The organism is Candidatus Steffania adelgidicola (assembly GCF_020541225.1).
GTDB classification, from domain to species: Bacteria; Pseudomonadota; Gammaproteobacteria; order Enterobacterales; family Enterobacteriaceae; genus Steffania; species Steffania adelgidicola.
The window spans coordinates 634,383-749,725 of the sequence record NZ_CP045889.1 but is presented as its reverse complement, the minus strand read 5'-3'; the positions used below and the strand labels follow the sequence as shown (position 1 = coordinate 749,725).

The following is a 115,343-nucleotide window of genomic DNA, read 5'->3' as shown; positions in this document are numbered from 1 at the left end:
TATGAGTTTATCTCTCATCTATAGGTGACCGGGGTATGTTGGTTTATATATAACACTAGTAAATTCTCCACACGATTTTCAATAGGAAATCTACCATACTTTTTTTCTAAAGCTATAAAAGCATCGTTTGTAAACAATGAGGGATATGCTTGAAGGTTAGATTTAATGGCAGGATTCGTTATTATCTGTTTTAGTAAAAGCATCTTCATGCTATTCTATTTATAATTATATCCAATTATATTATTTCTATATTTCACCTAAATCATCAAAACCAATTAGTATCCACTAATAAATAGTGAATACTATCTAGTAAAGTTCTTCACCAGAACATTACTCTTACTAGTATCACTCTGTTACTTCTTTTTTAGGTGACTCGGCTAGCCGTTGGGGGTCATGTCTAGAGATTTATGCTCAAATACTGTCAATCAGTCTTAGAAATCTTTAGAATCTGGATCAATATGTTTTTTATACTTAGATATAGATTTAGAACACGATGTCACTACTACAAATATTACATTATCCCGACGAGCGGCTACGTAAAGTCGCCAAGCCTGTTGCCGCAGTCAATAATACCATCCGTCGCATCGTTGATGATATGTTTGACACCATGTATTCCGAAGAGGCTATTGGTCTTGCTGCCACTCAGGTTGATATTCACTTGCAAATCATTGTGATTGATCTCTCTGAGAATCGTACACAACATTTAGTCTTAATTAATCCCGAACTGATAGAAAAAAGCGGTGAGATTGGTATTGAGGAAGGTTGCTTATCAATTCCTAATCAGCGCTCCTTCATTCTAAGAGCAGGAAAAGTAAAAGTAAGGGCACTAGAGTGTGCCGGTAACAGTTTTGATCTAGAGGCAGACGATCTTCTGGCGATATGTGTGCAGCACGAGATGGATCATCTAATGGGTAAACTGTTTGTCGATTACCTTTCGCCATTAAAACATCAACGGATCCGTCAAAAAATGAAAAAATTAGCACGTATGAGAGTGCGACTAGAAAAGTAACCAACACCTTAAAATAGGAAGGATCGTGTCAGACTCTTTACGTATTATCTTTGCAGGTACGTCGGATTTCAGCGCATGCCATTTGTCTGCATTAATCAATACTCAACATCAGGTAATCGGTATTTTGACCCAGCCAGATCGACCTTCTGGTCGCGGTAAGAAAGTGACTGCCAGTCCAGTGAAGAAGTTAGCAGAACGGCATCAATTGCCAGTATTTCAGCCTTCTACACTAAGAAAACCCGAAGGGACACTGTTCCAAGTTACTCTGCAGGCGGATCTTATGGTAGTAGTTGCGTATGGTCTGATTTTACCCCAAGAAATATTGGATTTACCGCGTTTGGGTTGTATTAACGTGCATGGATCATTATTGCCACGCTGGCGTGGAGCGGCACCGATTCAGCGAGCATTATGGGCCGGAGATGACCGAACGGGCGTAACGATTATTCAGATGGATGCAGGCCTCGATACTGGTGCAATGTTACACAAGGTAGTCTGCAATATTCAATCTAACGACACGAGCGTTGCACTGTATAACAGATTGGCAAAAATTGGCTCAGACGCTTTATTGATCACTCTGGAAAAACTCGCTTCCGGAAGCGTTAAGGCGGAACTACAAGATAATACATGCTCTACTTATGCGAACAAACTGAGCAAGGAAGAAGCAAGAATCGATTGGCGTTTACCGGCTATACAGCTTGAACGTTGCATTCGCGCCTTTAATCCCTGGCCTATTAGCTATTTTCCAAAGGCGGGGCAATCGATTAAAGTTTGGGCTGCCTCTGTTGAAGAGGAACAGAGGACTTCGTTCCCCCCTGGTACAATCTTGTCTGTAAAGAAAGATGGGATTCAGGTTGCTACTGGAGAGGGGGTACTGACGTTAACTCGACTACAACCGGCGGGTAAAAAAACGATGTCAGTCGAAGATTGTCTTCATGCACGTCGCACATGGTTTACGCCCGGCCAACTCTTAGATTAATTATTAACATATTTTAAAGGACTTATGTTGAGAGCATTTTTGCAACACCATCTAATCTTAAAATAGATCCATCACATAGCACAGAATCATTTTCTATTATCAATAAATCTAAATCACGATTCTATCGTAGTGCGTTGAGTGTTCATGATGCTTTTTTCAGCTAAAAAAGACGTTTTTATTTTAAAAAGTCCTTTTTTAACGGTTGCTTGCACTTAAGTGTTTTGCTCTGTAAAACTTTTATAAAATATAAAACTATCACTAATAGTACATAAAATCTTTGGTTTTTTATAATAAGGTTTTGTGTTTATATCGAAACTCAACTGAATCGAATGATTGATGTAATGAATATACGCCACAGTCAGCGGTTTAATTACTCTGAATTAAAATAATAAAATGTACATTTTTAGCATAAACCTGTATAAGTTTAGAGGTATTTCTATTCTTTTTACTAAAAGAATATTTCTATATACCTAACGCCTATGCAGGTAACAGACGAGGTCTGCTATGAGCGAAAAGTTACAAAAAGTCCTCGCCCGCACCGGACAAGGTTCTCGCCGAGAAATCGAATCTTTTATTAAACAGGGGCGTGTTAGCGTAAATGGTGAACTTTCTTCTTTAGGGAGTCGTGTAGAAGTCACGCACACTACTAAAATCCGTGTTGATGGCCATATAATTACTATCAAACCGATTCAAAACGAATCGTGTCGCATGCTGCTCTATTATAAACGGGAAGGTGAACTCTGCTCCTATCGAGATCCCAAGCGGCGACCAACAGTTTTTGAAGGCCTTCCGAATCTGAATAATTCCAGATGGGTTGCCGTAGGGCGATTAGACATCAATACTTCGGGGTTATTATTATTTACTACTGATGGGGAACTGGCTAACCGATTAATGCACCCAAGCTTTGCAATTCAACGGGAATATGCCGTTCGTATTTTCGGAGTAGTAAACGAAAACAAACAGCGTCAGTTGACATTTGGTATGAAGCTAACAGACAGGCTGGCAGCCTTTCAAGATTTTAAATTTCAGGGAGGAGAAGGCTTAAACCAATGGTACACTGTCACATTAAAAGAAGGGCGAAATCGTCAAGTGAGACGATTGTGCGAGGCTGTTGGAGTACAGGTTAGTCGACTCATCCGGGTTCGCTATGGCGGAGTTTCCTTACCCAAAGGGCTACCACGCGGCGCCTGGATTGAATTATCACCAGAACAGATCAATAATCTGCGAGAAAAAGTACATCTACCGCTTCAATCGGTAACTAGAGTACTACGAAAGCGCCATCGCTTGAAGACTACGAAAATCCGCCGTGCCATTAAACGTATCCATCAAAAGTCATGATGGCGATAGCTTGGCTAGAGCAAAACACACAATGTGTTATATAGGTTAATGTTGTTAAGCCATATATTCTGTAATAGAGATACCCCCCTTAGCTTTTTTAAAAGAGTGTTTTATGATAAATGTTTATATCCAGGAGTGCCTCGTTTTATTTAAGTATTCCATAGCACGTCTATACTCTTTATTTTTAAATGTAAGATACGGCTAGAGCATTTTTATAATTAAATTTTGCATATAATCTGAAAGTTTATACTATCTACTGTAGTAGGATATTCGCCTTATCTTAAAATACAGCTCATCAATTTTCTTAGAATTATCTATTAGATACCATATATAGATTAGGAGTAAAAGCTTGTCGTTTCCATAACGAGCCTTTGGGTTATATTTTTATAGATATACGTACCATTAAATATGGTAAATTAGTTAATTTTAATTGCACTCTTAAAATATTCATAGAGATACCTCTCTAATGGGAGGTATCTGTTTTACTTGTACCTTACACCCCCACTGATTTAAGATTTTCAGTTATGTATACATTTAGTTTAGTAACTCATTAAGATCACATTATTTAAATAAACTCAAGTGATGATATATAGCTACTATCTTCATCCAACGCTCTAGAATTGAGGCGAAAGATTGCCTCACCATTACATCTGAAGAATTTTAAAACATACCTTCCTATTAGGATATGGAAAACGAGCGATTTTATCCACTATCTTGTAAAATATAAAAAAATATTTTTAATATTTTAGTTCGTCACTGTGTTGTATGCTAGGGATAATATCCACTACACTACTAATAGTGAATTTTGATTCATGGATATATTTCATGTATCATATAGACATGCGAAATTGCAAGAGCATTTATCATGACACTTGGTATGACTCTCTCTGCATCAGCCAAACAATCTCGGGTTACGCATCCAGTTCCTGTGGATATCGTACTGATTGGCGGCGGAATAATGAGCGCTACGCTAGGCACTTATCTACAAGCACTTGAACCGAGTTGGACGGTTTATATGTACGAACGCCTGGCAAAACCGGCGGAAGAAAGTTCTAACGCTTGGAACAATGCTGGCACTGGTCATGCCGCATTTTGTGAGCTGAACTATACCACTATGACTGAAACAGGCGTAGTAGATATTTCTAAAGCAGTAGCAGTGAATGAATCTTTTGAAATCTCGCGCCAGTTCTGGGCTTATTTAGTTAAACAAGAGGTTCTCATAAGACCGAAAACCTTTATTAATAATGTGCCCCATATGAGCTTTGTATGGGGAGAGGATAATATCAATTATCTACGTCATCGCTTCAATGCGCTGCAAAAAAGCACCTTATTTCGCGGTATGACTTACTCCGAAGATCCCCAGCAGATTCGAGAATGGGCACCACTTATTATTGATGGACGAGATACTGTCCAAAACATAGCTGCCACCCGCATGGAAATGGGTACTGACGTTAATTTTGGTGAAGTAACGCAACAGCTTCTAAAAGCACTGCAAAAACACTCTCGGTTTCATTTGCATTTACAGCATGATGTGGTTGATATTAAAAGAAATGACGATCTTACTTGGAGCGTACGGGTTGTTGACAACAGCAATGGGTGCCGGCAGTCCACAGTGCGTGCTCATTATGTTTTTATTGGCGCAGGCGGTTTATCGTTAAGGCTTCTGCAAAAATCCGGCATCCCTGAGGGACATGGATATGCAGGCTTCCCGGTAGGGGGGAAATTTCTAGTAGCGAAAAACCCCGAGATAGTTAGGAACCATTACGCTAAAGTATATGGTAAATCAGCGGTTAATACGCCGCCTATGTCAGTTCCACATATTGATACTCGTATTCTTAATGGTCAACAGATACTGTTATTTGGCCCTTTCGCAACTTTTAGTAGTAAATTTCTTAAACAAAGCTCATATCTAGATCTGTTTCATTCGCTTACACTAAAAAATTTACTACCCATACTGAGAGTTGGGCTTGATAACTTAATGCTAATCCGATATCTTATCAGCCAACTTAAGATGTCGAATGAAGATCACCTGAATAGCCTGCGTGAATATTATCCTCAGGCTAACGTGACTGATTGGTCGCTGATCGAGGCTGGCCAGCGTGTACAGGTAATAAAAAAAGATGATAGAAAAGGTGGAATTTTACAGTTCGGCACCGAAGTGGTCAGTGCAGCTGATGGTTCGCTGTCAGCATTGCTTGGCGCATCGCCGGGTGCATCCACTGCGGCTTCTATCATGCTAGAGATTCTGGCATCCATGTTTAAAAAACATTTAGAAACTACTACTTGGCAGTATACACTGAAAAAGATGGTACCCTCCTACGGCCAGAAAATCAACGGAAACCTCGCCCTGACTAATGAGATCCGCCAATATGTCGCAGAGATATTGGAATTGAATTTTATTGAAGCCAAGGCAACGCCTATCAAAGCCATCAAAAAGATAGTGGAAGAAAAAAGTGCTATACGCTGATGAATGACATGCTGTGGTATGGCTATCTCAGCCAAGTCGAAACTGTATTCGAGCTCGAGTTTTTCCTGTTTTCATCGAAGATTGTCTCTATATAAAGCGATTTCATTTGAATCATATTATTAATCTGAAAAGAGAGTATTCCGGTACGATTGATGTGTATGTTTCTGTATCGCGGCAGATATAAAGGACGGCCCCGCTCTGTATTAGTAAATAGAACCTTCTTGCAGGCGGGGATTATTTCTAGTAATACTAACCGAGAAAAGGTCCTTTATGTCTAACATATTAGGACGCCTAATAGCCATAGGGATTTCATTTTAGCGATCTGAATAAAACAAATTATTCTATAAGATTTAAAATCGGTGATTTGATAATGAGCGATCGGTAGATGGTCTACAATCAATATGTAATGCAAAAAATCTATCATTTTTATAATGGGTATTGAAAGATGTTTATATATGATATAAACATTTACTTCTTGGTCTATTGGATGCTATTTACATGAAGTTTCTGGTTAGTCAAGAGCTATAGAAATTACCAATAACACTATTTAAATTAACATGATATCTATTTGTTTCTTAGTCCTCAACTAAGATAAAAGACTCCTATACTGATGAAATCAATGGTTCTAAAGAGTTGGAAAATATTCTCTTCATTCTAAGTATAAGACTATTGTTTGTTGCTTTAGAATAGATAAGGACTGTATTGGCAGTCTCATTATTAATCGAGCGTTGTGGTACAACCTCTCAAAATAAACAAGAATAGTATTCTATGGACATTTAGATTTGTTGATTAGATATAGAGACTGAGCTAAAAATTTAGAATTTAATCCAGATCCTAGATTACTTATAAATATCATTAGATAATTTTTTAATAGCATGCTATATGATTAATGTGTATCTTTGATTCAGTAGCAAAACAAAGAAGATCGATATAACTTGAATGTGCTTACTCACATTCAAATATCTTATTTTTAATAACTATCTTCGTTCATAACCAGAAACAATGTGAGATAAGGGCCTTGGATAATATATGACTATCTGCCATTTTTTCGTAAATCTTAATTGTGACTTCATTTTATCCTACTAATAGTTCTAAACATTCAGGATATAATTGATAGATTGAATCCATGTATAGCAGATATGCCTAAAAAGTACCTTTCTACTCTTATAAAAGAGTATAAGAGTACACTATGCCTGTATTTTTCCTCTATAAGTAGGTGTTACTTCAAAGAAGTATTGAGTAGTAAAATGCCATTGCATAAGAAATAATATTACCTTCCAGGATGTGACATTTAGCCCTTGACAAGGAATCCATTTATGGCACGTATTATAGTTGTTACTTCAGGTAAAGGGGGTGTTGGCAAGACCACATCAAGTGCGGCTATTGCGACTGGTTTAGCCCGAAAAGGAAAGAAAACCGTAGTGATCGATTTTGATATCGGGCTGCGCAATCTTGATTTGATCATGGGTTGCGAACGCAGAGTGGTCTATGACTTCGTCAATGTCATCCAGGGCGATGCGACGTTACATCAGGCGCTCATTAAAGATAAACGGACCGCAAATCTTTATATTCTTCCTGCGTCTCAAACAAGAGATAAAGATGCTCTAACTCGCGAAGGCGTAGAAAGAGTATTGAATGATTTAAGTACAATGGCATTTGATTTTATCGTTTGCGATTCACCAGCGGGTATTGAAACAGGTGCCTTGCTGGCGCTGTATTTTGCCGATGAAGCCATCATTGCGACAAACCCAGAAGTCTCATCTGTGCGTGACTCTGATCGTATTCTTGGTATCCTATCATCTAAATCGCGCCGTGCTGAGAATGGGCTAGAGTCAATAAAAGAGCACCTACTGCTAACGCGTTACAACCCAGGTAGTGTCAATCGTGGGGACATGTTGAGTATGAAAGATGTAATTGAGATTCTAAGGATTCCTTTGCTAGGTTTAATCCCAGAAGATCAATCGGTATTAAGGGCTTCTAACCAAGGTGAGCCGGTAATTCTTGATGAGGAGTCTGATGCTGGCCAGGCTTATTCTGACATGGTAGAGCGCCTGTTAGGAGATGAACGTCCCTTCCGATTTATTGAAGAAGAGAAGAAGGGCTTCCTGAAACGTCTGTTTAGGGGATAAACTATGGCATTACTTGACTTCTCTCTCCCCTGTAAAAAAACAACAGCCAATATAGCCAAAGAACGACTACAGATTATTGTAGCTGAACGACGCAGAGGTTATAAAGAACCGCATTATCTGCCACAACTAAAACGCGACCTACTCGCGGTCATCAGTAAATATGTGCAAATCGATCCTGCAATGCTCTCCCTGCAATTAGAGAAAAAAGATGGGGATATCTCTATCCTGGAATTAAATGTAACACTTCCAGAAATGGAAGAGAGTAAAAAATAAACGAGCGAATTTAATAAATGATTGCATGATCACTAGTGTAAAATCACTGTATTACGCCCCCACTCTTTATCAATCTTTTATAGATTATGATAAAACTGCATCTCTTATACTAGAAGTCCTATATCTAGATAGATGCAATCTCAAGCATTTCACTAAAAAGGCATTTTGCAGAAATTTTCTGCACGTCGCTTAAATCATTTGACAAAAACCATGAATTATGAATGCAGTTTGCGGTTTTACTTGGTATATTTATAAGATCCTATCTATTGATAGGTAGAAAACTAAGTGCTATATCACTATTTCTTTGTCTTTGCTGTTTTCATTTCGCCAAAATTGTCTATTGGTCACCTGAAAAATAGCGAGTACGACTTTATAGGGATAGAATCGATTAGAAAAAATTCACGACAAAGATTCCTTTTTAACAAAAGGCATCTTCATTGATCTTTAATACGACTTATTTCAGATCTAAACTAAATCTGGATCTTGTTATTTATAGAATCATATGGTTAATTAATGCGAAGTATGCGCATAACTATTACATTAATGTTGAGAGAATACTGTTTGATAATGTCAAAATATAACATGGAAACAATTAACTTATTATCAAGTGATGGAAAGATCGATAGCCCATTGCATTTATACTGCTGTGTAATCTGGTCGAAAGAAGATGGATATATTTAATAAGCGGGTGGCTGTGGGTTTTAATGTTTCTGAGCTGGGTATGAGAGAGCATGTGTTCCTGTCTATTTTTAAAATTTCAATCCGATTTAAAATAAGTAAACAAGACATCTATCTATATTCACAATCTGATATTGAATTAAGATTCAATAGCTTAGAGATATATAAAAATCAATTCTCGCTAACTGTTTTACACTAATATTCATAGCACTGTATCCTCACTTCTTTCATGTTTTTGAATCCAGAACATATAGAGATAACATGAATATACTGAGCTAATCTGTGTTATAAAGTTAGAAACGATGATAAATCCTTTAATTGGATGGTATCCATATATTAATTATTGTTAATAATAATTAATTTGAATGATTCGTAGGTTAGATAGTGTGATCAAAATCAAGTGATTTAGCTGTAAATACACTTATTATTCACTAGATAATAAAACGTCTTACTGCTGTGTCAGGAAAGCGCAATATGTTTTTAAATTTGACTGGCTTAATTATAATCTAGTGTCAATTCTGAATTCATTTATCAAAAAGCTTATGTTTCTTCTTAAAATAAAGTGTATATAAATAAAGCATGCATTACCAGAATACTGTATAAAAATATGGCTTCATTACTTGAGAAGTAAATGAATATAATAAAGCGATTTTATTATACATTAATCTATATAGATTTAGATCTAGTGCTAGAGTAAAGAAAAAGTACACTTCTTTATTGACAAGGAAGAATAGGTATATTTTCTTCAGAGTAGGACAATTAGTCATGCCGTATCTAAAATATAGTTAAAATACCGATGAATTAGACTATCAGTGTAACCCATAATATAACATAGGGCGCACATTATATACAGAAGGTTTTGAATTTATCAAGTTTCTCTAAATCAAAAAAAGTTATTAAGGTTATTTAAAATAAACCGCCGACTAACTCTTTTAAAGCGTCTGTGATAAACTAGCAAGCATCAGGATTAATCAATATGACTAGGTTTACAATATGCGTAAGTAGTTTCTTAAACTTAATTGAAGCCAGGAAAAAATATTAGATATGAAATCGTATTTCAAATTGTTAGGCTAGAGTTTCAAGGCAAAATTCTGATAGCACTAATTACTTCTGGTAATTGGAAATTCTAGTGTTCTCAGATGCCTACATTGGATAGTGATTTTTAAATTTAATGTATTGATACGATCCTAGAACACAGATAATACAGGATATAGTCTATTCAATATATTTAGAGTCTTCCGGAGCGGTGGCGATAAGTATTTCATAACTCTTGTTTTGATTGTCTTCTAAAATATCAGCTAAAATTTCACAAGGATCGGAACCCTTGATTTTATCCTCTATAATATTCTCCAGCACCTAAAAGCCCATTCTAAATAGCATCGACTTTTCTCTATCGTGGATAAAAATGTTTTCAACAAATCCGTCGTTATCTGAATCTCAAATCTGAGATGCAACTCGATAAATTTAGTATCTGTAAGGAAATAAGGTAAAAATCCATTATAAGTTTCTAGATGCATCAATGAAAATAACCTGGACTATAGAGTTCATTCAAGTCCTTAACAGGAGTTGTCGCATAGAACGAGTAATTCTATCTTTCTGATTCATACTATATTTGTAATAAACAGGGTTTAAGAAGAAGCAATTGATATTTATCAAGAAGTAGCTCGTCAGTGAGCTGAGTGTTATATGTGTTTTGAACGAATAGTTCATCAAAATCACAAACAGAATAGTATTGATAATACGGGATCGATTTCTTGTCGTTTATAAACGAGGTTTTAGCCTATGCATAAAACTCAATTGTTGCTATAAAAAGACTTTTTTCTATTCAAAACAATATCTTGATGATCTTATATGCGTTTTGAATCTAAGAGCATCTCAACTGAATTTCGGAATTTACGTAAAATAGAGCAGAAAACAGTAAGTTTTCAGTATAAAATATTCAAAATACATTACAGCTGTTTATATTCTTCTAGTGATATATTCAGAACTGTTGAGCATACCATCAACTCTAAGAGAGAATAAGTATAAAAGTCTTGAAAATCATTATTAATATTTCATTAAAGTATAAACAGTTAGAATCTATCTAGATATGATACCTTCTGCAATCAGGCATTGACCTTATCATTATTAAGAATTAACAGGTTATTATTGTCTATGAAAATAAAAAGAGAGAAATATTAATGAATTTAAAAACCACTATCTTACTTTTGACGTGTGATAATGAAGCATAAGGAAAAATAAACCTAGAGGGTGGAAATTTTCGGTAACGGCACCAGAAGGGATTCAATTGATTATGCTTGAACCTTAAGAGGTAGACTTGCTTGTTGAATTCAATTTTTATGGATAAAAATCCTTCCTAAAAACAAAAGAAATATTTGCATTGATGACTGATAACACCTTTAATCCTCTAATTTTTCCTCTTGAGGGCACCTGTCTTATCGAGGCGTCGGCAGGGACAGGGAAAACCTATACCTTAGTAATGCTTTATTTGCGTCTGCTACTCGGGCTTGGCGGTGAGATTCAATATCGGAGCCCCTTGACCATAGAAGAAATACTTGTAGTGACTTTTACTGACGCAGCTACCAAGGAGCTTCGTAGCCGTATTTACGAAACAATTCACCATATAAGGCTGGCTTGTTTGCGTGGAAAACGTGAGCATCCGCTGTTGATGCAATGCAGGGATTTGCAAATGGCCGCCCTGCATCTTTTAGATGCGGAACGACGGATGGATGGGGCATCAATTTATACTATTCATGGTTTTTGCCAACGCATGTTAAATCATAATGCTATTGAATCTGGAATAATATTGCAGCAAACGCTTTTACCGAATGAAGCTTACTTACGTAAGCAGGTGAGTGCTGATTTCTGGCGCCGTCACTGTAATCCGTTGCCGCTAGACGTTGCACGTATGGTACAGGAGTATTGGGAGGGACCCGAGCATCTATTGTTGGAACTGCTGCCTTATCTACAGGGTGATATCCCGATAATTCGCAATCCACCGGATATAAATGAGTCTATCTTGGCGTGTCATGCACGTATTATTACTAAAATTGAAGACTTCAAGCGGCAATGGCGTTCTGCGGCAGGAATGCTTAGTGAAATACTCGGTAACCATACACTCAAGCGACGAATCTATAGTAAAAAAAATCTTTCAAGCTGGTTTGCAACTATTAACTCCTGGACAGAGAAACCGACTATTAACTATCAGATACCAGATGAACTTGAGCGCTTTAAAATCTCGGTGCTGGCAGATAAAATAACTGCTGGTGTACCACCTCGACATGACCTATTCATGTCAGTAGAAGCCTTATATCAGCAGAAGTGTTCACTGCGCTCACTGATTTTTATGAAGGCACTGATACATATACGTCAGGCACTAGTGAAGGAAAAACAAAATCGGGGGGAGCTTGGGTTTGATGATTTGCTGAGGTGTTTAGATAGTACTCTAAGAAGCACTGGTGGTGAGGCACTGGCTAAGTTGTTACGTGTGCGCTATCCAATGGTTATGATTGATGAGTTTCAGGATACTGACCCGCAGCAGTATCGTATCTTTCACCAGATTTACGGTGACCAACCTAAGTGTGGGCTTTTGCTGATAGGCGACCCAAAACAAGCCATTTACGCCTTTCGTGGCGCGGATATTTTTACTTATATCCGCGCCCGTAAGGAAGTCAATGCTTGCTATACCCTGACAACTAATTGGCGTTCTTCACCGGGGATGATTAATGCGGTAAATCAATTATTTAAAAACTCAACGATGCCGTTTATTTTCAGGGACATCCCTTTTCTGCCAGCAACGGCTGCCTTGGAACACACAAACCTACAACTGATACTGTGGAGAAAACCGCAGTCTGCGTTACATATCTGGGTACAACCTGGCCTCGGCGTCAGTCTAAGAGAATATCAACAATACATGGCTCGCCAGTGTGCTATGACGATTCGAGACTGGCTGAATGCTGCCCATGAAGGCGAAGCGTGGCTGGAAGGACTCCGGTATTGTCAGATGCTACGGGCATCGGATATTACAGTACTAGTACGAAACCGGGATGAAGCCACACTAATCCGTTTGGCATTGGCAGAGTTGATGATTCCAACGGTATATCTCTCTAACTGGAATAGTGTCTTCGAGATGCCAGAGGCGCATGAACTTCACTGGATCTTGCAAGCAGTATTGATGCCGGAAAAAGACAGCGGGTTGCGTAGTGCATTGGCTACCCGATTATTGAACGTGGATTCTGCTGCTATCTATGCGCTAAATAACGATGAACAACGATGGGAAGAGCGGGTACAAGAGTTCTCAAGCTATCGACATTACTGGCAAGAAAATGGTGTAGGATCGATGCTGCGGCAGATGATGATAGACTATAGTATTCCAGAGAACTTGTTAGCAAGCCAGAATGGTGAACACCAGCTAACTAATTTCCTCCATCTGAAAGAACTACTACAGGAAGCTTCAACGCAGTTTGAGACACAACATGCGCTACTCCGATGGTTTGAAAATCAGCTGGCAGACCCCAATCAAGAAGAAGAGAGCCAGAAATTACGTCTAGAAAGCATTTATGATTTAGTGAATATTATCACCCTACATAAATCGAAAGGGCAAGAGTTCCCAGTAGTGTTTTTCCCATTCGCAGCCGATTTCCGCGTGCAAAAGCAGGCGTTTTTTCACGATCGCGAGACTTATACAGCCTGCCTGGATCTCGGTGCGTCACAAGAGAGTGTTCAGCTAGCAGAGGAGGAGCGGTTAGCAGAAGATATACGCTTGCTATATGTAGCGCTAACGCGTTCTATCTATCACTGTAGTTTTGGTATTGCTTCTCTATATCGAAACAACCGTAAAAAAAATGGTGCCAGTGATCTCCATTTGAGCGCAGTTGGCTACCTGATTCAGCATGGAAAGGCCGGCGATGCTGATTACTTGCGAGAATGCCTAGTGACATTATTAGCTAGAGCTAACGGTGATATTACCCTAAACGAGACAGGTCCTAGGCCGCTACTGAAGCCATTTCTTCCTTTAGCTTCTAAAAGGATCCCATTGAATGCACGTAAGTGGCCTATTTTCCAGAATGTCCCATGGCGGGTAACAAGTTATTCGGGTTTGCAGAACAATAAAAATTCGCTACTGCTGGACTGCTCTGCGTTGTTGGAGATGAAAAGTCCTTGGCAAGGTAACCCGAAAGAAGAAATTGTAGAGTTAACGCCCCATACGTTTCCACGTGGCCCCGCTGCAGGGATATTTTTACATAGCCTGTTTGCAACTCTAGATTTTACTCAACCGATAAACTTATCGTGGTTAGGTGAACAACTGGCAAAACATGGTATTGACGACATTTGGTTAGTGATGATAACGCAGTGGATAGAAAACATCATTACGAGTCCGCTGGACGGCGGCTTCCTTACTCTTGCGGACATCTCTCGAAATTCTCGACATGCTGAACTTCAGTTTTACCTGCCTATTAGTGTCTCGCTGGAAGCTCGCGATCTGGACTTACTCTGCAAGAAGTATGATCCACTTTCCCGCCTCTGTCCGCCACTAGAGTTCTCGAGAGTCAAGGGGATGTTGAAAGGATTTATTGATCTTGTTTTTCGTTGGCAAGGTCGTTATTATCTTCTGGATTATAAATCAAACTGGCTAGGAAAGGAGAGCGCAGACTATACTAAGTCAGCGATGGATCGGGCAATTATCGCCAACTGCTATATGCTACAGTATCAGATTTATGCACTAGCAGTGCATAGATTTTTACGTCATCGCCTGGTGGATTATAATTACCAACGTGATTTTGGTGGGGTATATTACCTATTTCTACGCGGTATCAATCTTACTCAGCCTGGAAAAGGTGTTTTTTACTGTTGTCCAGATACGGAATTTATAGAGAAATTTGACACTTTACTCAGCGGTAAACACAGCCGCTGATAGTGGAAAACTGATATCAGAAAGCTGATAGCAGAGGAGAAAATGGTAGAGATGCAAAACATTCTCGCTGAGGCACAACGGTTACATCTTTGTCGTCCGCTGGACATCCAGTTTGCATGTATGATAGCAACTGCTAATCAACCTGCGTTAATGCTCGCGAGCGCCTCGTTAAGCACCGATGTCGGTACTGGTCATGTTTGCTTGCCGCTAACACTATTAAAGCCAAAGCGGATTTTTAATGGTCGCTTACCTTTGTTAGCACATCAGGCTTGGATGATGGCGGGGAGTCTCTCAATTCATGAATGGCAGCAACAGTTAATGGCCTCGACTGCGGTTAGTGATGGTTCTCGCCCGACACCATTGGTACTGGATAACCAGCGCCTTTACTTACAGCGAATGTGGCGGTATGAATGCGAGGTGGCAAAGTTCTTCAATCGGCCGGCAATAGTTGGGGGGGATGAAGAGAAAATCGCTGCTGTATTGACGCATTATTTTCCTCCCGTTAGTGCTAAAATCGACTGGCAAAAACTAGCCGCGGGCGTTGCAATAACACGCCGGGTATCACTAATATCGGGTGGACCAGGAACAGGTAAAACTTTTACAGTAACTAAATTACTGGCAGTTTTTCTTCAGTTAAGTAACGGCAGTCGTCCTCGGATAATCATGGCAGCACCTACCGGAAAAGCGGCGGCACGCCTACATGAAACCATAGGATTAGGGTTGCAACGTCTTGGATTACATAAAAACCTGCAGAAGCAGTTACCCAAGGAAGCAATAACACTGCACCGTTTACTCGGGGGTTTGCCAAATAGCCAGAAGATGCATTATCATCGCGGCAATACACTAAATGTGGATATTCTGATTATTGATGAAGCATCAATGATCAGTTTATCGATGATGGCCAATTTGATTGCCGCATTACCATTGCAAGCACGAGTTATCTTCTTAGGAGATCGTTGTCAGTTGTCATCGGTGGAGGCGGGATCAGTATTTGGAGATATCTGCCAGTTAGCGGAGATCGGTTACATCCCTGTACGCTGTGCAGAACTAGCTAGGCTGACAGGTTTTACTATACCGGCGTCAAACAGAGTCTCCAGCAGGGAACATAGCATCGCCGATAGTCTATGTTTGCTCCGTAAAAACTATCGTTTTAATGACGGATCTGGTATTGGTCGGTTAGCTCATGCGATTAATACTGGTGATGCTAATGGTGTTTTGGTTCAGCTACATACCGGCACAGAAGTAGATGTTAGATATATTCCACTATATAAAACAATAGCATATCAATGTATGCTAAATGAGTGTATTGAAGGCTATCGTGAATACTTACAGCGAGTTAAGAACTCTGACAATCCTGCTGAAATTTTAAACTTTTTTAATCGATTCAGAGTATTATGCGCATTACGAGAGGGGGAGTTTGGGGTTGTTGGTCTCAATGACTGCATTTCATTAGCCTTACAACGTGCTGGATTGCTGACCCTAGACAGATTGGGATGCGCCTATACTGGCCGACCGGTGATGATTATACGTAATGCGCCATCGATAGGCTTGTACAACGGCGATATTGGAATCCTGCTTTGCGATGATAACCGGATTCTGCGAGGGTATTTTACCCTGCCTAATGGTGATATTAGGATAGTGCCAGTAAATCGTCTACCAGAACATGAAACAGCATTTGCTATGACTGTGCATAAGTCCCAAGGGTCTGAATTTCAGCATACGGTACTGGTATTGCCTAATCAGACAGTGCCCGTATTGACTCGAGAATTACTATATACTGCGGTGACGCGTGCGCGTACTCGCTTATCCCTGTACGCAACTGATGAAGTATTGCAGTATGCGATTATAAGCAAAACTAATCGACGAAGCGGCCTTATAGAGCGCCTAACGTCCCGTTAGGCTATATCATCAACAACATATTAATTCACAACCCCTATCAAACAAAGTTGAATCCTATTCATGCCGCTTAAACATTTTATAACTAGAAGTTAGTTATTAGGTTTTTTAGTAGTCATGATTAGTACGAAGAGAATTTTTTGAGCATCTACATCGCATGTAGATACATTATAATGTTTTCCTATATAGTTTCTGATTTTATAAAAAACAGTTTCAAGAATTAACTAATTGATATAGATAAGAATAATAATGTTTTATTGTTATATCTAACAAGCACATTATCATTAAGAGTAGATGTTGGGCGAAGTATCACATATCATATACATGATAATTGTTATTGCTCTTAAAGATTCAAAATGGGTTTTTAAATAACAGATATTAGAGTTTTCTATGAGATTTTCTTAGACTCTGCTAGTTATATGGTTAGTTAATAAGATACTCATCGGATAAATGAAGAGAATTTGGATTCTTTTTATTTACATTAAACACCGGGTAGATTAAGGATCTATGCACGTCCATGCAATTAAATATGAATTATTTACCCTGATGAAGAAACCTTACTCAAAATACCTCTAAAGTTATGCGCGTCATGGTATTGCTTTAACGAAAGGTAGTATTAAGTAAAATGAATCCCTTATGCTAAAGCGAAAGGTTGTTAACCTGAGGGAGGTTAATTTGATTCCGGATGTATCAACAGCTTTATCCTGGATAGAAGCCAATTCTCAATCACTGACAGGGATTCGCCGAGGTGTAGAGCGTGAAGCGCTTCGCATCAATGAAAACGGTAGCCTAGCGAAAACCCTTCATCCCGAATCACTTGGTTCTGCGCTGACTCATCAGTGGATCACTACTGATTTTGCCGAAGCTCAACTAGAGCTTATTACACCAGTTGATGACGATATTGCGCATATGCTGGAGCTGTTACGAGATATCCATCGTTACGTATTGCGGAATTTAGGGGATGAACGCCTACAACCGATGAGCATGCCATATTTCATTGACGACGCTCAGCCTATTAAAGTAGCTCAATATGGTATTTCTAATTTAGGACGTATGAAAACCCTATACCGAAAAGGATTGAAAAATCGCTATAGCGGATTAATGCAACTAATAGCAGGAGTGCACTATAATTTTTCTTTACCTTTAGCATTTTGGCAAGCTTACGTCGGTATCACAGATGAGGTGAGTGGTAAAGAAGAAATTTCCGCCGGTTATCTGAGGCTTATTCGCAATTATTATAGATTCGGTTGGATCATTCCTTATCTATTTGGGGCCTCGCCCGGAATCTGTCCATCTTTCCTAAAAGCTCGTACTACTGCATTACCATTTAAAAAAGCACCATCTGGATTAGTGTACTTACCTTATGCCACTTCATTACGGTTGAGTGAGTTAGGATATACGAATCAGTCTCAAAGGCAATTGGGCCTTACCTTTAATCATTTAGAGGAATATGTTTTCAATCTGAAAAAAGCGATTAAAATGCCATGCGCTGATTATCAGCGTATAGGACTAAAACAGAACGGTCGTTATCTTCAGATGAATACTAACGTGCTACAAATTGAAAATGAACTCTATACTCCAATACGTCCAAAGCGGGTACTGCATCTCGACGAATCTCCATCTGACGCGTTAATGCGAGGAGGGATTGAATACGTGGAAGTGCGCTCTTTGGATATAAATCCATTTTCTCCGGTGGGGATTGACGAAGAACAAGCTCGATTTCTGGATCTTTTCCTGATTTGGTGTGTGCTAGCTGAAGCACCTGAGATGAACGCGAAAGAGTTGCACTTTACCCGTATTAATTGGAATCGGGTCATTCTAGAAGGACGTAAACCTGGTTTAATGTTAGGTGTTAACTTAGGCAGTAAGGAGGAGCTATTAAGCACTCTCGGAAAATCACTGTTTAAAGATCTTCGGCATTTAGGTGTAATCCTCGATAGAAACAATACCAATACACACTATCAGGAAGTTTGCGATAAATTAGTCTCAGGCTTTGATGAGCCAGAACATACACTTTCTGCTCGTTTTCTAGATCAGTTAATAGAGCACGGTATTTCTGGGATAGGGATAATCTTGGCTAATAATTATCGCCAGATGTTGCGAGATGAGCCGCTCCAGGTGTTAAGCGATTCTCGGCTTGAAGATGAGCGTATCCAATCTTGGAAACGACAGAGTATTCTAGAAGCAGAAGATCAGATGAGTTTCGATGAGTTTTTAGAAACCCAGAACAGGCGATAAAGCATCATAATAAGCAAAATATATTAAAATCGTAAATAGTTAGATTCTCATCAGAAATCATGTCAATGATTTCTGATGTTGACACAGATATTTCACGAGAAATAGTAAATAGTCATTGACCCGCTAGGTCTATTCTAGTTCAGTCACGTTAGTGACTCTAAAAAAAATATCAACCGATGATACATTGGTAGATATTGCGTTTAAAAATATAAACGAGAGTTTGCTTTATGCGGAATACCAGGTAATTTTAGCCTGTTTTTCACAGCAATCTTTCAGGCAATTAATTTAAAAAGTGTGTGATAACGGCTTCTTCTATATAGAAAAAATACTTCTTAAGTATTGATTACCTCTAGTTATTAAAGAAACAACATCATATATGCAAGTAAAGAAAGCAAGAGCTGTTCATCTCAGCATAACTGTCACTAAACACGCATCACTGATGCTCTATGGTTTAATCTTTACTTGAAACAAACGACCGAAATTAGCTGTAGTGGCAGCAGCTAGCTGTGGGAGTGGAACACCTTTTAGTACCGCTATAAATTCTGCTACATCACGTACATAAGCTGGCTGATTTTCTTTGCCGCGATAAGGTACTGGGGTTAAATAAGGAGCATCGGTCTCCACTAAAATCCGATCCAGAGGAACATAGCGTACTACTGCTCGCAGTACATCTGTATTGGGGAAGGTGACAATACCCGAAAATGAGATGTAAAACCCAATATCCAGCAGTATTTTGGCGGTTAAGAGGTCCTCGGTAAAACAGTGCAGTACGCCACTGCCGTCTTTGCCATGTTCCCCCTCCCGCAGAATAGCCAGCGTATCCTCACAGGCGCTTCGGGTATGCACGATCACCGGTTTCTTTAGTTCTCGTCCGAGCCGAATATGTTCTCGGAATACCGCCTTTTGCAAGACTTTATTATTTTCCTGATAGTAGTAATCAAGACCGGTCTCCCCGAGTGCTACTACATCCTCACTCGAGGCTAGTTGGTGCAATTCAGAAAACTCAAAAGGTTCTTCAAGATTTAGAGGATGGATTCCACAGGAAAACAACACATTCTCACGACGTCCTATCATTGAGGTCATAGCATGAAAACCGGGTAAAGTAGTAGATACTGCTAACATTAGTTTTACGCTACGCGCACTCGCTTTATCTATCATATCCGTTATATCGTGGTGCAATGTTTTGTAATTTAGGGCATCAAGATGGCAATGGGAATCGACTAAAAACATAGTTTACTCTTATTATATCTCATAGAGAAATACGAACATCTTTAACTGCTTGCTCCCAATTAAGCAAGTACTTAGTGAGTAATAACTCACGATTAATACCGCTGATCTCCTGGCACTGATATATATAATATAACCACTGCTGCCACTGTACATGAAGGATGCTAGTTGCCCAGCGTGCTGCTATCAAGGCTACTAGCTGAGATCTATCAGCATTCAGTAGGAATTCTTTTGCCCCATGCTGGTATTTCAGCGCATCACTTATCAGACTGAGCATCCAATGCAACGGCCCGTTATCCTGCTCTCGGTTTAATATTGGCAAAAGTTCTAAAAAATTACCGGTTTCGTGCGCTTCTTGCAAACGCCTACAAAATGTTAGGCGATCCTGCCAACGTACTGGTTTCAGCAAGGCTTCTGCTGCTAGTGGGGCGCCCCCACAGAGGCGAAGTGCAGTGCGAGTCGATAGTGGTGGATGTTGGTAACCCGCTTTCCGCAACCAGCGGAAACTAAGTTCTTCCTCAGGCGCTGGCAGCGGCCAATAAAGACATCTACTTCTCAGGGTTGGCAACAGGGAAGCGGGTGTTTGGCAGATTAGTATAAAATAGGTGTTGTCCGGCGGCTCCTCTAAAGTTTTCAAGAGCGCATTAGCCGCTTGCTCTGTGAGCAGCTCAGACTGGGACAGATGTATTACTTTTGCCCCGCCCTGACTCGCCCGAGCATATAAACTGTCAATTATGCTACGGACACTATCTATGCCCAGACTTTTTCGCCCTTGTTCTGGCTGTAGTTGATACACATCAGGATGATTATTAATCTTCATCAGTTGACAACTGTGGCAATTTCCACAGCTTTTTATACCGTCTGGTTGTCGACAGATTAGCCATCGGCTAAGAGCATAGCATAAAGACGCTTCACCATTACCAGACTGGCTGTGCAGTAATAGAGCATGATGTCCACGTTTCTGCTGATAGCTAGTTAGGATTTGTCGATAAGGAGAATTAAGCCATGGATACCATTTCACCATGTTGAGTCCTGTAAGGACAGCCATTTCCTTAACCGGTGACGAATAGTTGCATTCACTATTGCTAATGGCTGGCTAGCATCAATCGTCATGATACGGTCGTCTTCCGCTGCTAATTCCTGATAACGCGTACGGGTTCGATTGAAAAATGTTAAAGACTCCCGCTCGATACGATCCAGTTCTCCTTTTGTGCGAATACGAGCTAGACCGAGTAAAGGTGGAACATCCAGGTATAATGTTAAGTCGGGATGCAGTTCCCCTAACACGGCATCCCGAAGAGTTTGTAAGAAGCGCATATCTATTCCACGCCCACCCCCCTGATACGCTTGAGAGGAAAGATCGTGGCGATCGCCTATCACCCACGCGCCACGAAGTAACGATGGTTTGATCACCGTTTCGACCAACTGTACTCGCGCGGCGTAGAGCATCAATAATTCGGCGAGGTCTGTAATAGGTTCTTCGCCTCGCTTATCCTGAATTAGAGTGCGTAACACCTCCGCCATCGGTGTACCTCCTGGCTCTCGTGTAAAAACCATATCTCGAATACCCTGCTGATGAAGAACATCTGCTACCTGCTCGATCGAACTGGTTTTTCCGGCGCCTTCCAGACCTTCAATAACTATAAATTTACTATTCATTATTTCCCCTTATATCGTGGCCTTGTCGATATTTCCGTACTGCCTGGTTATGACTCGCCAAGTTAGTGCTAAACACGTGCCCACCTCGCCCATCGGCGACAAAATAAAGATACTCGCTCTCTTCTGGATGCGCGGCGGCTTTAAGGGAAGCCTGGCCAGGCATAGCGATCGGTGTAGGAGGCAACCCGTTAATAATATAAGTATTATACGGTGTCGGAGTCATTAAATCCCGCCTTGTGATACTGTTATGATAATCTTCGCTTATACCATAGATAACTGTGGGGTCAGTCTGTAGTTTCATCCCAGCACGCAGGCGATTTATAAATACCGAGGCTACCCTTGCCCTCTCTTCTTTTATTGCTGTTTCTTTCTCAACAATTGAAGCCATAATTAACAGTTCTTGAGGTGTCTCATAGGGTAGCCCTTCGGCTCGTCCCTCCCAGATTTTCAGTAGCATGAGTTTCATACGCTGACGTGCACGTTTAAGAATCGCACTGTCGGAAGTAGTTGCAGTATAAAGATAAGTGTCAGGATAAAATTCCCCTTCCAAGATACTATCAGCCGGATCCCCTAGTTTCACACCTAGTGTTTGCGGTGTAACGTCGTGCAAATCATGTTTCATATATGGTGCTCGAGAAAGAACAGTCAACCATTCTTTAAGCCTTTCTCCTTCGATAAATTGGATGGAAAACTGCGCTTCTTTACCACTAACCAGCAGATTTAATAGGTCTCTGACCGTCATGCCTGGCTGTAGGCGATACGTACCAGCCTTAACTTCTGCCAGTTTTGGTTCTAATTTGATAAGCCACGGCAGCCAGCATGTTTTCTTTGCTAAATGCTGTCGACGAAGTAGTTTTTCTAAACCCGCGTAATTCGTTCCAGACGGAAGAGTAAAAATCTCATCCTTCTTGAGAATTAATGGCTCGGGGGCAAAGTGTTTAATCTGAATCAAGCACCCTATCGCTAGCGTAAATGGCAGCATTAAAAGAATGATCAGAGGCCATTTTATATTTATCGATACATTCATATTTTCTTCTAATCTGGCAGATTAATCAGATATCGGCTAAAAAACATAACAAATTTTCATCGCAACCTTCTACAATTACGCATAAATATTTTCGATATAGCTAAGCAACTAAATTATAATCAAGACTCATGTGTATTGATAAAATACAACCTCTAGTGTTACGATGAATTATAGAAACAATTGCTTTATCTACTTCGTAATAGTGACGTTGAGGAAGTTAGATATAATGAACATATAATATTAAGGGGTTATGCTTATTTCATCCATCAGAAATCTTTATTCTAAAAAAATCCGGTTTTGTTTTCCTATTTACACCCTCTCCAGGAGAGGAGATAAGATTATTATCAATATAGTTTAGATATTAACTTGAATACAATTTCGATTTTTCAGACAAGGGAGAAAAAATGTTGTTTAATAAACAAGCTATTGATACTAGCTAAAGTTTAGTATATATTATCAATATATATCATCTTATGTTTGTCAAAAGACAAACTACATTATCTATTTCATAGATATGATTATATATGTCATGGAGTCTTGTATTTAAATCGTTGATTTAAATTTAGTAGATTACTACAGTAATTACTAAAAGAATAAGGGCGATAAAAGATGATTTTCTATACGAGTAATTTACGGTATTTATTTTTAATAGCTTGTTGAGTTTCGACAATTGCATCGCCTAATCATAATTATTCCTAGCAGATATCACAATATCACTAAATTTACGATATCTATTTTAATATTCTCTGTCCACAATTATTTAATCCAGATTAGGAATCTTAATTAAATAATTTAATATCATATTACTGTATTCTATTTTAGAAAAAACAAACTAAAATCAAGATAATATTTTTGTTACTCAATCTGGATTAACAATAAAATATTGCGTATTATAATAAATATGTTTTCCAATTTGTTATTTCGTCTGTCTTAATAGAATTAAAATTCCGACTTTAGAAAATATAAAAAATAAGTAACTTTAAAACACAGAGGGGTGGACGATTTTTCAACATGACACTTCTTTAACCTGAAACAGTTTTTAGATAATGGTTTTTTACATTTATATCCGTCAAAACCTTTTGGAGTGGATAAGAAAAGCCAAGTCTAATTACTAGAAACGTAGTAATTTGATATTAATCATAAGTGCTCTGTTGGCACAAAAAAACCATTCTAGATTAGAAACAAGGATAGTATCTAACATATTGAAAATATAGGCAATCAACGTCTACGAAAAAAATCACTTTTCAACCTCAGTTAATACGAAAGAGATGGATAGGGTTATTAACCTGATTGTTTTAATATTGGTGTGCTAGATATTCAATGGAATGCTTGATTCTGTATTTTTTTAGATCTGAAGCACAGAAAAGGCTATCAGAACCAGATAAAAGATATGTATTGCGATACATATCTTTTTATTTTAGGTTAAAACATATCCTTACAATGAAGTTAATTAGATCTCTCTTTTTGTTAACGTAATCGTCTAGATTTTGAGAAGATATGAAAATATTACTAGCTGTTTCTCATTTATCCCCCTAGTAAGAAAATAACATCTAGTTTGTTTGTTATAGTACGCACCGTAATAAATATTGTTTTTGCGTCATGCAAACATAAAGGGTTTGTTAATCTTGATTTTCGCTAATTTTATTACTACTCAGTAGTAAATTACAACTAACCTCGTATATCGAAAATGTATGTAATAGATATGCCGCATGAAATATTTCTTTCAATATTTTCATATAAAGAAGTAATGATTTTAAAAGCAGCACTCATTTAATACGTCACAATTTATTTTTAATCATGGATTTCTAGTTTCCAGACAGATTTAAAGACTTTTTATGCTGCTAACAAACCTACGTATACAGAGAAAAAAAACGACTGTTCGTGTGAAGCTCTTGATATAGAGAAACGTTAAATATCAATTTAAAATTTAATGTTTCATTAAAGTGAATAGACTTTTCTTTCCTTACAATCAGTGCTGACCTCGAGAGTAGTTGTTTCCGGATCATAGATGATCAGTATGTATGGTATTTTACCCTCAACAAATGATATATATCATTGGGTATCTATTCTATGAATAGATTGGGAGTGGATAGGAATTATATTTATCTCCGGGTCATTATCTTTCAAGACTCAGGACAAAAGATTAACAACCCGCTTCTTTAGCAGATTGAACGTAAGGTAAATAATTACAGGCGTGCTGTTGAGCTGAACGGATAAATGCATCAATTGCCGGCTGGCGTTGTTCTCCGTCACGAACAACGGCGTACAGTCGTCTCCATAATCCTCCCCCAAGCTTTCGAGTAGAGATCAGTCCCTGGCGTTCAAAACTTTCTACAACCCAATGAGGTAACGCAGCGATACCCATGCGTGCTGATACCATTTGAATTAACAATAGCGTATTATCGACGGTTTTTAATACTGGGCTAATTCCCGCTGGTTGCAGAAAATGGCGCCAAATATCTATTCGATTAGGCTGTACTGGATAGATTAATAATGTCTGCTGATCTAAATGTTTTGGAGCAATGACAGCCTGGGTCGCAAGGGCATGATCCGGGGACAGCACCAGTCTAATCTCGAAATCGAACATCGGAGCATAGTAGAGTGTACTACGAACTAAAATATCCGAAGTCAGTACCAGGTCTAGCTCCCCCTGTAGTAGCGCCGGTTTCGGATCGAAGGTCATGCCAGAACGGAAATCTATCAAGACATGCGGGCACTGCTGGTGAAATTCAGCTAACGCTGGTGTTAGCCACTGAATGCAGCTATGACATTCAATGGCTAAACGTAAGGTAGCCTGCTGATGGGGTTCTTTGCAGGTTTGTACTGCCTGCTGCACTTGAGGCAGGATCTGTTCGGCTAGTTGAAGTAGAATCTCACCCTGCGGTGAAAAACGTAACGGTTGGCTTTTACGCACAAACAAACGAAATCCCAGCCGTTGCTCTAAATTAATGAACTGATGTGACAGCGCCGATTGAGTCTGGTGTAACTGCATTGCAGCAGTCGCCAGCGAACCGCTATTACGCAACGCTTGTAGCGTTCGTAGATGTTTGAGTTCGATCATGAGAATATTTCACCTAGAAGTGAATAATTTGCGCTTGTGAACAGTACATTACATGGTGATTATTAATGTGTAAACATCTAGGCGCCTATAATAGGAGAGGGTAAATGGTAATTCTGAGTCATACACTGGGGTTTCCCCGTGTAGGTCTGCACCGGGAATTAAAGAAAGCGCAAGAAAGTTATTGGGCCGGCAATATTAGCCAGAAACAGTTACTAGAGACTGGCCGTAAACTGCGCGTGCGTCATTGGCAACAGCAGAAAGACGCTGGGGTTGACCTTCTGCCCGTGGGTGATTTTGCTTGGTACGATCATGTCCTCACCACTAGTCTAATGTTAGATAATATCCCAACACGACATCGCCATAGTACGCATTCCAGTAACATCGATACTCTATTTCGTATTGGAAGAGGGATTGCACCGACTGGTGAGTCTACCTCTGCCTCTGAAATGACGAAATGGTTTAATACTAATTACCATTATATAGTCCCTGAATTTTCCATAGAACAGCAGTTTTGTTTTGGCTGGAGTCAGTTACTAGATGAAGTAGACGAAGCATTGACGCTGGGCTACCGCGTAAAGCCGGTGCTGCTTGGGCCAATCAGTTACCTCTGGTTAGGTAAGGTAAAGGGCAAGAACTTTGATCGTCTATCTCTATTGCAATCAATGCTACCAGTGTATTCATATGTACTAGGTGAACTAGCTAAACGTGGTATCATCTGGGTGCAAATAGACGAGCCAGCATTAGTATTAGAACTACCGAAAACATGGTGTGATGCCTATCGCGATGCCTATGAATCTCTTCAAGGAAAGGTTAAACTTCTTCTAACCACCTATTTTGATAGTATAGGTCACCACTTAAATATTATTACAACGCTGCCAATTCAGGGATTGCATGTAGATTTAGTCGCGGGGAACGACGATCTAGACAAACTGGATCAAAAACTGCCGTCACACTGGTTGTTATCTGCTGGTGTCATTAATGGACGTAACGTCTGGCGTGCCGATTTACATAAGTGGTTTAAACAATTACACCCTATTGTTAAGAATCGTGAATTGTGGATCGGATCGTCCTGCTCGCTACTGCATAGCCCAATTGATTTAAGTGTCGAAACCCATCTAGACAACGAGGTGAAAAGCTGGTTGGCTTTTGCACAACAAAAGTGCACGGAATTGGGTTTGTTGTGTACTGCCTTAAATATGCCAAATGATCAGAATAAATCAGAGCTAATCCAGTATAGTTTACCGATCTATGCCCGCCAGCACTCCATCCGGGTACATAATCCAGAGGTTAAAATACGTCTGGAAAAGATCACGGAGGCCGATAGTCAACGGAATCAACCATATGCTAAGCGCGCTCCATTACAGAGAGCACGCTTTAATTTGCCCGTTTTTCCAACCACTACGATAGGCTCTTTTCCGCAAACTAGTGAAATCCGCAGCCTACGTCTCAAGTTTAAAAAGGGACTGCTAGACAGCAGTCGCTATCATCAAGGTATTCGCGAACATATTAAACAAGCTATTTTAGCACAGGAAGAGCTAGGGATAGATGTATTAGTGCACGGGGAAGCAGAGCGCAATGACATGGTAGAATATTTTGGTGAACATCTTAACGGTTTTGTCTTCACTCAGAACGGGTGGGTGCAGAGCTATGGTTCCCGCTGCGTAAAACCGCCCATCATCATCGGCGATATTAGTCGTCCAGCGCCGATTACACTTGACTGGGCATGTTATGCCCAATCTTTGACTAAGAAACCTGTAAAAGGAATGCTGACTGGTCCCGTTACAATTTTATGCTGGTCATTTCCCCGTGAAGATGTGAGTCGTAAAACCATTGCCCGTCAAATCGCGCTCGCATTGCGTGATGAAGTAACAGATTTAGAACAGGCGGGTATTGGTATCATTCAGATCGACGAACCAGCATTGCGCGAGGGGCTCCCTCTAAAAAACTCGGAATGGAATAATTACCTAGAGTGGGCAGTAGAGGCATTCCGCTTACATGCCGCGGTAGCAAAGGATAACACCCAAATTCATACTCATATGTGTTATTGTGAATTCAACGATATAATGAATGCCATTGCAGCGCTTGATGCGGATGTTATTACAATTGAAACATCACGATCAGATATGGAGCTGTTGAAAACCTTTAAGGAATTTGATTATCCCAATGAAATTGGGCCTGGCGTATATGATATTCACTCGCCCAATGTTCCAAAAGAAGACTGGATGCTTGATTTACTCTCCAAAGCAGCTCAGAGAATTCCGCCGGAACGTCTATGGGTAAATCCAGATTGCGGATTAAAAACCCGAGGCTGGCTAGAAACCCGACAGGCTTTGGCTAATATGGTAAGTGCCGCCAAAAAATTGCGAACTAAACAACAACAATAAAGAAAAGAGCACCGGTGCGCCCTCTGGCGATCTCGACAGAGGGCGCAATAACTATTAGAAGATAAGTTATGATACGATAGGTACTGTTATTAAGTGAAATACCCAGTATTTATTCGTACAGTTGGAAACCAAAGAAATGAAGAATGACTCCAAGTAATAACTACTAGTATCTAAAATCGACTCTATTATGAGACTTTCGCTATTTCACGAGCGATGGGATAGCGTGTAAGTCAAGACGGCAGTCTACTATACCGATATGTGAATGATGAGACAAGCCATGCATTTCTGCTAAACGGTATGCTATGTGTATAGACTGAAATTGCGTGGTCCTCAATTACACATGACTGTTATGAGTAGTTATGTTCTATTCTTATTGGAAATAAGTTATTGAGATGTTTTGCTTTTGTTAAGATTTGTTTTCGGCGGAAAACTCTATAAAACGTAAATATGTCCAATAAAAATGTCTCTATACGTCTGCATCCATATTTTTTGAGAGAGTCTTATAGCAGAGCTACAGTTAATATCGGTCATATTAAGACCGTATTGTTTGCACACCAGCCACACTGAAGAACCTTATCGAAAGTTTAGACAAATATTAGACAGAGAGGTTATTATCTCCTCTCTTTTATTCCCCCAGTACTCAGGAGGGGGGGCTTAAGGGGAAATAGATGTTTAAGAACAATATGAAGATTGCTGATTATGATATAGAATTGTGGCAGGCTATGGAAAAAGAAGTCTTACGACAGGAAGACCATATTGAACTAATCGCATCTGAAAATTACACCAGCTTACGTGTAATGGAGGCGCAAGGCTCACTATTAACTAATAAATATGCCGAGGGCTATCCCGGAAGACGTTATTATGGTGGATGTCAATATGTCGACCAAGTAGAGCAGCTAGCTATCGATCGTGCGAAATCTCTTTTTGGCGCAGATTATGTCAATGTGCAGCCTCATTCTGGATCACAAGCTAATTTTGCTGTTTATAGCACTTTACTTCAACCAGGTGATACCGTATTGGGTATGGATTTAGCACATGGCGGCCATTTAACCCATGGTTCCCCAGTTAATTTTTCTGGAAAACTATATAACGTAGTATGTTATGGTGTTGATAATAAAGGACATATTGATTATTTGCAATTGGAAAGGTTAGCGAAAACCCATCAGCCCAAAATGATCATCGGCGGTTTTTCTGCTTATTCCGGTATTATCGACTGGGCTAAAATGCGACAAATTGTTAATAGCATTGATGCATATCTATTTGTCGATATGGCACATGTGGCAGGTCTTGTCGCCGCCGGTATTTATCCAAATCCGTTGCCTCATGCGCATGTTGTAACAACAACTACCCACAAGACTCTGGCTGGCCCACGTGGGGGTATGATTCTTGCAAAAGGCGGAAGCGAAGGGTTATATAAAAAACTGAATTCCGCCGTTTTCCCAGGCGTACAAGGGGGGCCATTAATGCATGTTATTGCTGCTAAGGCAGTGGCGCTAAAAGAAGCGATGGAGCCTACATTTAAAATCTATCAGCAGAACGTAGCTAAGAATGCGAAGGCTATGGTGCAGATCTTCTTATCACGTGGCTTCAAAATTGTCTCAGGAGGTACTGATAACCACCTGTTTCTTGTGGATTTAGTAGATAAAAATTTGACCGGGAAAGAAGCAGATGAAGCTCTGGGTCGTGCTAATATCACTGTCAATAAAAATGGTGTGCCTAACGATCCGAAAAGCCCGTTCATTACTTCCGGCATACGTATCGGAACGCCCGCGATTACCCGACGCGGTTTTACCGAACCTGACGTGAGGCGCTTAGCGGGTTGGGTATGCGATGTGCTAGAAAATATACATGATGATAAGGTTATTGAATATGTTAAAAATAAAGTTTTGGATATCTGCGCTCTCCATCCGGTTTATCGCTAAAGACATTAGACATTTATTTAGTGTATTGTTAAAAACACGAAAGTGGAATGAGAATCTGTACTAGTATCTTACTCTTGCGGTTGTATTAGTCCAGAAGAGCACAGATTTCTGATGCTCTTTTTAGTTTGTTACGCTCATCAGATGATACTTATCTCTGATGTAGCCTCACAACTTACTTTCAAGACGACTAGTCTCATCTTAAGTCTTATTTGAACTCTTTCTAAAAACTCTCTCAGGATAGAGATATCCTATCTTAATATGGTCAAATCAGTAATGCGAAAGCATTAGATAACGATTAATTCTTTTTCTTTCTCCAGCAAGATACGATCAAGAGTTTTAATCCACCCATCTGTTAGATTTTGAATCTTGTCTTGTAAACGGCGTTCTTCATCTTCACTTATAGCTTTATCTTTCAATAGTGATTTTGCTTTTTCATTCGTATCACGACGGACATTTCGCACCGACACTCTGCCCTGTTCTGCCTCGCTACGCACTATCTTGATTAAATCACGGCGGCGCTCTTCAGTTAGTGGAGGTAGAGGAACATGAATAACAGTTCCGATGGAAGAAGGATTTAATCCCAAATCGGAAGTCATAATAGCTTTTTCTACTGCTGACGTCAGGGTACGGTCAAAAACAGTGACAGTTAGAGTGCGAGAATCTTCAGCGATAACGTTAGCGATCTGACGTATCGGCGTCAGCGCACCGTAATATTTGATTTGAATACCATCAAGAAAACTAGGAGAAGCACGTCCTGTTCGAATTTTTCTAATATGATTTTTAAAGCTCTCAACGCATTTCTCCATGCGAATATCAGCATCTTTATGGATTTTATTAATCACCTTACGAACCCTTTAGACTTAGTGAATTATGCGGACCATAGCGATTAGTTGCTATGGTCCCGTTATAAATTATTTGGTAATCAAGGTACCTTCTTTATCACCCATGACCACCCGGCGCAATGCGCCGGGTGTGTTCATGTTAAATACGCGTATTGGTAGATTATAATCTCGCGCTAGAGTAAAAGCAGCCAAATCCATTACTTTTAGTTCTTTTTCCAGTACATCCTGGTAGCTTAATTGATCGTAGAGTCTAGCTTCTGGATGCTTTACCGGATCAGCGGAAAAAACGCCAGCGACTTTTGTCGCTTTTAGAACAGCCTCTGCTTCGATTTCAATACCCCTTAGACAAGCGGCAGAATCGGTAGTAAAAAAAGGATTACCAGTACCAGAGGCGAAAATGACTACACAATGCTTTCGTAGGAGGCGAATAGCCTGAGCCCAGCTATAATTATCGCAGACTCCATTCAGAGGGATTGCTGACATTAGCCTAGCATTAACGTAAGAACGGTGCAATGCATCGAGCATTGCTAGACCATTCATTACTGTGGCCAACATCCCCATATGATCACCCATAACACGGTTCATTCCAGCCATTGCTAACCCAGCCCCGCGAAATAAGTTTCCGCCACCTATCACCACCCCAATCTGAATACCCAGATCGACTAGTTCTTTTATTTCCTGAGCCAGGCGATCCAGTATACTGGCATCGATACCGAAATCTTCCGCACCTTGTAAAGCTTCGCCACTTAATTTGAGAAGGATACGCCGGTAGATGGGTTTTGCATTAGTTGCCATTGAATTTATTCCTTCAGGGGGGATTCTATCCCATAGTGCTTAAGCTCGGCTTATATATGATGATACCTGTCGTCTTATACCAACTAATTTAAGGAGAGAGCCTCCTGTAGATACTGATAAACACCTTGATTAAAACTGCTTACCGATCGCGGCTACTTCATCAACGAAATTCACTTTGGCTTTCTCAATACCTTGGCCTACTGCAAAATAAACAAAGTTTTTAACTTGAGAATCATGTTCACTTAATAGTTGCCCAACAGTCTTGCTTGGATCCATCACAAAGTGCTGGCCTATTAAAGAAATCTCATTAATAAACTTGCGTATACGCCCTTCAACTATTTTCTCTGCAATCGTCCTTGGTTTACCGGACTGCATCGCTATATTAAGCTGAATTTGATACTCATGAGAAACGACATCGGGCGGGACATCAGTCGTATTAATATATTCCGGTTTGCTGGCTGCAATATGCATTGCAATGTGTTTTAGAAGTTCCTGATCTGCATTAATTGCGGAGACTATAACGCCAATACGTGTGCCATGTAGATAGGAACCGAGTACGTCACCTTCTACCACACCAAAGTGACGAATATTGATATTTTCCCCAATCTTAGTCACCAGTTGGATTCGCTGATCTTCAAATTTACTCTTCAGTACCTGAATATCAGTAATACGTTCGTTCAGAGCCGATGTGATAATCGCGTCTCCAAATGTTTTAAAATCCCTATCTTTAGCAACAAAATCAGTTTCACAGTTCAGCTCAAGAATGACGCCATATTTACTATCCTGCGCAATTTTTATCAGGATGATTCCTTCAGCGGCGATGCGCCTGGCTTTCTTAGCGGCTTTCGCCTGGCCGGATTTACGCATATTATCAATAGCCCGTTTAATATCTCCCTCAGCTTCAAGTAGGGCCATTTTACATTCCATAATTCCCGAGCCAGTACGTTCTCGCAGTTCTTTAATTAGAGTGGCGGTAACATCAACCATGATTTTCCCTTTTTATTTACATACTTGAGGTAGGTATAAAAAAGGCCTGAAGACAGGCCTTTTAAGTGATATAATCAAATTTGCTTCATAAGGAAACCTGAGAGATATATTCTGTACTTATTTTCTTTCTAAGAAGCTGATTTCAGGCTCTTCTATCAGACCTTGACAACGACCTTCCTGCACGCTAGTCGCTACGGCAGTCAGATATAGGTTGATCGCACGGATGGCGTCGTCATTCCCCGGAATAATAAAGTCGATTCCATCTGGATTAGAGTTGGTATCAACAATGGCAAAAATTGGAATGCCAAGGTTATTGGCTTCCTTGATAGCGATATGCTCATGCTCCGCATCGATAACAAACAGTGCATCCGGCAGACCACCCATATCCTTAATGCCGCCGAGGCTGTTTTCTAACTTATCTAGCTCACGAGTACGTATCAAGGCTTCTTTCTTAGTTAATTTCTCAAAAGTACCGTCCTGCGATTGGGTTTCTAGATCTTTTAAACGCTTAATAGACTGACGAACAGTTTTCCAATTCGTTAACATCCCACCTAACCAACGGTGGTTTACAAAGAATTGATTGCAGCTATTGCTCGCTTCTTTTAGTGCAGAGCTTGCTGCCCGCTTAGTACCAACAAATAAAATTTTTCCTTTTCGTGAAGCAATTTTATTTAACTCAGCTAGAGCAATATTAAACATTGGGACAGTGTGTTCTAGATTAATAATGTGAACTTTATTACGAGCTCCGAAGATAAAAGGTTTCATTTTCGGATTCCAATAACGAGTTTGGTGACCAAAATGGACACCAGCCTGGAGCATGTCACGCATAGAAACAGTTGCCATAATAACCTCTATGTAAGTGTGGGGTTATACCTCCACATATCCCATGCAACCGACTCCAATCTTACGATCTAAGCACCCCGATACATGTGTCGATATATGTGTGTAATAACGCAATTGAGTTTCATTGCGGCAAAAAGCGCTTATGATATAAAAATCAACTTTAATCGTCGAGCGCGCGGCGCGCTTTATACCATAAAGTATAAATAGACTCCACAAGTTTTTCCTAAAAGCAGGAATGAAATGATGAATTGGCAGTGTTGAGTGATACTGATATGATATATATCATTCCCTAATGTATCTTATGTTATTCGTGACCCTTGCGTCGACTGTGGATTTCTATTATGTCTATTCCTATTAAAACATTTGACGATATTGCTCAAATGCGCGTTGTTGGCCGGCTTGCTAGCGAGGTGCTAGAAATGATTGAATCTTATATCAAACCAGGCGTTAGCACTGGCGAATTAGATCGTGTATGTTCCCAGCACATTATTGAGAGACAACATGCCGCTTCCGCATCTCTCGGTTATCATGGTTTTCCAAAATCAGTCTGCATTTCCGTAAATGAAGTGGTGTGCCACGGGATTCCGAGTAATAAAAAAAAACTTAAGGATGGTGATATTCTGAATATTGACGTCACAATCGTAAAAAATGGATTTCATGGCGACACATCAAAGATGTTTATCGTCGGAAAACCAAGTATTTTAGGTGAAAGGTTATGCCGGGTAACGAAAGAAACTCTTGATTTGGCTATTGGTATGACTCGGCCTGGTATCCGTTTATCTACCATCGGTAAAGCGATGCAACAATTTGTTGAAGCAGAGGGTTTCTCTGTGGTGCGTGAGTATTGCGGCCACGGGATCGGGGCAGGTTTTCACGAAGAGCCACAGGTATTGCATTATGCAGCAGAGGATGAGGGTATCATATTGTGCCCAGGTATGGCTTTTACTATTGAACCAATGGTTAATGCAGGCAATTCTAGTATCCGAACAATGAAAGATGGCTGGACTGTAAAAACTAAAGATCATAGCCTCTCAGCCCAGTACGAACATACAATCGTAGTGATCAAAGATGGTTGCGAAATCATGACGCTACGCACTGATGATACTTTGCCGGCGGTGATAATTCATCCGGATTCATATTAATTAGCTTCTAGCTATAGATACTTTGGAGGGGATATTCAATTAGTCACCACACGACATATTTTTTAAAAGACTGAGGTACTCTATGTGATGAACTTCTGATTAATCGATTGACTTCTCTAACTGTAACCTCTGATACTACTGTGAGTATGACATGGATTCACTTTAGCTTGATTTTATTCATTTTAAGCGCTATGGGGGTAAATTAGAGAAGGTAATAGCCGCTCTGAAGAAGCATGTTCAGAGTGATAATTTATGATGATAGCGATAAATACATCAGAAGATGTATACTGCACCAGTATACGGTATAAAATAATTTTATACAACGCATATGATTTAAAAAGACGATCTGTATTTTTTTTCCATTATCATCTCGGCTATCCGTAGCCTACGCACTAATTTCATTAGTAGCGTACCAAAAGAGTCCTATATTACCTAGGATCTTGATTTTTTCAATAAAAAGAATTAACAAACAATTTGTTAGTTCAATTGCTTGCTGATGAAATTAGGCGAACACACTTAAACTTCCTATCCATCTTGGTGCACTTATTAGTTTTTTAACGCTTTCTGCTTTTTCCTTATATCTTTTATAATTTATACATATGGTCTTTTTACCCCGCGCCTAAATTAACGGAGATGCAAGCTGTCTATAGACAGAATCGATCTTTATCCTCTTATAATCCCAGTTGACCTAAAACGGCTAGGGAATGTTCAGAGCAAGAAAAATCAGCAATACGCTGGATTTTTAGATAGAGTAAGGTCTACGAATCTAGGTATATAAGCTTGGAGGTAGAGTTGGTGGAGTCCTATCTATCTTTCTTTAAGCGGATATTGTAGTGCTGTAGTTAGCACAATAAAAAATCCTTTGAAATACAGCCTGTTCATGTTATTTTCATATAGTTCGACCTTAATGTGTACTCATGTTTATCCCTGTCCCATCACTCTAAATCTTCGGAGAAGGATCCCAGATCCGCTACTGCTGCGAGCCTACCAATTACCAGTTTACTATGTCTAATATGGGTATCGGGTAAAATAATGTTGCTTTCGAGATAACGTTTACGTAGCAATAGTCAAATCAACCCCCCCAGACAGTCAGGGTTATCGGTAAAAAAATTGCCACCGAAGAGTGTGTAATTTAGATTTTGATTGCCAGTTTTAGTCATGATTATTATAAACTTTTGCCCGGTTGTATACTGACCGGATCCGTACCTCATCTGCTTACTAAGCGAGATGAGGATGATACCACATTTACTGTAAATGAGCACACCGATTGATGTGATGTAAAATATCGTCTAGGGTAGACAATGAGGCTTGACCATCAAAACATGCTAAAGAAGTGTGATATCAAACCATTCATCTCACTTTTTTTAAAAAAAACTGAGTGCGCTGAAAAAACCACTGTATCTTCATGTGCCCTGCATAGCATGTATTGGACTCCTTCCTGGCAAGACACAGACTCTAGCGTTATTACGATTAGTGTGCCAAAACCTTTGTTCCGTACTTTCTGCCGTACCGCAAAAAAAAACGTATAGCGGCTTCATTATTGGCATTAACATAAATACTTCATACCGCCACTGGATGATTTTTTTTCATCTAATACCATCTGGTGATGCGACATGCTGTCATAGGCATCCTTCTCGGAGTCTAGGAACTGATGTAACGATTTACGTAATACTTCCCACTAAAACTAATAATATTGTTGAAACTCCCGAGCAGTTTCAGGAAAGCACAAGTGATACATTCGTAGTGCTCTTTCTTAAATATACCGTCCGATAGACTCGCCGTGAATGGTGAAAGCATCCATGCCTTATGGGTCCTATAAAAACCCGGATCAGTATCTATTTTTTTGTAAAGTTAAATACTAGAACTATCCTCTCCCGCTCTACCTGACAGATATCAATTAAGAGTGCTCTTCTTGTGTTCATCGATTAATATATAGTCATGTAGCGGATGTTTTTTTTTAGTGCTCTATCTCTATCCGGAGATAGAATTTTAACGTCGTAACTCTCTACCGTTTACCATTTTATAGGAACAGCTACCTGGTTGACTATTATATCAATACGATCACTTATCTCGATTGTATTTTTTATCTAATTGACTTGACCAGTTCATGCAGTAACGGAGTAATCTCCGTCTCTTATTAACTCAATGCACCAGATCTAGTATACCTAGAGAAATAGAATACGAATCACTGCTAGTACCCCATAAATTAACGAGTAAGACGGAAACAGAGTGATATAGAGAGCGAATACTTGTTCTCCAAGTGCAAAAATATTCCCGATAGTAGCGGGCACTAAAAGTGCATCACATGCTGGTACTTTTATGGTAGAACCAAGGTATATAGTAACCAGCATGAAGCATAAGGAAAGCAAAAGAGAAAAAAATCGCAATAGCAGCGTCAGTAGACCTTGAGTAGCATGCTCATGTAGCCAGATTGGCGAAAATAGATAAGAGCTTAGCATTAAGCTGATCTCTGTAAGTAATGGATCCAACGTCAACACCATCGAAAATAGTGGGTATAAAATTAGTAAAAAACAAAATAAGAAGCACAACACTAATATCAGAAAAAACTGAAAAATACTAAAAAGTGTAAATATTACTTTTACTAGTAGTACTAGGGAAAAAGGAAAACATACGCTAAGTGATTTGTTGGTACAGTAATATCATTGCGATAAACACGCTTTCTCAAGTATCGAATAACGCCTAATACCAGCATAAACTTTTTAAGCGAAGCATTCTCACCACGACCCCTTTACGGGGGTGCATAAATATGGAATGTCAAGTTTTTCTTGCTAAAAGCTAAAATATACTGGTAGGATCCTCCGGATCCTTACACTGACACGATAGATATCCATCCATATAACTTTCTTAATAATTATCAGATTGATTATTAAGAAAAAAGTCACCTTCTCCATTAATGCTTCTTGTTAGCAGAGTAAGAAGCATTAATGGCTCGTTAGCCTGTATGTATATTGCGTTATTACATACATGGAGTGTATAAACATCACCCTTCTTAGGAAACAGATAAACAATGGAACTATGATTGAATCATGTAAACTGAAAAAAGAACATCAGTGTTATAATGTATGTCTCTTTTTTGGTATTTACTTATACATAGTATAACCGCTTCTATAACATCTATATTTTCTAGCTACATACTTTTTAGAGCAAAAAAGTATGGGCGTTTTCCCCTTCTCACTTGGATTTATTGATTAAGTATGTTCTATTTTTTAAAAAATTAAATTATAATAATATTTAACATTATTACTATAATCAATAGAGCTTAGTATGATGGTGATCATACCATCAGGCTATTCATTGCAAATTGGTAAATAAACCATCTTAAAAAATAGTATTTTAAAAGCTATTACAGTTCAACTGAATATCAGTATAGATACGTAAAGTAAAAAAATTCTATTTTAATAAATAGGTAGCGGTAATCATCTACCGACATGCCTGGAATTTAATCGGGTATTGTTTCGATTAATCTAAAGGAGTCAAGAACTATCGCGGTTTATAAAAGATTGGTATTCAGTGTTGCATTGTATTTTATTAAAACACACCCTTTTAAGGATGTGTTCATCACTACCTCATTGAGATAATCAAGTTTTTATAACAATATTTGATTTGATAGAAAAGTGGAGGCTTGTCTCTAATGGAAGGCATGTAACAAACCGGAGCTCTTGATATATTAGTAAGACTCAAGATGTAAGTAGCTAAGCCTAGGTTATCGGCTATATTACAATATTCATCTAATAGATGAATTAAAACCCAAATATCTGGTTGACAGTATAGCGACACACTCTACACTGACGCCTTCTATTTTCTTCAAAAAACCGTGGATAATTGTTATGTCAACATCTCAACGCTGGACGCTAGCGCAGGCTAGGGCGCTGTTTGATAAGCCATTTATTGATTTACTTTTTGAAGCTCAACAGGTACATCGACAAAATTTCAGGGCAGGTGAAGTTCAGGTTAGTTCCCTACTATCAATTAAAACGGGGGCCTGTCCCGAGGATTGTAAATATTGTCCACAAAGTGCGCGTTATAGCACGGGGCTTGAGACAGAACGACTAATGCAGTTGCAGCAGGTGCTGGACGCCGCACGTAAAGCACGCGATTCTGGTTCAACACGTTTTTGTATGGGAGCCGCCTGGAAAAACCCAAACGACCGAGATATGCCGCTACTGGAGAAAATGGTTGAAGGCGTAAAGGAGATGGGGCTGGAAACATGTATGACGCTTGGCATGCTTAACGATTATCAAGCTAAGAGACTGGCAGAAGCAGGATTAGATTTCTATAACCATAACCTAGATACCTCTCCGGACTTTTATGGGAGCATCGTAACAACCCGGAGTTACCAGGATCGACTGGATACTCTCAGTACGGTTCGTCAAGCGGGCATCAAGGTATGCTCGGGAGGAATTATGGGGCTCGGTGAGAACATTACTGATCGTGCTGAGTTATTGGTGCAGCTAGCTAATTTGCCAACACCGCCAGAAAGCGTACCTATCAATATGCTGGTAAAGGTAAAAGGGACAGCACTGGCTGATAATGACGATATAGATCCATTTGATTTCATCTGTACTATTGCTGTCGCGCGTATTATGATGCCATGCTCGCATGTACGCCTATCGGCAGGCCGAGAACAGATGAACGAACAAACTCAAGCGTTATGTTTTATGGCAGGTGCTAACTCTATTTTTTATGGCTGTAAGTTGCTTACAACGCCAAATCCGGAAGAAAATCGCGACCAGGCTCTATTCCATAAACTAGGGCTCAAAATCGAGCCTCATGCTATCGCTCAGAGCGACGTAGAGCAGCAGATGCAATTGACTGGCCAATTACTATCAGGGGATACATCGCAATACTACAATGCGGCACGTTAATATCTCAGGGTTGGATGAGAATATGGTATTAGAAAACGTCTAATGTTCAGCAAAAACATTTTTAATACTGCTAATGTTTTAATCTTCACTGATAGCATAATAAATGCTACGCCAGGATTATATTTTTCTAAAACAAATAGATGTACTGTTTTTTAGACATAGTCTCAATTAAAAAAACCGACTGGCCCAGTTCGGTGCTGTGCCAGTGATTATCTAAAAATTCAACATTATTTCATGGAGGATGCTCCCTGCCAGGCAGGCTAACAAGGATTGTCTTGTCATCAAAAATCATATAGTTCAGTTCCTAATGGCGATGACGTTGTGAGGATTTTCTCTATGCTTTTTTTGCCACCGTTAAGTTTGTATTTGCATATTCCCTGGTGTATGAAAAAATGTCCTTATTGTGATTTCCATGCTATCGCGCTTCAGCGCGAGGTATCGCTTAAGGAATATGTGAAACATTTGCTGATGGATTTGGAGCATGATATTCAGTTAATTGCCTCTCGTACTGTTAACACCCTATTTATTGGCGGTGGTACCCCTAGCCTTCTTTCAGCTAGCGTTATGAAGTCTCTACTTGATGGAATCCGCCAGCGGGTATCGCTAGCACCAAATGCTGAAATCACCATGGAAGCAAATCCGGGCACTGTCGAAGCAGATCGTTTTATGAGTTATCAGAAGGCGGGTATTAACCGGATCTCCATTGGCGTACAAAGCTTCAATCAGGAGCAGCTCTTCCGTCTTGGGCGCATACATAGACCTGAAGATGCTCGATATGCGGCACGGTTAGCGATTTCGCTTGGTCTACGTAACTTTAATCTTGATCTGATGCACGGCCTTCCTGAGCAATCCCTCTCAGGTGCTCTTAATGATATTGCTCAGGCTATAGCCCTGAAACCTCCGCATGTATCCTGGTATCAATTAACTATTGAACCGAATACATTATTTGCCTCAAAACCACCAATATTACCTAATAGTGATACGCTATGGGATATTTACCAGAACTGTAATCAGGTGCTAACCTCAGCAGGTTACCAGCAGTATGAAATCTCGGCCTATGCCCAGCCTGGCTTTCAATGTCGCCATAATCTTAACTACTGGCGTTTCGGCGATTATCTTGGGATCGGCTGCGCTGCTCACGGAAAACTGAGTCTACCCGATGGTAGAGTGATGCGGACTATCAAAACGCGCTCTCCATACAGCTACATGCAAGGAAATTATTTAGCCAAACACTATGAAGTGTTGCCAGCTGATTTAACATTGGAATATTTCATGAATCGTTTTAGGCTGATGGAAGCATGTCCGCGTATTGAATTTACCACATTTACTGGAGTTTCAGAAACTACAGTTCGCTCTGCACTAGATCAAGCGCTTACTGGAAATTATATTACTGAAAATATCACTCACTGGCAGATCACGGATAAAGGAAGGTTATTTCTTAATTCCTTATTGGAGTTGTTTATATGAAATATTTTATTTTTCATGATGTTACCTTCTGTATAAAAATCTAAAGACCGAGAAATAATTTTGTAAAAAAACATGAAAATTTACTTTCATAGTCGATACAAACCTTTTCTTGCGACTAGAAAAGACATCAAGTTAGTAGTAATAAATCCAGACTATTATGCAAGTCATCATCTGTTAATTCTGGCACTTGACTAAAACTGAATCAGGTTTGCGTGTTGTTTATATAAGTACAATATTTAGATTGTCCATAAACTCCGCAAAACCCATACCATAATCAGAGTATGAAGAGTAGGGTGCTGTGAACCTAATGATTATAGATGAAACATCTCCTACTTAAATTGTGACTTTTTGGTATTATGAAACGGATGACGCGATAAAAATATGAATAAACCGCTTATGTAAAAAGCTTGAGAGAGAATACCGTATTGGCTTAATCCTATGTCTATACAAAGAGTCATCGAGTGATTTTATAATCATATATAAGATATAGTGTTTTTTTGCTTTTCCTGTTCTACGTAAATTGGTAGAGATGGTATAACATCAATATTATCTCTTAGTTGATCTTGAGGAGTTATATATCATAAAAATCTAACAAGATTAGACTACATAGTTAGAAATAAATCATTTAAAACAATGAGTTAATTTTACAAAAAGTAGCATGCAGATCAATACTAGCTTCCGTCTAATCAATATTTCTTCAAAATAAGAAATACATGTAAGACAATCACCAATTTTTATAAAATACACAATGTATATTCGCAGTAGAATATAGAATGGGTTCTCAAACTAATAATGGTCTCACATCTCAAAAATGAGATGATACCATTGCGTGTCTACCATAAATAAATAATGTATTAACAGAATTTATGATTCTGAATCACAGTAGATGCACTTCATGAAATAACCTGAAGTATGATTCTAATTTTCATAATTGTTTTTGTCTGAATATATAGATACATTATTATGATATTTTCCTTTTAATTGTATTCTTCAGTATATATCTAAGTAGTGCGTAATCTATCAAAATCAATCATGATGAGAAAAACCATGGCGAAAATATAGAGATCCGCTTTTTATCTTGATGCTTTTACTCGGCCCTGTGACACGAATTTTCATCTCTTGCGTTTCCTTATGGAGGAATAGTAATGCGACATCCGTTAGTAATAGGTAATTGGAAGCTGAACGGCAGCAAACTCATGGTCCTTGAATTAATCACAGTACTCCGAAACAAGCTCAGCAACGTTATCAATTGCAATATCGTCATCGCCCCTCCGATTCTCTATCTTCATTTGGCAAAAAAATACTTAAACGGTAGCCAGATTCTTTTGGGGACACAGAACGTTGATATTCATCTTACAGGCTCATTCACTGGAGAGATTTCTGCTGAAATGTTAAAAGATATCGGCGCAAAATATATTATCATCGGGCATTCTGAACGCCGAATTTATCATAAAGAAAGCGATGAACTGATCGCTGAAAAATTCGCTATCCTAAAAAAAACCGGCTTGATTCCGGTATTGTGTGTTGGGGAAAGCAAAGAAGAAAATAATGCTAAACAAACTGAAGCGGTGTGTGCCCGTCAGATTGATGTGATACTTAATCGGTTAGGTGCTAAAGCGTTTGAGAATGCTGTCATTGCCTATGAGCCTGTCTGGGCTATCGGTACTGGAAAAAGCGCTACTCCAACCCAGGCACAAGCAGTGCATAAATTTATCCGCGATCATATCGCCGCGTATGATATAGCAATCGCAGAACAAATTATTATCCAGTACGGCGGTTCAGTTAACGCCAGTAATGCTGCGGCATTATTTATCCAACCCGATATTGACGGGGCTCTCGTCGGTGGCGCAGCCCTAAAGGCGGACGTTTTCTCAGTCATTGTAAAAGCTGCCGCGCAAGAAAAAACATTACGGCCAGCAGGCTGCTATTCCTTCTGAGAAGGAATGTAGTTAAGTTGCTAAATTATAATGATGTTTTATAACCTAATCAAAATGCTCCCGATTTACACTATTTATATATTCCGATTTTTTCAAATCTCATACCCCTATACTTACATGGTGAGTCGACTGCATTTTTTTAAAAAAACAAGCTTTTCTTCCAACCAAGGATTGATATTGAGGGTCACCATCTGAATCTTAAAATAAAACTGTTAGATCATGGAAAGGTATTTCTATTATTGCGTTTTAATTCTAAAGAAAAGCATGATATGCGATGAAACTTTTTAGAAGAGACATAATATTTAAGAAGTATGATTAATAGTTGAATATCTTCTGTAACGTTATCTTATATGTAGCACAACCTAGTTTTGCTACATATAAGAGAAAAAAAGATATCTATCAGATCTAAATCTACGTTTGTTTATCACAATTAGGGTTCTTCAGAATACCAGTATTCTCCGATTTAGATTTACATCACTACAAGATTAAATTTAAATTTTTTCTTATTAAGATGTTTCATACTTATAGCGTAGGTGCTAATTTCATGGCATGTAACATATATTCGATAAAATACTTATTGACTCCACCAAGGGGATAGTAAAGACACTAAATTCCAATTTACGTTTGATAAACGTTTCTATGTGCATCTTAAGGATGCCGATAGGATAATTGAATATAGCCCGTATGAAATACACTAACATTCAAAAACATATCTCGTGGAGATATTTACCCGTTTTAGAGTACTGCTGTGCCTACATCTAACTGCGAGAAGCCAGATGTTTTTGATTCAGGACTCTCTAACCCTTACCATCTGTTTTGTTCAGTTGGCTAGAGGGTGTATAGTGTGTTCAAGGTAGGTATACCGTATCATTGATCATGCTGCTCTATCAAATCATTATCGGAAAATTTCCATCTTTCCATAATCTGAAATGTGCAATTGTGGAAATCCCTCATGAAAGAAGCGACGATTACGTCCGCTAGGTAAACCAGGATCGAATCCTATGGCAAGAGATAATGCTTAAAGTGTTCATCTTGTTTCACAATTTTAGTAATAAGCTCGGTGTATGTTTACAGTTTCGATACCGATAGTAGAGTGCTTTAAAATACCCGCTATAATTCCCCATAACCTGGCGGATCTGAATAAATAATATTATTAGTTAATAAGGTGGCGATGCTGTTTCATTCCCCATTGAGGAAACCATATTGGATTGTACCGATTTATAAAGAATGTTGAAGCGACTCGGAGTGATAAATATGATAGATAATTAGCTTAGATTAATTATTAATATATAGTTTATCACTTGACGACCATTATTATTCAGTATCGTACAAGCGATCTTGGAGTGCTCATGCCATGTGAACAACGTAGTTTTAAAGCTAAAAACGATCAACTAGGTTACACGAAGAATTCCCTGCTAGAAAATACGAGAGTGATATTCACTCAAAGTATGGAACAAAGCGCCTCTGATTTTACCAATCGTTTACGGAAAAACATTCGGGGGTTAAAAAAATGGATTGAGCAAGAGAAGATTGATTGCTACCGATTATATGATGCTGATCTACCCGAATACAATGTTACCATCGATTGCTACAGAGACTGGGTAGTTATTCAAGAATATGTTGCACCCAAAAACGTGGAACCCGCGAAAGCGCGACAACGATTATATCATGTGATTAACACTACTCTATCTATACTATCTCTACCAGCTAACCACCTTGTGCTAAAAACACGGAAACATCAGAAAGGTAGGCGTCAATATGAAAAAATCGCACAAAAAGACGAGTTCATACTAGTAGAGGAGTATGGTGCTAAATTTTGGGTCAATTTAAACGATTACCTAGATACTGGATTGTTTTTTGATCATCGTCTCGCTCGAAGAATGCTGGGGGATATTAGTCTAGGAAAAGACTTCCTTAATTTATTTTCCTATACGGGCACCGCCAGTGTACATGTCGGGATTCGTGGAGCCCATAGCACTACCTCTGTAGATATGTCGTATACTTATCTAAAGTGGGCTAAAAAAAACTTCCAGAGCAATAGTTTGATCGGGCATCAACACCGACTAATACAAGCCGATTGTCTTACTTGGTTACCCCGAGTTAAGGAAACTTTCGATATAATATTTATTGATCCACCAACCTTCTCTAATTCAAAGAGGATGATCAAAACCTTTGATATTCAGCGTGACCATCTTCAGGTAATGATGGATCTTAAGCGGATATTGCGCTCTGGGGGGGTTATTATGTTTTCTAGCAACAAGCGTGGATTCCAATTAGATTATGCAGGTCTCATTGCAGTAGGCTTACTAGCGAAATCGATCACTGACCATACTCGCTCACCGGATTGTACCCGTATCCGCCATATTCATCAATGCTGGCTAATAAGCCATGAAAACAAGGTTTTAAAGCCATGTCATTAATTAGCCTTTCCCACGCCTCGCTATCTTTTAGCGATGCGCCGCTCTTGCATGACGCCGCGCTACACATTCATCGAAAAGAGCGCGTGTGCTTGGTAGGGAGAAACGGTGCCGGAAAATCCACCCTAATGAAAATTTTAAGCTGCGAGATGCCGCTTGACGATGGTGAATTGTTTTTTGAAAAAGACCTCATCATCTCTCGACTTCAGCAAGACCTACCTCGGGATGCCGTTGGCAGGGTATTCGATTTTGTAGCCGAAGGGGTAAAATCTGAACTAAATGTATTGAAAGATTATTCCTGCATTTCTCAACGGATAGAGAAAAATCCGAGCGAAAAAAATCTAGCAGAGATGGCTCAGCTAATTGAGGTCATCGACCATCAAAATTTATGGAATTTAGAAAAAAGAATCTACGAGATAATAGCACAAATAGGACTAAGAGCTGACAGTAAGATCTCATCACTATCCGGCGGATGGATGCGAAAGGCGGCGCTATGTCGCTCATTGGTCTGTGAGCCGCAAGTATTGCTTCTAGATGAACCAACTAATCATCTAGATATTGAAAGTATCGGCTGGCTGGAAGCCTTTCTAAAGGCTTTTACTGGTAGCATAGTTTTCATTTCTCATGACAGGTCATTTATCCGAGAAATAGCAACCCGCATCGTTGATTTGGACCGAGGAAAGCTAATTTCCTGGCCGGGAAATTATGATAAATACCTAGAAAGAAAAGAGGACGAATTACGGGTTCAAAAGATACGCAACAGTGAGTTTGATTGCAAATTGGCTCAAGAAGAAGCATGGATACGTCATGGGATTAAAGCCAGACGGAGGCGTAATGAAAGACGAGTTCTCGAACTGAAAGTATTGCGGAAGAAACGCTTTGAACGGCGAGAAGTCCTGGGTATCGCGAAAATGCAAGTAGAAGAAGGGGGGAGGTCAGGTAAAAGCATCTTTCAACTAAAAGATATTAGCTATAGTATAGAAGGGAAACGGTTAATTAGCCAGTTCAGCGCGCAGGTTCAACGCGGGGACAAAATCGCTTTTATTGGCCCTAACGGGTGTGGTAAAACCACATTACTGAAGTTGATGCTTAGACAACTTACTGTTGACAGCGGTCATCTCAATTACGGCACCAAGCTGGAAGTGGCTTATTTGGAACAGTATAGCAAGGTGTGTAATCCGGAACTGACAGTAATGGAGAATCTAGCTGGTGGTCAGCAAGAAATCATGGTTCATGGTCGGATTCGTCACGTATTAGGTTATCTTCAAGATTTTTTATTTCATCCGAAAAGAGCTATGACCCCCATGAAAGTGCTTTCAGGGGGAGAGCGTAACCGATTGTTATTAGCTCGACTATTTCTTAAACCCAGCAATCTTTTAATTCTTGATGAACCTAGTAATGATCTAGATATGGAAACTTTAGAATTGCTAGAAGAATTACTTAGTACTTATCAAGGTACTGTGCTTTTGGTGAGTCATGATCGCCAATTTATAGATAACTTAGTGACAGAATGCTGGTTTTTTGAAGGAGAAGGGCGTATAGAGCGTTACGTAGGCGGCTATTTCGATACACAACGTCAACGTTGTAATCGGCTTGCACAAAGAGTGCAAATACCGGAGAAAAAAATCCCAGAATCGATGTTGATCACTAACTCTTCTTATCTAAAACGCCCATGTGGAAGCGGAAAGCTCACTTATAAATTGGAACGTGAGCTGGAAAAACTTCCTGCGCAGATAGGGAAACTGGAAGAGACAATAACCCAACTGCAATTGCAAATAGAAAAACCGCACTTCTTTAGTCAACCACAAGAGGTGATACAACCTCTCTTTCTCTTGATGAAAGAAACAAAAAAATCCCTTAATTGCTTATTTCTCCGCTGGGAAATACTAGAAATGCAAAAAAACAACATCCCGAAATAGATCATGGTAAACAACCTCATCACCCCCAGTTGCTCGAGAGAGCAGAGAGCACAAAAGGAGATGATTGTGTGTGACAATCCTCAATATCAGCATCATCTACTTTGTCCTGACTGTGATCTGTTGGTAGGACTCCCACCTCTAATACGTGGTCAAAAGGCAATGTGTCCGCGATGCCGTCACACTTTGCTAAACTATTGGCACGATCCGAAGCGCTCTTCAGTAGGTTTTGCTCTCAGCGCCCTAGTGATGCAGGGGCTAGCAAATCTATTTCCATTCGTCAATATAGAGGTTTCTAACTTAAAGCGCCAGATAACACTACTACAAATTCCAATGTTAATGATTAGTAATCATTTCTCTAGCCTAGCCACTATGTTTCTTCTATGTGTGCAGGCTATTCCAGCTCTTTGCATGATAATAATTATTTTATTGTACCTAAACATACCATTTCCGTTTCGACTAAAAACTTTCTTGGCAAAGTTATTATTTTCTCTTCGTGGCTGGGGTATGGCAGAAATTTTCCTTGGCGGGATGCTAGTCAGCTTTATTAAATTGATGGCTTACGCTCAGATCAGGATCGGTAACAGTTTTATTCCTTTCTGTTGTTTTTGTTTGTTGCAGCTGAGAGCGCTACAGTATATTGATCCGCGTGGGTTATGGGATATCATCATGCCATGCACAGTGCAGGTTAACCAATTTCATCCCGGTGAGAGTGGTTTAGGACAGGGTATACGCGCTTGTAGCTGTTGTACGCTACTTCTGCCAGCGGATATGAATAGATGTCCACGCTGTCGCACGCACGAAGGTGTGCGCCGTATGCATAGCCTGCAGTGGACCTTGGCGCTCGTACTAACTTCATTCATACTCTATATTCCGGCTAATCTACTACCGATCATGATTACCGATGGTTTTAGCAACATCCTCAACTCCACGATTATAACCGGCATTATGCTTTTATGGGCAGATGGCTCGATTCCAATCGCAATAATGATTTTTATCGCTAGCATTATAATTCCTATTGTAAAAATGATTGCGTTAGCATGGCTATGCTGGAAAGCTACTACCCGAAAAGAACGAAAGGCGAGTGATAGTGAACGGATGCATCGGTTGTATGAGGTGGTGGGATTCATCGGTCGCTGGTCGATGATCGATGTATTTGTTATTTCTGCCTTGTCTACACTGGTACGGATGGGAAGCCTGATGAGAATTATCCCCGGTATAGGTGTGGTACTATTTTCCCTGGTAGTGATTCTTACAATGATGGCTGCTAAAACATTTGATCCACGTCTATTGTGGGATAAGATTTGATAAAAATACACAGGAGTTGACTATTGACAGAAAATACTTATCAAGAAGCACGGGTAGAGAAGATCAAGCAGTGGTCTCCAGTCTGGATCATGCCGATCATTACCGCACTTATTGGTGCTTGGATTTTATTTTACCACTTTAGCCATCAGGGAAAAGTAATCATTTTGACAACGACGAGTGCCGAAGGTCTTGAGGCTGGTAAAACTGCCATCAAAAGCCGTAGTGTGGATATCGGCATCGTCGAGAGTATCAAACTAAGTGAGGATCTTAATCATGTAGAAATTCAAGCACGCATCCATCATGGCATGGAAAAAATACTCCACAAGGATTCGATGTTTTGGATTGTGAAACCACAGATTGGTAAGCAAGGAATCTCTGGGCTAGGCACATTATTATCGGGCGTTTACATTCAATTGAAACCTGGTTCAAGCATGAAGACATCATCTAAATTTAAACTCTTAGATACGGTTCCACTAGCCTTTTCTGATACACATGGTATCCGAATCCAGCTAGATAGCAATCAATCCGGGCAATTAACCAGCGGTGACCCGGTATTATTCCGCGGATTTCAAGTAGGTACGGTGGAAACTAGCCACTTCGATCCCCTAAATCGGATGATGAATTACCAGCTTTTTATCAACGCACCGTACGATAGTCTAATAACAAAAAACGTAAGATTCTGGAAGAATAGCGGTATCGCGCTTAATCTTTCAACTACAGGCATGCGTTTAGAAATGGGGGCGCTGACCACCCTATTTTCTGGTGGCGTTAGCTTTGATGTACCGAGTGGTTGGGAACAAGGAGCATTAGCTAAAGAACAACAGCATTACCAGTTATTTGATAATAAAAACAATATTCCTGATTCTCTATATACTCAACATCAGGATTATGTACTGTTTTTTGAAAGTTCGATTCGAGGTCTTCAGCCCGGTGCGCCAGTAGAATTTCGAGGTATTCGACTCGGAACTGTCGTGGAAGTGCCATTTACGATGCTCAGTACAAACCAGGAAATAAACAGCGATTATCGTATCCCCATCCTAATACGTATTGAGCCAGATCGTTTTATTAAGAAAATTGCTAAAAAATTTGATCTTCAGAAGCACCTGTCAGGAAGCGACAGACAAGCTTTTCAAGCTTCACTGAAGAGTAGCAATCTACTGACAGGGTTACTATATATCGATCTGGATTTCCAGTCACAGGATAAAATCTGGTCGCGCCCATCGACCATTCAAGGTTATCCGATAATTCCAACGACTAATAATGCTGGTCTAGCTCAGATAGAAAAAAAGTTCATCGAGGCACTAGATAAAATTAATGATTTGCCCTTGGACCCGATGCTTAATCAGATCAGTATCACACTACACGAACTACAGAGTACGTTAAAGGCTGTCAATGAAATCATCGAAAGCTCATCAATGCAGACACTTCCCCAGGCTCTGCAACAGAGCCTCAAAGAGTTAAATCGTACTATAACAGGATTTCAGCCTGGTGAACCCGCCTACAATAAAATGGTAACGGATATGCAGCATCTTGATCAGGTGTTACGGACACTCAATGCCAAGAGCAACGCGCTAGTTTTTGAAGTAAATAACGGCCATGATCTACAGCCGAAGCGAGCAAAATAAAATGCAACAATGGAATAGAATGGCATTAACCACGGCACTATTTCTTAGCGCCTGTACTACTGGTGACAACAATACTTACTATGAATTGCCGTTTAAGGCAGTTAATACTGTGGCTACGGTATACTGCGATAGTAGAGAAGTAAACACCTGCAATTTTGGTGGGGTAATGGACGAAAATGGAAGCAGTTCTACTGTCCATAGCAAGAAACATTGGATAGTGCGTGTGTCAGTGGCGGATTTTCTAGCTGGTAATGGACTGGTTTATCAGACCAGTGACGTTCAGTATGCTACAGCCAGAAGCAATTTATGGGCAAGCCCACTTGAGCAGCAACTGCAGCGAACACTAGTTGCGAATTTAAGCACCGAGATGCCGAATATATTTTTTTCTACGCAGCAAACCGGTAACGATACTGATCGGTTATCAGTAACAATTACTGGTTTTCATGGTCGGCATGATGGCCGTGCAGTTGTTCAGGGAGACTGGCTGTTAACACATGACGGATGCGTTATTCAAAAATCATTTAATCTAGCACTCATGCAGGAAAAGGATGGCTATGACGCCTTGACTCGGACGTTGGCATTAGCTTGGAATAAAGTCGGACAGCAGATGGCAAAAGATTTCGTAGCTACCATTCACTAATTATTTTTATAATAACACATATAAAACATTGTTGGTATGAATAGAAAACGTAGTAAAATAATTTGATTTCTCTATCTTTTTTATCCGTAGCTACGTCGTTCTGAGATGAGTAGTGATTGGAGTATGTAATCTTCGCCCCTTGCTCCTGTGGGGGAGCAGGAACAATATATTATGCACTCACAGTATTTTCCTTATTTCATGTATAAGGCAGTAGATTTTTTATAAAAAACATGTTCTATATATTGCTTGGTTTTAAATCGTGCAAATAAAATATATGTGTTCCTGACTTTTCACTAGGAACACAACTGCATGCCTTATTTATATGTTACTCTGATGTCTAGAATCACCCTATTACTGGAAATAAACATCTTACACGTATGCTTTCTCAGAAATAAAGAGAAAGCTCGAAGATTTTGAAGAATAGTATGCAATGTAATATTGAAAATATTCTTTTAAACAAGAATAGTGATTCTACATGATAATTGTAATTAATGGAATTACAACCCGATTTTCCAAAAAAATGAGACTTATATCACCTTACAAAATGATATATATTAATCTTATTATTTTTAGTGCATTACTAGCCTAATTTCATGCAGATGATTTTCTGGAATCCAACTAATATGCGTACTAGCCAATATCTACTTTCCACCCTTAAAGAAACCCCTGCTGATGCGGAAATGGTCAGTCATCATCTCATGCTAAGAGCTGGGATGATTCGTAAACAGGCATCTGGCATTTATACCTGGCTACCTAGTGGTTTTCGTGTTCTTCATAAAGTAGAAAAAATAATTCGTGAAGAAATGAATAATACAGGTGCAATTGAAATTACAATGCCTATTGTGCAACCAGCTAACCTATGGCAGGAAAGCGGACGATGGACTCAGTACGGTCAGGAGCTATTGCGATTTACTGACCGTCATGCTCGGTCATTTGTACTCGGTCCGACACATGAAGAAATCATCACCGATCTTGTTAGGAATGAGGTTAGTTCATACAAGCAACTGCCACTGATTTTTTATCAGATCCAAGCTAAATTCCGTGATGAAGTACGACCTCGTTTTGGTGTTATGCGTTCACGAGAATTTTTGATGAAAGACGCCTATTCTTTTCACACCAGCGAGCAATCGCTAGAAACTACCTATAGCGCCATGTATCAGGCATATGGAAACATTTTTACTCGACTTGGATTGGAATTCTGCATCGTGCAGGCAGATACTGGCACTATTGGCGGAAAGATATCCCATGAGTTTCAAGCTATAGCCGATACTGGTGAAGATGATATTGTATTTTCAAACGGATCAAATTACGCCGCTAACATTGCACTAGCAGAAGCACTCTCTCCGAAGATTAAACGCGCTGCGCCCTGCGAAGAAATGCGGTTGGTTGATACTCTTGAAGATAGCCCTATCTCTGAACTGTTAGCGAAATCCGAAGTTTCGCTGGAAAAAACCGTCAAGATAGTATTGGTTCGAGCTTGCGCCGATACTGGTTATCCGTTCGTAGCACTGATGGTGAAAGGGGATCATCAGCTTAGTGATATTAAGGCCGAAAAATTACCGCAAGTCGCAGCCCCGCTAACTTTGGCAAGCGAAGAGGAAAAGCGTCTGGTAGTCAGCGCCAGGAGTGGATTCCTTGAATTGATGAACCTACCGATGGTTATTGATCGTAGTGTGGCAGTAATGAGCGACTTCGTTGCTAGTGATAATGCTGATGGTAAATATTTCTTCGGCATAAACTGGGAGCGAGATTTTCCACTACCTGAAGTGGCTGACCTGCGTAAAGTCGTCAGCGGCGATAGTAGTCCGGATGGAAAAGGTAGACTTTACATCAAACGCGGGATTGAAGTGGGACATATTTTTCAGTTGGGCATGAAATACTCAGAGTTAATGAAAGCTAGCGTACAAGGTAAAGACGGAAAAAATCAAAGACTGAGTATGGGTTGCTACGGTATCGGACTCACCCGCGTAGTGGCAGCTGTTATTGAGCAAAACCACGACGAACAAGGTATTTTGTGGCCGGAGATTTTAGCGCCATTCAATGTCGGAATTTTACCGATCAATATGCATAAATCTTGTCGGGTTAAAGCTGTAGCAGAAAACATATATCAACAGCTAAAGACGCATGGTATTGAAGTTCTACTTGATGACCGTCAAGAGAGACTCGGTGTTATGTTTTCCGATATGGATCTTCTTGGTGTACCTCACCAGTTGATCATAGGTTCTCGTAATCTAGATTCGGAGGAAATCGAGTATAAAAATCGCCGATGCACTAAAAAAAGAATAATAAAACTTAATACAATCGTTAATTTTGTAATAGGTGAAATTAACAAGGCGATATAAAACACTGACGGAATACCATTCGTGCAGCATATAAAAATATATCAGAAGGTACAATTTTATTGTAAAGTATTATCGTTGATGAAGTATACATGAAATAATATTATACTGGTTTACTCTTAACTAGTATCCGTAAATAACTTTTTTGCCATAAAACATACTAACAGATAAGAAGCAATATACTCATAACTAATGACTAGCTAAAACCTAGTCGTCTACTTATATTGAAAATAATATAGGCGGAGGAAGTAAAATCATAAAAACACAAACATCTTTACAAGTTGCAAGATTTCTGAACATAAGGATTATAGTTTCCCTGTATCTTAGCAATGCGCCGGTTGCGCTTGCATTCCCATTCGCTAACTGGATAAGTACGATCCCATTTTTCAAATAATTGTGTTTGCGCTTGAGAAAGACGCAAATGATAACGGTCTCTCATGTAAAAGTAAGTCCGGGCAATAGCGCCGCGCGCCCGGACCGGTGGCTCCACCTGCTTGTTTTTAAAATCTACTTTCATTTCAGCTCGGCTGTATTGGCCTTCCTTATCCTGCCACTGATTATACTGATAATTACCACGATCGCCGTTTACTTCTCCAATTACAGGCTGAAGATTATGGAGATCCATTTCAATTTTCCGATACATTGAATCTTTAGCGCAGTTTTTTCGTCCTTTATTTTTCCAGCATTGTCGCTGGTGACCAAATTCCCATGCCGGCATAACGTGTTCCCATTCGATACGATTAGCTCGCACTGCATTTTTTCTAACCTGATAACCACAAGAATCGAGATTAGGAATGCCTTTCCGACCCTCCCACCGAATAGTGCAACCATAATAAAAAGTGCCAGGCGCATCGCGATTAATTTTTATCGCCTCCTTTTTTGCCTGATTGAAATCAGCAATCGCATGTAATTTAGCCTCGCTAAACAAGGGAAAGCAGAAAATACCAGTAGTGAGGAGAGTAAAAGTTTTGTTCAACATAATTAACAAGTTTGTATGTAATTTGAAGAAGTTTATATGCTCTCATTCTGTTATGACGGAAAATTGAGCGACTTGTATAAAAAAATCATCATAATGCAAATAAGCTGTTGCAGAAGATTCTTTCGAGTTCCAGGATATTGCCATATTGAGCATCGGGACTCAACTTTGCTAGATGATATTATGGATATTTGTTTTAACAGAAGAACAGAATCCATACTAAAATCTATATATTTTAAAACTCAACCCTGTCTGTTTGCATATCCATCTACTTTTTCTTAAAAATCATTCGAATCTCTAAGATGAATTTAATCATCGAAATGGAGTAGTGGAAACTGTTATAATCTCTCTATATCCATTTTCTATTTACTATAGGCATTATCTGCACTTTTCTTCTGTTAACTGTTACACTCTGTCAGTCACTCTACTGATCCTGATAGCGAGTTATGATATAAAGATACTTTATTTTTCTGGCTGAGCATCGCGGTTAACAAATTTAAACGGAATAGTTCAATCGATAAGCAGTGTAGAGATTTTTCTTTACTTTCCATCCATGTGATAAAGGTATTCCTATAAATATTCAAAGACTTCTCTCAGATAAAATCCAGAATGCACTGTTAATCTTAGGTACTCCTGCTGATTGTAAAGCACAGGTGAGACAATCAGTCAAACCTCAATTCGGGGATTATCAAGTCAATGGTTTAATAGCAATTGCTAAGCGCCTCGATCTTCCGCCCCGCACGCTAGCAAGAGACGTGGTCGATCGTGTTGATTTAAAAGGTATCGTGCGTAGAGTTGACATAGCTGGTTTAGGTTTTATCAATATCTTCCTCGATCTACGCTGGCTAGAAAAGCACCTTACTGAGATCTTGTTCTCACCGCGACTGGGGGTTTCTATCGCTTCGCCACAAACTATCGTGGTTGATTATTCCTCACCAAACGTCGCCAAGGAAATGCATGTCGGGCATGTGCGTTCTACTATTATAGGTGACGCTTCGGTACGCATATTGACGTTTTTAGGGCATAACGTCATTCGGGCTAACCACATTGGCGATTGGGGAACACAATTTGGCATATTAATTGCTTATTTAGAAACAATACACAATCACCAGGAATCCGAAATACAGCTCTCTAGTCTAGAAAGATTCTATCTTTTGGCTAACCAGAAATATCACGAGGATCCGGCTTTTGCCGAGCGCGCTCGCAACTATGTAGTGCAATTGCAAAACGGAGATGAGTATTGTAGACGCATATGGCGCCAGCTAGTAGATATCACTATGGTTCACAATCAAAAAATCTATGATCGACTTAACGTTACACTGACACTTTCAGATGTGATGGGCGAAAGTCTGTACAATTCAATGCTACCTAGCATCGTGGCAGATCTCAAGGCGAAAGGACTAGCTATCGAGAGCCAAGGAGCTATTGTGATTTTTCTCGATGAATTTAAAAATAAAGCTGGTGATCCCCTGGGGATTATCATCCAGAAAAAAGATGGGGCTTATCTATATATCACCACCGATATCGCCTGTGTAAAATACCGCTATGAGACTCTGAAAGCTGATCGGATTATCTACTATGTCGATTCACGTCAACATCAACATTTAATGCAGGTCTTGAATATTGTCAGAAAAATTCACTATATACCTGAATCTGTCAAACTTGAGCATCATATGTTTGGTATGATATTAGATAAAGATGGAAAGCCATTTAAAACCCGTGAGGGTGATACAGTAAAGCTCACGGCATTGCTCGATGAAGCAATGAGGCGAGCCCGCCGCTTAGTTGCTAAAAAAAATCCCACCATGAACAGTGATGAGCTAGAAAATCTAGCGCAGGTTGTAGGTGTTGGAGCACTAAAATATGCCGACTTATCAAAAAATCGCAACACTGATTATATTTTTGATTGGGATAATATGTTGAGTTTTGAAGGTAACACTGCCCCCTACATCCAATATGCCTATACCCGAATTTCCTCAATATTTAAACGTAGCGGTGAGGATGAAGGACACCTCATCGGCGATATGCATCTTGAGATGGAACAAGAAATCAAGTTAGCTGTTCGGCTTCTACAATTAGAAGAAGCTATTGTTATAGTCGCGCGATACGGTACTCCGCATGTCTTATGTTCCTATCTTTATGATCTAGCTGTGTTGTTTTCTGCTTTTTACGAAAACTGTCCGATTTTGAATACCGAAAAAAAAGCATTACGACAAAGCCGTCTTCAGTTATCATTGCTTACAGCGCGTACGCTGAAACAAGGTTTAAATTTATTAGGTATCGAAACGGTCGACAGAATGTAGATGATATTTAATATATACACCATGTAACTGATATCATTTGATGATTTCTTAAATATCTTAAGACAATACTATCTATCTGAGTGTGTACTGATATTGACCTAGTCAAGGCTGATAAAGATTGTTCAAAAAACCTAAAAGAAATAGAGCCACTACCGTAAAACTTTGATTTTTTAGGAAACTAAAATAGTTTAGTTCAAAATCAGCATTATATGCTGATTCAGTGAATGATATAGCTTAGCCACTAAGTTTGGATAACAGAATTTTAGCTTTTTGATTATAACCATATCAACTTAATATAATTTAAAGTAATAAAGAAATAATCTTTCAATACATTTGGTTGATATTCTGCCCACTTCGGCTATAAAATCGAATGCGCTCCCGAAGTCAGCCCGGGGTAGGACTTGCGGAAGTCGGGAGATAATAAGGTATTTCTCAAAAAAAACAATTCACCATCTTCAATATGAATATATCAGCAAGTAATCTAATAAATATTGGAGGGTAGAAAAGTCTAGCACATAATTGATATGCTCCAAGTTTCATGAGAAATGAAGTAAAATCATCTTAATCAGACAAGTGAACAGTTTTTAATAAAAGAAATATTTCTCTCTTAATTGAAAGGCAAGTATCTATAAACACAACCCAGTTCTTCTGATCTGGTTGAAATAAGAACACATCAAGAACTCCATTCCCATCGCGTTCTCTTCCAATAATCTTTTGAAGAATGTTAGGTACGCGTATTAGTCCATATGTTTATTAAAACCAAATCTAATTGAATTCAAATGAAAAGTAAAATCTATATGGGGAAGTTATTATCGATCTACAAGATATTATCAAAATAAAGAGACCTACAATATACAAATAAAAACACGGTTAATCATGGAGACTGATTTTATTAGGTTAACTAAAGTGGTTTGTATAAGTGCAGTGATCCCTTAGTTAGATAATTTGATAAAAAACTCATATTAATAGAAGGAAAGAGTAACCCCAAGACACATCCGAAAACAAATATTATAGTTGAATGATTGCGATTAAACGGATTTGGTAATCTAAATAGAGTTTAGCTTTCTATATAAACATAAAATAAACGTTATAGGTAAGAAATCTAGAAAAATAGTCAAATCACTTTAGTTTAAATAATAACTAATTGGTACTCTTTCTGTTTTATAGAAATCTTATAGTTTTAAAAAAAAGGTAGATACAATATTTGTTGTGCACGGAATTAGCTTATTTTTTTTATCCCTTAATAATAATTAAATTTTATTTTAATATAAAAACTATGAAAATAGTTCATGAATATTAAATCGTGCTGAAACAGATAGCGATCCTTATTTTAAGGAAAACTTATTAAGTTCATCACATAAAGCTTATTAAAATAATTGCTTTACTAATTAAATTACATTACTGATTAACGTATTTAATAATGAACTTAAAGGTATCTTGGAATACTAAACAACTACATAGATCTGCGATACTAATTAAAATTAGATCGTTATTAAGAGATGTAATTCAAGATTAAATCTTGCCATCATCTCTCGTTATTATCACCTTGGATGTTAGAAATGGTAAAAACTATCAAAATTTCTGATACACAAACAACAATATAATCATATTGAAAATTTTAATTATATTTCTTCTTTTTTTAGAGGATATTCTCCCCTGTTCGAAAAAGCATTTTTTTGTATTACTAATAGCTAGGGAGTATATGAACGCTCCAAATTTTTTCTTTCTCTCAATTTAACAAACGAATCCATTTGCAAAATAGAAAATATAAACAGATAATGATATATTATCTGAAATAAAGAATCCAGTCATATGAATGTGACTGTGGGTATGCAATATTTTCTATCATTACGATTATGGTGGCCTCTTCTTATTATGATAGAACGCGTGATTCAATAAGTTCTTGTATATTCCTATAACAATAAACATCACACAGCGTCTTACACACCAAAGCATCAAATTATAATGAAAATAACAAGATATGTATGGATTATCCATTTTGCGTAGAAAAATAGCATCTAGGAGATGCATTTATTGCATTTTAGTAGTAAAATAAGGTTGTGTGTATTGAGTGTTTTCTGTTTTTTAAAAACAGAAAAGATTTTATCGTGCAATACTACGGACTTCGAAGTTTCTTAAATCCAATACGATTTCATCTAAAGAACATGCTTTCTCAGACGAGAGTTTTAAAAATGTTACAAGTTTATTTATAATGTAGTTATACTACAGTCTTAGCAGATTGCCCCCTGCTGTAAAGCAGACTAAAATAGTCATATATATAAAATAAAGATCATCTCTAACAAACCATCCTTTATTGGGATTTATACTGGAACACACGAAAAACCTTCACTTATATTTTAAAATCAATACAGTTATCAACCATAGTAATTACATGTAATTCTAATTAAAAACAAGTTAATATCTTAGACAACTAATGTCTAGTCTTTTAGACTATTTTAAGAGACTGGACTGAGTGATATACCTGGAAAATATCACTAAAACAGAATTAAATTACTTTAATTTACCTCTCTGAGTAAACATTTTTACGAAAAAATGTTTATTTTTAGAAGTGATGAGCCCATGTCTATAACAATAGTATGGAATGATATTCAATTCTTCACGTTTATTAAAACATCTAAAAGAAATCTAATGAGGATGATAGAATCCCCTTTTTAAGGGTGTATTTTATAAGGAAATAAAATACATCGATATATTTATCTTCCCATTTAAACCAGATTAATCGGTATATAGCTGCTATAGCGTAAAAACTCAATCTTAAGGGAATATTTATATAATTAACTTGATTGATTTAGATACACAGTAATATAATGGTAATGAGAGTATTGAATCACCAAGTAAGCGTTATGAGATTTAATCGACAATCGATTGACATCGAGCATTTTATGTAGTAATGAAATAGACATTGTCTCGTTTTACCCCAATAGGGGTATACGTAAAATACAAGATAAATATCTATTACTAGAAAACATACTACGCTCTCAACGTATATCACTTAATCACAAATAAGTCACGGACTTATCGTGCCTTATTACAGTCTATAAAAACATAATACACAGTTAAAGTTATATGCTTGATAAAAATCATTTTCTGTTTAAAACAGATAAATTTAAAAATTAATTAAGAGTGCATCACTTTTCGCGATAACAATATCCAAAATAGTGCTTTAACAAGCACTCATTATGAAATAAGGAATTATTTCAAACATTATAGCTATATTTAGAAACAAGCTCCCGAATACATTAGAAAAATTTGCCAAGTAAGGTTGAATTCATCGGCGGTTAGGGTATCGTAAGCCTTTATACTCCCTGGTAACTCCACCGCAATGAGTCCCTATTTTAGAGATAAATATGCAAAAGACAGATGAACTGCGTATGCGGCACATTGAACCATTGATCACTCCTGCTGCGCTAGCTGCCGCCTTGCCAATAAGTGCGGAAATTACTGAAAGTATTTTACGGGTACGAAAACGTATCAAACGCATTCTTCAGGGTGAAGATCGACGCCTTCTAGTTATTATAGGGCCTTGTTCTATTCACGATACTGATGCAGCGATAGAGTACGCTCGTCGACTTAGTCCGCTGCGAGAAAAATACCAGGATCGATTAGAAATTTTAATGCGCACCTATTTTGAAAAACCACGCACTGTAGTGGGATGGAAGGGATTAATTACTGATCCCGGGCTGGACGGTAGTTTCCGGGTAAATGATGGGTTAGAGCTCGCCCGCCGACTATTACTCGCAGTCAACGAGTTAAACTTACCAACTGCTACTGAATTTTTGGATATGGTTACCGGGCAATATATAGCCGAGCTAATCAGCTGGGGGGCTATCGGCGCACGTACAACTGAAAGTCAAATCCATCGTGAAATGGCATCGGCGCTACCCTGTCCGATTGGTTTTAAAAACGGTACAGATGGTAATATTCAAATAGCAATAGACGCCATTCGAGCCGCCCGTGCCTCTCATTTGCTTCTATCGCCAAATAAATACGGCCAAATGACGATTTCTCAAACTCATGGAAACCCATATGGGCATATTATCATGCGTGGTGGAAAAATACCCAATTACCATCTAGAGAGTATTACTAATGCCTGTACACAGCTGACGTGTTTTGGGTTGCCAGCTCATCTAATAGTGGACCTCAGTCATGGCAACAGCCAGAAACAATATTTACGACAGCTAGATGTTGCACGTGTGCTCTGCCAACAATTAAAATCTGGTAGTCGTCAGGTAGTAGGGGTAATGATTGAGAGCAATCTCCTGTCCGGTAATCAGAATTTATGCCAGAATAAATCTCTTATCTACGGTCAATCTATTACTGATCCTTGCCTTGGCTGGGAAGAGAGTGAAACTCTGCTAGCAATCTTAAAGGATACAGTAGATTCCCGTTTCTAAGGTGAGTTTAGAAAGTCTAGTTACTATATGATTGCTAATCATCAGCAGTGATGGGAGAAATACGAAAAAATTTTCGCTTAGAAATACACTATTGCCGCGCAAGTCGCCCTATTACCGGTGAAAAGCATGTATTACTTCGCCAAGGATTAATATCTAGCCCACCGCGGCGTGTATAGCGGGCATATACTGATAGGAACTCAGGTTGGCAAAACTGCATCAGATCACAGAAAATGCGCTCTACGCATTGTTCATGGAACTCATTATGCTGACGAAAAGAAACCAAATAGCGTAATAGCGCCTCGCGGTTGATGCGAGCACCCTGATAACAGATTTGCACTGATCCCCAATCTGGCTGATTGGTTATTAGACAATTTGACTTTAACAAATGGCTAACTAGGGTTTCGTTGACCACCGCACCGACGGCGGCTCCTTTTAACCAACTGTTAGTCAACCTGTAATTGTCAATATGAATAGATTGATGGTCGATACATTCACCCTCTAAGTCTAGGATTGCGCTATCCGAGAACTCTGTCAGTCTGTGTAACGTGACCTCTACGTCACTAGCGGTGCACTGAGACAGGTCCTTATTTAGTTGTACACGTACTGCTTCATGAGAGGAAATTCGGGTTTGGTTAAAGCTATTTAAATACAATTTAAAACTTTTGGATTCAATCAAATTTTTGCTAGTGGCCTGTAAAACAACTTTACCAATCGCTACCTGAGGAAGACCCGAATCGTTAAGCCAAGAGAGTTCATATAGATTCCAGATATCTTCTCCATGAAAAGGCAAGGAGTATGCTTTTAATCCTAGTAAATCTCGGTTGATAGTACGCGGTACTGTTTGCAGTAGTGAGGGATTATAGTACTGAGGATAGGTAGTCGATTTTCCGAGTGTTAGTTGATCATAATGTTTCATAATTTTTACCTTAAGGTGTTACTAGTGACACTAGGCGTGGCTATCCAACATCATTAAGTTACATCATATCTTTCTAGGAAAATCAGAAATTCAATTGTCTAAAATTTTTTAAGAGATAACAGATAGTATATTAACTTCTTTAGTTCGAGCCCCTCATATCTCGAATATCGTGAAAAATTATACCCTACGATCAGGCCAAATGAGAACCTATATTTTTTGATTAGCTATAAGCTGCTAACACGGATTTCCATTACACGGATACCTTTTATGTGCGTTTGTCTCTATATACTCAGAAGGAATAATACCTGATTATAGTTTTTATTATTTTAAAAAAAATAAGCTTGTTCCTTATAATAAAACAGTTTTTAGAGAGTCCTGAAATAAAGGAAAATGCTATTGATACCAAACAGATACGAGTGCCTGTGCTTGAAAATAAGAAAGCAGGAAAATAATTTACTAACGGCAATATTTTAGCGCCAAGTTTAAAATAGGGTATCGGATAAAAAATAAATTAATGTTAATTGCTTGTCTATATCTCCCTCTCACCAGCAAGAAAACGATTGGTGAAGAGTAACTTTCCACTCTACTTAACCCCCCCCTCTGCGTAGACAATTCTCGCAACTGTGGTTTCATGGTGTCTTATATGCATGTGAAGTTGAATCGCAATACTCAGTGTTGTCCTCTCTCGCTCACCTATATAAGACTCTGTCAAATCAATCTTCCTTAAGAGGGGATATATTCATCAGTATAGGCTATATAATTTACATGCTCTTTCCAGTCACTCTACTCGCAAGATACGACTGATATTGGTAGTGCCTGCTCTATCCATGACGTCGCCTTGGGTAATCACTACCAGATCTCCAGACATTAAAAAACCTTTATCGCGTAGTAAACTGGTAGTTTGAATCGCTGCCGTCACTCCTTCACCAGCGATCTCAAAAAATACCGGTGTCACACCGCGATAGAGAGCAGTTAGCTTTAGGGTATGCTCGTGACGAGAAAGAGCAAAGATTGGCAGACTCGAGCTGATACGGGACATCATAAGTGCAGTGCGGCCTGATTCCGTAATTGAGATGATTGCGCTAATCCCTTTCAGATGATTAGCGGCATACATTGCCGACATAGAAATAGCTTCTTCAATATTATCGAACTGAATGTTAAGCCGATGTTTTGAAACGTTAATACTGGGAATTTTCTCCGCTCCCAGACAGACACTAGCCATTGCGGCTACAGTTTCAGCAGGATACTTCCCCGCTGCGGTTTCAGCTGAAAGCATGACTGCATCAGTGCCGTCCAGCACCGCGTTAGCCACATCCATTACTTCAGCTCGAGTGGGCATTGGATTGGTAATCATTGATTCCATCATCTGTGTTGCAGTAATCACGGCGCGGTTAAGTGTACGAGCACGGCAGATCAGTTTCTTTTGTATCCCTACCAGTTCGGGATCTCCGATTTCTACACCTAAATCACCTCGAGCCACCATCACGACATCCGAGGCGAGAATAATATCGTCCATGGCTTCCTCGCTAGCTACAGCTTCGGCTCGCTCCACTTTTGAAACAATTTTGGCATGGCTACCCGCGTCACGAGCCAGTTGACGCGCGTAATTTAGATCCTCACCAGTACGGGGAAAAGAAACAGCAAGGTAATCAACACCGATTGCTGCGGCGGTAATGATATCGGCTTTATCTTTTTCAGTTAGAGCCTTAGCGGATAAACCACCTCCACGCTTATTAATGCCTTTGTTGTTAGACAGGGGGCCTCCTACCATGACTTGGGTATACACCCTAATACCCTGAACTTTTAGAACTTTAAGCTGTACGCGCCCATCGTCTAGCAGAAGGATATCATTGGGTATGACGTCATCTGGTAAGCCTTTATAGTCAATACCTACTCGTTCACGATCGCCTTCTCCACAACCTAACCATCCATCCAGTAAAAATTCTTCACCAACATTCAGAAAAATTTTTCCTTCTCGAAACGTCGAAACGCGAATTTTAGGTCCTTGTAAATCGCCGAGTATCGCTACATGATGGCCGAGACGGGCTGAGATTTCACGCACTTTTTGTGCACGTAGAAGATGTTCCTTTGCGCTTCCATGTGAAAAATTCAGGCGCACAACATTAGCGCCAGCAGCGATTACTTTTTCGAGATTATTATCGCGATCGGTAGCAGGGCCGAGCGTGGTGACAATTTTAGTTCTTCTTAGGCGTCTAGACATGCATAACTCCGTTGGCGTAGGCAATGGTGTTGTTGCAACAAAAAAGACTGCTCCGGTGAGTTGATAAACATTTAATCGGTTCTCGCGGAGAGTCATCCCTGTTGCTAAAAGCCTTCTCGCAGTAGCCAAGCCACCGGAGAAGGGGAAAAGATTTCCCTAGATGTCTTCGTTAAAATTATGGTTCTGTGTAATTAAGCGCGATTCTTTAAGGAATTATTAGTTTGTTTTACTTTATTCCGGCAGTGTCGCTTAAAGCTGATTTCCAACCTATGGATTTAAATTAACTTCGCGAGACCTAATGTTATCGGCATAACCACATCCTTATTTTTCTCACGTCTATCACTAGGCTTAATGAAGCCTCCTTATGGTAGTACACCAAGCACGATGAATTCATGCCGATAACCGTAGCATTATTATTTCAGAACGCTACCACTGATAGTTCTATCAAGTTTTTGTATTTCCAGGATGGAAATTAATACCATAGGATCATCTTCAGTAAAATTTATACAGCTGATTTCCTTTACGATACAATCTTTTTGACTTAACCAGGCAACGCCTGAAACAAACAACTTATTCATTGCATCATGCGCACTGCCGCTAACCCAAAAAGGCAATCCTCTATTTTTGTATCAAGAACGCTAGTAAAGCCATCTCAAATTTTCTAACGTCTTTTAGACTTGGAATACCAAACTACAAGAGTTTATAAGTATTAGAAGCGACACGCTAATCTGCATTGATATTATAATTGATATACGGTTGTTTATTCATCAGACTCTGCGCAAATATAATTTAAAACCTGGAGATCCCTTTTATCCAAAATGCCAGTAAAAACTATTTACGGTTAATCCACTAACATTAGCTATTCGGGCAAGGATGGTGATGCTGACATGTATAGCACTTTGGAGAGAGAGCAGGATGATTTCCACAACGTTACGTATGGATTTTGCCAATTTCACAAAAAGAAAAAATATCACTGATATAATCAAATCATACTCTGAGTTGGTAGTAAAAGGCAGAAAAACTAATAAGCCCCTTGACCTTTTTCCCAAGGTCAAGTCAGTATCTAACTTTTAAAGCAGTAAAACAACCACAATATTATTAATAAATTACATGATTACAAATAAATTTAAGTATAATACCTCTTGAGAATTAGATGCTCATATTATATGTGACAATTAAATCGACAACACTCACACTATGTAAAAAAATACAAACTCTACACCAGGAGAAGAATATGTCGAAAACATCTATACTCCCGCCCTGTGATCTAGTTATTTTTGGCGCGAAAGGCGATCTAGCGAGGCGAAAATTATTGCCCTCGTTATATCAGCTAGAAAAGGCAGGTTCACTTCACCCAGATACCCGAATTATTGGCGTGGGTCGTATAGCCTGGGACATGCATACTTATACCAAAGTTGTGCATGAAGCTTTAGAAACCTTCATGAATGAGCCTATTGAAGATAAAGTCTGGAACACCTTAAGCGCCCGACTAGATTTCTCTAATTTAGATGTTAACGAGAGTAAGAATTTTAGTCGAATAGGTGAAAAATTAAATCAGCAGACAAGGATAACAGTCAATTACTTTGCCGTGCCTCCTACAACTTTTGGAGCAATCTGTAAGGGTCTAGGTGAAGCCGGTTTAAATCGGGAACCAAGCCGGGTGGTCATGGAAAAACCGCTAGGAACTAATCTAGCTTCTTCAAAGATAATCAACGATCAGGTCGCTGAATACTTTAACGAGAGCCAGGTTTATCGTATTGACCATTATTTAGGCAAAGAAACCGTGTTAAATTTATTGGCATTACGTTTTGCTAATTCTCTTTTTGTCTCAAATTGGGATAATCGCACCATCGATCATGTTCAAATTACAGTTGCCGAAGAGGTCGGCATTGAAAACCGGTGGGGTTATTTTGATAAAGCTGGCCAAATGCGTGACATGATTCAAAGCCATCTTTTACAAATTCTAACCATGATAGCCATGTCCCCTCCCTCGGATCTCACTACTGATCGTATCCGTGATGAAAAAGTAAAAGTGTTGCGTTCACTACGTCTTATAGATCGTAACAACGTGCATGATACTACTGTTCGTGGGCAATATACGAGCGGATTTATTCAGGGGGTAAAAGTACCTGGTTACTTAGAAGAAGAGGGCGCAAATAAGAATAGCCAAACAGAAACTTTCGTATCCCTCCGCGTTGATATTGATAACTGGCGATGGGCAGGCGTACCGTTTTATCTACGTACTGGAAAGCGTTTACCAACTAAATGCTCTGAAGTAGTAGTTTTTTTTAAAAAACCGGCACTGAATCTATTTCGTAATTCCTATCAGGAATTACCACAGAATAAATTGACTATACGTTTACAGCCGGATGAAGGAATGGATATTCAAATTTTAAATAAGGTACCAGGTTTGGATCATAAACATCGTCTACAGACTACGAAATTAGATCTGAGCTTTAGTGAAACTTTTAATCAGGCGCATCTTTCCGACGCTTATGAACGGTTGCTGTTAGAAACCATGCGTGGCATTCAAGCGCTATTTGTTCGCCGTGACGAAGTAGAAGAGGCATGGAAATGGGTCGATTCAATTATAGAAGCATGGTCATCAGACCATGCCGCTCCCAAACCTTATCCATCGGGCACCTGGGGACCAGTAGCATCTGGCACGATGATTACTCGTGATGGACGTTCATGGAATGAGTTTGCATGATTCCTACCGTAATAGATTCAGACTGCTTTCATCTAAGAAAGCTTGAATCTATAAAATATTCTATCGCTGATCTAGAAATCCCTTTTCAGGACTTTCAAAAAATAATATATGTACGATTTCTCTATGATCTGCTTATATGGATATAGTATCGTCTAATATGATACTATATCCATCTCAAAATATTAAAAAAAACAATATTAACTTCATTGGAGTGATAATAAAAAAAACTGGTCATCATCCTGGCGGTGAGAGAGGGATTCGAACCCTCGATACACTTACGCGTATACACGCTTTCCAAGCGTGCTCCTTTAACCACTCGGTCACCTCACCATCAACTAGTTTATCACTCAAACAGAATAATTATAAAAAATTAAGTTTTTATAGTCAAGCATAATCTTCGAAATTAATGCTAATTACTCAAGGTATGGGGGGATGATTTCGTAATGGTTATCATAAACACAATAGCATGCATTGAATAATAATGGATCATCCCCTATTTAAAGTCTTACTGAAATTTGTTATAGCATCCTGAGATGATGGTTTGTTTTTATCAAAAATTCATTTTTGATCATATCACTCACACAAACAGGAAGACTTCTAGAATAGAAGCATGTGCTAAATTAATAAGAATTGTACTTTACATAGCGATCATAGTTTAGTGGTATTCATCGGAGTATTTTCCTATGTATTTTAGATATGTCACGCAATTAAAGATAAATTGGTATCAGAGAAAACAAAACAGAAAAGTAGTACGCAACACATAAACTTGCTCTTAGCCAAGATGATATAAAAAGTAAGTTATGTAGCCATATAAGCTGAATTTTGATAATGTTCAGTATTGGTTATACGCTTAAAATAAGAGAAAAGAGTGAACTTTATTCTTATCTTTTAAAACCGAGAAGACCTAAACGCTATAGCTCTGATGCATACTGTTAGTAAATTTAAATTGTTTTTTAGTATGGAAGGTTATATGGCCCATGTATCAGGTTCTGTTTGATAGAACTGAACATATGGAAAATATATACCTAATGAATCCATCATGATTGCCTTTAATACAGATACGTGAATCAAACCTCTTGCTCCTAAAATCATCTCTTTAAGGATAAGAATCCTAAATAATATTTAATCATTTATCATTATCAAGAAATTTAAGTGAAGACAGTCAGAATATATTGACGGGGAAGACTCATCAGGTAAGGATAAAGCCAAAAGAAATTATTTAACACATGACTTCATCCGTGTTTTATTATTAGTCAGTTTCATCTGACGCTCACCTTCTAGCCGATGGTGAAAGCACGCATTATTTATGATTCTTTATAAGAGCTTTCTGAAAATATGAATAATCGTAAAAGCAATAAAAAATTAGAGATCGGCCGGTTTTCTAGAAAACCTTCATATGCTGAGATTTCGATCGTATCAAAGGAAAAGGAAACATGAATGTCTAAAATTACAAAAGTCATTGGACGTGAAATTATAGATTCTCGTGGCAATCCCACTGTAGAAGCAGAAGTCCACCTAGAAGGTGGATTTGTTGGTCTGGCTGCTACACCATCTGGCGCCTCGATAGGCTCATATGAAGCGCTAGAGCTCCGTGATGGAGATAAGTCTCGTTTTTTAGGAAAAGGCGTGACTAAGGCAGTTGATGCAGTCAATGGCCCTATTGCCCGAGGCCTCATGGATAAAGATGCTAAAGATCAGGTAACCCTAGATCAAATCATGATTGACCTAGATGGTACAAAAAACAAATCTAAATTTGGTGCAAACGCTATCTTAGCAGTCTCATTAGCTGCCGCTAAAGCTGGTGCAGCAGCAAAGGGAATTCCGCTATATTCGCATATAGCGGAGCTAAATAGTACTCCAGGTAAATTCTCCATGCCGTTACCGATGATGAATATCATCAATGGTGGTAAACACGCTGATAATAATATTGATTTCCAGGAATTCATGATTCAACCGGTGTCCGCGCGAAACATGAAAGAAGCAATCCGTATGGGATCTGAAGTGTTTCATCATTTATCGGATGTATTAAAAATGAACGGAATGAATACCTCGGTAGGCGATGAAGGTGGCTATGCCCCGAACCTGAAATCCAACAGCGATACCCTAGCCATTATCCAAGAAGCGGTTGAGAAAGCTGGTTATATGCTCGGTAAAGACATTACTTTAGCCATAGACTGCGCAGCTTCTGAATTTTTTGAAGCATCTAGCGGAGACTATAACCTGAAAGGAGAACGAAAACGATTTACCTCTCAATTACTTACTCATTATCTTGAAAATCTTACCCAGCAGTATCCGATCGTTTCTATCGAGGATGGGCTCAACGAGGAGGACTGGGCTGGTTTTGCTTATCAAACAAAAATACTGGGCGACAAAATCCAGTTAGTGGGAGATGATCTCTTTGTAACCAATACTAAGTTACTAAAAAAAGGTATTGAGAAAAAGATTGCTAACTCAATTCTTATTAAATTCAACCAGATTGGTTCTTTAACTGAAACACTAGCAGCAATAAAAATGGCTAAGGATGCCGGCTATACTACCATTATTTCTCACCGCTCCGGAGAAACCGAAGATGCAACAATCGCTGACTTAGCGGTAGGAGTAGCAGCTGGACAGATTAAAACTGGTTCAATGAGCCGTTCGGACCGTGTAGCTAAATATAATCAGCTAATTCGTATTGAAGAAGCGCTAGGCGCACGCGCACCATTCAACGGTTTACGTGAAGTCAAAGGGCAAGTGTAAACCTAGGTGCGACGCTGTCACTAACTAGTTTCGTATTTCTCGAAAAAACTGAAATCATTCGAGCCAACTGCAGTTCCCATGGCTGTTCCATCGGGAAATAACACGTAAGTTTTATCCGAACCTGTCATCATGAGATTTATATGCGGTACTACCCACTTAATGAGATTTTCCAGACACTCCAGGGTGAAGGCCATTTCAGCGGCATGCCGGCGATATTTATTCGTCTGCAGGGATGTCCTGTAGGATGCAGCTGGTGTGATACTAAACATACCTGGGAAAAGGCCCCAATTAATCAAGTCCACAGGGAGGCAATACTACTAAAAAACGCCGCTAGCAGTTGCTGGGCTAACCTTAAGGAGGAAGAGATTATCGAGATGATCCTGAAGCAAGCCTGGACTGCAAGGCATGTAGTAATAACTGGAGGAGAGCCTTGTTTATATAATCTTATGCCGTTAACTGATACACTAGAACTATGCGGATTTACATGTCAAATTGAAACAAGTGGTACTCAAACTGTTCAGTGCACACTGAAAACCTGGGTGACGTTGTCACCCAAGATTAACATGCGAGGCGGACTACCTCTACTAACCCAGGCGCTAAGCCGTAGTGATGAAATCAAGTATCCCGTATCTCGGCAACGCGATATTGATGAACTGGATACACTACTTCAATCTATAAAAGATGAAAAAAAACGGATTATTGCACTACAGCCAGTAAACAGGAAAGAAATAGCCACCCGCTTATGTATCGCAACATGCATCGCCCGAAATTGGCGATTTTCGATGCAAATGCATAAATATCTTAACATTGTTTGAGTCGTTCTGCTGCTTTATGGTCGAAAATAAAACTTCAAAACCCAGTAATACCGGGGACTCCCCGGTATTATAGTCGTTATAATCAGTAAATCGTGCTAATTTAATAAACGTGATTTTTATTACTACCCAAGGATCACAAGATTGCTTTTACTATATATTGTTTAATAATTGTAAATTCAATTTTAGTAATAAATCGATTGCCTTCTGCTAATGTAAACTAATTAATGATACTCCATATCAAAGATATGATACAGAACAATAAGATACTTCTCTTAGTCAAAGAGAAACCAGATATAACAGTTGTGTCTTCAGCTCACGTTCTGTAAGGAGAGGAACACAGGTATCTCTTTTAACATAGAGACTCCCTTCTTAATCTCAATGCTGTTGTCGAAATTCATTCTATTCTCTACAAACTTTAGGTTATATTCATATAAATAAACTATAGTTCACTCGTTTTTAAACAGATAACAACTATAGCGATAACTTAGCCATGTATTTATCGCTGAAAATGATGAGAAGATTTGCACTTGCCATAAGTGCATTTAAACTAACATATTGATTAAAAATACAATCCATACACATATCTTCATTTTTAGCGTTTTTCCACTCGCTTTTTATCATTGCTTAGCATCAGATATTTTTGTTATGACATTAGTAGTAGAAAAATACTGTCTATCTATTTTACATAGGACACTATAGCCTTAGCTATAGTTACTATACCCCGAATTATTAAAATTAATATTATTGATTGATACTTTTCTCAAGTATTTAATCGGTATGTGTCTGTAAATCTTTTATAAAAGGAAAGAATATTAACGTGAAGGGGGATCTAGAAATCTGTAAAAAATAGTGTGGACATGCTATCTGATTCATATCGCGTAACATTTTCATATATGCATCAATAACTCATAGCTATATATCGGGATATGCTCTTTGCAATTACACAAGTAGTACTGTAACATTGAGACTAATAGTGCTATTTTTAGAAGATGTTATACGTCTTCAGGTAAACAAATAAGTCTATCACTAGTAGATAGCATATTTTTATAACTTTTATGTTTTTTATGTGTTTTCGACCATTATTTGTCTCTTTATCTTCATTGGGTCTAAAAAACGTTATCTCTAATGTACATATAGATAAAGCCATCTTCTTAATGTCACAGACAAACAACAAAAAAAACACTTATGCGCAAGAATAGATTTATATACAGAAAAAGTATCAGGATCCGGCAGAATAAGGGGGGGAGTCTATATGAAACAAGATAGATAAAACCCACTTTCTTATTAAGGAAACTGATCAAACAACACTCTATGAAAAACAGCTGCTCTCCTAGAGCAGTCGTGGTGTTGTTACTTAAAAAAGTCAAAAGGTCGAGGGAAAAATAATACGTAAGGCTCTTACGAGGTTATTTAACCCTATGACAGAAACAGTAATATTTATGTATACTAATCTCTAACCCAAGCATTCTTGAGATTAACCTTGGCACTACTTTCTCCTGCAATCATCTTCTTTTCTCATTGCTCTTTTATCCGGGAATTACTTATGCACCTTAATCCGAGTCAACAGAAAGCCGTCGAATGTGTTACCGGACCCTGCCTGGTGCTGGCCGGGGCTGGTGCGGGTAAGACCCGGGTGATCACAAATAAAATTGCTTATTTAATTCGCCACTGTGGTTATCAACCGTGCCATATTGCGGCGGTTACGTTTACTAATAAAGCCTCGCGTGAAATGAAAGCACGAGTAATACACACATTAGGTCAAAATGAGGCGCGTGGATTAACCGTCGCCACATTCCATACTCTTGGATTAGCAATTATTCAGCGAGAATATAAAGCAATTGGTATAAAGGAGAAATTTTCCCTATTTGATGAGGAAGATCAGTTAGCACTACTTAAAGAACTTACTGAACCATGGCTGAAAGGAGATAAAGATTTACTAAACGAGGTTATCTCCACCATTTCCAAATGGAAAAATGATCTGTTCTTACCGGCACAAGCGGAGGCAGCTAGCCATTCGGAGAAGGATAAACTTTTCGCTCACTTTTATAGGCTTTATAACAATCATTTGATTGCCTGTAATATTCTTGATTTTGATGATTTAATTCTGCGCCCTACCAAACTGTTACAACATGATAATACCATTCGCGAATTCTGGCAAAACCAGCTTCGCTATCTGTTGGTGGATGAATATCAAGATACAAATACTAGTCAGTATGAATTGATAAAGCTGCTGGTTGGGTTAACCGGCTGTTTTACTGTGGTGGGCGATGAAGACCAGTCCATTTACTCCTGGCGTGGCGCTCAGCCAAGAAATTTAGCACTTCTCCAGAAAGATTTTGCATCTCTTATGGTGATCAAGTTGGAACAGAATTACCGCTCTACTGAGCGAATTCTAAATGCTGCAAATGCGCTCATTGCTAATAATTCTCATATTTTTGAAAAAAAACTGTTTTCTAAAATGGATCATGGCGAACCTCTAAAGGTTATCACCGCTAATAATGAAATTCATGAAACCGAACGAGTCGTGGGATCGCTAATTACCCATCAATTTCTTAAAAAGACTTCCTATAGTGATTACGCTATTCTGTATCGCAACAATTACCAATCAGGACTATTTGAAAAGATGCTTATACAAAACCGTATTCCTTATCGAATTTCCGGGGGAAAATCGCTTTGTTCACGCCCAGAGATTAAGGTGATTCTCGCCTATCTACGCATCCTCACCAACCCTGATGACGATAGTGCATTTTTACGGGTAGTAAATCACCCTCGCCGAGAGATCGGTACAGCACTTCTAGCGAAATTAGGTGCCTGGGCAACACACCGGGAAAAGAGTCTATTCACAGCTAGTTTCGATCTTGGGCTAGAGCAAACGTTAAGCGGGAGGGGGCTTAAATCACTACAACAGTTTACCCAATGGCTCAAGTGTCTCGCGCATCAGGCTGAGCAGGAACCGCTAATAGTAGTTCGAAAACTTATCGAAGATATTGACTATAATAAATGGTTATATCAGAGTTCTCGCAGTATTAAAGCGGCAGAAATTCGGATAAAAAATGTAAATACTCTATACTGTTGGATAACCGAAATGCTTACTGGAACCCATCTGAATGAGGCGATGACCCTAGAACAGGTAGTGACTCATTTTACTCTTCGCGATATGATAGAGCATCATGCGAGCAAAGAAGACTTAAATCAAGTGCAATTAATGACGTTACATGCTTCTAAGGGATTAGAATTCTCTTATGTATTCTTAGTCGGTATGGAGGAAGGGATCTTACCGCATCAAAATAGTATCGCAGATAATAATATTGAAGAAGAACGCCGTTTAGCCTATGTTGGTATAACCCGTTCTAAAAAAGAGTTAACCTTTACCCTGTGCCGTGAAAGGCGTCAATATGGTGCATTAGTTAAACCAGAACCAAGCCGTTTCTTACGGGAGCTACCACAAAATGATTTACACTGGGAGCAAGTCGGTAAATCGGTCAGCGCCGAGGATAAGATGAACCACGGTCTTAGTCATCTAGCGAAGCTTCGTGCCCAACTGGCAAAACACGCAGAGTTAATTGAGTAGTGCTGAGATCACCATTATTAGTATTGATGAGTAATTTATACAGATACTATCGAAGTAGTTTTAATTATATATTTGATGTATTCTAGTCAATGCGAGAGGACGGTAGGTAGAATACCTTCATAATAGCACTGCTGTTTATAACTTCGTTAAATTAATATATAAAACAATATTATGACTTTTTATAAAAGTCAGAGTATGCATAAGTCGTTATACAAACTATATCTCTCATCAAATACTTTCCAATACACTCGTCATTTCTCCATTTAATAAAGCAAAGATAGCCATAAGTAAGAAAATAGAAAAGAGTAAGGCTTATGAAAAACAGATAGCTTTAGATATAGTGATTAATGCATCCCGTTTTATATTAGAAAAAAAAGGTTACTCAAGAGCTTTCTCTTTATACTAGTGCACAGTAAATAATTTTATCACTACTTAACATAAAAATAGGATACAAGATCGATGGATGTATTATAGTGCATCTGATATCTCTATTTGGTTTTAGTAAGATTTACTTCATCACAAGGAAAGCGAAGCCATCCCCCGAAACTCGGAAGAGGGGGATAATTTTAAAAAAAATATTCAACCCAACTACCGCATAGCTCGGTACTAAGAGTACGCTGTTTACGCCAGGATTAATTAGTGTGCTTGTCCTCAAGCTGAGGTAAGCCACTGTTGTCGGTCACTAAAAGCAATCCATTATTAATATAATGCGTTAGCTTAACGCGGGTATCCATGATGTCTAGGTTTCGCATGGTGAGTTGACCGATACGATCTTCCGCTGAGAAAGTTGACTTACCTCTCTCCATCGTAAGACGCTCTCTTATATAGGTTAAATTCTCAGAAACTGTATTTAAAATAGAGTAATCATTACCGCGACGTAATTCAAGTGTTACCTCTCCGCTGATTTCGCTGGCAATCCAGCGCTGAGTCGCGTCACGTAACATGAATGCCTGCGGGTCAAACCAGCGCCCCTGATATAGTAAACGGCCTAGATGATAACCATTTTCATGATACTGATTTATAGTATCTTCATTATGAATCCCTGTCATTAGACGTTCGTAACCAATATGTAATAATGCCATGCCGGGAGCTTCATAGATACCTCGGCTTTTGGCCTCGATCATACGGTTTTCAATCTGGTCGCTCATACCCAACCCGTGACGACCACCGATACGATTAGCCTCTAATAGCAGGGAGACCTGATCAACAAATCTCCTCCCGTTAATTGCCACTGGAAAACCTCGCTCAAAGCGTAAGGTTACATCTTCTGCCAAGATGCGTATATTTTCATCCCAAAATTTCACACCCATAATTGGGTTGACGATCTTCATGCTAGAGTTAAGATGCTCTAGTGCTTTTGCTTCATGAGTAGCACCGAGAATATTAGAATCACTTGAGTAAGCTTGCTCAGCTGAGAGCTTATAATCAAAACCAGCGTCGATCATAAATTTTGACATCTCATAGCGGCCGCCTAGTTCATTGATAAAGCTCTTATCTAGCCAAGGCTTGTAAATTTTCAGCTTAGCATTAGCCAATAAGCCATAACGATAAAAACGCTCAATATCGTTACCTTTATAAGTACTGCCATCACCCCAGATGTTGACATCATCCTCTTTCATCGCAGTCACCAACATGGTTCCGGTTATAGCTCGCCCCAGAGGAGTTGTATTAAAATAAGTCATTCCAGCAGTTCTATTATGAAATGCACCACATTGAAGAGCAACTAAGCCTTCTGCCACTAACTGTTTTCGGCAGTCGATCAGACGAGCTTTTTCTGCGCCATAGGTAAGCGCTTTTCGTGGAATAGCGTCATAATCATCCTCATCTGGTTGGCCAAGATTCGCAGTGTAGGCATAAGGAAACACCCCTTTTTGCCGCATCCATATTAATGCGGCGCTGGTATCTAAGCCTCCAGAAAAAGCAATACCCACACGTTGATTGATTGGTATATGTTTAAGAATTGTATCCATTAATATGCACCCTATAAAAGAAAATAAGAATAACAGGTCCACTCACCTATCTCGGCAACTTTTTGATGGATCGTTTTAAGGAAACGTGACACGGAGAGCCACTCTAACCTTCTCCGATATACTAGTATACAACATCATAGTTTGCATAGGACTGGCCTCAAAGTTAGAGCGATATCTTAGAAAAGTAACGAACATACCTCTATTTCAAACAAATAGTTATATAATTATATAAGAGTTATTTATAAACAAAAAACGCAATTAGATACAAAATCATAGTTATGTTTTCCACTCTTTATCAATAATGTTTTTCATCTTTCGAAAACCATTTTGGTTTTTTTGGTGACCACCCCTTTGTCTTACTATTAAGAAGTATTGAGCAATCAGGACCACGTCCTGGACCACAACTTGATCCTCGTTAAGTTTAGACAAACGTATACGCAGAAGGAGCAGGGGGTATATGGATAAAATCCAGTAGACAATACTAAGAGCCTTAAAAAAAACGCTTTTCAAGCACCTGGAAGATTATCTGCATGTTGATATGAATATGGATCTATATCTAAACAGTCTTTTAAACATTCTCAACACAAGTACACAGCACATGTTTTAGTGAGCATAAATTAAGAGATCAAATCGGTTTTTCTCCATTTATGCCAAAGCTAGATTATACTTACTGCATCATAATCCTTACCTGATTTTCATGAGGATACTTTAACAAAGAAGATGCATTCTACATTCTAATATAAACTGTAGGTACGAAATTCATCATTATTCTTTTAGAGTAATGATTTAAATCAGATGGAAGCATCTGTAACTTCTTCTGCAACAGAATACAGTTTTAACTATTAATTGAAACATATTTAATCCTAATAAAACAGGTAAATGTTAAGCAATTACTTAGTTGTGTTTTACAAACAAAAATTGATCAAGTTTTCAATTTCGGATATTTGATGATATCTTTTTTAAATTTACTAACTCTACTGTAAATCTAGTGCTGCAATCTAATTAATATTGATTTTCTCAGGTACTACACTTGTCATTTTCCTCGCCTAGCTTTGGATTTCTGAAATCTATTTAATGAATTTATAATTAATACATCACTATAAAAAATAGTGGCTTAGTAATAATAGTTACTATCTAGAAACTAAAATTTTGAGGGAGTTTTCAATCAAGACTTCGGAAGTCATACAGACAACAAAAAATAAAGTACTAACATCTTATGTATTAAACTTTCATGGATTTATAATATATGCATATAACTCTATTAATTTCTCTATGATGATGAAATAAAATGATGTTTTTTAAATCTCTTTCTTTCGAATTCAAATAATCGGAAATATTATGAGCAAAATTTATGAAGATAATTCACAGACTATCGGACACACCCCGCTAGTTCGTTTAAACCGTATTGGTAATGGCCGCATTTTAGCGAAGGTGGAATCCCGTAATCCTAGTTTCAGTGTAAAATGCCGAATTGGTGCCAATATGATTTGGGATGCGGAAAAACGTGGAGTCCTAACGCCTGGAGTAGAGCTTGTGGAACCGACCAGTGGTAATACGGGAATTGCATTAGCCTATGTGGCGACAGCTCGTGGCTACAAGCTAACGCTAACGATGCCTGACACAATGAGCAGTGAGCGGCGTAAGCTCATGAAGGCGCTAGGTGCTAATCTAGTATTAACTGATGGTATAAAAGGAATGAAAGAGGCTATAGCTAAAGCGGAGGAAATTGTTGAAACTGATTCCGATCGATTCTTGATGCTAAAACAGTTTAGTAATCCAGCCAACCCAGCAATCCATGAAAAAACTACTGGCCCAGAAATTTGGCAAGATACTGACGGAAAGTTAGATGTATTTATTGCTGGCGTAGGCACGGGCGGTACCATTACGGGTGTAAGTCGTTATTTAAAACACACTCGGGGGAAAAATGTGTTTATAGTTGCGGTGGAGCCAAGTGCCTCTCCAGTTATCACACAGACTCTAGCTGGTGATATAATCAAGGCAGGTTTACATCAAATCCAGGGAATCGGGGCAGGTTTTGTTCCTGAAAATTTAGATCTAACTCTTATTGATCGGGTAGAGCGAATTACTAATAATGAAGCGATTATTACTGCGCGCCGATTGATGGAAGAAGAAGGCATCCTAGCCGGAATTTCCTCTGGCGCCGCCCTCGCGGCGGCGCTGAAATTACAAGAAGAGAAAGACTTTGCTAACAAGAACATTGTGGTAATACTACCCTCTTCCGGCGAGCGATATCTTAGTACTGTGCTATTTTCTAACTCTATTGACTTTGCCTAAATCATCAGCATACCTACTATAGTCATTTTTGTGGACTTGATCATATTTCTAACCTATCGCGAATTGATTTTATTGGTCCCGTCTTGTATTTAAGTGAATACTTAATCCCAAGCATAAAATTAATCATACTGCTTATTATAATGATAAATCAATATATATACGAGTCTGAAGACTCTCCATAAACCGTGAAAGAATTGTCAATACCAAAAGAATTTTTTCCTAACCGGGACAATAAAACACTTCATACACTGATACTCTTATCAAAAAGAATATGGCCCACAATTGCACCGTGAACTCTGTGATCAAAATATAAACTAAAGTAAATTTCTTAACCTACACTTTAGTTCCATAACACTCATATTAACTAATAAGTTGGGGAAATTAAATGTACCAGAAAGACGTTATGATTACCGCTCCTAATGGTCTGCATACGCGTCCCGCCGCCCAGTTTGTCAAGGAAGCCAAAAGCTTTCTTTCCGAAATCACAGTACACTCAAATAGCAAAAGCGCTAGCGCAAAAAGCCTATTTAAACTACAAACCCTAGGTTTAACAAAGGGTAGCATCGTTACTATCGCTGCAGAAGGTGAGGATGAAAAACAGGCAGTTGAACACTTAGTGAAACTAATGGTAGGGCTTGAATAAGAGTCAGCTTGGTATTTTACTCAAAATATGTCATAAGTAAGGTAACGTTATGATTTCAGGCATTTTAGCATCACCAGGTATCGCCTTTGGTAAGGCTCTTGTACTGAAAGTAGATGAGGTCATTATCAATCGGCACAAGATCACCGAAAACCAGGTTAGTCGGGAAATTAAACATTTTCTTTCTGGACGCGATAAAACCTCTTCGCAACTAAAAGCAATTAAAAATAAAGCAGGTAAAATCTTTGGGGAAGAAAAGGAAGCTATTTTCGAAGGTCATATCATGCTGTTAGAAGACGAAGAACTTGAACAGGATATTATAGCTCTTATTAAAGAAGATCTCATGAAAGCAGATGCAGCTGTCTATACCGTGATTGAAACACAGGCTAAAGCTCTAGAAGAGCTTGAAGACGCATACCTAAAAGAACGCGCTATCGATATACGCGATATTGGTAAACGTTTACTACGCAATATTCTTGACATCCCTATTACAGACCTAAGCGAAATTCATGAAGAAGCCATCGTGGTAGCTGTAGATTTAACACCTTCAGAAACAGCGCAGTTAAATCTCGACAAAGTAATGGGATTTGTTACTGATATCGGTGGTCGGACTTCTCACACATCCATTATGGCGCGCTCTCTAGAGCTGCCGGCTATCGTTGGGACGGGTACGATTACTAAACAAGTCACGAATGGCGATTATTTAATTCTAGATGCCATTAATAACCAGATTTATATCAATCCAAAACCAGCGATACTCCAAAAACTCAAAGCACTAAAAAGTCAGTATAACAATGAAAGAAGCGAACTAGCAAAACTAAAAGATCTTCCTGCCATCACGCTTGATGGTCATAGAGTGGAAATTTGCGCTAATATTGGCACTCTACGTGACGTGGCCGGAGCGGAACGTAACGGCGCGGAAGGTGTGGGCCTCTATCGTACGGAATTCCTTTTTATGGACCGTGATTTCTTGCCCAGTGAAGAAGAACAGTTTCAAGCTTACAAAGCGATAGCAGAATCCATTCGCACAGGTGCAATTATTGTGCGAACTATGGATATCGGCGGCGATAAGGATCTAGCGTATATGCATTTTCCGAAAGAGGAAAATCCCTTTCTGGGTTGGCGGGCAATCCGTATTGGACTAGATCGTAAAGAAATATTACATCCACAGCTACGCGCAATTTTACGAGCATCTGCATTTGGAAAGTTACGTATCATGTATCCTATGATTATATCCGTAGAGGAAGTGAGGATACTTAAGCTAGAGCTCTCTCTGTTAAAAACGCAACTACGTAAAGAAAAAAAAGCATTTGATGATAACCTTGAAGTTGGCGTGATGGTGGAAACACCTGCTGCAGCGGTTATCGCGCAGCATCTTGCAGAAGAAGTGGATTTCTTTAGTATTGGAACAAATGACCTAACTCAATATACTCTTGCTGTAGATCGAGGTAATAAGCTTATTTCTCACTTATATAATCCTATGTCACCGGCTGTACTCATGTTAATTAAACAAGTTATTGACGCATCGCATGCTGCAGGTAAATGGACCGGCATGTGTGGTGAGCTGGCTGGAGATGAACGAGCTACCCTACTTCTAGTTGGTATGGGACTGGATGAATTCAGCATGAGTGCAATCTCTATACCACGCATAAAGAAAATAATTCGCAACGTTAATTTTATTGAGGCTAAGATACTAGCAGAGAAAGCCTTATCTCTTCCAACATCGATTGAGTTAATGAACCTAGTCAATAACTTTATGAAAGAAAAAAAGATTCATTGACCTGAATCCACAACTAAAAAGGGTGTCCTCTGATTTGATCGTTTAGAGCACAAAAAGAGTATAGAGATTACACCCTCCTTTCATTGTATTTTTTCTTTTATATATATCTAAATCAAATTTATGTTTTTTTTGAAAAGGTCTGGATATCTTCCTTATGAGATAACTTTTCCTGAAATTAATATTGGAAATGCTTCGCTGAGGAAATCCATACTCTTTAGCGATATTAAAGGCAAGAAAACTAGACTATCTTTATCTATAAAAACAGAATATTTTAAAATAAGGTATTTAAAATAATTATTTATAGAATGAATAGATTTTGAAATGCCATTCAAAATATTAAACGATACCATATTATATCACAAGATACGAAACATTCAAACATCTCGCTAACTTACTCTCTTTCCATCGCAGTTTTTTGTATATTAATCAAGGCATCAATACCACTACTAGCTAATTTAATTAGCGTATTAAGATCTTGCTGGCTGAATGGCGATTTTTCTGCGGTTCCCTGCAACTCAATGATGTGACCATCTTCCATCATTACTACATTCATATCAGTGTCAGCTGCTGCATCTTCTGAGTATTCTAAATCACAAACAGCTTCCCCTCCTACCATTCCCACTGAAATTGCCGCGACAAATCCTTTGATTGGATTGGTTTTGAGCTGATCTCTCTGTTGCATGGTAACTAAAGCTTCAGCCAGCGCGACACAAGCACCAGTAATAGATGCCGTACGTGTACCACCATCTGCCTGTAAAACATCGCAATCCAAAATAATCGTGTGTTCACCTAGCTTGCTCAAATCCACTGCTGCGCGCAGCGAACGGGCGATAACGCGCTGAATTTCTAAAGTCCTACCACCCTGCTTACCTTTTGTTGCCTCTCGAAGATTGCGGACGTGGGTTGATCTCGGTAGCATGCCGTATTCGGCAGTGATCCAACCTTGACCTTTCCCTTTTAGAAAGCGGGGTACACCTTCTTCTACCGTCGCAGTACATAAAACATAGGTTTTTCCGAGTGCTATTAACACCGATCCTTCCGCATGTTGAGTGAAATGACGAGTAATAGTTACTGGACGTAATTGCTCTACGCTTCTACCTGCTGGTCGCATAGGAAAATCTCCATGGAGGATTAACACTTGGGTATGCATTATAAAGACTTGACTCACTAACTCCTATCTTATTTTTACTTCGGCATATGTCCTGATAACTTATTTTATTGTTAAATTATTAAAGTTAAAAATTGATGAAAAATTAGTTTTTCAATGCCATAATGAAACCATTTTATACCGGCTTTTCCAGTCGTTTCAGCTGCTTTGTTTTCTTCATCTTGAACCTGGCTCCCAGGATAGGATGGTGGTTATTGAGTAAAAAATATCCAGTGCATCTTGCGTATAAGATGTAACGCTTACCGTTATTTTATAATACCCTTTATCTTTTTGTAAAAGATTATAAGCAAGCGTGTCAGTTGCGGGACTTTCGCTGGTCAGACGACTAAATAGATTATCTATTTGTATACAACGGTCAGAAAGCAGATGATTACTCAAGGTCGGGATGAATGAGAAAAAACACTAAGCCATATTATACATCTTTTAAGATGTATAAAATAAAACACTCATCTTCGCTTTCTTTATAAAAAATTGTACTGTTTTCTTTTGCATGCCTCAGGGTTCATCACCCGTGATAAAACTTTACGCTTCTAACCCCGATTTATTTATAAATCGGTTGAAAAGTAAAGTCATTACAAGACTTTTGATTATCTAACAGCATTCTTATAAGTCGACTTAGCGTGAATATAATTTATGTTTTTATTCAGAATTTAATACCCAATCCATCAAAACAGATGATGTCTCTGAGTATCGCTGATATCCTCAGTAATAAATCTAGATTCTTGATGGTACAAATATTTTTCTAACATTATTATACGCTGAAATTCAAAGGAATAATCGGTTGTTTTGAATACAAAGGGAATTTTTACTAAGTATTTTATATTCATCATTACACAACAAAAGACTCTTAGCGCACGTTCTAAAGCGAACGATACACGAATGCCATAAGCATTCTTCTTGATTTAAATCAAACCATGAAGAATAAGAACAGCATCTTTAAATTAGAGTCTATATTTTTATTCTTGTACTTGTTGATGATTAACTGCCTTCATGTTAAAAACATATATATCAGTACTTTATAAAACATTGAATAAAGTATGAACTTGAAATTAACTCGATTACATAAGTTCGAAAAACCGTAATATACGTAAATAATATTTTTAATATAAATTACTTAACTTCTCTCAGAGAATCTCAAACATAATATTATCAGGTCTATAAAAACATTTTTCCTAATCAACATTGATATACAGTTAAAATTAAATGATGTCGAAAACACAATATTTTTTAGGAATCGGCTATCTAAAGATATCTTATTGCGACTGCCCGCATAGTCGCGTACAAAATTCAATCATCTCACTAATACACAAACCTGTATTAAAAAGGAATTATCTATTATGCAAGATAATAAGTTGCAGGTAGAAGCTATTGAACGCGGCACAGTCATTGATCATATTCCAGCGCAGGTAGGCATGATACTATTAAGTCTGTTTAAGCTGACTACTACTGATGAACGCATTACTATTGGGCTAAATTTACCCTCTAACCAGCAGGGAAAAAAAGATATTATCAAGCTAGAGAATATTTTCTTGACTACAGAGCAAGCCAATCAACTAGCTATTTATGCGCCCCGCGCTACAGTCAACCGTATCGATAATTACGATGTAGTGCGTAAACAGATATTAATGCTACCAAAGCGTATAGATGGCGTACTCACCTGCCCTAATTCTAACTGTATTAGCAGAAGGGAAACGGTGGCATCTGGATTTGATGTTTACATTCGAAGAGAAAAGATGCATTTACAGTGTAAATATTGCGAAAAAGAGTTTGAATATCAAGCGGTAATTTACCCTGCTTTCTAACTGTACACTAAGCTTACCATATTTAAATAAACAGTTTTGGAATTAATTAATGTTTATAACACTTCCTTATTAATAAGAGTCTGATTTTCATCATCAATAATCAACATGCGCTAATAACTATTCCTCTGTATATACATATAATTAATATATATACAGAATATAATCTTCTGTTTTTACTGGATGCATCTATTTTCATAAAATTTTTAGATACTAACTAGTATTAGTAATTAGACGCAAAAATCCCTAGAAAATGTTAAAGTGATAAACAAGGAAGTGGGTATTCAAATGAGTTATTAATAACCAATGTTTAACATCTTATCCCCAAGATGTGATAAGATGTTTTTAAACAAGTCATATTCTACGTAATATTACTTAAGTTCAAAATTGGCCTATCATTTTTATATACTCCTTTAGGAGTATATAGATCGCCGTAACGGATCTGCAATTATCACGTAATCACTGAATTTGCATACATCATCTTGATGATATATGCAATATGTAGATCTTAATAAAGATCGTTTTTATTCCTTTTGTATCCTCAATTAATCTTAATATTGGCGGGTTATTAAACGCCGTTTTTTACGAATGTATCGCGCTTAATCTAGTTCTAGAATCGAGAAAACACATGGATATCAGGCTATTTTGTATTTCAGCTCTCATCGGTAATCATGATATATGATATTATATTTCCAGAAGAAATACAATATGCAATAAAATATGATTAATCTTAGATTTCTAATAAAATATTCACTTATATAATTGCCATATTATAAATCTAATTAAATACTGCCGAAAAAATAAAAAAGATATAGTTGTAATAATAATTCTATTATTAGTCTACATTATATAATGTAAATTACCAAGCTGTATACATAGAAATAATGCTTACTATATGCACTTAGTAAATGATGATAAATTACTAAAAATTAAGAGTTACCCAAGAGATAATTCAAATTTTAAAGATCATTATTAGATTTTGATTAGAGTGAGTCTATTCAAACACGTTTTTCTTAAAAAGAATTATAAGTAACCATCTTATTACAAATATTACTAAGAAATAAAATGTCTTTATAAAATAGATCACAGTAGACGATAAAACCGATACAGGCTTCTTTTTGAACTTCTAAACGAATACCGGCTTATAGCCATATATTTCATATTTCTTTATATGTAGTGCTTGATATAGAGCACGATCTTGGTCTATCGATATATCTGTACCAAAATGGTATGGTATAACCATTAAATAAAATTATTCTAAATGGGATAAATGGTTATCTTTATTTTGATGTAAGATTTGAAATTACATTTCGTCGAAACATTGGGTTCTATCCTGAAGAATTCCCCCAATGCTGATGAAAACTAATTATTTAATAAATACACTACTTTTTGGGGTATTATAGCTATGGAGTATGATGAGATTTTTCTAGCACGTGCCTTTGAACTGGCGCAACGAGGACGATTTAGTACTTCGCCAAATCCTAATGTTGGTTGTGTTATCGTGCGTGAGGGACAAATCATCGGTGAGGGTTACCATCAACAACACCCTGATGAGCGACATGCTGAAATATATGCACTATGTATGGCGGGGGATGCAGCGCGCGGTGCTAGCGCTTATATCACACTTGAACCCTGTAGCCATCATGGCCGAACGCCGCCCTGTGCAAATGCATTAATAAACGCTGGTATAATTAGGGTAGTGTCTGCAATATCCGATCCTAATCCAAAAGTATCGGGACGCGGCTTCTACCAACTTCGGCAAGCGGGCATTGAAGTACGTTATGGTTTAATGCTAGCAGAGGCAGAAGCCCTAAACCCTGGGTTTCTTAAGCGTATGCGCACCGGATTTCCCTGGATTAGACTGAAACTTGCCTCATCTCTTGATGGCCGCACAGCTATGGCTTCGGGAGAAAGCAAATGGATTACGTCTCCCGAAGCTCGGCAGGATGTACAATGTTGGCGCGCTGAAAGCGATGCGATTCTTTCTACCGCAACCACGGTCCTAACCGATAATCCCGATTTAACAGTGTCCTGGCCAATGCTACCTAAGGATATCCAAACCTTCTACCCGCAGGAGCGCTTACGTCAACCCATTCGCGTTATAATCGATAGCACTAATCGAGTAACCCCAGCTCATCGGATTATCCAGGGTGAAGGGAAGACTTGGTTAGCTCGATTAAAACAGGACAATCTAGCGTGGCCTGCATCTGTTGAGCAGCTTCTTCTATCACATAGAAAAGGATCTGATAGCACGCATCTTGATCTGGTGCTACTAATAAAGAAACTAGGGTGTCGTCAGATTAACACACTATGGATAGAAGCTGGTGCTACTCTTGCAGGTGCATTGTTGAGTACTGGGCTGGTAGATGAATTGATATTGTATCAGGCGCCAAAATTGCTGGGGAATAATGCCCGACCACTTTGCTTCATTCCTAGACTTGAGCAACTCCACCAAGCTATAGAGTTTCAGCTGATCAATATCAAGCAGATCGGGCCTGATATCCGCCTACGTCTAAAACCTAGCAAGAGCGCTGAATTAACTTGTCTTATAGATAAGAACTTATGTTAGCATCAGCTTTTGTATTTCATAAGGAATCACCATGAACGTTATTAAAGGTGTTATTGCAGCCCCCAATTCACATGTCGCTATTGTCATTGCTCGTTTTAATCATTTCATCAATGAAAGCCTATTAAGTGGTGCTGTCGATGTTTTAAAACGCATTGGCCAGGTTAAAGATGAAAATCTTACTTTAGTATGGGTGCCAGGCGCCTACGAATTACCATTGGCAGCTAGGGCATTAGCTGATAGCCAAAAATATGATGCGATTGTAGCACTAGGCACGGTGATCCGTGGCGATACTGCTCATTTTGAATTTATCGCTGGCGAATGTAGCACTGGCTTATCTAGGGTGTCAGCTCGTTACGAATTACCAGTTGCCTTCGGCATACTGACTACGGAGAGTATTGATCAGGCCATCGAACGTGCTGGAACTAAAGCCGGAAACAAGGGTGCAGAAGCTGGACTGAGCGCACTGGAAATGATCAATGTGCTCAAGATGATTAAATCACCGTTGATTTAAATAATTTTATGTAACCGTATTCCTTACCATTTTTATAAAATGGTAGGCATTAAAACATATAGTTTAGAGAAGAATATTTTAATGATAGGTTTCGCATAACTAGATAATTAGTATTTCTAAGTTCAGAACTTGTATTCTGGATAAATAGGAAGCCTGTATGTAGCTTGATTAAATACAATAATGTTTTCTCCCCTTAGAGGAGAGAGGTTAGCGCTCGCATGAAAATGCTTACCCCTATTTTTTATAGGGGGGGTTGGTATTCATATACCAACCCCCGGTCGAGGGTGATAAGAGCATAGAAAATAATACTAAAAATCTAATCGCTAGGTTATATAAAACCCCCATATTCATTCTAATGAAACTTAGTGAAGTTGAAACAAATTTCTCTCTATATATAGGAACATTTTTATACTCTCCTATATCTACCGATGCGCAATTCTGGAATACATATAACAAAACCATATATGTTTCAAGAAATTCTTTGGTGAAAATTATTTCACCCCGATATTACCTCAAGATGATACTCTAGTCAAAAGACTTTAACTCAGAATAAGAAAATATTATATCAAGTCGGAAAGAAATTTTCTTAATTGGAAAATTAACTAGTGGTTCTCTAGTAAATACACGGGTGGATATCTAAGTGCTCAGCATAGCACCAACTTAAAATAATCAAGCTCACTGGTTTAACCAGTATATTTACTTTCCAAGTATACATTTAGTGCATATCAGATAAACAAATTATATAGAGATTTTCTTTTTTTCTAACTATATAACAACTCTGTTGAACGATAGTATATGAATATATTCAAGTCACATTTTTCTATCTACTAATACCTTGTCCTTATTAATAATATATTACAATTCAAAAATGTTATCAACAAATGATAGTCTAACTATGTAGAAAGCTTTGCGATCAGGATCGATATAATTATTTTGATATTGCACAATAAATAAAAAGTACTCTATAAACTAGTATTTAGTACTAGCATAGAATTTGTTGATTTAAAAGTATTACTTGCTATACCAACGATATTCAAGTATATATCTGTTCGACTTTATTTAATACTTTCAATATTACACAGTAATGTAATTTCGATTCCTGATTATTATACTCACGCCAGTTACTCACGAAAGTAGATAATTTTAGTAACAAATCATCATAAGAATAAAATATGATGACACATCGTCTTAGAGGTAGATAACTATCTACTTATAATATTTAAGTTATACTTCAGATCAGTTATTAACTCACCTCCACTTTAAATCGATACTCTGCGATTTCTGTCTTCACTCTTTATTAACTTAGGATCCTCTTGTCTTATTAGGATTGGTTATTCCTAAGCAATATAATAGGAAATTGTCACAAGATAACGTAACAAAAAAAGCAACGCTGCAGAATACATCATTAAAAATTCACTCATCCAGTTAGCGAATGTAATTGAGAATATCTCTAGATAAGGCAAAACACTGCCAATACACTATATTTCTTATAAACTTTAAACGGATCATCACCTGCTGATTTACCAGGCGCTAAAGGTAAAACCGAAGGAAATTTAGTAGCTATCTTATTGATATATAAATATTTAGTTACAATGAATATCAATCAACAAGTTATCTACAGAGACTGATTATAGAATATCATATCAAGATACTATGGCATCTATAAAGATCGAGGATACTGAAGCGCTTATAGAATTTCTATTTCATATACAGTCTAAAAAATATTGTCCCAAAATCTTTAGCTTCAAAATTAGATATAGGTCTCATTAGTATTAAGTAATAAGAGGTCATTACTCTTTGTAAGAGATTAATATATAGTTCAATCTAAATTTTTTAAAAAACAAACCATATTGCATTGCGAAATATGCTATGAAAGTAAAGGGGAATGTTGTGAAACCAGCTGCTCGTCGCCGTGCTCGTCAATGTGCCCTTCAGGCACTCTACTCATGGCAATTATCAGATAATGAAATTGCCGATATTGAAATTTATTTTTTGTCAGAAGAGAATACGTCTGATGTGGATATTCCTTATTTCCATGATCTCTATATCGGTGCGGCAGCGAATGCTAAGGAATTAGATACACTTATGGTGCCCCATCTCTCTCGTCAGTTGGAAAAGCTGGGATATGTAGAGAGGGCAGTATTGCGTATTGCACTATTTGAATTAAGTCAACATCATGATGTACCTTATAAAGTTGCGATCAATGAAGCTATCGAGCTCGCTAAAACTTTTGGCGCAGAAGAAAGCCATAAGTTTATTAATGCAGTGCTAGATAAAGTTGCTCCACAAATTCGTCCCAATAGGAAATAGTTCAGGAAGGACGTATACACTATTACTCTCGAGTCAGTATCAAGACATATTTGGATAAAGTATAGAATGTCGTGAGTTTGACCGCATTGAGCGCTATGTCAACCGAATGCAGAGCGTGCGCGGAGATATAGTGCTTGGTATCGGCGATGACTGTGCTCTGCTATCGGTAACTAAAAAAATGGATTGCGGTTAGTACCGATACGTTAGTGGCCGGCACGCATTTTCTTCCGGATATTAGTCCGTCCGATTTGAGTTATCAGTCACTGGCAGTTAACCTCAGTGACCTTGCTGCCATGGGCGGTGTTCCGGCTTGGCTATCTCTCGCTTTAACCTTGCCTTCAGTAGATGAAGACTGGCTCGTTGCCTTTAGCGATAACCTATTTCAGCAGTTGGCTTATTATGATATGTAGCTCATTGGTGGCGTCATATCCCGAGGTCCAATAAGCTTAACTCTGACCATCCAAGGATTAGTTCCAGCTAGAAGAGCACTAACTCGCAACGGCGCCCGCATCGGTGACTGGATATATGTAACTGGTACATTAGGAGATAGCGCCGCGGGTCAAGCGATACTACAAAATCGATTAAAAGTAACAGATGCACAAGATCGGCATTATCTACTTACTCGTTATTTACGTCCAAAGCCACGAATTGTACATGGGCAGGCGATTCTTAATCTAGCCAGTGCTGCCATCGATATCTCCGACGATATGACAACAGATTTACAGCACATTCTTTTGAGTAGCGAGTGTGGCGCTAGTATTAACTTAGATAATATTTCTTATTCATCAGCACTAGTTCGTCATGCTACACTAGATTAGGCGCTTCGATGGGCACTAGGTGGTGGTGAAGATTATGAACTATGCTTTACAGTGTCTGAAATTAATATCCTTTCGCTAAATGTCGCACTAAGTCATACCGATGTCCATTTACCTGTATTGAGCAGATCATACCCAATAGCGCAGGAGTTTAATTTATACGTCATCACAAAATCGTAGAGTACGATTGGTACGGATATGATCATTTGAAAAAAGGACGATATTGAATAATAATCAACATGTTAATTGCTAAGCAACGAATAAAACTTTCCAACCCGTGGCATTTTCTAGCTACGGGTTTCGGCAGTGGCACATTTTTCTGGATGCCCGGTACATTGAGTGCTCTCATAGCGATTCCGATTTGGTGCTTTCTTATATTACTACCATGGCCGCTTTATTCAGTTATACTCATCTTCAGTTTATGCCTGGGAATATACTGCTGCCATCGAACTTCAAGAGATGTGGGCATCCACGATCATGGTTGCATTGTCTGGGACAAATTTCTCGGAATCTGGATTACTTTAATAGGCTTACCGCGCAATAACTGGGAGTGTGTGTTGGTATGATTATTGACGATGTAGTGGCGGGGCTCATCGTTGCTAACATCGTGTTCTGGGTTTTGCATGAATACTGGCATGTATATTCAATTCTATTTAAGGACTTAACATCAAGTTACGCTGATCTCTGTAGTGCTATAATCAAAATTCTCTTGATTAAAGTTGAGTAACTTACTCCTATATTGATTCCTCTCAAAGAGGAGTAAATAATGAAAATGATTATGGGGGAGTATGGCAAGTTAATGCTATTTTTATTTCGGCTATAGTATTAGCCATAACTAGAGAGGTATGATTTTCCATATGATCACATTATAAATGTTGCGGAGCTGTTGTTTTTAAAATCAGAAAAGATACGCATTAATAAAATTAATGGTATATAGCAAACTATTTTTCCTATTAATTCATGGGTATATCTGATAAGTGTAGGCGGCTTTAGTGTAAAAGTATGGGATAACACTTTTCACACTAGAGCCGCCTCAAAAAGGTCGAAACGTTTCTAGCTTAAGCAATAACTTTTGCAACAACACCTGCACCAACAGTATGTCCACCTTCACGGATAGCGAACCGCAACCCATCGTCCATGGCGATGGGGGCTATAAGATTAACAACCATCTTAATGTTATCACCAGGCATCACCATTTCAACTCCTTCTGGAAGTTCAATAGTACCGGTTACGTCAGTGGTGCGAAAGTAAAACTGTGGCCGGTAACCTTTAAAAAATGGAGTGTGTCGACCACCTTCTTCTTTGGTTAGAATATAGACTTCCGATTCAAATTGGGTGTGTGGTTTAATAGAACCCGGTTTAGCCAGTACTTGACCTCGCTCGACATCATCACGTTTTGTACCACGTAGCAGCACACCAACATTTTCACCAGCTCGACCTTCATCTAACAATTTACGAAACATTTCAACACCGGTACAGGTGGTTTTCGTGGTATTTTTAATACCTACGATTTCTACTTCTTCACCCACTTTGATGATACCACGTTCGACACGACCAGTGACTACGGTACCGCGACCAGAAATAGAGAATACGTCTTCTATCGGCAACAGAAACGGTTTATCAATAGCGCGTTTGGGTTCTGGAATATAGTTATCCAGTGCTTTTGCCAGTTCGATAATTTTCTGGACCCAAGCTGGATCGCCTTCTAAGGCTTTCAGCGCAGAACCCCGGATAACCGGGGTATCATCACCTGGGAAGTCATACTGAGATAGTAGCTCACGCACTTCCATTTCCACTAGCTCCAGCAGTTCTTCGTCATCAACCATATCGCATTTATTCATGAATACGACGATATAAGGTACGCCTACTTGACGACCCAGTAAAATGTGCTCACGAGTCTGTGGCATCGGACCGTCGGTAGCTGCAACCACCAGAATGGCACCGTCCATTTGGGCAGCGCCGGTAATCATGTTCTTTACATAGTCAGCATGTCCCGGACAGTCTACATGCGCATAGTGGCGGGCTGGGGTGTCGTATTCAACGTGCGATGTATTAATTGTGATACCACGAGCTTTTTCTTCTGGTGCATTATCAATTTGATCAAAGGCGCGTGCGGTTCCACCGTAGGCCTTTGCTAGAACAGTAGTAATAGCTGCGGTTAGGGTAGTTTTACCATGGTCAACATGACCAATAGTGCCGACGTTAACATGCGGTTTAGTGCGTTGAAACTTTTCTTTAGACACGGCTATATATTCCTTACTTTTGTGCTTTTACCAAAAAGTGAATGCACGGGATATTAATTACAACCCTTTCAGCTTATTTAGCTCTGCGGGTTTCGATAATGGCTTGAGCCACGTTGTTCGGTGCTTCATGGTACTTCAAAAATTCCATGGAGTACGAAGCACGGCCCTGAGTTTGTGAACGTAAATCAGTAGCATACCCAAACATTTCAGATAGGGGGACCTGGGCGCAAATGGTTTTGCCAGTTGTGGTATCTTCCATACCGTCAATCATACCGCGACGACGGTTTAAGTCACCAATGACATCACCCATATAGTCTTCAGGCGTTTCAACTTCAACCTGCATAATGGGCTCTAGGAGAACCGGTATGGCTTTCATAAAACCTTCTTTAAACGCTATAGAAGCGGCGATTTTAAACGCTATTTCTGACGAGTCGACTTCATGATACGAGCCATCAAAGACGGCGACTCGGACGTCTACAATAGGGTAGCCTGCTAGAATTCCGTTTTTTATCTGCTCCTGAATCCCTTTGTCTATCGCAGGGATGTATTCTTTAGGCACTGCCCCTCCAACGATTTCATTCAAAAACTCGTAACCTTTTCCACTAGATTCCAACGGTTCAAGACGCAACCATACATGACCAAACTGACCTCGACCACCAGACTGACGAATGAATTTACCTTCTTGTTCAACAATAGAGCGGATCGTTTCTCGGTAGGCAACCTGGGGTTTCCCGACGTTGCCTTCCACATTAAATTCACGCCGCATACGGTCAACAAGAATTTCAAGGTGTAATTCACCCATACCAGCAATGATAGTCTGACCAGACTCTTCATCAGTCCACACTCGAAAAGAGGGATCTTCCTGAGCCAGTCGACCCAAAGCTAAACCCATTTTTTCTTGGTCGACCTTAGTTTTCGGCTCTACGGAAACCGAGATCACTGGTTCTGGGAATTCCATACGCTCAAGGACGATAGGAGAAGACAGATCGCAGAGAGTATCTCCGGTAGTCACGTCTTTAAGTCCGATGGCAGCAGCAATATCACCGGCACGCACTTCTTTGATTTCTTCACGTTTATTAGCGTGCATTTGCACGATACGGCCAAAACGTTCTCGCCTATTTTTTACTGAGTTCAGCACGGCGTCGCCGCATTTTACAATACCGGAATACACACGAAAAAAAGTTAGGTTACCGACAAACGGATCAGTAGCAATTTTAAACGCTAGCGCTGAAAATGGCTCATCATCGCTAGACCGCCGCTCGGCGCGAGTTTCCTGAGCGTCGTCGATCACTCCATTGATGGAGGCAATATCTGTCGGCGCAGGCAGGTACTCGATGACAGCATCTAGCATTGCCTGAACCCCCTTGTTCTTAAATGCTGAACCACAGGTGATCAAGATAATTTCATTGTTTAAGACACGCTGACGAAGACCGTGCTTAATCTCTTCTTCTGTCAGATGTTCGCCGTCTAGATATTTATCCATTAGTTCTTCAGACGCTTCGGCTGCGGATTCAATTAAGTGCTGGAGCCATTTGTCAGCCTGTTTTGTCAAATCGGCAGGGATCTTTTCATACGTAAAGGTCACGCCTTGATCTACTTCGCTCCAATTTATAGCTTTCATTTTTACCAGATCAACAATACCGGTAAATTTCTCTTCAGCGCCGATAGGAAGCTGAATTGGAACCGCTTTCGCACCCAAACGGGTTTCTAACTGTTTAACCACACGCAAATAGTTCGCACCCATACGATCCATTTTATTCACGAATGCGATGCGCGGTACTTTATATTTATTTGCCTGGCGCCAAACGGTTTCAGACTGTGGCTGAACACCACCTACTGCACAGTATACCATGACGGCCCCATCGAGTACTCGCATAGAACGCTCTACTTCGATAGTGAAGTCAACATGTCCTGGGGTGTCAATGATATTAATTCGGTGAGATTGAAACTGTTTAGCCATCCCGTCCCAGAAACAGGTTGTCGCGGCTGAAGTAATTGTAATACCACGTTCTTGTTCCTGCGCCATCCAGTCCATAGTTGCAGCGCCATTATGAACTTCACCGATCTTGTGGTTGACACCTGTATAAAATAAAATACGTTCAGTCGTAGTGGTTTTACCAGCGTCGATATGCGCACTAATACCAATATTACGGTAGCGTGCAATAGGTGTTATACGAGCCATTTGAGTCCTTGATTACTGGGGTAGGACAAGGTGAAGAGCGTCCGCCGAGTTGGCATCTAACTACTTTTATACAATTTACCAACGGTAGTGGGCGAATGCTTTGTTGGCATCTGCCATACGATGCACGTCTTCACGCTTTTTCACAGCAGTACCTTTGTTTTCTGCCGCATCAGAAAGTTCGTTCGCTAAGCGTAGCGCCATGGATTTATCGCCGCGTTTACGAGCAGCTTCAACGATCCAACGCATTCCTAATGCATTACGGCGAACCGGACGAACTTCTACTGGGACCTGATAAGTAGACCCACCAACACGCCGTGATTTAACTTCAACAGTGGGACGTACATTGTCCAGAGCTGCGTCAAAAGCGTCTAGATGATTTTTACCCGAATTCTGAGATAAGGTCTCCAGGGCAGTATAAACAATTGCTTCTGCAATAGATTTCTTACCGTCTACCATTAATATATTGATAAATTTCGCTAAAAGTTCTGATTCAAACTTCGGATCCGGTAAGATTTTGCGTTGACCAATAACGCGACGACGTGGCATGGAAATACTCCGTTATAAATTCAGGAATCTCTAAAACTTGATGAGTTTCTTTGAGAAAGTCAATAAAAAATGGCCTTACTTAACGGAAAATAATTAAGATTTTGGCTTCTTCACACCGTACTTGGAGCGACCCCGTTTTCGATCTTTCACACCTGAGCAGTCAAGTGCACCACGAACCGTGTGATAACGCACGCCAGGTAAGTCTTTTACACGACCGCCGCGGATCAAGATCACAGAGTGCTCCTGCAAATTGTGACCTTCACCACCGATATAGGAAGTAACTTCAAATCCATTAGTTAAACGAACACGACATACTTTACGCAGCGCAGAATTCGGTTTCTTTGGGGTGGTGGTATATACACGGGTACATACCCCACGTTTTTGTGGGCAAGCATCCAGCGCTGGAACACTGCTTTTTACAATCTTCATGGAGCGCGGTTTACGTACCAGCTGATTAATTGTTGCCATTTAATAAAACTCCTGGGTTTGGTTTCGTAAACACTTAATAAGTTGTTTTATAATCCCGCGAGGCACAGTACGAGGACGCAGAATTTTATGGCTGACCGGTAAAGGTGTCAAGTAAGATATATTCCCCGTCCTATCCTTACCACGCTATTTGCTGTGTTTGTTTTTCAGTAAGCCGGACGAAGTCAGTATAATTGATTATTGCAATCTTAGGCGAAAAATGTGCAGATAATCCACGAGCAGCAATATCATTTTCTAATGCGTGCACTGTCAATGGAGAGCGAATCAACACACGCAAGACAGGTAAGCCCGTCAGACCAACGATAACACCATCAGACAGAAGCAGAAGATCATCCCCGTACCGTACGGTACGTAGCATTGCTGATAGATCGCATGCATAGGGAGAATGATTTAAAATATAGAGCATACAAATCTCCAGCGTTAAAATGTCAAAACGATATTATAATCTTCTAAACGTTCTCTCCAGTCTAAGGCTAACAACCATTCGGGGGTTAGAATCCAGTCAGCACTAGCATCGAGGCCACGCTCTGCGGCGGAATCAGCGCAAAGATAAATCCTGTCGATATCATAGAGCAACAGAAGAGAAAAAGTGGCAACGAAATCGCGTGCCAGAATTTTCGCTGGCTGTTGATGTGATAGTAGCAGAAGTATACCGTCACTAATAAAAAATACACCCACATTCTTCTCTGTCAGTGATGAGGTAGCTAAAAGCGCATCGAGTCCTTCCCGTCCAGCTGCAATGCCGTGTGGTCCGTGAGTGAAAACAAAAGCAATACGATTCATCTCATCCTTAAAACTGAATAAAGCGATCGCATCTCAGCGCTGCCTGAGCTAGCCAGCCAAGGCCGCTGAACTCAAAACCTGTCTGAAGATTTTCGCCAGTATGTTTAATCAGAGAGGCCTGTATGGCATCCGTAACACCACGGCGAAGAGCGGCGGCGATACAAACATGCAGTCCAATGTGATATAGCTTCGCTAAGTGGTACCAGGCTCGCACTAGATCCACCTCATCGCTAGCAGGCGCGATCAGGCGATTCGCATTAGCAACCCCTTCTTGATAAAAAAATACCGTGCTGAGACGATGACCGCACGCTAGTAAAACCTGAGAAAATTGCAGTGCACTACTGGAAGATTGACTACCATAGGGAGGGCCGGTTACCATTAGGCAATATTCTAAATTCACCGTTTTTTTCCTAAGATTCTCTGATGTTGTATTACTATATATGCAAATAGAGCGGATGTTTAGAAATGCTTCTCGTATCAGTGATCGAGTTAATTTCATTTTTTGATATCTTTATATAAAAATGAAGGAATATCTGGGGATTCTGCACGTGAAATCATAGATTTCAAAAGCCAAGCTGCTGGAATCGTCACCGACGAAGCGAAACTCATGAAAGCATCTATATCTTTTTATGTTAGCAAGTATAAAAATATGTGTAATCTACCAGAAAGGTATCTCTAGATTTATCTATATGCAAAGACGCTTATCCGCTATACTTCACGCGTGAGTAGAATAAACGTAAACAATTCTATCAGAAAGCCGTTGTGCACCCCACAGAAGCATGAGAGATCCCATATCAATGAACTCATTCTTTGATATGGGATCTACCCCGTTATCCATACAAACCACATAAGTATTTCAGTTCCTCCAGCAGAGATTGATGAGCTTTCGTAACACATGCCAATAAAAACCACCAGAACCATTAAGACGGCTTTATAAGCGATATAAAACTTACGGAACTCCGCTATCCAAACATTCATCTAATATATATGAATATATGAATATATGAATTTCAGAGTAAGGAATGCACGTCGTGCAACAGCATTAACATCCATGATGTGTCAATCTAACAAGATAATATCAAGAAGTCTTCGCATAAGTTTTATCTGAGTACTATTTTAAAATATCTAATAAAGCGCACTCCTTCTCTTTTATATAACATTAATTATGCACTATTATACCAGAATCTTCAATGGGGCAGTGTTCTTCTAAATCCCCTCCCCTTTCTTTAAAAACCCCTTTTGCTTCCGGAAAAGCTAGCAAGTCCTGATTCTATTACTCTATCTTGAGTGGGCATATGTTAACGTTCGAGTACTCATTGATACCAAACGGCGCTATTATATAGTGCCGTTTGATATTTTAAGGAGATTCGCCTCAAATATTAAAATTGAATTTCTGAAATACTAACGACAGAAGTTTTCCGTCGAACTACCTCACCGCTATAAATAGCTAATCTTTTTTCAAATTCTTAGATTTCTGAGCGCCTTGATTCTAATCACCCTCTTCACTCTGCGCACATAGCACAGAAGATCCATATTATATTGAAGAACTCTTGTTTTGCTGTTTATTGTTTAAATCTTTTCATTAACTTAGTGCATAGCCGATACATAGTGTATGCATATTACTGATATAGTATATGCAACATATAATTTTTATTAAAGCATAGACCTCTTGTAACTATGGAAATGCTGATCATAATCATGCGTTTTTCATGGCTTCTGAAAAACAACTTATATGATATATATCACATATGAAATCAATGGATGAATCTGATGCAGAGCTGCAAGAAGATGGACGCGGAATCAAGCATCAATAGAATCAAAAATAAATAAAAAATTGAGATAGAAAAGTACTGATTATTCAGCTAGACGGAGGTGATACCCACAAAAGTATACCATTATATAATCTGGTTGAAGGAAGAAAAATTAATAACGGAGAATTCACAAAATTATCTGTGAATATTATATGAGTAAAGTATCAAGTCACTTTATAAATTACTTATACTTCCACACCAAGTAGTTCACAGATTCCTCACATCGGGTCTAGCTTAGAGCTTCTTTACCATATTGGTGAATAAAGAGTACTGGTTTCAGCTTTTATCACCACTTAGCCCTCGGGAAGATCTACCCAATAGGCTTGCTCACGCTTTAGAATCCAGGTAAATCAGCTTATACTTAGGATAAAAGCCAGCGGGAAATATCAGTATACCATTACCAATGAGAGATCTTGACGTTGGTCATTGATCAATAATTGTAGCCCTAGAAGTTTTAGGGAAAGCATAAACTGATTTTTTAAAAAAAGATTAAAGCGGGGGGGAGTATCTCTCTAAATTGCTTTACGATGATATTTCGGCAATATTGCGAGAAGAATCGGGAGCTCTTAATTAAAACGGGTATGTTGGTCTATTCTAAAATACAGGTCAAATAAGGCTGCATACTGCTGTGATTAATGCCAAGACAAACCTCCTTTAGTTGAGCGAGACCCATTTTAGTCATGCTGAAATCTATAGATATTTTAAAGCGGCGTTTACGTTTGTCACTGCTGATAAAATATAGTGCCAATGGTGTTCTATATCCACCTAACTTAATTGTTATCGATATTATAATGTTTAGCGAAGACAGATTAAGTTTTTTGATTGCCAGATCATGTATGATGCCGCATAATATCATCACTCTCGGTATGAAATAATTTTCATTTCTCGAATAACCTTACTAGACTATGCGTAGTAAACTGAAGTATTTCTTTTCCCACTAATTTCGAATTTTTCGGTTGTATCAATCCATCTTTAGCACTTATTTCAGTAAATAGGTTATAAACTAATTTAAATATACCGGAGGCACTGAGAATTATCTGCTAACCAATAATGCGGTTAGTAAAGTACTCGTCTCGAGCTATAGCGCCCCCTGCTAGCCGCATGCGCTAAAAATTAACAGGACTTATCTCCCCCTAGAAGGAAGAAATCAATACCCAAAGTAGGTGTAGCTCATGCGGCGACTGTTAATTAATATAAACTCAAAGTTTTCACCGATAACTAATTCAGTAAAGCCACCGCCAATATCAATTATTAGTCTGCGTCCTTTTTCGGGTTGAATATACTTAACACCAATTAAAATTAATCGAACCTCTTTATAGTCAGAAACCATTCCCATTAGATAGAGGGTTTACCCCGAGCCCCATTCTAATAACGGGACTGCATTAGCCAGATCATGCAAAGCATGCGTCCCAACAATCATAACCGGGCATCGGGGTAAACCCCTATCATTATTCAGCAAACAGACTGAGATAGCTTACTTAGATTACGTTGGATTGCTACTCAAGTTCAGTTTGAGCTCATGATCAAGATCATCAGAAAAATATACCGATTTTAGTTCACGTAAGGTCTGCGTCATACTGTTGATTACTTGAATTAGTTACCTGTTATTTTAACCGTAGATCCAGGAGTGTCACCCCCCCCCACTTCAATACGATAATAAATATTATCGGGTATCCAGTCGGCAGAATCGAGTAATACTTTTATTCCCTCCATGCGTACATGTACAGATCCGATCTGTGTTCTAATACACTGATCTACAATACTGGTTACTTAGATATTATTGCTAATACCTGGTAAATCCGGGATTAATGAGCACATTCTACACACCAGGACACGGATGTTCACTCCGATTATCGGAAGACGCACAAAAACGATCTATTCACCCCTGATCTGGTCACTTATTCTCCTTAAGAACTGTGTCTATCTCTTCTCTAACTTGTGTATTTTCAATCGCTGGGTCAATCATTTCATGCAACATATATCGTGAGTTTTGTCCAATACTATTATTGGAATGAAACTGACTGGAGGTAGAGGTTTTCGATGACATGAAAAGCATGACGTATGTTATTAGTGATGCGAAAATCAAAGCTTAGAAATAACTAAGTAGTATATACAACTAACAATTTCTGTTGCTGGATTAGCGTAGATGTAATCTATTAAGGCTGTTACTATTTATAGTAGTGTCACAAGCATTCGTATTCACAAGGACAAAGCTGGTATTCCTTAATCAGACCGATCTTCTTGCGTGTCATTTTCAACACTAAAGTAGTGTACTAATTATTACATTCCTGTTTTATATCAAATAGATCATCCTGGATATGATTCAGTAGATAGCATGCTTAGAATATGTCGCTTTAGTCCTTAGCATATTATCTTTATCAAAGACTCTTTTGAAACTCTTTCATTAAAAATGAAAACCAGCTTAATTCTATTTCTATATAGCGATCGCGCTTTTCTGACCCATATTACTCCATGGATTGATTCAGGAAGGTGCTGAGTGTTTAGATCGTTCTTACCTATGTTAATTAATACACCCTTGACTGCATAACTGCGATTCATTAACAATGGTAAGAAGTTATATACCATATGATGATCTTATCGTAAAAGTTTCCGCTTTCAGTGTGTAAGAAAACATTCTTTATAAGAAAAAGACTTTATATAAACATATAGATGTAATCTGTGCCTCTCTATTTATTAGCTGTATTTTCCACTTTTCCACAACTCCCTTAGAATAATAAATTCATCTTAAAAGGTCATCTGTAAATTATGCAATAAACACCTTAAGTTGAATAAGAATCACGACAAGATTAATATCTTGCTCGCGCCACAAATAAAATTTATTTAATTGTTCCAATATCATCGGACAACAATCCCCAGTTTTTTGTTTTTTACAAGAAAGGATGCTATATATCTTTTATGATTAAATATAACTGAAGAGTTAACTCTTATCTAGAATATGATTCCTGAATCATATTCTAGATAAACCATCATAAATTCACCAATTAACTGAATTTTTAATTAGAGATAGCAGTCTAAAAAAAAGACATCTATGTAATAATGAAGATTTTATTTGCTTTTTATATGCGCTCTATTCAGTTCAGAATCAATGGGGGGGTATGTAGATATGTACTCTATCTCACTCAGAAATATTAGAAAAGAATTCTATCATTCAGCACTTTGTTTAGATGTATTCTGTTCTTTCAACCAGGTTATATATGGCATTCTCACATAGACATTCTGTTTTTCTATTGAGACGCACCAGTTTTTTTATAAAAAAACTAATTTTATTAGTTCTTGAGCATGCTCGTTAATACTGCTGCATTGACGCTCTTTTCGCTAGTGAATTCACTTGTTGCGTTTAGCTAGACTTAAATTACACAGATTTTATTTCACAAATCACGAAAAACTTAGTAGTATGATAGATCATCTTTATCGCTTCAAATAGGTTTATTATTTAAATAATTCTGATCGCAACATATATCCACTCTCCTAGTTGCTAATGTGGTTATTATGTCACTAGCAAAGATATATTCCAGTAAAAAAAGAGGTGTGTTTCTGTATATATAGACTCTATTTTCACATTATAGGTATGTCATCAAAACAAATTTATGGTGATGATTTCTAGTTAATATCCTTTACCTAAACAGTTATCCTCGCACCGAGTCTCATTCGGTTGTATATTCACTATTCTTTGCCTTGTGATTAAGATATATACCCCTTGTTACTCAGTCGCATTACCACTCACTAGATACTGAATTAAATGAAAAGGGAAAAAGACAATGATGCGTTCCTATAGTAGACCATACTTTCTTTTAAGGGCAGAAGGGCTGATTTAGATAAAGCACAAATCTAAACCAAGCGATATTAAACGTCATAATTTGAGATCAAAGATATCTGTCTTATCATTTTTAGATAACGATATCTCATGTTTAAGAAGGCGTATTTACTGTGAAAACCACTCTTCTCAATCTGCTTGAGAATTCTCTAGCCCCGTATATTGATTCTTCATTCTGAAATAGCCGAATCAGGATTGAACCGTTATTTACTCAGGAAGAGTAGGATGAAAATTTTATCTGATATTTAGCAGAAATAGCCAATGCTAAAGTAGTTCAAAACACCATTACTTCTTGTTTGCATAGATCGCAAAATTTGATGAGCTTCATCTTTCTTTAAAGAACTAATGCAGTAGTTAATATATCATGTTCCTAGTGCAATTTTAACTCACTTCTATTTTATCATTACTCTTGAAACACAGATAGAAAACATCAAAAAATTTCCGAGTTTTTTAGATTAAAACATGCCGAAACAGGCGAATCGGAATTTGACTATTTATATATAGAGCCCTATCAGTCGATAGACATCGATCTAGTATCGAATATGCTTTAAATCCACTCTAAAGCTGTAAATTACACTACACTAATACCGTTTTACTTATAATTAGAGCGCACATTAATTACTATTGATGTAGTAAAATATCTTTGTGGTATATGAAAATCATCTACCTTATGAAGTTAAAATATTTAGGGAAGGCGACTCTTAGCGACTTTTTTAAGCAGATACTCAGATTTAAAAACAGTAACGGATGTTTTTATCGAATCCTCCATAAATGGAGGAGGTACTAACAATGCTATTAAGCACGTTAAAAATAATTGATTTTATCACTACCATGTAGTCTATTTAGAAGTCTTCGACCAGACTCAATGAGTTATGTAATCGGAAAAGGTGCAACATAACTACATCGGACTCATGTCAATACTCTCATCTACAGTGAATGTACGGCTTGTAAGCCATCTGCTGTTAAAAACATTAGAAAGATACAAGAAAAGAGTTATGGAGTAATACATGACTATCTAGTCAGCATCATTTGCTAATCCACCTCATGCTTAATAATAGTGAGACACTTAGAGATCCGATTTTTTTTCAATCTTTTCAGGAGAAAAGAATGCTTGTTTTAACTCGTCGAGTTGCTGAAACTATCATGATTGGCGATCAAGTGACAGTAACTATTTTAGGAGTAAAAGGAAACCAAATCCGCATTGGTATCAATGCTCCCAAGGAGGTTTCTATATACCGAAAAGAAATATATCAAGCTATACCGGCTAAAAAAATCATAACGTAATTCCAATTGATTGATTTGACATGAAGTACATAAATAGATAACCTAGGAATCATCGCATTGATTTTAAATAATGTTATTTAGTATCGTTTGCATAAGATGTAATAAACGATAATTGACAGAGATTGGATGAGAATCTATGTAAGTTGTATCTTACTAAGATTTAAAAAGGGTTTGACTTATCAAGCTTAGAAAGTAATATATCGAATACGCAGTGCTAAGTATCTGTAATAGCCCTTGCGTTGGTGAGGTGGCCGAGAGGTTAAAGGCGCTCCCCTGCTAAGGGAGTATACAGTCATAAACTGTATCGAGGGTTCGAATCCCTCCTTCACCGCCATAACGATGCATCCGTAGCTCAGCTGGATAGAGTACTCGGCTACGAACCGAGCGGTCGGAGGTTCGAATCCTTCCGGATGCACTATTGATAATACACATAGTGGTTAACTTAACCATCCCTAATGTATTCTTATTTCATGATGAAAATTGTTTTTACTTTTATTTCTCGACATGATCAACGCTGGATATTATCCATGGTTAAAAATTTTAATAAAAATGTAAATCCGTCGGAACGCACACTATTAATCTGCTTCACTTAATTTCATTTATAGAAATAATGACTCATAAAAACAAAATTCCGAGTAATATACCATTATGATTTCTTTCTATAACCAGATACCGATCTGCTCTAAGGCAAAAGAAAATTTCAAGTAAGCGACATATCTTCATCTGCTTTTAAAACCTAAATAGATCTCCAAAGCTACTGTGAATAACCGATTCAATACATAAATATTTTATTCCATGCGATTGTATAGAACAAATTTTATTTTGTTGCCTAATTTTCTAGCAGTGAAATCTAAATTTCTACAATATATGCAACAAGGTATAAAAACAGTAATAAAAAGAATTTAAATCCATAAACACCATTATCTGTATATAAATATGAAATGTGTTCCATATATTCAAACAGAATCTGACGCATTCAACTTTAGATATGGCTTAATTATACGAGATAACATTAGATACATAACGCTTATTATATCAGTTTCAGCAAACATCTCCCATAACTTTCCACCATTCGCCCTACTAAAGAGAGCGGCTTGATATAGGAAAATATCTAAAGCTATTTAGACAAATATGCATTTTAATGAAAATTATTTTGCACTCCAATCAATAACTGAGTTATATAATCAAAACCTTATTTATTATATGACGCTATTGAAATAATGTGGATGTCATCCAATATAACTTATACATCTATAATTTATAGAATTTCTGGAAATTTAAACGATTATTGGGTGCACGATAAATATATCTAGCAGATTGATCTTTTTTGTAAAAAAATCCATTTCCCACACCATGTACAGTATACAACCTAGTTTTCATCAAAAACTACGATTAATCGTCATAAAATTTCCGTGGCACGCAAGAATATACTACATTTATCATAGTGGATCCAGTTTATTACTGACCTAAAGCGTGGGTCTAATTTTACTGATTCTATTTCTGAGATAAATTTTTCCAATATCGTACTATAAACGATATCGTTCAGAACCTACCGAACTTGACATAAACCATAGATAACAGCTATCACAATACAGAAAAAAAACACAGTATATCGTTAAGAATCAGCCTCTATAAATCAACAAATCGTTAAATCAGACAAATCAACTCTTTTAGACAGAACCTCGCCATCTCTCTTGAAGAACTCACTGCCTTAAGACCTCACTTAATTCGTCGCGCATGCTTAATAAGAGCGCTTTCACCACACGGGGATTACCAGCTACAATATTGCCGGACCGTAAGTGATTATTACAACCGGCAAAATCAGTGACTAGACCGCCCGCTTCACGCACTAACAGTTCACCGCTAGAAAAATCCCAAGGTTTTAAACCGATTTCAAAAAAACCGTTAACGCGCCCCGCAGCTACATAGGCGAGATCTAGCGCTGCAGAGCCGGTACACCGAAAATCTGTACACTGAATGAACAGTTTTCGCACTAAGGTCATATAACTATTAGCATGTTGTTTTTGTTCAAAAGGAAACCCTGTAGCCAGGATCTTGCCATCTAAATCATGTGCCGTGCTGACACGAAGACGGTAGCTATTCAGCTGGGCGCCATGACCGCGAGATGCTGTGAACAGCTCATTTCGCATTGGATCGTAAACCACGGCAACTTCTGTACGCTCTTTGATACGTACAGCAATAGAAACAGCAAAGTGGGGAAAGCGCTTGGTAAAATTAATTTTTCCATTTAGTGGATCGATAATCCATTGTGTGTCAGTCACTGCGTCAGTTAGCTTGCTACTTTCTTTATCGAGAATACCGTGTTTTGGATAGGATTTTCGGATAACTTCAAAAATCAAACGTTTTGCTTCACGGTCAACGTTAGTAACAAAATCGTTGTTACCTTTCTGTGTGACATCGCTGGCATCGGGGTTTTCATAATATTTAGCAATTAAATTACCCGCCATTCGCGCCGCGCGAATGGCGATATTCAGAATCGGATGCATGGATATTGTCCAATAATAAGATGTTAAAAAATTGAAACAGCGCGGGGTAACAGAGGTTTATAAAACCTACGGTCGTCACGATATTACCTATAATTCTTATAAATTGTAAGACTCTGTGTTACATACCGAAAGGTAATAGGATTTTTTTAAAAAAAATACGGGTGGGTTTTTTAATGGACTTTCTAGTTAGACACACTAACTAGTACGATTTAATACGAATTAAGATGATATTGAACTTTAATAGGCAAACATAGCCATGCACTCTACTCCCTTACCCTTCATTAGAAGGTAAGGATGATTTGATAACCAATCCGTCTATGACACCACTCTTGAATTGATTAAACATGACTGTTATCTACAGTCTGTAGATATGATCTAATACAAGGTATTATACGTTAAATCATGTAAACAAACGATCAACTTCATTGTCTTTATGGTGCTACTCTCTCGCAGAGAGATTAGTATGTATGTCTTCCATGAATCCTGATCACATTTCAATAGCATGGAGGGGGGAGGCTGATAAGTAGTCTCAAATCAAGCAGGGATATTCAGAGTGGTTGTTAACAAATTCGAGAGGAAAAACCTCATGTTACTTTAACCTCGACCACACCCTTCACTAGTATTCTTGCCCTATAAAAGATCACAATCGAGGATTTATATAACAATATGGAACTGAGGAGCAAAGAAAAATAGGAAGTGACGATTTTTTATATATCAACACTTTTCCTGACATTCATCGCCATTTTAATTTTAATTATATTTAATAGGCTATTATTTATGATTCCTTAACTAAAAACCTTTCGCGTAGTACTTTATTTTCCTGAAAACCAAGTTTTTTCTCCAGATAGTGAATATCAGCACCTCCCTGCTGGAAATGTTGATCATTCATAATCTGCAATTGCAAATCAATATTAGTTTTAATACCGTCTATAATTAGCTCTGCTAGAGCATTCTTCATACGGGCGATAGCTACTGATCTTGTTTCACCAAAACAGATAAGCTTACCTATCATAGAATCATAGAACGGCGGTACCGAGTAACCAGCATAAATATGTGATTCCCAGCGAACACCTAACCCCCCAGGAGCATGGAAGCGGGTAATTTTTCCTGAGCTTGGGAGGAAGTTTATAGGATCTTCAGCATTAATACGGCATTCCACTGCATGGCCAAATATCTTTACATCATTCTGCTTTAAAGATAATGGATATCCAGCAGCAATACGCAGCTGCTCTTTGATTAAATCCACACCAGTGATCATCTCAGTGACTGGATGCTCTACTTGGATTCTAGTATTCATCTCAATAAAAAAGAATTCATCATTCTCGTATAAGAATTCAAAGGTACCCGCGCTACGATAGCCAATTTCCAGGCACGCTTTAACGCAGCGCTCGCCAATCAAACGTCGTAATTCTTCGGTACTTCCTGGAGCAGGTGCTTCCTCTACTACCTTCTGATGACGTCGCTGCATGGAACAATCTCTTTCAGCTAGATAAAGAGCATTACCCTGACCGTCTGCTATCACCTGCACCTCGATATGCCGCGGATTCTTCAAATACTTCTCCATATAAACAATATCGTTATTAAACGCAGCTTTCGCTTCTACTCTAGTCATACCGATAGAGGCTTCTAGATCTTCCTTAGCGTAGACTACGCGCATTCCCCGACCGCCTCCGCCACCAGAAGCCTTTATGATCATGGGATAACCGATACAATTGGCAATAACAAAGTTTTTATCCATATCCTCCCCTGTTAGGGCATCAGAACCAGGAATGCATGGGATACCAGCTTTCTTCATGGCGTTAATAGCGGAAACTTTATCCCCCATTAGTCGAATAGTTTCCGCCCGGGGGCCAATAAAGATAAATCCTGAACGCTCAACCTGCTCTGCAAAGTCAGCGTTTTCAGACAGAAAACCATAGCCAGGGTGAATAGCCGCCGAGCCAGTAATTTCTGCCGCGGAGATAATAGCCGGGATATTAAGATAACTTTTTATCGAAGGCGCTGGGCCGATACAGACAGTTTCATCAGCTAAGAGTACATGTTTTAAATCGCGATCAGCGGTGGAATGTACAGCTACGGTTTTAATACCCAGCTCCTTGCATGCACGCAAAATACGCAATGCAATTTCACCACGGTTTGCAATAACGATTTTATCTAGCATTTGGTGCCTCGTTATTCGATGACAACGACCGGCTCATCGAATTCGACCGGTTGACCATTATCCAAAAGGATAGCCTTTACCACACCGGCTTTGTCCGACTCAATTTTATTCATCATCTTCATCGCTTCAACGATACATAAGGTATCGCCTACATTAACTTTCTGATCGATTTCGACAAAAGGTTTTGCATCTGGGCTGGGAGTACGATAGAAGGTCCCCACTATAGGTGAACGCACAAGATGTGCGCTTATAGTAGCAGGTACACCTGAGGTTACAGACTGCTGGGGTAACGCAGGGGTATAAGTTTCTTGTAAAGTTGGGTAGGTTGTGTTTGCTATGGCACGATTAATACGAACTGATTCTTCACCTTTAGAGATCTCTAGCTCGGAAATGCCGGATGCCTCAACTAGTTTAATTAGTTTTTTAATCTTGCGAATATCCATGAGTCTGGTTCCATACTCAAATCAATTGGATTTTGGGAGGCGTTTGATCGCCATCTTTAAAGCAAAATGATACCCATCAATACCAAGACCACATATCACCCCAACTGCAATATCAGAGAGATAAGAGTGATGGCGGAAAGGCTCCCGCGCATGAACGTTGGAGAGATGAATTTCAATGAACGGGATATTTACCGCTAAGAAGGCATCACGTAACGCAACACTGGTATGAGTAAAAGCAGCAGGGTTGATAATAATAAAATCAGTGTTACCCTGAGCCTGCTGGATACGGTCGATTAGGGCATGTTCTCCATTTGACTGAAAATGACTAAATTTTACCCCCAAGATACTCGATAACGTGCTGAGGTTTGCAATAATGTCGCTAAGAGTAGTCTTACCGTACTTATCAGGCTCGCGGGTACCTAATAAATTTAGGTTAGGTCCATTGAGAAGCAAAATATGGGACTTATCGACCATGATAAGACGTTCCCCCTTTAATACTGATGATTTTCCATGGCAGTGAGATATTATAATGATATCATGAATTTTCGTAGTACATTACTTACACTATCCGCAAAGATATCTTTTTAGAACTTTTCAATCAGGCGTTCGATAGAACTCATCGACTAAATTTTAAGTTGGTTATTTAAAGTAAGAATAAATTGAGTTTCTCATAATGATAAACAATGTTTGCTTTCGTTATATCCAGATCGCATGTAGATAACATGTTTCATTTTTACTTGTATTCATTTATCTTTATATCAGATGAAGATCTGGTGAATATATGGACGTACGTTCTAGAATTGTTCTATGAACCCTCTGCATTTACTCTAAAAATAGCGAGGTCACCTTTTACAGTGTATATTAAAGGAATAATATCATGATAATTCGTTTCTATGGTTAGGGAACGACCCGTTACAAGATAAAAACCATAGATAAAACTACTCACTAAAAAGTAAGTCGTGAGGTTCCGGGTATTTTAGTTAAACATTAAATCTAGGATAATAACATTATTTTCAATAACATTGATTGAAAGATTTATAAATTTCAACCTTACTCTGATGGTGATTGACTATCTATACTAATTAAGCAAGGCAAGTATTATAGTTTAATTCCTAAACATATCGGTATAGTGTAACCCGTCATGGATATACTCCTGTATGTAATACAACAAAAAAGCAACAAGGAATCAACCAACTGTGTTTAATCTAAAGAAAAATAATACACCAAGGCACGTACATTGGTTACCCCTGTTGTGTGATACATCATGATATGAAAAATATTAGCAAATCCCGGTACTACATAAGCAGTCTATCGTTGTAGCGATAAATTTAGCGCTATAACTATACATAACCATAACAAGGTATGGCCTTAAGGAGTAAACCGCCACTTTAATTATCCACAAGATTGCTTCTGGCATGCAACTCCGACATTAACTCTCATGACTAGACAGTATTAAGTTCACGAGAACAGTAATCCCTGCACCAATATAAAAGTTAAAGGAGAGCCAACTTACTATTCACAATCACCTTATCTTTGGTAAACAACATCTTGAACTCATGAACATTATAGTGACTGATTGGGAACTATAGAAACACCGACATATTAGAGTACGCTGTTGTATAACCTCATCAAAACAGTACGCATCCATAGGGGGGAAGTCAATAAACTTCTTTACTAATATTAGTACATCAAATATGAACTGGAATGCTTCCAGATACATTCTCTAGCTGTAAAATACATTAAGCACGCTTGCCAAAGTAAAAAAAAACATTCGTTATAATACAGCAACTCTGTTCTTAAATCTGCCCTATACAATAAAGTGACCTAGCCATCCATATAATTTCCGTGTAGCAGTTATAACATGTCACGCCCTATTTTTGCTAACTAAAAAAGGAAATACACTATGGTCAAAATCACAAACAATCCATTAATATTAGTAGATGGTTCTTCTTATCTTTATCGTGCTTATTATGCCTACCCACTATTAAAAAATAGTATTGGAGAACCTACTGGAGCGATCTATGGCGTATTGAATATGCTAAAAAGCATACTAAAACAATATAAACCAAGCCATGTAGCGGTGGTCTTTGACGCAAAGGGTAAGACCTTTCGCGATCAGTTATTCAAAAAATACAAATCCCACAGACCTAGCATGCCAAAGGATTTAAGTGACCAAATAATACCTATATATCATATGGTTAAAGCAATGGGGCTAACACAGTTATCCATCAACGGTGTCGAGGCGGACGATGTTATCGGAACGCTAGCGCTGGAAGCAGCACGCAATGGTCGTAATGTGCTAATTAGCAGCAGCGATAAAGATATGGCACAGCTCGTGTCGTCTAAAATCACCATAATTAATACTATGTCGAATACTATTCTCGGTCCAGAAGAGGTAAAACTGAAGTTCGGCGTGCCTCCGGCACTGATCATTGATTATTTAGCGTTGATAGGTGACAACGCTGATAATATTCCTGGCGTGATCGGAATAGGAGAGAAAAGTGCGAAGGTGCTATTACGGGAAATAGGAGGGGTGGCCGCTCTATATCAACAACTCGATAAAGTTAGCACCCTGAACTTACGGGGAGCCAAAACAATAGCCGCTAAGCTTGAGAAGCATCGAGAGGTAGCTTTTCTCTCTTACCAACTAGCGACGATTAAAACTGATGTCCCCTTAGATGTATCTTATGATCATTTGATAGTAAAAGCACCCATGGTGCAAACGTTAACACTATCATTTCAGCGCTATGAATTTCAACGCTGGCTAAACGATCTTAAAATTGGAAAATGGCTAGAGAAAGGAAAAATCAGTGGCGTCTCACCGGGACTTTTTATCAGACATCGCCCGATAGCTGTTGAGGGAACTATGCAGGTTTTCTTAAAAGACGACTATCAAATTATTGACAACATGATTATGCTGAATAAGTGGATCACAACTATTCGTAACGCCGGAGCATTCGCCTTCAATACAAAAACTGATGGGCTAGATACGCTTACTGCTAATCTATTAGGATTATGCTTTTCCGTGAAACCGGGTAAAGCTGCTTATTTGCCAGTGGGGCATAACTATCTCAATACGCCGAATCAGCTCAACTGGAACGCAGTATTAGCTTTACTTAAACCGGTCTTTCAAGACTCTGGCATTGCCAAAATTAGTCAAAATCTAAAATTCGAATGCGGAATTTTAAAACGGCACGGTATCGAGATAACAGGGATCACTTTTGATATTATGCTGGAATCCTACGTCTTGAATAGCGTTGCTGGCCACCACGATAAAACCAGTCTAGCTCATCGTTTTTTAGCGCACAGCGGTATTGATTTTGAGAAGATAGATAGTAAAGGTTACCATCAAATGCCATTTGATCAGATGACCATGGAACAGGTAGCTCTTTATGCTGCCGAAGAGACTAATGTGACATTACGTTTGCATCAACAGTTATGGCCGCGCATTAAGGAATCACCAGAGCTAAAAAAGATCTTTGAAGAAGTCGAAATACCATTGGTACCAGTTCTGTCGCGCATCGAGCGTTCTGGGGTGCTAATCGATGAAAGCATGCTTGTCTCGCATTCCTTAGAGCTAGTTCAGCGTCTAAAAAAGCTAGAAGAGGAAGCGCATCAGCTAGCGCAAGAACCGTTTAATCTGTCCTCGACAAAACAGATTCAGATAATCTTGTACGATAAGCAACAAATATCAGTACTAAAAAAAACTCCAGGTGGAGCCCCTTCGACTAATGAAGAGGTACTAACCGCACTTGCAGTAAACTATCCGTTACCAAAGTTAATTTTAGAATATCGCAGTCTGGCTAAGCTTAAATCCACCTATATTGATAAACTCCCCAAAATGATCAACCCATTGTCAAAAAGGGTGCATACTTCTTATCATCAGTCTGTCACTGCCACTGGGCGTCTGTCATCAAGCGATCCAAACCTACAGAATATCCCGGTTCGGAATAATGAAGGGCGGCGTATTCGGAAAGCCTTTATTGCGCCGCCTGGCGCGCTTATTGTAGCGGCGGATTATTCACAGATTGAACTACGTATTATGGCGCATCTCTCACAAGATCCTGGGTTGCTACATGCCTTCATCGACGGTCAAGATATTCATCGCACCACCGCTGCTGAAGTCTTCAGGGTGCCACTGAAGAAGGTGAATTACGATCAAAGACGCAGTGCAAAGACTATTAACTTTGGCTTGATTTACGGTATGACTGCCTTTGGGCTAGCTCGTCAATTATCGGTCTCAAGATCAGAGGCACAGAAATATATAAACCTCTATTTTGAACGATATCCTGAAGTTTTAAACTATATGGAACGCACGCGTAAGCAGGCTAGTATTCAAGGTTATGTAACGACCCTAGACGGACGACGTTTATACTTGCCAGACATCCATCACTCGGGAAATAGCAGGAAAAAAAAAGTGGCGGAGCGTGCTGCTATTAATGCCCCTATGCAAGGTACAGCTGCCGACATAATTAAACGAGCAATGATTGCCCTTGATACCTGGATACAAGAGGAATCGTTACCGATTCGTATAATTATGCAAGTACATGATGAACTGATATTTGAAGTTCATCATACCGCGCTTGAAAATGCAATCATCCGTATTAAAGCTCTAATGGAGGGATGCTTCACTCTTGACGTACCTTTACAGGTAACGGTAGGTGTTGGTAACAATTGGGACCAAGCGCATTAAGTATGGAGTTCAACTCCAGATAACATGAAAAAACTCTAAATCATGCATCATTAATAGAGAGGAATCTTTCTTACCCAGAAAGATGTAGCACATTGTCTTATGACAATGCTTTTTATAATAATTTCGGGTGCTACGTTATTTACTTCTAACAATCTAATAAAGTTTAATCAGGCGTAGATCATTTTTCATGCATATACATGAGTAGTAAATATTCCTATGAAAGAAAATATAAAGAACTAAAATTATAGTATAAAAAATTTTAAAACAAGTAGTCTAATTACTAGGTATATAAACGTTAATACATTCTGAAAGAGACTTGATCAAACCTCACACAACCATCTAGTCATCGTTAGAGATCAAGAGATTCTATCCATTTTTTTAAATAAACACGATTACGCGGAGAAACCATGCACAATGCATCTTGCTAGATCTGCAATCAGAATCTTCCATGCATCTTTATCGAAGATACGTAGATGCATAGGAAGAAATGAATCGACAGTCATGTAACGACTGAGACATGAGATTATTTAGAAAAATATGAATGGCACAGCCAATGTGAGAAATTCGATATGGATCACGCTTTTAATTTACCGCTAAATCCATATACAAAGAGTATAGTCGAATTGTCAAAACAGCGTATAGAAGTTATCCTATAAACCTACTTTCGGCATTCTACAAAAAGACTGAACAGTCTACTTCAATCAGGAACGAGTTCTTACTCATCATAATATTTTACTCTCAACGAGATCCATTCATAGACATCTTAAAAGAAAGCAAACTGATCAATCTGAATTACTATGCTTGTCTGCAACTGAAAATTTTTAAAAAAAACCTCAGTTAAGGTAAAATACCACATATCGAATCACTATCATGGATTCCCTTTCCCGCATCAATGATTGATAATACTGTCTTAATTTAAACTGGGAATTAGGAGACCACATGTTATACCCCATTATCAAGCAGGCGTTATTTCAGCTCGACCCGGAACGAGCCCATGAATTAACTTTGCAGCAGATTAAACGTATTAGCAGTAGCCCACTCAAATGCTTACTCCGACAATCGGTACCGACAAAAACTGTTACTTGCATGGGCCTTGTCTTTAGAAATCCGCTCGGATTGGCTGCAGGATTGGATAAAAACGGTGAGTATATTGATGCACTTGGATCCATGGGTTTTGGGTTTATCGAAGTTGGTACGGTTACACCTCGTGCCCAGTTAGGTAATGAAAAACCACGACTCTTCCGTCTGGTGAAGGCTGAAGGGCTGATCAATCGTATGGGCTTTAATAACAACGGAGTTAATAACCTTATTGAAAATATTAAGAAATCCCATTTTGGTGGTATTCTGGGCATTAATATTGGAAAGAATAAAGATACGCCGATAGAACAAAGTATAGATGATTATATAATTTGTATGGAAAAGGTCTATCCTTACGCTGGTTATATCGTACTGAATATTTCATCACCAAATGCACCGGAGCTACGCACACTGCAATTCGGCGATGCGCTAGATGATCTGTTGCGATCAATAAAAAACAAGCAAGCAGAACTACAAACACAACACCAAAAATATGTGCCGATAACGGTAAAAATAGCTCCAGACATCAATGAGTCAGAATTGATTCAAATTAGCGATAGTTTGATACGGCATAATATCGATGGTGTCATTGCAACCAATACTACCACGGGTCGTGAGCTAGTTCAGGGTATGGATCACAGTTCTCAAATCGGCGGTTTAAGTGGCCGCCCCTTACAATTACGTAGCACGGAAATTATCCAAAAATTATCCGCAGAGTTACAAGGGAAATTACCGATTATCGGGGTCGGTGGTATTGATTCGCTCATTTCAGCTAGAGAGAAACTAGCGGCAGGCGCCTCATTAATTCAGATCTATTCGGGGTTTATTTTTCACGGTCCTCGTTTAATAAAGGATATTCTCAGTGATATTTAGACGATCTTAAACATCGCTGATGTTTTAATGATAGTAGATGGTAAGATATATACCATCTAACGATCTTGTTCTATATCGTTGCTGAATTTTAAAAATAGATACTTTATAGAAGCAAGACGTTTAATATGGATACGTGAATTCAGGTTATGACGCCTTATACATTATTATAAAATCCTCACGGATTTATCTTATCTTCTTTGAGATCAAGATAATATAAAATGTACTTGAGGGTTAAACCCCATGATAATACGTATCCATACATATCTAAATCCGTTTATAAATAGAGAAAACGTAATAACATTACAGATCTCAGCGCTATATTCACTTTACCTGATGCATATTTATTTATGTATCTTCTATATCTCAATTATGGGGTCGATTCCTATTTAAGTGCACGCTGAACACACTAAGATTACAACGCATCTAGAGAATCTAGTATTCATTGATCCTCGCAGTAAATTAAGAGTGTATTGAACTCATATGTTCTTTAAAAGAAAATATTAAATATCATAACATCCTTTTTTTATAAAAATCAATCAAACAATTCTAGTAGG

The 115,343-nt window shown here is 38.7% G+C and carries 65 protein-coding genes, 3 tRNA genes and 3 pseudogenes; 41 read left to right on the top strand and 30 right to left on the bottom strand.

Annotation, left to right across the window (positions count from 1 at the left end):
* Positions 1-493: 493 nt before the first annotated feature.
* The 6 genes from def (at position 494) to minE (ending at position 8,192) form a co-directional block, all read left to right on the top strand.
* Positions 494-1,009 carry a peptide deformylase gene (def, locus tag GFK82_RS02105; protein WP_226810299.1) on the top strand — a complete coding sequence of 172 codons (516 nt, stop codon included), beginning with the start codon at positions 494-496 and terminating at the stop codon, positions 1,007-1,009.
* A gap of 25 nt (positions 1,010-1,034) precedes the next feature.
* Positions 1,035-1,985, top strand: coding sequence for a methionyl-tRNA formyltransferase (fmt, locus tag GFK82_RS02100; protein WP_226810298.1), 951 nt, complete (start codon positions 1,035-1,037; stop codon positions 1,983-1,985).
* A gap of 504 nt (positions 1,986-2,489) precedes the next feature.
* Complete coding sequence (gene rluB, locus GFK82_RS02095) at positions 2,490-3,323, top strand: 23S rRNA pseudouridine(2605) synthase RluB (RefSeq protein WP_226810297.1); 834 nt, start codon at positions 2,490-2,492, stop codon at positions 3,321-3,323.
* 847 nt (positions 3,324-4,170) lie between these two features.
* Positions 4,171-5,790: a malate dehydrogenase (quinone) gene (gene mqo / locus GFK82_RS02090; RefSeq protein WP_282101016.1), complete on the top strand. Its 1,620-nt coding sequence runs from the start codon at positions 4,171-4,173 to the stop codon at positions 5,788-5,790.
* A 1,316-nt stretch (positions 5,791-7,106) separates the two neighbouring features.
* A complete protein-coding gene (gene minD / locus GFK82_RS02085; protein WP_226810295.1) occupies positions 7,107-7,919 on the top strand; it encodes a septum site-determining protein MinD in 813 nt (270 codons plus the stop codon).
* Between the two features lie 3 nt (positions 7,920-7,922).
* The gene (gene minE / locus GFK82_RS02080) at positions 7,923-8,192 is read left to right on the top strand and encodes a cell division topological specificity factor MinE (RefSeq protein WP_226810294.1); all 270 of its coding nucleotides are present in this window, start codon (positions 7,923-7,925) and stop codon (positions 8,190-8,192) included.
* 1,893 nt (positions 8,193-10,085) lie between these two features.
* Here the strand turns inward: minE and GFK82_RS02075 are convergent.
* Positions 10,086-10,226, bottom strand: a complete 141-nt coding sequence (locus tag GFK82_RS02075; RefSeq protein ID WP_226810293.1) for a hypothetical protein — start codon at positions 10,224-10,226, stop codon at positions 10,086-10,088.
* Between the two features lie 1,027 nt (positions 10,227-11,253).
* Between GFK82_RS02075 and recB the strand changes: the two genes are divergently transcribed.
* The 3 genes from recB (at position 11,254) to gshA (ending at position 18,918) form a co-directional block, all read left to right on the top strand.
* The gene (recB, locus tag GFK82_RS02070; protein ID WP_226810292.1) at positions 11,254-14,784 is read left to right on the top strand and encodes an exodeoxyribonuclease V subunit beta; all 3,531 of its coding nucleotides are present in this window, start codon (positions 11,254-11,256) and stop codon (positions 14,782-14,784) included.
* A 51-nt stretch (positions 14,785-14,835) separates the two neighbouring features.
* Complete coding sequence (recD, locus tag GFK82_RS02065; protein ID WP_226811275.1) at positions 14,836-16,683, top strand: exodeoxyribonuclease V subunit alpha; 1,848 nt, start codon at positions 14,836-14,838, stop codon at positions 16,681-16,683.
* 633 nt (positions 16,684-17,316) lie between these two features.
* Entirely contained in the window at positions 17,317-18,918 is a 1,602-nt protein-coding gene (gene gshA, locus GFK82_RS02060; protein ID WP_226810291.1) for a glutamate--cysteine ligase, read from the top strand.
* A 444-nt stretch (positions 18,919-19,362) separates the two neighbouring features.
* On the opposite strand, the gene GFK82_RS02055 is transcribed toward gshA, so the two are convergent.
* The 5 genes from GFK82_RS02055 to metR form a co-directional block, all read right to left on the bottom strand.
* The gene (locus GFK82_RS02055; protein ID WP_226810290.1) at positions 19,363-20,148 is read right to left on the bottom strand and encodes a metal-dependent hydrolase; all 786 of its coding nucleotides are present in this window, start codon (positions 20,146-20,148) and stop codon (positions 19,363-19,365) included.
* A 19-nt stretch (positions 20,149-20,167) separates the two neighbouring features.
* Positions 20,168-21,166 (bottom strand): DNA polymerase III subunit delta', encoded by a 999-nt coding sequence (gene holB, locus GFK82_RS02050; protein WP_226811274.1) that lies wholly within the window; start codon positions 21,164-21,166, stop codon positions 20,168-20,170.
* Positions 21,163-21,804, bottom strand: coding sequence for a dTMP kinase (gene tmk, locus GFK82_RS02045; protein ID WP_226810289.1), 642 nt, complete (start codon positions 21,802-21,804; stop codon positions 21,163-21,165). The genes holB and tmk overlap by 4 nt, the downstream gene beginning before the upstream one ends.
* A complete protein-coding gene (mltG, locus tag GFK82_RS02040) occupies positions 21,797-22,831 on the bottom strand; it encodes an endolytic transglycosylase MltG (RefSeq protein WP_420885608.1) in 1,035 nt (344 codons plus the stop codon). Before mltG ends, tmk begins: the two co-directional genes overlap by 8 nt.
* A 2,143-nt stretch (positions 22,832-24,974) precedes the next feature.
* The gene (metR, locus tag GFK82_RS02035; protein WP_226810288.1) at positions 24,975-25,892 is read right to left on the bottom strand and encodes an HTH-type transcriptional regulator MetR; all 918 of its coding nucleotides are present in this window, start codon (positions 25,890-25,892) and stop codon (positions 24,975-24,977) included.
* Positions 25,893-25,996: 104 nt separating this feature from the next.
* Between metR and metE the strand changes: the two genes are divergently transcribed.
* Together metE and glyA are read left to right on the top strand one after the other, a co-directional pair.
* A complete protein-coding gene (metE, locus tag GFK82_RS02030) occupies positions 25,997-28,276 on the top strand; it encodes a 5-methyltetrahydropteroyltriglutamate--homocysteine S-methyltransferase (protein WP_226810287.1) in 2,280 nt (759 codons plus the stop codon).
* A 668-nt stretch (positions 28,277-28,944) separates the two neighbouring features.
* The gene (gene glyA, locus GFK82_RS02025) at positions 28,945-30,198 is read left to right on the top strand and encodes a serine hydroxymethyltransferase (protein ID WP_226810286.1); all 1,254 of its coding nucleotides are present in this window, start codon (positions 28,945-28,947) and stop codon (positions 30,196-30,198) included.
* A 284-nt stretch (positions 30,199-30,482) separates the two neighbouring features.
* On the opposite strand, the gene frr is transcribed toward glyA, so the two are convergent.
* From frr to rpsB, 4 genes are all read right to left on the bottom strand, one after another.
* The gene (gene frr, locus GFK82_RS02020; protein ID WP_226810285.1) at positions 30,483-31,040 is read right to left on the bottom strand and encodes a ribosome recycling factor; all 558 of its coding nucleotides are present in this window, start codon (positions 31,038-31,040) and stop codon (positions 30,483-30,485) included.
* Between the two features lie 69 nt (positions 31,041-31,109).
* Positions 31,110-31,835 (bottom strand): UMP kinase, encoded by a 726-nt coding sequence (pyrH, locus tag GFK82_RS02015; protein ID WP_226810284.1) that lies wholly within the window; start codon positions 31,833-31,835, stop codon positions 31,110-31,112.
* Positions 31,836-31,964: 129 nt separating this feature from the next.
* Positions 31,965-32,822, bottom strand: coding sequence for a translation elongation factor Ts (gene tsf / locus GFK82_RS02010; RefSeq protein ID WP_226810283.1), 858 nt, complete (start codon positions 32,820-32,822; stop codon positions 31,965-31,967).
* Positions 32,823-32,939: 117 nt separating this feature from the next.
* Complete coding sequence (gene rpsB, locus GFK82_RS02005; protein ID WP_226810282.1) at positions 32,940-33,665, bottom strand: 30S ribosomal protein S2; 726 nt, start codon at positions 33,663-33,665, stop codon at positions 32,940-32,942.
* 341 nt (positions 33,666-34,006) lie between these two features.
* On the opposite strand from rpsB, the gene map reads away from it, so the two are divergent.
* A complete protein-coding gene (map, locus tag GFK82_RS02000; RefSeq protein WP_226810281.1) occupies positions 34,007-34,807 on the top strand; it encodes a type I methionyl aminopeptidase in 801 nt (266 codons plus the stop codon).
* Between the two features lie 935 nt (positions 34,808-35,742).
* Here map and GFK82_RS03950 read toward each other — a convergent pair.
* Positions 35,743-35,871: a hypothetical protein gene (locus tag GFK82_RS03950; RefSeq protein ID WP_282100962.1), complete on the bottom strand. Its 129-nt coding sequence runs from the start codon at positions 35,869-35,871 to the stop codon at positions 35,743-35,745.
* 1,101 nt (positions 35,872-36,972) lie between these two features.
* The gene (locus GFK82_RS01995; protein ID WP_226810280.1) at positions 36,973-37,266 is read right to left on the bottom strand and encodes a YihY/virulence factor BrkB family protein; all 294 of its coding nucleotides are present in this window, start codon (positions 37,264-37,266) and stop codon (positions 36,973-36,975) included.
* A gap of 1,389 nt (positions 37,267-38,655) precedes the next feature.
* On the opposite strand from GFK82_RS01995, the gene bioB reads away from it, so the two are divergent.
* The 9 genes and pseudogenes from bioB to GFK82_RS01950 all read left to right on the top strand — a co-directional run bounded on the left by bioB (position 38,656) and on the right by GFK82_RS01950 (position 53,345).
* Positions 38,656-39,693 carry a biotin synthase BioB gene (gene bioB / locus GFK82_RS01990; RefSeq protein WP_226810279.1) on the top strand — a complete coding sequence of 346 codons (1,038 nt, stop codon included), beginning with the start codon at positions 38,656-38,658 and terminating at the stop codon, positions 39,691-39,693.
* Positions 39,694-40,029: 336 nt separating this feature from the next.
* Positions 40,030-41,160: a radical SAM family heme chaperone HemW gene (hemW, locus tag GFK82_RS01985; protein WP_226810278.1), complete on the top strand. Its 1,131-nt coding sequence runs from the start codon at positions 40,030-40,032 to the stop codon at positions 41,158-41,160.
* Positions 41,161-42,305: 1,145 nt separating this feature from the next.
* On the top strand, positions 42,306-43,097 hold the full coding sequence (gene tpiA, locus GFK82_RS01980) for a triose-phosphate isomerase (RefSeq protein ID WP_226810277.1): 792 nt from the start codon (positions 42,306-42,308) through the stop codon (positions 43,095-43,097).
* A 1,361-nt stretch (positions 43,098-44,458) separates the two neighbouring features.
* A pseudogene (gene rlmKL / locus GFK82_RS01975) lies at positions 44,459-45,517 on the top strand (bifunctional 23S rRNA (guanine(2069)-N(7))-methyltransferase RlmK/23S rRNA (guanine(2445)-N(2))-methyltransferase RlmL); the annotation flags it as partial.
* Positions 45,508-47,433, top strand: coding sequence for an ABC transporter ATP-binding protein (locus tag GFK82_RS01970; RefSeq protein WP_226810276.1), 1,926 nt, complete (start codon positions 45,508-45,510; stop codon positions 47,431-47,433). The pseudogene rlmKL and the gene GFK82_RS01970, both read left to right, overlap by 10 nt.
* Positions 47,434-47,493: 60 nt before the next feature.
* Entirely contained in the window at positions 47,494-48,738 is a 1,245-nt protein-coding gene (gene pqiA, locus GFK82_RS01965; RefSeq protein ID WP_320412896.1) for a membrane integrity-associated transporter subunit PqiA, read from the top strand.
* 23 nt (positions 48,739-48,761) lie between these two features.
* Positions 48,762-50,363 carry an intermembrane transport protein PqiB gene (gene pqiB, locus GFK82_RS01960; RefSeq protein WP_226810274.1) on the top strand — a complete coding sequence of 534 codons (1,602 nt, stop codon included), beginning with the start codon at positions 48,762-48,764 and terminating at the stop codon, positions 50,361-50,363.
* 1 nt (position 50,364) lies between these two features.
* Positions 50,365-51,003: a membrane integrity-associated transporter subunit PqiC gene (gene pqiC, locus GFK82_RS01955; protein ID WP_226811272.1), complete on the top strand. Its 639-nt coding sequence runs from the start codon at positions 50,365-50,367 to the stop codon at positions 51,001-51,003.
* A gap of 623 nt (positions 51,004-51,626) precedes the next feature.
* Entirely contained in the window at positions 51,627-53,345 is a 1,719-nt protein-coding gene (locus GFK82_RS01950; RefSeq protein ID WP_226810273.1) for a proline--tRNA ligase, read from the top strand.
* A 271-nt stretch (positions 53,346-53,616) separates the two neighbouring features.
* Here GFK82_RS01950 and endA read toward each other — a convergent pair whose 3' ends face one another.
* Complete coding sequence (endA, locus tag GFK82_RS01945) at positions 53,617-54,321, bottom strand: deoxyribonuclease I (protein ID WP_226810272.1); 705 nt, start codon at positions 54,319-54,321, stop codon at positions 53,617-53,619.
* A gap of 569 nt (positions 54,322-54,890) precedes the next feature.
* Here endA and argS point away from each other — a divergent pair.
* Positions 54,891-56,621, top strand: a complete 1,731-nt coding sequence (gene argS / locus GFK82_RS01940) for an arginine--tRNA ligase (protein ID WP_226811271.1) — start codon at positions 54,891-54,893, stop codon at positions 56,619-56,621.
* Between the two features lie 3,368 nt (positions 56,622-59,989).
* A complete protein-coding gene (locus GFK82_RS01935) occupies positions 59,990-61,036 on the top strand; it encodes a 3-deoxy-7-phosphoheptulonate synthase (RefSeq protein ID WP_282100960.1) in 1,047 nt (348 codons plus the stop codon).
* An 88-nt stretch (positions 61,037-61,124) separates the two neighbouring features.
* Here the strand turns inward: GFK82_RS01935 and queF are convergent, their stop codons facing one another.
* Together queF and pyk are read right to left on the bottom strand one after the other, a co-directional pair.
* Positions 61,125-61,952: an NADPH-dependent 7-cyano-7-deazaguanine reductase QueF gene (queF, locus tag GFK82_RS01930; RefSeq protein ID WP_226810271.1), complete on the bottom strand. Its 828-nt coding sequence runs from the start codon at positions 61,950-61,952 to the stop codon at positions 61,125-61,127.
* A 778-nt stretch (positions 61,953-62,730) separates the two neighbouring features.
* Positions 62,731-64,173, bottom strand: coding sequence for a pyruvate kinase (gene pyk / locus GFK82_RS01925; protein ID WP_226811269.1), 1,443 nt, complete (start codon positions 64,171-64,173; stop codon positions 62,731-62,733).
* 1,234 nt (positions 64,174-65,407) lie between these two features.
* Here pyk and zwf point away from each other — a divergent pair.
* Positions 65,408-66,883: a glucose-6-phosphate dehydrogenase gene (gene zwf / locus GFK82_RS01920; protein WP_226811237.1), complete on the top strand. Its 1,476-nt coding sequence runs from the start codon at positions 65,408-65,410 to the stop codon at positions 66,881-66,883.
* A 240-nt stretch (positions 66,884-67,123) separates the two neighbouring features.
* Here zwf and GFK82_RS01915 read toward each other — a convergent pair.
* Positions 67,124-67,213 (bottom strand) — tRNA-Ser (locus GFK82_RS01915).
* Between the two features lie 1,107 nt (positions 67,214-68,320).
* On the opposite strand from GFK82_RS01915, the gene eno reads away from it, so the two are divergent.
* The 3 genes from eno (at position 68,321) to rep (ending at position 74,008) form a co-directional block, all read left to right on the top strand.
* A complete protein-coding gene (gene eno, locus GFK82_RS01910) occupies positions 68,321-69,622 on the top strand; it encodes a phosphopyruvate hydratase (protein ID WP_226811235.1) in 1,302 nt (433 codons plus the stop codon).
* Positions 69,623-69,762: 140 nt separating this feature from the next.
* Positions 69,763-70,437, top strand: a complete 675-nt coding sequence (gene queE, locus GFK82_RS01905) for a 7-carboxy-7-deazaguanine synthase QueE (RefSeq protein WP_226811233.1) — start codon at positions 69,763-69,765, stop codon at positions 70,435-70,437.
* Between the two features lie 1,543 nt (positions 70,438-71,980).
* The gene (gene rep / locus GFK82_RS01900) at positions 71,981-74,008 is read left to right on the top strand and encodes a DNA helicase Rep (RefSeq protein WP_226811231.1); all 2,028 of its coding nucleotides are present in this window, start codon (positions 71,981-71,983) and stop codon (positions 74,006-74,008) included.
* A gap of 632 nt (positions 74,009-74,640) precedes the next feature.
* Here the strand turns inward: rep and argG are convergent.
* Positions 74,641-75,978, bottom strand: coding sequence for an argininosuccinate synthase (argG, locus tag GFK82_RS01895; RefSeq protein ID WP_226811229.1), 1,338 nt, complete (start codon positions 75,976-75,978; stop codon positions 74,641-74,643).
* A 1,338-nt stretch (positions 75,979-77,316) separates the two neighbouring features.
* On the opposite strand from argG, the gene cysK reads away from it, so the two are divergent.
* The 3 genes from cysK (at position 77,317) to ptsI (ending at position 80,693) form a co-directional block, all read left to right on the top strand.
* Positions 77,317-78,273: a cysteine synthase A gene (cysK, locus tag GFK82_RS01890; RefSeq protein ID WP_226811228.1), complete on the top strand. Its 957-nt coding sequence runs from the start codon at positions 77,317-77,319 to the stop codon at positions 78,271-78,273.
* A gap of 385 nt (positions 78,274-78,658) precedes the next feature.
* A complete protein-coding gene (gene ptsH / locus GFK82_RS01885) occupies positions 78,659-78,916 on the top strand; it encodes a phosphocarrier protein Hpr (RefSeq protein ID WP_226811227.1) in 258 nt (85 codons plus the stop codon).
* A 49-nt stretch (positions 78,917-78,965) separates the two neighbouring features.
* Entirely contained in the window at positions 78,966-80,693 is a 1,728-nt protein-coding gene (ptsI, locus tag GFK82_RS01880; RefSeq protein WP_226811226.1) for a phosphoenolpyruvate-protein phosphotransferase PtsI, read from the top strand.
* A gap of 391 nt (positions 80,694-81,084) precedes the next feature.
* On the opposite strand, the gene rph is transcribed toward ptsI, so the two are convergent.
* The gene (gene rph, locus GFK82_RS01875) at positions 81,085-81,804 is read right to left on the bottom strand and encodes a ribonuclease PH (protein WP_226811268.1); all 720 of its coding nucleotides are present in this window, start codon (positions 81,802-81,804) and stop codon (positions 81,085-81,087) included.
* A gap of 1,391 nt (positions 81,805-83,195) precedes the next feature.
* Between rph and pyrI the strand changes: the two genes are divergently transcribed.
* From pyrI to GFK82_RS01845, 6 genes and pseudogenes are all read left to right on the top strand, one after another.
* Positions 83,196-83,663 carry an aspartate carbamoyltransferase regulatory subunit gene (gene pyrI / locus GFK82_RS01870; RefSeq protein ID WP_226811267.1) on the top strand — a complete coding sequence of 156 codons (468 nt, stop codon included), beginning with the start codon at positions 83,196-83,198 and terminating at the stop codon, positions 83,661-83,663.
* Between the two features lie 1,402 nt (positions 83,664-85,065).
* The gene (gene ribD, locus GFK82_RS01865) at positions 85,066-86,229 is read left to right on the top strand and encodes a bifunctional diaminohydroxyphosphoribosylaminopyrimidine deaminase/5-amino-6-(5-phosphoribosylamino)uracil reductase RibD (RefSeq protein ID WP_226811224.1); all 1,164 of its coding nucleotides are present in this window, start codon (positions 85,066-85,068) and stop codon (positions 86,227-86,229) included.
* A gap of 31 nt (positions 86,230-86,260) precedes the next feature.
* The gene (gene ribH, locus GFK82_RS01860; protein ID WP_226811223.1) at positions 86,261-86,740 is read left to right on the top strand and encodes a 6,7-dimethyl-8-ribityllumazine synthase; all 480 of its coding nucleotides are present in this window, start codon (positions 86,261-86,263) and stop codon (positions 86,738-86,740) included.
* Positions 86,741-88,630: 1,890 nt separating this feature from the next.
* Complete coding sequence (gene nusB / locus GFK82_RS01855; RefSeq protein ID WP_226811266.1) at positions 88,631-89,050, top strand: transcription antitermination factor NusB; 420 nt, start codon at positions 88,631-88,633, stop codon at positions 89,048-89,050.
* A gap of 61 nt (positions 89,051-89,111) precedes the next feature.
* Positions 89,112-90,020 (top strand): annotated as a pseudogene (thiL, locus tag GFK82_RS01850) (thiamine-phosphate kinase).
* 84 nt (positions 90,021-90,104) lie between these two features.
* Positions 90,105-90,592: pseudogene (locus tag GFK82_RS01845) on the top strand (phosphatidylglycerophosphatase A).
* Positions 90,593-90,923: 331 nt separating this feature from the next.
* Here the strand turns inward: GFK82_RS01845 and tuf are convergent.
* The 8 genes from tuf to GFK82_RS01805 all read right to left on the bottom strand — a co-directional run bounded on the left by tuf (position 90,924) and on the right by GFK82_RS01805 (position 99,252).
* Positions 90,924-92,108, bottom strand: a complete 1,185-nt coding sequence (tuf, locus tag GFK82_RS01840) for an elongation factor Tu (protein ID WP_226811221.1) — start codon at positions 92,106-92,108, stop codon at positions 90,924-90,926.
* Positions 92,109-92,181: 73 nt separating this feature from the next.
* A complete protein-coding gene (fusA, locus tag GFK82_RS01835; RefSeq protein WP_226811220.1) occupies positions 92,182-94,290 on the bottom strand; it encodes an elongation factor G in 2,109 nt (702 codons plus the stop codon).
* A 75-nt stretch (positions 94,291-94,365) separates the two neighbouring features.
* Positions 94,366-94,836 carry a 30S ribosomal protein S7 gene (rpsG, locus tag GFK82_RS01830; protein WP_226811219.1) on the bottom strand — a complete coding sequence of 157 codons (471 nt, stop codon included), beginning with the start codon at positions 94,834-94,836 and terminating at the stop codon, positions 94,366-94,368.
* A gap of 93 nt (positions 94,837-94,929) precedes the next feature.
* Complete coding sequence (gene rpsL, locus GFK82_RS01825; RefSeq protein ID WP_226811216.1) at positions 94,930-95,304, bottom strand: 30S ribosomal protein S12; 375 nt, start codon at positions 95,302-95,304, stop codon at positions 94,930-94,932.
* 136 nt (positions 95,305-95,440) lie between these two features.
* A complete protein-coding gene (gene tusB, locus GFK82_RS01820; protein ID WP_226811215.1) occupies positions 95,441-95,728 on the bottom strand; it encodes a sulfurtransferase complex subunit TusB in 288 nt (95 codons plus the stop codon).
* A 14-nt stretch (positions 95,729-95,742) separates the two neighbouring features.
* Complete coding sequence (gene tusC, locus GFK82_RS01815; protein ID WP_226811214.1) at positions 95,743-96,105, bottom strand: sulfurtransferase complex subunit TusC; 363 nt, start codon at positions 96,103-96,105, stop codon at positions 95,743-95,745.
* Positions 96,106-96,112: 7 nt separating this feature from the next.
* Positions 96,113-96,505 (bottom strand): sulfurtransferase complex subunit TusD, encoded by a 393-nt coding sequence (gene tusD / locus GFK82_RS01810; protein WP_282101009.1) that lies wholly within the window; start codon positions 96,503-96,505, stop codon positions 96,113-96,115.
* A 2,558-nt stretch (positions 96,506-99,063) separates the two neighbouring features.
* The gene (locus GFK82_RS01805) at positions 99,064-99,252 is read right to left on the bottom strand and encodes a Ppx/GppA phosphatase family protein (RefSeq protein WP_226811213.1); all 189 of its coding nucleotides are present in this window, start codon (positions 99,250-99,252) and stop codon (positions 99,064-99,066) included.
* Between the two features lie 3,606 nt (positions 99,253-102,858).
* Here GFK82_RS01805 and csrA point away from each other — a divergent pair.
* From csrA to GFK82_RS01790, 3 genes are all read left to right on the top strand, one after another.
* The gene (gene csrA, locus GFK82_RS01800) at positions 102,859-103,035 is read left to right on the top strand and encodes a carbon storage regulator CsrA (protein ID WP_226811212.1); all 177 of its coding nucleotides are present in this window, start codon (positions 102,859-102,861) and stop codon (positions 103,033-103,035) included.
* Between the two features lie 241 nt (positions 103,036-103,276).
* A tRNA-Ser gene (locus GFK82_RS01795) sits at positions 103,277-103,369 on the top strand.
* A 7-nt stretch (positions 103,370-103,376) separates the two neighbouring features.
* Positions 103,377-103,450, top strand: a tRNA-Arg gene (locus GFK82_RS01790).
* A 1,288-nt stretch (positions 103,451-104,738) separates the two neighbouring features.
* Here GFK82_RS01790 and suhB read toward each other — a convergent pair.
* The 4 genes from suhB to aroQ all read right to left on the bottom strand — a co-directional run bounded on the left by suhB (position 104,739) and on the right by aroQ (position 108,620).
* Entirely contained in the window at positions 104,739-105,542 is an 804-nt protein-coding gene (gene suhB, locus GFK82_RS01785; RefSeq protein ID WP_226811211.1) for an inositol-1-monophosphatase, read from the bottom strand.
* 775 nt (positions 105,543-106,317) lie between these two features.
* On the bottom strand, positions 106,318-107,703 hold the full coding sequence (gene accC / locus GFK82_RS01780) for an acetyl-CoA carboxylase biotin carboxylase subunit (RefSeq protein WP_226811210.1): 1,386 nt from the start codon (positions 107,701-107,703) through the stop codon (positions 106,318-106,320).
* A gap of 11 nt (positions 107,704-107,714) precedes the next feature.
* Complete coding sequence (accB, locus tag GFK82_RS01775; RefSeq protein ID WP_226811209.1) at positions 107,715-108,146, bottom strand: acetyl-CoA carboxylase biotin carboxyl carrier protein; 432 nt, start codon at positions 108,144-108,146, stop codon at positions 107,715-107,717.
* A gap of 21 nt (positions 108,147-108,167) precedes the next feature.
* Positions 108,168-108,620, bottom strand: coding sequence for a type II 3-dehydroquinate dehydratase (aroQ, locus tag GFK82_RS01770; protein ID WP_226811208.1), 453 nt, complete (start codon positions 108,618-108,620; stop codon positions 108,168-108,170).
* 1,429 nt (positions 108,621-110,049) lie between these two features.
* On the opposite strand from aroQ, the gene polA reads away from it, so the two are divergent.
* Positions 110,050-112,839, top strand: coding sequence for a DNA polymerase I (gene polA, locus GFK82_RS01765; RefSeq protein WP_226811207.1), 2,790 nt, complete (start codon positions 110,050-110,052; stop codon positions 112,837-112,839).
* Positions 112,840-113,778: 939 nt separating this feature from the next.
* Entirely contained in the window at positions 113,779-114,789 is a 1,011-nt protein-coding gene (gene pyrD / locus GFK82_RS01760; RefSeq protein ID WP_226811206.1) for a quinone-dependent dihydroorotate dehydrogenase, read from the top strand.
* Positions 114,790-115,343: the final 554 nt, after the last annotated feature.

Excerpts from the sequence above, each read along its gene's own strand:
- def (WP_226810299.1), top strand. The coding sequence starts at position 494 with ATGTCACTACTACAAATATTACATTATCCCGACGAGCGGCTACGTAAA.
- rluB (WP_226810297.1), top strand. The coding sequence starts at position 2,490 with ATGAGCGAAAAGTTACAAAAAGTCCTCGCCCGCACCGGACAAGGTTCT.
- minD (WP_226810295.1), top strand. The coding sequence starts at position 7,107 with ATGGCACGTATTATAGTTGTTACTTCAGGTAAAGGGGGTGTTGGCAAG.
- minE (WP_226810294.1), top strand. The coding sequence starts at position 7,923 with ATGGCATTACTTGACTTCTCTCTCCCCTGTAAAAAAACAACAGCCAAT.
- recB (WP_226810292.1), top strand. The coding sequence starts at position 11,254 with ATGACTGATAACACCTTTAATCCTCTAATTTTTCCTCTTGAGGGCACC.
- recD (WP_226811275.1), top strand. The coding sequence starts at position 14,836 with ATGCAAAACATTCTCGCTGAGGCACAACGGTTACATCTTTGTCGTCCG.
- gshA (WP_226810291.1), top strand. The coding sequence starts at position 17,317 with ATGCTAAAGCGAAAGGTTGTTAACCTGAGGGAGGTTAATTTGATTCCG.
- GFK82_RS02055 (WP_226810290.1), bottom strand. The coding sequence starts at position 20,148 with ATGTTTTTAGTCGATTCCCATTGCCATCTTGATGCCCTAAATTACAAA.
- tmk (WP_226810289.1), bottom strand. The coding sequence starts at position 21,804 with ATGAATAGTAAATTTATAGTTATTGAAGGTCTGGAAGGCGCCGGAAAA.
- mltG (WP_420885608.1), bottom strand. The coding sequence starts at position 22,831 with ATGAATGTATCGATAAATATAAAATGGCCTCTGATCATTCTTTTAATG.
- metR (WP_226810288.1), bottom strand. The coding sequence starts at position 25,892 with ATGATCGAACTCAAACATCTACGAACGCTACAAGCGTTGCGTAATAGC.
- metE (WP_226810287.1), top strand. The coding sequence starts at position 25,997 with ATGGTAATTCTGAGTCATACACTGGGGTTTCCCCGTGTAGGTCTGCAC.
- glyA (WP_226810286.1), top strand. The coding sequence starts at position 28,945 with ATGTTTAAGAACAATATGAAGATTGCTGATTATGATATAGAATTGTGG.
- pyrH (WP_226810284.1), bottom strand. The coding sequence starts at position 31,835 with ATGGCAACTAATGCAAAACCCATCTACCGGCGTATCCTTCTCAAATTA.
- tsf (WP_226810283.1), bottom strand. The coding sequence starts at position 32,822 with ATGGTTGATGTTACCGCCACTCTAATTAAAGAACTGCGAGAACGTACT.
- rpsB (WP_226810282.1), bottom strand. The coding sequence starts at position 33,665 with ATGGCAACTGTTTCTATGCGTGACATGCTCCAGGCTGGTGTCCATTTT.
- map (WP_226810281.1), top strand. The coding sequence starts at position 34,007 with ATGTCTATTCCTATTAAAACATTTGACGATATTGCTCAAATGCGCGTT.
- GFK82_RS01995 (WP_226810280.1), bottom strand. The coding sequence starts at position 37,266 with ATGCTAAGCTCTTATCTATTTTCGCCAATCTGGCTACATGAGCATGCT.
- bioB (WP_226810279.1), top strand. The coding sequence starts at position 38,656 with ATGTCAACATCTCAACGCTGGACGCTAGCGCAGGCTAGGGCGCTGTTT.
- hemW (WP_226810278.1), top strand. The coding sequence starts at position 40,030 with ATGCTTTTTTTGCCACCGTTAAGTTTGTATTTGCATATTCCCTGGTGT.
- tpiA (WP_226810277.1), top strand. The coding sequence starts at position 42,306 with ATGCGACATCCGTTAGTAATAGGTAATTGGAAGCTGAACGGCAGCAAA.
- GFK82_RS01970 (WP_226810276.1), top strand. The coding sequence starts at position 45,508 with ATGTCATTAATTAGCCTTTCCCACGCCTCGCTATCTTTTAGCGATGCG.
- pqiA (WP_320412896.1), top strand. The coding sequence starts at position 47,494 with ATGATTGTGTGTGACAATCCTCAATATCAGCATCATCTACTTTGTCCT.
- pqiC (WP_226811272.1), top strand. The coding sequence starts at position 50,365 with ATGCAACAATGGAATAGAATGGCATTAACCACGGCACTATTTCTTAGC.
- GFK82_RS01950 (WP_226810273.1), top strand. The coding sequence starts at position 51,627 with ATGCGTACTAGCCAATATCTACTTTCCACCCTTAAAGAAACCCCTGCT.
- endA (WP_226810272.1), bottom strand. The coding sequence starts at position 54,321 with ATGTTGAACAAAACTTTTACTCTCCTCACTACTGGTATTTTCTGCTTT.
- GFK82_RS01935 (WP_282100960.1), top strand. The coding sequence starts at position 59,990 with ATGCAAAAGACAGATGAACTGCGTATGCGGCACATTGAACCATTGATC.
- queF (WP_226810271.1), bottom strand. The coding sequence starts at position 61,952 with ATGAAACATTATGATCAACTAACACTCGGAAAATCGACTACCTATCCT.
- pyk (WP_226811269.1), bottom strand. The coding sequence starts at position 64,173 with ATGTCTAGACGCCTAAGAAGAACTAAAATTGTCACCACGCTCGGCCCT.
- zwf (WP_226811237.1), top strand. The coding sequence starts at position 65,408 with ATGTCGAAAACATCTATACTCCCGCCCTGTGATCTAGTTATTTTTGGC.
- eno (WP_226811235.1), top strand. The coding sequence starts at position 68,321 with ATGTCTAAAATTACAAAAGTCATTGGACGTGAAATTATAGATTCTCGT.
- queE (WP_226811233.1), top strand. The coding sequence starts at position 69,763 with ATGCGGTACTACCCACTTAATGAGATTTTCCAGACACTCCAGGGTGAA.
- rep (WP_226811231.1), top strand. The coding sequence starts at position 71,981 with ATGCACCTTAATCCGAGTCAACAGAAAGCCGTCGAATGTGTTACCGGA.
- argG (WP_226811229.1), bottom strand. The coding sequence starts at position 75,978 with ATGGATACAATTCTTAAACATATACCAATCAATCAACGTGTGGGTATT.
- cysK (WP_226811228.1), top strand. The coding sequence starts at position 77,317 with ATGAGCAAAATTTATGAAGATAATTCACAGACTATCGGACACACCCCG.
- ptsH (WP_226811227.1), top strand. The coding sequence starts at position 78,659 with ATGTACCAGAAAGACGTTATGATTACCGCTCCTAATGGTCTGCATACG.
- ptsI (WP_226811226.1), top strand. The coding sequence starts at position 78,966 with ATGATTTCAGGCATTTTAGCATCACCAGGTATCGCCTTTGGTAAGGCT.
- rph (WP_226811268.1), bottom strand. The coding sequence starts at position 81,804 with ATGCGACCAGCAGGTAGAAGCGTAGAGCAATTACGTCCAGTAACTATT.
- ribD (WP_226811224.1), top strand. The coding sequence starts at position 85,066 with ATGGAGTATGATGAGATTTTTCTAGCACGTGCCTTTGAACTGGCGCAA.
- ribH (WP_226811223.1), top strand. The coding sequence starts at position 86,261 with ATGAACGTTATTAAAGGTGTTATTGCAGCCCCCAATTCACATGTCGCT.
- fusA (WP_226811220.1), bottom strand. The coding sequence starts at position 94,290 with ATGGCTCGTATAACACCTATTGCACGCTACCGTAATATTGGTATTAGT.
- rpsG (WP_226811219.1), bottom strand. The coding sequence starts at position 94,836 with ATGCCACGTCGTCGCGTTATTGGTCAACGCAAAATCTTACCGGATCCG.
- rpsL (WP_226811216.1), bottom strand. The coding sequence starts at position 95,304 with ATGGCAACAATTAATCAGCTGGTACGTAAACCGCGCTCCATGAAGATT.
- tusB (WP_226811215.1), bottom strand. The coding sequence starts at position 95,728 with ATGCTCTATATTTTAAATCATTCTCCCTATGCATGCGATCTATCAGCA.
- tusC (WP_226811214.1), bottom strand. The coding sequence starts at position 96,105 with ATGAATCGTATTGCTTTTGTTTTCACTCACGGACCACACGGCATTGCA.
- GFK82_RS01805 (WP_226811213.1), bottom strand. The coding sequence starts at position 99,252 with ATGGGAATGGTTTCTGACTATAAAGAGGTTCGATTAATTTTAATTGGT.
- csrA (WP_226811212.1), top strand. The coding sequence starts at position 102,859 with ATGCTTGTTTTAACTCGTCGAGTTGCTGAAACTATCATGATTGGCGAT.
- suhB (WP_226811211.1), bottom strand. The coding sequence starts at position 105,542 with ATGCATCCGATTCTGAATATCGCCATTCGCGCGGCGCGAATGGCGGGT.
- accC (WP_226811210.1), bottom strand. The coding sequence starts at position 107,703 with ATGCTAGATAAAATCGTTATTGCAAACCGTGGTGAAATTGCATTGCGT.
- accB (WP_226811209.1), bottom strand. The coding sequence starts at position 108,146 with ATGGATATTCGCAAGATTAAAAAACTAATTAAACTAGTTGAGGCATCC.
- aroQ (WP_226811208.1), bottom strand. The coding sequence starts at position 108,620 with ATGGTCGATAAGTCCCATATTTTGCTTCTCAATGGACCTAACCTAAAT.
- polA (WP_226811207.1), top strand. The coding sequence starts at position 110,050 with ATGGTCAAAATCACAAACAATCCATTAATATTAGTAGATGGTTCTTCT.
- pyrD (WP_226811206.1), top strand. The coding sequence starts at position 113,779 with ATGTTATACCCCATTATCAAGCAGGCGTTATTTCAGCTCGACCCGGAA.